Below are 115,343 nucleotides of genomic sequence, written 5' to 3' on the forward strand. Positions count from 1 at the left end.
ATTCAATGCCAAGATCAAAGCCTTCCGGGCCCAGTTCAGAGGGGTAAGAAATGTGGACTTTTTCCTTTACCGATTAACGCAGCTATATGCTTAATCCAAGATGATCCACAACTTTTGAACTTGATCCTAGATCAGTCGGGAAATTTGTGATCAGTCGGGGGTAAGGCTACAATTTCAGGGAGGCTTACAGTGATTTTTGGATCAGATTTTTTTCTGATTCCGCTGGGTAAGGGTTTGTTTTCGTGTCCATAACCGTAGGCAAATAACTTAATCCCGGACCAGGCGAACCGAGAGTCCGCCAGCAACATCAACATCGAATCGGAACGCTTTTTTTAAATTTTGTTTATTGCTACTGGGAGGACCACCATAATGAAATAACCGAATTAGTAGGTGAGGACGTCTTTACCTTTAAAGTCAGTAATGGTTTTTCCATTATAACGATACGGCACGAGAACTCAGCTCACTATTGCCATCACTAGCTTATCAGCTTAGTCGTATTTCAGATAGATTGACAGTGTCAAGTGACGGATTTTATACAAAACGGCAAAACTAAAGGAACATCACCCCTTATGAAGAATGACGCTCTTACCATTCAGGATATTAGTGCGCTCGCCAAGGCAGTCACGGCTAACTATGCAAATTTCTCCCTTGCTTCTGTGAATGACCATGTGGTGAAGGTTAGTGTGATGACTGAAAGTTACAATTGGCATTATCATCCAAATTCTGATGAAACGTTTATGACAATTGAAGGAGTCTTATTGATTGATCTGGAGACAGAAACCATAGAGCTGTTTCCCGGTCAGCTATTTATGGTTCCCAAAAACGTCATCCATCGGACCCGGCCAAAAGGGGATCGGTCAGTTAATATCACATTTGAGCATGGTCAGATTGAAACCAGGATGGTGAATCGTTGAGCGCGAAACGAAGTGCATTAACCATTCGGGTTTTAAGCAATATAATGCGATGGACCCCACCGGCACATAGGTAAAAGAATTCGGGCTTTTTATTGAACAACAGCCCGTTTAGGTCCTTCGAACGGTTTTGATTGCCAATACCCACTCATCTTGTTGACACCGGAAGCAGCGTACGTAGCCCGGAAATAAGTGATCCACCTGCCCACAGGTCGTGCAGGCGTAATCACCCTCCTGAGAAACCATTGAACTTTTTTTTTGGTACACCTTCGGCAAAATAGGCAATCCCGGCTTGACCTGTTCATCCTCAAAATAATAAAAACTCACGTTCCCGTTGGTTTCCAGCAACGCCGTTTTCACCTGGCCGACATGTTCAATATTCTGCTGGCGCATCTCGGCAAAGAATTCGTCTTTGGCAAAGGTCTGTTCACTGGTCTCCACCAGGGCAAATACGCCCTCTTCAATGATATAAACGGGGTCACCTTCCAGAATGCTTTCAAAGCGTTCATTTTTAGCCGCAAACCAGGTAATCAGCCGGTAGAACAGAAGAATGGTAATAAATACCAGAAAGGCAGGCAGAATGGCATTATCCGGATTTGACATGGGATCTCCGGCCGCTGAACCCATCCCGATAATAATGGCTACCTCAAAAATTGACAATTGTCGAATCCCCTTCTTACCGGTCAAACGCAGAAAGACCAGAATAACCGTAAACATAATCAGCGTTCTGATCACAATTTCCAGGGCCAGACTCCAGTCTAAATTATTGATGAAAATGGCTTTAAAATCAACGTTCATAGGATGCTGGTAAGGGGGGCGGTTGTTCGATCCGGCTTTGAAACGACAAGGCCTTTTATTAAAGATCCTGGGAAGCAAACCGATTGGGGTGTAAACAGGTTGACCAGTAGTCAACGATTGCCTGCAACTGCTTTTGTATTTCAGCCACACGACTCCTTTTTTCAAAGAAACCCTGAATCGTCAGCTCATAAGCCTCCTCGACCAGGTGCTTGTAAACCGGATTGGTAAAAAAAATGAACGGGATGGACCGCTTTCGTAAAACCGGGTCTTGTTCGATCTTACGGCGCAGTTCAAGCCCGTTCATTTTCTGCATACTCACCTCTGAGATAATCAAAAATGGTCGCAGATCCGTCGTCCGCAGAAATTCTATGGCATCATAGCCACTGGTGAACAGCAGAACCTGGGAGTGGGGGGCAATCTCTTCCAGCATGGGTTTTAGAATAAATTGGTCATCTTCATCATCATCAATCAAAATGATTGGTCCGTTTATTTCCATGGCTTTCTATTAAGGTGTATTTTAAGAATAAAACAGCCTGGCTAATCAAGTGTTTGATGAAATTGGCACTTCGAGTATACGGTATTTCTGGGGATGTTTTCGATGAATGGAGGCAACAAAATTTAATCGAACTCTAATCAGAATCTAACTGAAATCTAACACCGCCGGGGAATTTTCGCTCCCACAGTGTGGTTATCAAGACGCTCAAACTTATAAACGTTATTTGTTGGAAGAACCCGTTTGTGAAGCCCTCTGTGTTTTCATTGTCGACGATGATGAAGATGATCAATTTCTGCTTCAGCAAGTGTTCAACGAGTACTGCCCCGAGTGTCATGTGACGGTACTAAGCAATGGTCTGGAGTTGCTGGCCAGACTGTCAAAAACGACGATATTGCCGACCCTGGTGCTGCTGGATTTGAACATGCCCCTGATGGGCGGTTTTGAAGCGTTGGTGCGTATTCGGCAAGAACCCAGATACAACGCTTTGCCGGTGGTTGTGCTGACCACGTCGAACCAGCAGGAAGATCGCGAAAAAGCCCGGCAACTCAAGGCCGACGGCTTTTTTACGAAGCCGTCGGAAATGCGGGAATACAGCGAGTTGATGCTCACCTGGCGCCGTGATTTTCTGGTTGGCACACCAGATTCATAGGTAATCTTCCACTTTTTCCAGGGGCCTGTCAATAGATTGGGGAGGTTGACAGTGTGCCAGCCTCATCCCAAACTGTTTATAATTGGCCGCTTCTTTTATAGTGTTGATTTATTTAATTCCCGCGAAGTAAGAAAATAACTTCTCTTTATCTCCAATCCGGTAAATTTTGCATATTCGGTTTTTCTCTGACCAGAAATTCCATTTTGCCATGTCACCATCAGGATGGTTAGGTGGTTTTAGCCTGATCGTATCTATATTGGTTTTTTGGCATGGTGCGGGGCAGTTCGCCAATGCCCAGGAAATCAATTTACCGCAGCCTGAATTAATTACTGATCGCCAGGGCCTCCCCCAGGCCTTCGTCCCGGACATCGTTCAGGATCGTCAGGGGTTTATCTGGGCAGCTACCCGCGATGGCCTGTGTCGGTACGATGGGATTCGATTCAAAGTATTTCAACCGACCGCCGAAGGCCAGCCATCACTTTCGTTTGCCGGGGTTAGTCGCCTGTTACTGGACTACCGGGGGCACATTTGGATTACATCGGAACTGGGAGACCTGGATCGATTTGACCCGGTCGCCGAACGATTCGTGAATGTTTCCCGGCTGTCTGTCTATCAGGCAGCGATGGGGACACAAAAGCCTGCTTTTTTCTGCATTGATCGCCAGGAACAACTGTGGCTGGTTACTTCCCTCACCAATCAGTTGATTCGCCTGGATCTGAAAAAAAGGAAAATAACCCGGTTTTCTCCGACTACTCAATCTACCGGAACGATTTTCGATATCATCGAAGCGGCCGACGGCCAAATTTGGCTGGCCACTAGTCAGGGGCTCGCCTATTTCGACCAGCGAACCAATCAGTTTCGACCGTATAAACCGCTAAGGGCAGGATTATTATACCCTGGGGAAGATCATTTTAGCCAACCCATTTTTCGCCTGTATGCAGTTCCATCTGGTCACCTATTACTGGCAGGCAAACAACAACTATCCAGGTTTCTTCCCCGTACGGGAGCGGTCCAGCTTTATCCGTTGCCCGATGGAAAACCCGATTGGAGTCAGGCAAATTTTACTCAGGATGGCGCCGGCCGAATTTATTTTGTGTTTGGAAACGCGCTTGCCCGGTTAACGACGGCAAAAGGTGTGGAGATAATAGCGCGACAGCAACCGGCCGATTATAACAACTGGGGCACCCGTCTGTGGATTGACCGATCGAATGTATTATGGGAAGGCACACGGGGCAGGGGCATTCGGAAGTACGACCTGGTGGCCATGCCTTTTCGGGCCCGGGCCTACCAGCGTTCGTTTCATGATGACATTTTAGGCGAACAGGGTTTGGATATACCCGAGGCTAAAAGGCTACTGACACAACGTAAAAGTAGTTATGACTTTCGCTATACCATCGATCACAAAGGCCATTTCTGGTACAATGTGGGTTCCTCCCGAATTCGACAGGTTGATTTGAAAACAAAGCAGGTTGAACAACGACCCTTGCCTGCCTGGTTTGCCAATCGGGAGTTTGACGATAAACCGTGCCCATTGGCAACCGATCCCCAGGGTCAGGTTTGGGCGCTCCATGATTCCACCGCCTGGTCCTTCGATGAACGAACCCAGCGCTGGCAAAGCTGGCCGTATCGCATTCCTTCTTCTTTAATCGGCATCGTCCTTCTTTTTACGATCGACGAAGGAGCTTTATGGCTGGCTACCGACCAGAAAGGACTTTGGCGGATGGATCGAAAAACCGGTCGATTGCGGCAATACGCAAACCGACCGAATGATCCTTATTCGCTGAGTAACAATGCGTTGTTTTGCCTTTCAGGCGATCCGACTGACCCAAACCGGCTCTGGCTGGGAACTTTTGGCGGTGGTCTGTGTGCGTTTGACAAACGAACCGGCCGGTTCAGACGCTTCACCGAACGGGATGGCCTGCCGAACAACGTGATTTATTCGGTGATTCCTGACCGGCAGGGGTCGCTCTGGATGGGGACCAACAAAGGCATTTGCCAGATGGATCGTCGCACCTTCAAAACCAGAACCTTTACGCGGAATGATGGTTTGCTGGCCGACGAGTTCAACCGCTTTCACTGGCTGTATTTACCAGGGATGGGAAGCCGTAATGCCGGGACCGCCAGGTTGCGACCTTCCGTTCACGGGGATCGAATCATCATGGGAGGCCTGGAGGGAATCACCAGCTTTAATCCCGGTAGTCTAATTCAGGATTCCTACGAACCCACGGTTGAACTAACGACCTTGTTGGTGAATAACCAATCAATTGACTCGCTACGGTCAAAATGGCCGGAAGTTACCGGGAAAAACGGGCCTGTTTCGGCACTTCAGAATCTGTCATTGACCCACGACCAAAATTATCTCACCGCAGAATTCGCGGTTATGCAATACAATCGACCCACTAAAAACCGGTATCGCTACCGACTGGTGGGTCTCGATGACCAATGGATTCCTACTGATCGATCGGTTGCCATTTACACCGCCCTGGCCCCGGGTCAATACGTCCTGTGGCTCAACGCGTCGAATACATCAGGGCTCTGGAGTCGGCATGTCCGAAAACTGAATCTGGTCATTCATCCCCCGTTCTGGGCTACCTGGTGGGCCTATCTGGTGTATGCAGCAGGCGCTGTTGGTTTGGCGCTGGTCGGGATGCGCCTGTACGCCAACCGGGTTCGGCTGCGGCAGTCGCTGGCCCTCCAGCAACGCGAGATTGCACTCGGTCAGCAGGAAGCCCGGCAGCTTCGGGACATGAACCAGATGAAATCGAACTTCTTCGCCAATATCACCCACGAATTTCGCACCCCGTTGACGTTGATTCTGGGACCCACCGAGCAGATGGCCAGTGAGAACCCGGAGCCGAAAAATTACCGACGGCTCATGACCATTGAACAGAATGCGCACCAGTTGCTGCGGCTGATTAACCAGTTACTGGACCTTTCAAAACTGGAAGCGAGTGTGATGCCGGTCAACGAATCGCCAGGTGCGCTAACGGAAAGTATCGCTTACTGGTTACAGCCGCTGGCGGAGCAGGCCAGTTCGCAGGGGTTGACGCTTTCTTTTACGTCCGAGGTAAAGGGCGCCTACTGGTTCGATGCCGAGAAACTGGAACGCATTGTTTACAACCTGACGGCTAATGCACTGAAATTTACAAAAATTGGCAACATCCAGATGTCGCTGATGCCAGCCCCGGAAGGCATCCGTCTGATCGTTACCGATACGGGCCAGGGTATCTCCGCAGAGCACTTGCCGCACATCTTCGACCGGTTTTATCAAGCTAATCCCTTATCGAATGAGACCGAACAGCCTGGAAATCTTCGGTCAGGGACAGGTATTGGTTTGGCCTTAGTGAAAGAACTGGTGAGTTTGCAGGGCGGGCGAATTTCGGTGGATAGCGTGATAGACCAGGGGACAACCATTATAGTGGATCTGCCCTTTCGGGCTGCGACCGATACCACTTCGAGTGAGGAAACGGGACATGATAGTAATTTCAATCAGGAGCAATGGACGCACAGGAAGGAAAATGTTCCGCGCATTCTAATTGTCGAAGACAACGACGAATTAGCCCACCTTCTGATTGATAGCCTGCCTCCGGTTTACCACATCGGGCGGGCGGTGGATGGACAGGATGGCCTGGAAAAAGCGCTGGAATACCAGCCGGACCTGATTATTTCCGATGTGCTGATGCCCCGGATGGACGGTTTTACACTCTGTGGCCACCTGAAAAGTGACCTGGTCACCAGCCACATTCCCGTGATTTTGCTTACGGCTAAAACCGCTGCGGAGGACCGGCTGGAAGGTCTCTCGCAGGGCGCGGACGACTACCTGACCAAACCCTTTCAAGTCCGTGAACTCCAACTGCGGGTGCGTAACCAGCTTGCCAGCAAACAGCGGCAGCGCGAGTGGGTACGGGCTAGCCTGACCTCGTCCGACCCTGAAGCCTCCCAACTGGCAGCTACCCCCCTGGACCCTTTTCTGACTCAGCTATATGCGTTGATCGAGACTCATTTGGACGACCCCTTGTTTGGGGTGGATAGTCTGGTCATGAGCCTGGGGTTGAGCCGCACGAGTCTCTACCGAAAAATCAAATCCCTGACGGACCTGTCAATCAACGAATTGATCCGCAATTACCGGCTGAAACGGGCCGCGCAACTCCTGCGCGAAGGCCATGCTATCACCGAAACCGCCTATCTCGTGGGTTTTGACAGCCCGGCCTATTTTTCGAAATGTTTTCGGGACTTCTACCAACTCACTCCCCGGGAGTTTGCCGCTCAGGGTTGATCCACCTTTTTTCAGCCCCTGTTTATTCCCCTCCGCAGGTAACGACCGATTTTTTATAGTATCTGGAACATTTTTTATGGTCTCTGCGGGCTTCATCGGACACTTTTGTGAGCCGACTGCCCACCCGGTTTTCGGCTTTTCATAACCGTTCCCTTCCATCTCCCGTCGTTCTTATGTACGCACGTACTCTCGAAGGTGGCTTACGGGCCGAAGCCCACAGCGATGCCACCACCTATTTCCGGCTAAGTATTGGTCCCGCCCTGCGTCAACAGCCGGGCTTTCTCCATGGCCAGTTGCTGGCGAATTCGGTAACGAATCAGTGTCTGCTCCTAACGGTTTGGGAAACGCAGGCCGACCGGCAGGCGGCAGATGCCAGCCGATCGTTGCAGACCCTGTTGGGGCATCTGCAGCATTATTGCTCCCAGCCCCTGGTTTCCACGGATTATCAGCTAAATGCCCAGGTCAGTTGATCCCCGGCAAAACCGGTATTTCTGATAAGCCAAAAACCGGGCTACGTAATTCATCCTAAAGCCAATTCGCGTATGAACTATTCGCTACGCTTCACCCTCTTAATCAGTGTTTACCTGTTCTGGGGAAACAGTCGGATGTCCTGCGCTCAGTCAGCCGAAGTGGACAGTCTCAAACGACAATTGGTCCATTCGGTCGCTGATACCAACCAGGTGCGGCTGCTGAACCAGTTGGCGCGTCTTTATTTAGATATTAAACCCGATACCACCTACCGCCTTGCCCACCAGGCTTATCAACTCGCCCAGCAACTGGACGACAAGCCCGGTCAGGCGCGGGGCCTCAGTGTTATGGGCAGCAGCCTGGCCAGCCTGGGTGATTATCCGAAAGCCATCCGTTGTTTTCAGCAATCCTTACAGATTAGCCGCTCCATCCACGATCTGACGGCTACGTACCGAACACTCAATAACATGGCGGCTCCCTATCAGGATCAGCAGGATCATCGACAGGCGTTACGCCTGCTCCAGGAATCCCAGCGTATTTTTGAACAGGTTCATCGGAACGATGCCCAACGGGACGCCCATAGTTATGCTACCCTGTATGGCAATTTGGGAGAAGCCTTTCTAAAGATCGACCAGTTGGATTCGGCGGACTACTACCTGCGTCAGGCCCTCCCCTTGTCGGAGCAGAAAGGTGGACGAATCGTTCTGGAACACAATCTCTACCAGTTGGGCGATTTGCAGTTGAAACGTCATGATACAACCGCTGCCCTGGCCTATTACCGCCGGGGCCTGGTGGCGGCCCGGGAAAGTAACACGACGGTTATCCTGGCCGACATCTATTTGCGCATCGCTACGGTGTATCAGGCAAAGGGGCCTATTGATTCCTGCATTGTCAACGCCCGCCGGGCCCTCTTAGCCGGGCAGCAAAGTGGTTATTTGAATGTCATTCTTTCCACCAGTGAACTCCTTACAAAGCTCTATGAGGGACGTGACAACACCCAGGCACTGGGCTACTACAAAGTAGCCGTTGCGGCCCGGGACAGCCTCTTCAGTCAGGAGAAACTCAAACAACTCCTCACCCTGGGCTTTGAGGAACAGCAACACCGGCAGGAACAGGCAGCTACGGAGGCTTTGTACCAAAACCGCATCCGACTGTACGGGCTCTCGGCCCTGATGGCCGTGGTGGTGCTGGTAGCGGGGCTGCTCTGGCGCACCAACCAACGGCAACTGCGAAGCAATCAGTTGCTCACTCGCCAGAAAACCGAACTCGATCAGCAGCGAAGCAAGGCTGAGCAGGCACTACGGGAGCTCCAGACAACGCAGACCCAGCTGATCCAAAAAGAAAAGATGGCTTCTTTAGGGGAACTCACGGCCGGTATTGCCCACGAAATTCAGAACCCGCTCAATTTTGTCAACAACTTTGCCGAGGTGGGAACGGAACTGATTGAGGAGTTTCAGGAGGAGATGATTCCGCACCTTTCGCCTGTTCAGAAAGAGCAGGCTGTCGAGTTCCTGAATGACCTGAGTCAAAGTCTGCGCAAAATTACCCACCACGGCCGTCGGGCCGATGCAATTGTGAAAGGGATGCTGGCCCATAGCCGGTCGGCAACGGGCACCAAAGAACTTACCAACCTCAATGCGCTGGCCAGGGAATACTTCCATCTGGCTTACCAGGGAATGCGGTCGAAAGACAAGGAGCACTTCAACGTAACCGTGCAGACGGATTTAGATGAGAGCATGGGGCCGGTTTCGGTGATTCCCCAGGATATTGGGCGGGTACTGCTGAACCTGTTTAACAACGCCTTTTATGCCGTTCAGGAAAAGAAAAACCGCATGGCGATGGAAGATTACCAGCCAACCGTCTGGCTTCGGACCTTTCAGGAAACGGATCAGGTGATCATTCAGGTGCAGGATAACGGCATGGGAATTCCCGAATCCGTTCAGGACAAGATTTTTCAGCCTTTCTTCACCACCAAGCCCACCGGCGAAGGAACCGGTCTGGGATTGTCGCTGAGTTATGACCTGGTGACGAAGGGCCATGCGGGTTCGCTGACGGTGAAGTCGGAACCCGGGCAATATACCCGGATGCAAGTTGCCCTTCCGCTGAACCCAATCCCGCAACCCGTTTAAGTCGATCTCCTCATTGAATTGCCTTCTGGCCGCCTGCTGAACGATTTTTGATAGTATCTGGACGGTTTTTTATAGTCCTGTCGGGCCGGTTTGACCCACCTTTGTGAACACATACCTAATCCATTCACGTATGAAATCTTTTCTACTTCGAACGAATTCAATGCCCGCCCGGCTTCCCCAAGGCTCCCTTCGACGGAAGCTGGCTCTGTGGCCAGTTCTGTTAGTCCTTCTTCTGTGTGGGTGCCTGACAAGAGCACACGCCCAATGTCCAACCAGGGGTGCCATTTTACAATCTCAGGCGGATGTCAATGCTTTTCCACCAGGGTGTACCCATCTAGTGGGCGACTTAGAAATAAGGGGGGACAACATTGTCAGTCTGGAGCCCCTCAAGAATCTGAGCTCCATCAGCGGTGAATTAGTGATTATGGAAACTTCCCTGAAAAATTTGGAAGGCTTAGATAATCTGGAAACTTTAGGAAGTGATCTTTGGATAAGGGATAACAGCCAATTAACTGATTTGACGGGCTTGAGGCAATTATCCTCCGTCTTAGAATTCAATCTTATTAATAATCAAAGCCTGACAAACGTAACCGGATTGGAGAGTCTGACGCTGGTCCGAGGTGATCTCACGATTACCTATAATAACCAGTTAACCAGTCTGAGTGGCTTCCGTGGGCAGATATCGACCAGATCCTCCGTTTATCTGCAATTTAACCCCAAACTAAAGAACCTGATTGGACTCGAAGGGATAACGAGGCTATATTACCTTTCTATACAATATCACAGCGGGCTTGAAAGTCTTCAGGGCTTGAATAACCTCGTATCACTAAGTAAGGGAGTTGACATCTATTCCAATGATCAATTAAAAAATCTAAGTGGTCTGGAAAAGTTTCAATCGGTGGAGGGGGACGGTATTTACATTGGTGAAAATAAAAATCTAAACTCATTGAGTGGCTTAATCAGCTTAAAGCAGACACCTATTCTATCCATTTATAGGAATTCCAGCCTGAGCCAATGCGCGATCGATCCCATCTGTCTGTTGCTGGCCAATTCGAATACCCAAACACAAATCGAGGGCAATGCCCCGGGCTGTAGCTCAGTGGTCGACATCCAGGCAGACTGCGCACCGCTTACGATCACGACACAACCCGCTGATGCCGCCACGGTTTGCGCCGGCGCTTCGGTTTCGACTTCGGTGGGCGTCTCGGGAAACGCCCGTACTTATCAGTGGTACCGCAATGGGCTGGTCCTGCCCCAGCAGAACCAGCCTACCTTGGCGTTGACGGGCGTAAAGCTCAGCGATGCGGGCTCGTATTCGGTGGTAGTCAGCAATTCCGTTTCCAGTGACACCTCAGCTATTTTTCAACTCACAGTCAATGAACTTCCCGCCGTCAGTATCAATCCATCGTCCACGGCCGTTTGCGCCAGTACTCCGGCAATCCTGAACGCTTCCGGGGCTGCCACCTACCAGTGGCAGGGGCCGGGCGGTTTGACCAGCACGGCTAGCAGTGTGACCGTCAGCACGAGCGGAACCTACTCCGTCATCGGTATTACCAGTGCCGCCTGTTCGGCCTCAGCTACGGCCAGTGTAACCGTCTATGATGTCCCACCAACACCGGTGATCAAAATATCACAAGCTGTCACCCAGCCTATCCTCCAAAACACGCCTTATGTTACGCTGACGGTATCGGGTTGTTCGGATGGAACGATTAGTTGGCAGGGCCCGGGCGGAGTCAGCGGCAACGGCACCAGTATTCCGGTATCCACCTCAGCCACTGGCAACTTTGCCTATTCGGCTACCTGTCAGGTCGGCTTCTGTACCAGCCTCCCTGGAAATCTGACCGTCGCTATCAGCCCTCCGCTAGTCAGTGGCAGCTTCGACGGTTTTGTCAACGGAGCGGATTGCAGCACGTTTCGGGGCTGGGCCTGGGATCGCAACAAAGTCAACACCCCGGTTTCGGTCGATATTCTCGACGGACCTACCGTTATCGCGACATTGCTGGCCGATGTCTTCCGCCCCGATTTGCAAACCGCTGGCAAAGGCAATGGCAAACACGCCTTTAGCTGGAATATTCCCGAAAATCTCAAAGATGGCCTGACCCATAACCTTTCTGCCCGGGTCTCGGGTAGTAGCTTTATTCTGAAGGATTCGCCCAAAGCCCTGGTTTGTCAGGGAAGCAGCAGCCCGGCTAATAAAGCGCCGGTGCCGCCTTCGCCCACGATTCTGGTGGCTCCCCTGGCCGCTCAGGTCGGGGTTCCGTTCTCCGGTACGCTGGTGGCTTTCACTGATCCGGAAGGCCAATCGCTGACCTACGCGCTGAGCGGTTTACCCGACGGTTTGTCGATCAATATGTTAAACCGGTTGATTTCGGGCACGCCCACGCAGTCGGGCACCTTCGTGCTGGCGTATTCTGCGACGGATGGGGGTGGTTTAACGAACTCGGTGAGCTTTCCGCTGACGGTTAATCCGGCATCGACCACGGCGGTGACGGGGGATTTTGAGGGCTATCTCGACAAGCTGGATTGCGGAGGCATCCGTGGTTGGGTCTGGGATCGTAAAAAGCCCAACACCCCATTGACGGTGGAGTTTTATCTGGATGGTTCAGGCACGGTTTTGGGCAGCACGGTCGCTAATATATTTCGGCAGGATCTGAAAGATGCGGGCAAGGGCAACGGTTCGCATGCGTACAATTTCAGTCCGCCGGGCAGTTTGACTAATGGAACGATGGTGCGGGCCCGGGTATTGGGATCGACCTATGAACTAAAAGGTTCACCTAAAGCCTACCAATGCGCCCCCGCCCGATTGTCGGCCGAATCCGGTTCAGAGCTTCAGGTAACGGTTTTGGGCAACCCGGTTTCCGACCAGCTTCAGGTGGAGATCCGGGGAGCGGAAGGGCAGGAATTACGGTTACATTTTACCGATGCCGCCGGTTGCTTGCTTCATCAGCGACAGATTGAAGCAGCCCGGGTCGTCGAGCACCAGCGGTTCTCGGTTCAGGGGCAACCCTCCGGCTTGTTGCTGCTGCGGGTCAGCAGTGGACTCAAAAGTGTTACGGTGAAAGTCCTGAAACAGTAAAACGGACTGGGTGACGTCTGATCCTGAAAATAACCCCTGTCCAGGATTTGGGCTAAGGTCAATTTGGGTAAGGCTACACATGAATCTTTTTTACATGACACTTTTTTGCCGATTTCTACACCATTTTGATCAGTCTCTCTTGTTCAGTTCGCTGCTGACTACGCGTTAGCAGTGAACTGAACAGCGTAAGAATTAGGGTTTGAAACACTGCATAGGTGCATTAGTTTGAATCTGGTAAAGGCGTGGGCTGCTGGCCTGCGCCTTTCTGGTTAAAAAGGCTGCATTGATCGAATACGGAAACGAAGGATTAATTTTTAAAGGTGATAGTATTCTCCGGCGAAATTGGAGTATTACTAATAGCTCTTCATCGGGCTATTAATAGAGATTGGTGTTTAGGACAAGCCCGGTTTTTGCCGGGTTCTGTTTTTTTAGCGGTTTTTTGTACTAATCGCACTGATCAGTAACCCCGGCCAGGGAAACTGTTGCCTCGAATAATAAATGAAAATGGACCTCATGGGTCTGGTCTACCGAGAGCTCAATCGCTAATAACTCGGCCACTTCTTTGGCAATTAACAACCCTAAACCCAGGGATCGATTCTGTTTTAACGTCGGGTCAATGTGTTCCGTTTTGTCCTGGCTATTCATAAGATCGATTACTTCTGCTGACAGGCTTTTCCCAGTGTTGGAAATCACCAGTTCAACCCGCCCCTCCGCATCAACCTGGCTCTCAATTCTGATCCTACCCTGATGGGTAAATTTGGCGGCATTGTCCAATAAATTGTGCAGGATAATGGAGAGCAGTTGGTAATCAGAACGGATTGCCAACGCAGGGGCCACTTCGTTGCTGGCCTGGCAACCATTTTGCTCCATCAAGGGTTTAAATAACGCTAATTTCCGATCGACCAGCGTTCTCAGGTTGATGTCATCCCAGTTCAGCCGTTTCCCGTAAACCTGAATTTTCATATAATCCAGCAGATCCTTCAACATCGTCCGCATCTTGTGGGTGAGATCTGAAATGATCGTTCCCAGGCTGGCGGCATTTGCCAGTTTATCCTGTTGAAGCAACTCCGGAATACTCTCGGATGCCAGAGCTACATACTGCAGAGGGCTTTGGATGTCATGGGTGATCGAAGCCAACAAGCGGGACATGATATGGAGTTGGTCCGTCATTTTCGCTTCGGACCCTTTGAGTTCCTGTAGGGTGGCGTTGAGTTCGTCCAGGGTGGCGTTGAGTTCATCCGTTCGCCGGGCGACCAACCTTTCGAGCCGGGCATTTTCCCGTTGAACCAGGCGCACCCGGTAAAGGGAGATACCGTAGCCACTGAGCAAAAGCAAAACGGCAAAAAACACAGAGGCCCAGCCGGTTTCGTACCACACCGGTTCGATTATCAGGACGAGTTCTTTACGCGTATAGGTCGGGTGGCCAAAGCCATTCAGTTTGCGCACCAGTAAGCGATACGTGCCGGATTCCAGACTGAGGTAGCGAACCGAAAAATCTTCCGGATCCAGCGGCTGCCAGTCTGAAGCCACCAGGGTGGAACCGGCTTTTACCAACGCATAGGACAGCTTCAGGTTATAGGGATTTCCGGCGTACGGGGTGGCAAAAAAGAACCAAATGTTTTTGAAATCCGGGGGCAGCTGAAGCGTGTCACCGGTGGTTTTCAGCACAGTATTATTCAGCTCGATCTGGTCGAGAATAATGGGACTATTGGGCAGATCGGGGCGGATGGTTTCGGGCTTAAACCAGACTAAACCCACCAGCGACGGTAGAGAGATGTAGCCGTTTGAAAGCTTGGCGGCACAGGGCAGGCAGTTGCCGTTGAACTCATTGGTTTTAAAGCCTTCTTCTTTGGCGTGATACAGATAAAACAAGTCCGGGTGTGAGGCAGGCTGGGAGGGGAGGGCTTCAGGCTGCCAGGCACTGTAGCGGAGTAAATCCTGGATGGCAATCTGAAACAGGCCCCGATTGGTTGGTATCCAGAAAAAGCCCCGGTGATCATCCACAATGCAGTGCGGACTGGCCAGGTAGGCGTTCTTATCCAAGGGAAAAGAAATGATCTGGTCGTTTTTCCCAAGCAGCATAATCCCTTTATCCAGGGCGGTAAGCCAAATCCGGTTGTTGGCAAATCGATGAATGCTTTTAATGTAAACGCCCTCTGTCCCGGGGATGCGTTCCAGGTTTCGGGTGGAAATCGTCAGCCGGTACAAGCCCGAATGCGTCCCTACCAACAGGGCATCGTCGGATTGGTGGGTCATGCAGGTAATATCAGTTAGGGAGTCTTTTCCCACCCGTTCCAAGCGAGCCCGTGGATTTGTGGGATCCAATTTGTATAAACCATGCCCATCAATCCCGATCCAGATGGGACCGTCTTTGATTTGGTGCAGGGCTTCCACGTTTCCACGTTCGGAAAGGGTCCAGTGAGAGATGATCTTTTCTTGCCGGGCGTCGAAGTGAAAAAGCGATTGGAAATGTCGCAGCCAGAGGGTTCCCCGGTGATCCCGCAGACTGACTCGGTCATCGTCCGGATTCACGCGCCGGATCGCCGAAACGTGTTGCTCTATGGGCTGACCCGTTCGGGGATCCAGACCGATAATACGCCCCGTGGGCGTCAGCACGGCATGTGCATTGTAGGGAAGCTGGGCGTATAACGAATTCTCCCTAGGGGTCCCCCGGATGGTAAGCGTTTGAAACTGGTGCCGGGTTAAAACGAAAAAACCTTCAGTAAGGCTTCCTAAATAAACCTTTTGACTGGTGGGGTCAAAGTGAACATGCACGATGGCCTGGGCCTCGAAGTCAAATCCGTCGATCAACAGACGGGTCACGAAGTTGCCATCAGCTTCGGGCTGAAGTGTATATAATTTTTTGTGAAGGTAGAGAAAAGCCTGATCTGAGTTACTGCTCCAATACAATTGACACGCCTGCGGATGGGCGGTGTAAACCGGGTCGTTGAGGATATCCCCGGACAGGACCGATTGCTGGGATTGATGCCGACGGAAAGCCAGAATACGGCCACTGTCCTGGTAGTAGTACAGCCGTTTACCCAGCACAAAAAAATGTAATGGCGTGGCCGTTGGGAAAAAGAATTGAGCCTGCTTTTTCCCATGTTGGTAATACCTTACCCAGTTGTTTTCCCAGAAGTAGTAATCGCTGCTGGTTGTCCCGGCTACCAGCAAATACCGCTTAATCCCCCCAACAAGCTCCCCCAGCATGTCCGGAATGTTTTGGGCCTCCAGGTAATCAGACCTCCCCACTCCCAGTGATCGAAACCAGTTCAGGCGGCTCGGCCACCAGGTCGTATCCAGAACGGCAGTTCCGTTCTCCAGTTTGATGTGTTCGTTCTCCAGGAACAGGCCGTAACTGACCCGATTTCGCCCCGTTCCGGGAGCCGTCTGATCCCGGACGGCAGGCCTGAGACGATACATCCGATTCAACCGGACGGGTAAGTTGAAATGGTTAAAAACGCGAAACTGATGGCCGTCAAACCGAACCAGGCCATCTTCGGTCGCCAGCCAGACAAAACCGTATGAATCCTGAGAAATGCCTTTGATGCTATTCTGCGGAAGGCCGTTTTCGGCCGTATACTGCACCATGGAAAACTGGGATTGTGCTTGCACAACGGATGATGAAGCAAACAGGCAGACCAGCAACAGAAACAAAACCTTCATTACCAGAAAAACAATTCACGGGTGTAGACCGACCGGGCCTCCCACTGGGTTTTATTACCGCCCGGCGGCCCGGCCACCCTAAAAGTGGGGAAAGGCGATGGTTTTTCCAACCATCCTGTTGGAAAAACGTCCGGGGAATTAGCGGCAAAAGTACGTCAGGTTAATCTTCGTGCCTTTAGGCCGGGGAGGAGGTCAAATAAGTAACAGGTATTTAAAGTCTTGTAGATTAGAAATCAATTCGGACACATTGGTGACACCAAACTTGTCGAAGATATTCTTTTTATGCGTACTGATCGTCGTTTGTTTTAAATTCAGCATGGCGGCAATATCCTTCATCCGTTTCCCTTCAATTAAAAGCTTCAACACCTCCTGTTCAATTCTTGACAACGTTTGAAGGGGATTTTCCATGGAGCTCGACCCTTGATCCGAAAATTTAAACAACATAAGCTGTTGAATTTTTCTACTGATATATTTACCACGATCCAATACCGTTTTAATCGCTACGCCAAATTCCGTATACGGATCATTCTTCGATAAAAATCCATCCGCTCCTGCCTTTATATAGGGTAGGGCATACAAATTCTCTTCCAAACCCGAATAAATCAAGATCCGGGCGTCCGGCCTTATTTTCCGGATCCGGGAAACCATTTGGGTATTCCCAGCGCCCGGCATGACAATATCGAGTACCACCACGTTTACCTCGTATTTGGTCAACGCTTCCAGGGCGGCTGGGAACGTTTCGCATGGGATCACTTTGACTTCGGGCAAAATTTTACCGATGTAATATTCAAGTCCAACTCGGATGATTGCATGATCATCGACCACAAGGATTACCATAAATTCAGCTTGTCAGATTGGAAAAAGGTCTGATGCAAAAATACGATAAACACGGTGGATGCATCTAGAATTAATTCGAGTATAAGCCTAGAATTAATTCGATATAAAAACTAAATAATTCTAGAGATGAATAGAAATAATTCTAGAGATGAATAGGTGTAATTCTATTTTATCCTATTCGACAGCAATTTATGTTTGAACCGTGGAAACACTTACTCGATTCGTAACCAAAATGGTCGGTTTTCGAGGCAAAAACGATAGTAAAGGAGATAGAAAGTCTGCCGATTTGGCCATACTTATCACAAAATATGGATTGAACTATCGATGTTTCTAGCTATTCTAAACTCAATGAGCATGGTAATATCGAATTATTCTCTGTCCTATTCACCCTCTTATCTCCCTGATAAAAGGGTTCTTCTTCAAGTGGGTTCGCTGGATGAAGTATGGATTCAGCGGGTGGAACAGATTATCCTGAAAAATCTCGTCAATAGCCAGTTCAAGAATAATTCGCTGGCCGATGCGGTTCACTGTAGCGAACGGCAGTTGTACCGACAACTGAACGAATTGACGGGGTATACACCCCATCAATTTATCCGGGAAATACGGCTTCATTTAGCGCGTGTATACCTGGAAAATCATCGGTATCGAACGGTGAAGGAGGTTAGTTACGCGGTTGGTTTTAAGGACACCGTGCATTTCTCCCGATTATTCATCCAACGTTTCGGGGTTTATCCGGCCAGCTTTCTCTAAAATTGAAAGGAGTTTAAGCAGGCCGCAATTTTTGAATAAGTCGAATCTACTAATTGGAACTCTTTCAAACGTGCTGAGAAAACAATGAATACAACCTGAATACTCTTTTAAGTTGCAATTAATTTTTTGTACACACAATCAAATCGTTTTTACAATAACCAACTACCACTATGAAAAGATTGATTCTATTTACTGTCTTTATCGCCAGTCTTACCCTTGGCGCACGTTCCGTTCAGGCACAGGTCAAAATCGGCTCCAACCCCACCGTTCCGAACCCCAATGCCAATCTGGAAGTGGAAGCGACCAATGGCCAGAAGGTTATCGTTGACAAAGCCATCGGCACGGTCCAGGTCGAAAATCTACCTTCGGGAGCCATCACCGACAGTTTAGTTTCGGCTGATCCTTCGGGCGTATTAAGGCAAATTAATTCGGATAAATTGGTAAGTATCTTATTTGCACAAACATCATCAATGGAACTCCCTCGCGGATATCCTAACCCCGTAACAGTGGGTGAGCAGGTAAATACAAAAATAAACTTTTTAACTTCTGCCTATGATAAGCTAGGCACAGTTGATCTTTCCACGGATCGGTTTACCGTTACCAAAACCGGTTTCTATAACATTAGGCTCAGAACAGAAATCGCAGTTCCTAAACCAGGTGGAACTTATGTAATTGATGTAATTAAAAACCCCCCAGTATCCGTATCTACCCCGGGTTATTATACATATAAAATAGACGAAGGAGAAAGTGCTCTCGGCGGAGGAACACTTGAAATCACCAAAGTGGTCTATTTGATGGCCAATGACTTTTTGGAGGCTGCTTGGTCCACTTGCGCCGGATGCGGTGGTACTCAAATCTATGTACTAAATGCCGCGCAATTCTCCATTCAATACCTTGGAAATTGAACAAGATGCCTAGGGCAGATGGGGTTGTAACGACCTGTTCCTCATTATGTACCTGATCTCAAAATGATCGGTTTTTTGCGGATCGAATCGCCAACGGCTGAGCCGGTTCACCAGTACGGGTCAACTGAGATCCGATCACTCATTAATCGCGTAGAAACGCTCCTTTTGCTATGCATATCTCAAAGCAAACCATCCTGCTAGTCATACTAGGCATCAGCCTGACCGTGGTCTCCCAGGCCCAGGATTTAACCTGGGTTTCCTATCCGGACGGAGCCCTCACTCATAATTTTGGCACCGTCGGCGATGCCCCCGTCGATGTTACGGCTCAATGGTCGGGCGATACGGACCTGCACACGACAACCCCACTGGTCTCTCCTCGTCCCGACGAAACTCGGGGTGGAAATCGGCTCCGAACGGATATAATCTATGGCGACACCACCAAATGTGTGACCCTGACGATTCAGTTCTCGGCCCCGGTTAGTAATTTGACTTTCGACCTGTACTTCATTGATTTTAAGCCCTTCACCGGAAATCTGGCTACTCCGATCGGTTTCGTTCGGGATAAGGTGACTGTCCTTGGGCAAAATGGTGCAACCCCGGTCACCCCAGCGATTACCGACTATCCGGGCGTTAACACGGTCAATGGCTCCACCATCACCGGAATTGCCTACGGGGATACCAATGTAGTCAATCCTGTCACCTTCCCCCAACCCGTTACGGAGATTAGTATCCAGTACTGCATGGGAGGGAGTTATTTGCCAAATAATGTTATTGGCAGCCAAGCCTTCCAAATCGGTCCCTTAAGCTGGGATGCCCAGGCCTTGCCCGTCCGGCTAAGCTCCTTCAAAGGTCAGGCTCTGGACAACCGCATCCAGTTGGGCTGGACCACCTCCTGGGAACAGCGCAGCAGCTATTTCGACATCCTGCGCAGCGCCGATGCCGTGAGTTTCGAGAAAATCGGTCAGGTGGCCTCGGTGGGCAACACGACTGCCGGGCAAACGGCGTACGGCTTCACCGATGCCAGTCCTTCGCTAGGCTGGAACTACTACCGGCTGCGACAGGTGGATACCGATGGCCGCTTTGACGAATCGAAACTCATTGCCGTCAACTACCAGGAAGGAGGCTCGTATTTTAGTGTGGCCCCGGCAGGGGTCGGAACCGTGGAGGTGTTGACTAATGCGGCCAATCCGCAGTTTGAAGTGATCAACCTCAATGGACAGAACCTGTTGCATCAGGTAGAGCGCCTGGGTGAGAACCGGTACCGGCTGTGGACAGTTGGGGGACACCCATCGCTCAGTCTGGTGCGGATGCAGGGAGATCAAACGATCCAGTGCAAAAAGGTTTTCCTGAATCTTCAATGACGATTTGATAGGTAGGTCGGACCTCCTGCCAGCCTTGCTGGCAGGAGGTTTTTTTTCGTTTCCAACCGGATCGTTTCCGGCAGCCGTCTACGGATGCAGGGAGCAAACGATCCAGTTATCAAAGCCTTAAATAATGCGTTGATACTTAGCTTGACTTTAGCCTATTAGTAGCCAATTTTTCAGACTTCTTACCCACATTCGGGAAGCTTACGAATCACCTACTTCAATCCGCCGACAGTACATCCTTCTCTCCGCAGGGGAAAGATCCGATCGTCTTCGGAAAAAACGTAAAATATAATAGCTTCAACCGGGATGGGCAATCGAAACATTTCATGTAGTAACGGATTTTTAGTTTGCTGTGAAATGATCGACCCTGAAACAGTTGATAAGCAGATTTAATGGCTAGCGCGAAAAGGTATTTTGGCAAACCGTGGTAACATTTGCTCTCTACATCCTATTTTCGGGAAAACCGTTCTATTTTTCCCCTTCGCCATGCATTTTTCGTCGAACAGAAGTCCGTTGATCAGCATTTGTGCTTTACTGTCGCTCATCACCACAAATCTATACGCGCAGCAAAACTACCCGGATGGTCGCCCTCAGGCGAAGCACCGGCTGATGTGCCAGGACGAAGGAATTGTCATGCGTTACGGCGATGGCCCCGACAGTTGTGATACCTACGGCGCCCGTGAGGCGGTGGTGAACAAAGACGGCGACCGCTATTATTTGTTTTACGACGGGGCGGGCAAAGACGGCTGGATTGCCTGTCTGGCGGAGAGTAAAGACCTGAAAAACTGGACAAAACGGGGACTGATTCTGGAACTGGGCAAACCGGGAAGTAACGACGCCAAAAGTGCATCGTCGCCCTGGGTCATCAAGGAAAAGGATACCTGGCACATGTTTTACGTGGGAACGCCCAACACCACCCCGCCCCCTTACCGAATCCCGGCCTTCCCTTACCTGACGATGAAGGCGCAGTCGCGTTCGCTTGCTGGTCCGTGGAAAAAGCAATACGATGTCGTGGCGCTGCCGCCCAAAGAAAATAGCTACTATACCGTAACTTCCAGCCCCGGTTACATCGTCAGACAAGGCACCGAATACCTCCAGTTCTTTAGTGGCGCAACGCAGGAAGGCAAGATTACTAAACGCACTTTGGGCATTGCCCGGACCAAAGACCTCAACGCGTCCTGGAAAATCGATGAAAAACCGCTGTTTCCGCTGGAAGAACAAATTGAGAATTCGTCGGTCTTTTTTGATACAAAAACGAAAACCTGGTACCTGTTCACCAACCACATCGGCATGAACCAGAAACGCGAAGAATACACGGACGCCATTTGGGTTTACTGGACCAAAAACATCAACCGGTGGTGGGCCGAAGACAAAGCCATTGTGCTGGACGCCAACAACTCAATCTGGGCGAAAGGCGCGATCGGCATGCCGACGGTGATTCAGGTGGGAAACCGCCTGGCGCTGCTGTACGATGCCGCCGAAGGCACCAGCACCAGCCACATGCGCCGAAGCATTGGGCTGGCCTGGATGGAATTGCCGCTGAAAATAACGGAATAGCAGGTTGTCAGCCGAAAGAGAAAAGAAGAAAGAGCGCATCTTTGAACGGTAACCCTTGTCGTTTATCTCTTCTCTTTCCTCGCTTGTCTAAATAAGTAACCGTTCGGAAATTCCCGGTAACTAAGAGTTCCGGCTCAATTTGCGGTCCAGAAACAATATTCGGATCATACTATACGTAGTGGGGGTAATCACAAGACTCACCTGCACAATGAGCGTTACTCCAAAACCCAACCGGTATTACGTCGTTCAGAAAGAACCGGTTTTGTTGACGGCGGTCCTCCTGAAAGAGCTTCCGCCGGATATTCCCCAACCGATTAAACTGACCAAACCGTGGCTGCTGGCTTTCGGTTTCCAGCCCGATCGGTCGACCAACTTCTGGAGCCTCGAAAATGCCCGGCTGGTGGCCGGGATGAACTGCTGGCTGTGTACCAAAAGCCGTCGCTATATTCAATACGTTCACGAGCTTCAGGACCTGTTTGAGGAGCATTTCCGCGAAACCACGCTGGTGCTGAAATCCCTCAATTTTTACGTCTCCGGGGCGGTTTAGCCACCGGTTTGCCGGACATACAAAACCCCGACAAATTGCCGGGGTCTGTAACCTGTTATCCTATTAGTAAGAAGTTTTCTGAGGAAATCGGACGTATTTTTTAGTCTTCGTCGTCCTGGTTTTCGGCCGCTTCGTCGGTAACAACCTGATACAAAGCGATCAGGTCATCCGTCGCAAGTTCATCCAGTTCAACATCCGAGTCGTCGCCGAAACGGATGGTCAGCGGATCGACGTCGTCGTCGTTCAGGGTCAATGACGTAATTTCCAGATCGAATTCGTTCAGGGTTAGCGGCAAAAACCGCAGGTCAAAATCGGACGCATCGGCCTCGTCACCCAATTCCGTCACCACCTTCACGATGGCGTTCTTGATGGTTGTGCGGAAATCGTCCAGCCGACCTGCCAGCTCGTCGGCAGTTGGCAAAGCAGAAAAATCGGGAGTCGCCATAAAATGAGGGAGTTAAGAGAAGTTTTTCGTTCCGGAAATGACGGGTCGAAGTTGCGGCAAATTCCCGGATTCCGGTCGCTGGCTGAGGTTATGATTTTGTGAAATTTTGAAAGAGAGTAGGGAAGTGAGACAAGAGCATAGAGACCAATACTGACGATCAAGGTCTCTACTCTCTTGTCTCACTTCTTTTATTCACTATAAATATTCTTTCATTTTTTAAAAAAATAATCTTAAAACGGAGGTTAAGATCGCATTAAAATCGGCTCTTGTAGGTATAGCACCTGTAACTATGAGTAAAAGGCTACCTTCGGACGAAGCACAACAACTTTGGCAGGAATACCGGACCGGCGACATGTTCGCCCTCGCTAAAATCATGCAGAGTTATTATTCCGACCTTTTCCACTGGGGAATGCGGCTGCATGCCGACCGGGAGTTTGTGAAGGATTGCATTCAGGAGCTATTTTTAAATCTCTGGAAACAGCAGAAAACCGTCAGGTCGGTCGAAAACGTACGGGCGTACCTGTTCGTCACGCTCAAAAGCCGCATCCTGCGGGAGCTTTCCAAAAAACATACCACGCATCAATCCACCCTTTCGGAAGAATACGCTTTTTCGGTCGAGTTTGCGGCTGACGTTCAACTGATCGAGGAAGAAAACGAGGTGTTCCAAATCCGGAAACTCGAACACGGAATCAATCATTTGCCCGAACGTCAGAAAGAATTGATTTACCTGCGGTTTTACCAGAACCTGAGCTTCGAACAGATAGCGGACGTCATGCACCTGGGCCGCCAGTCCGTCTACAACCTGCTCCAGAAATCGCTGATCAGCCTGCGGAAAAACTGGCCGGTGAGCTGCGTGGCGTTTCTGTGTTACAGTTTAGAATTTATGGTTTATGGGTTTTAGTTAGCGGATGCAGCCAATAGGGTGCGTCAGCCAGCCATAAGCAATATACTGTAAACCATAAACTACTCAAGAATGATGAAAAACTACCATACCTATAAAGTGGAGGACTTTATTCAGGACGCGGATTTCCAGGACTGGGTGCGGGGTCGTGGAAATCGGGAAGCGTTCTGGCGGTCGTTTCTCCAGACGTACCCCGACAAAAAGGAGGCTTTTCAGCAGGCCGAACAATTTATTCGGGCGGCTAACGTGGCTCCCGAACGACTCAGCGAAGCGGAAATCCGGAAGGAGACGGAGGTGTTCATCGAAAATGCCAGTGCGTATATACCCAAACGTCAGTCTCCGGCAGCGGTTTTTCAGGACGAACAGTCGCCTGTTTATACCTTCCGATGGGTACTGGCTGTTGCCGCCGTTTTCGCGCTCGTGATGGGATTTGGCTGGTATTTTGCTACGAATAAACCGGAGCCACTGATAACGAAACTGTCCGATAATCCGGTTAGCCAACTGGTGGAAACGACCAATGATACGCAGCACTTGTTGCGAGTGGTCCTCAATGATAGTTCGGAAGTGTTGTTGAGTCCTCAAAGCCGCCTGCGGTATCCGTCGCAGTTCTCCGGAAACGCCCGAACTGTCTATTTGCAGGGCGAAGGCAGCTTTTCGGTGAAACGCCAGCGGCAGCCTTTCCGGGTGTATACCGGCGAGATGATCACGCAGGTACTCGGCACCCGGTTTGTCGTGAAAGCCTTCGACCGCGATCAGAAAATCACGGTGCAGGTGCTTTCGGGAAAAGTGTCGGTCTACAAGAAAAAGCCGGAGCGGGTTCCGGACAATAAAGAAGTCAATGGGTTGATTCTCAACGCCAATCAGGCAGCGATCTTTGAGAAAAGCGACGGAAACTTGACGAAAACGCTGGTGGCCAATCCCGCGCCGATTCAGAAACGGAGCAAAGAATTGTCTTTTGTCTACGATGAAGTACCGCTGCCGGTTATTCTGCGGGAACTGGAAAAAAGCTACGGAATCCCGATTCAATTCGACGAGCAGACGTTTGCCGCCAGTAAAATCACCGCCATTCTGTCGAGTGAGTCGCTCTACGAAAAGCTGGATTTGCTCTGTAAAGCCTCGTCGGCGAGTTACGAAATAACCGATGGTCAGATTGTCATCAGCCGAAAGGGATACCGATAGGACACGCCCCAACTCCTAGAGGGGGCTTAAATACCTTTTTTGAAAGTCCCCTTTAGGAGTTGGGGCAATAAAAATTGGCAGTGACGAAGCCACTGCCAACTGGTCGATTCACTGAGTGTCGCTCGCCAAAGTAACCGCTCAGAGAAAGACGTTCCGAAAACAGAACTAGTCAACCTTAACAAAACTATGAAAAAACACCTTGCCGGACAACTCTGGTTGAAGCTTATGCGGTTTTCATTAACACAAAGTTTGGTTATGTTATCGCTGGTGGGCGTGTCGTTTGCCCACCCGAGCAACGCTCAGGAGTACCTGAGCCGACGCCTGACGTTACATGTTGATAATCAGGATATAAAACGGGTATTGGCGGATATTGAAAAAGCGACCGACGTGCAGTTCGTGTACAGCTCGCAGGTGATCGAGAAGCGGCAGAAGATGAGCATTCAGGCCACGAATTCGACGCTGGAGGAGGTGCTGGTCAAGTATTTCAAACCGCTACCGGTCAACTATGAGGTGGTCGGCCGGAAGGTGGTTTTGTCGGCCAGTACGTCGTCAGCCTACGAAACCGGTTTTGTGGATCTTATTGAAAAGACCGAAACACTGGCGCCCAAACGAATACTGTCGGGCAAGGTGACCGACGAAAAAAACATCGGTTTGCCGGGCGTAACCATTCTGATCAAAGGTTCGCAACGCGGGACGACAACCAACGCCAGTGGCGGGTTTCAACTGGATGTTCCGGATGCTGATGCCGCTTCAACGGTCCTGGTTTTCAGTTACGTAGGTTACGAAAGCAAGGAACTGGCCGTCGGTAATCAGACTAACCTGCAGGTTTCGCTGACGCCGGAAAGCAAGGCCCTGAACGAAGTGGTGGTAACCGCACTGGGAATTAAGAAACAGGCCAAAAGTCTCGGTTACGCGACGGCGACGGTCGGTTCGGAAGAAATGACGATCAACCGCACGGCCAATTTTATGAACGCCCTGCAGGGAAAAATGGCGGGGGTTAACATCACGCCCCTCGGCTCTGGACCCGCCGGAACCAGCAAAATCCGGATTCGCGGGCAGTCGTCGTTTGGTGGCAACAATTCCCCGCTGATCGTAGTCAACGGCGTTCCGATCGACAACACGAATTACGGTGCGCGGGGCGACGTGTCGGACCGGGGCAGCAACCGGACATCCGACAGCGGAGACGGTTTGAGCAGCATCAACCCCGACAACATTGAAACGATGACGGTTTTGAAGGGCGCGGCTGCTTCGGCGCTTTACGGTTCGCGGGCGAAAGACGGTGTCATTATGATCACGACCAAAACCCGCGGAACCGGCAGTGGTATCAACCTGGAATACAACACCAATTTTACGTCCGACACGCCACTGGATTACACGGATTATCAGTACGAATATGGTCAGGGAGAAAACGGCGTTCGTCCTACCACGCCGTTCCCGACCTCCGGCCAGTGGAGTTTCGGTGAGAAATTCCAGCCGGGCATGACGCAGGTGTTGTTTGATAACGTCACGGTTCCGTACGAACCGCAGCGGCATCAGGTTACCGATTTTTACCGGACCGGTGGCACCTGGACCAACACGCTGACGCTGTCGTCCGGGGGTGAAAATGGCGGTTTTAGCCTGTCAATCGCCAATCTGGACAACAAGAACATTTATCCGGGTTCGAGCTACAACCGGAAAAACATCAACCTGGGCTTCACGCAGACGCTGGCGAAAAAACTGACGGTGTCGGGGAATATCAACTATTCCAAAGAGTTTCGCAAAAATCCGCCCAACATTGCCGAGCAGGATTTTAGCCCGGTCATCATTTTCAGTATGGCGAACTCGATGCCGCTGGATATTCTGGAAAAATACGCGACGGATGCCAACGGCAACGAAACCGTCTGGTCGCGGTTTACGAACCGGACCAATCCGTATTTTGCCCTGAAGCGCTTCGAAAACATCAACACCGACCGGGTTTTTGGCAACCTGACGGCAAAGTATAATTTCACCAACTGGCTGTTCCTGCAAGCCCGGATCGGTCAGGACTTCTACGCCCGCGAACAGGAATACAACCTGCCGACCGGCACGCAACGCCAGCCCGCAGCTCCCGCCGGTTTTGTCAACGGGCAGTATGTGCAGGATGTCCGCACGGTTCGGGAACTGAACGCCGATTTCCTGCTGAATGCTAACAAAACCTTCGGTGTGTTTGGCGTGAATGTAAATCTCGGTGGCAACCAGATGTACCGGAAAATCAGCCGTCACAATGTTCTCGTGCAGGATTTCTACACCCGTGGCCTCTATACGATTGGCAACGGACGGCAGCGTGATGCCATTTATGATCTGTCGGAACGGCAGGTGAATTCGCTGTATGCGTCGGCGGAAGTTTCGTTCAAAGACTATTTGTTCCTGAACGGAACTGCCCGAAACGACTGGTTTTCAACTTTATCGCCCGCCAACCGGAGCATCCTCTATCCGTCCATTACGGCCAGTTTTGTCTTTTCACAAGCCTTTGCCAATTCGCTGCCAACCTGGCTGACGTTCGGAAAAATCCGGGCGGCTTACGCCGAGGTCGGGAGCGATACGGACGTGTCACCCTACGCCAACAACCTGTTCTACGGCATTAATTCCCAGCAGTTTCCGTCGCCGAGCGGAACCGCCCAGCCGTTGGCGAGCATCAGCGGAACAACGGTTCCGAACGCCAATCTGCGCCCGATGCGGGTTTCTGAAAAAGAGGTCGGGCTGGAGTTGAAACTGTTCAATAACAACCTCGGGCTGGATCTGACGTATTACGACAAGCTGTCGTCCGATCAGATTCTGCGCGCCCAGACGTCCGATGCGGGCGGTTATCAAACGCAATTGATCAACGTGGGGAAAAGCAGTAACAAAGGCCTTGAAATGATGGTGACGATTAGCCCGGTGAAACGGACGGATTTTACCTGGAACGCCATTTTCAACGCATCTTACAATGTGACCAAAGTCTTGGATCTCGGGTCGAGCGTGAGTGATAACATGATCACCGTCGGAACCGGCGATTTCAGTGGCGAACTCCGTCAGGTGGTGGGTCTGCCGATGGGCCAGTTATTCGGTTTCGGCTACCTGCGGGATGCGCAGGGCCGGCAGGTGTTCGACGCGGGAAATGGGCGGCCGTTGCGCACGGCAACGCAGATCAGCTTCGGCAGCGCCATTCCGAAATGGGTGGGCGGTATTACCAATAGTTTCAATTACAAAGGCATCAATCTGTCGTTCCTGATCGATTTCAAACTGGGCCACAAGATGATTTCCGGGACCAACCACAACGCCTGGCGGCACGGGTTGAGCAAGGAGACGCTGGTGGGCCGGGAGCAGGGCTACGTCATTGGCGACGGCGTCAATCCGAACGGCGAAGTCAACAAAACGCAGTCGGGCGTGCAGGCTTTTTACGAAACCGTTCGTTCGCAGAACATTGCGGAACAGTTTGTTTACAACGCCGGTTTGTGGCAGCTGCGGCAGATTACGATTGGCTACGACTTCACCAAATTCATCCCGACGGGCGCTAAATTCATCAAGGGATTGCGGGTAAATGCCGTCGCGAACAACGTGGCCGTGATCAAAAAGTGGGTGCCGAACATTCACCCCGAGCAATTCGGTTTTCCGTCGGACAACCTCGTCGGTCTCGAAGCCACCGGTCTGCCCATCACGCGGAGCATTGGTTTTAACCTGAATGTCAAGTTTTAGCAAAAGTTATTTCGCAGAGTTACACGGAGTAAATCAGAGTTAAACAGAGAAAAAATAACTCCGCTTAACTCCGCTCAACTCCGCGAAACGAAACACTCTTCTAAAGATGAAAAAGATACACATTGCCCTATTCCTAACCCTTTTCTTCACGTCCTGCGACAAGGGATTTGATGAAATGAACATCAACCCGATTGCCCTGACGGCGGTCGATCCGGCTTTTCAGCTCAATACCGCCATCGTCGCCAGTGCGCCCGGCTACGGAAACCTGAGCTACGAAACCACCATCGTCAAGCAGATGATTACGCCCTTCAGCGGGCAGGGCTCGGCGGCTAATTTCAACCAGGATAACCGCACGGTTTCGAATGGCAACTGGACCACCTATTACGGCAACATCATTCGGGAATTGACCGATGTCATTGCCCAGACGAAAGACAATGCGGCCCGCTCCAACCTCTACAACATGGCGCGCATCTGGCGGGCGTATTCGTTCATGGTCGTTTCGGATTCCTACGGCGACGTGCCGTATACGCAGGCCGGAAAAAGCTACCTGGAAGGGATCGTCAAACCGGTGTATGACACGCAGGAGTCGATTTATACCGATATTCTGAACGAACTGGACGCGGCATCGGCGGGGCTGGATGCGGCCAAAGCCAAGGTCGCCAGCGATGTGATGTACGACGGTGACGTGGTGAAATGGAAACGGCTGGGCTATTCGATTCTGCTGCGGGCGGCCATGCGGCTTTCCAAAGTGAACCCGACCAAAGCCGCTGAATACGTGGCCAAAGCCGTTGCCGGGGGCGTGATGCAGTCCAATGCCGACAATGCGATTATCCGCCATACGGCCAGTTTTACGAACCCGGTGGGCAGCCAGCTGAACGGCGGGCAGTCGGCATTTTTTTACCTCGACGAAGAGTTTGTCAGCTTCCTGCAAAAGAACAACGACCCGCGCCTGGCATCGATTGCCGTTCGGTACGTGGGTGCAACCAGCGGAGCACAACAGGTGGAATCGCGCGCCAACCGCACCCCGGCGGTTCAGATCGGCGCTCCGCAGGGATACGACAATACGACCATCAGCGCGGCCGTAACCGCCAGTAAGTTAGCCAGTTTGTGGGATTACAGCCAGCTCGACAAAACCCGCATGGCCGCTCTGACGGCACCGAGCTTCCTGGTCACCTACGCCCAAACCCAGTTGCTGCTGGCCGAAGCGGTTTTCCGGAAATGGACCACGGGCAATGCCGCCACGCTGTATGCCAACGGCATCCGGGCGCACATGCAGCAACTGGCCAGCTACGGCACCAGCACCGCTATTGCTGAAAGCGCGATTACGGCGTATGTGGACGCCAATCCGCTGGCCGCTGGCAAGGAACTGGAGCAGATCAACACGCAGTATTGGGTGGCCTCGTTTCTGGTCGGGCCCGAAGCCTGGGCCAATTTCCGGCGGAGCGGTTTTCCGGTTTTGAAACCCAATCCGTATCCCGGCAAAGACCTGAAAACCGAAGATTTCATTCGTCGGCTGACTTACACGGATGCCGAACTGAACGTCAATAAAGTGAATGTGCAACAGGCGATTAGCCGTCAGGGAGCGAATTTGCTGGACACCCGGATTTGGTGGGATAAGAAGTAGAGCCTCCTGCTTGTTGACTTTACTGGACATGAAAAATTTAAAGCAAAGGCTGAAACAAGGCGAAACCCTTAACGGGTGTTGGTTAAATCTGGGTAGTTCGTTGACTGCCGAAATTGTGGGCCATTCCGGTTTCGACTGGGTATTGATCGATCTCGAACACGGAGCCGGTTCGGAAAAAGACGTCCTGTATCAACTCCAGGCGCTGGAAAACACGGCTGCGGGCGTGATTGTCCGGGTCGAAAGTTCGGAAAGCCAGCGGATTCACCGGGTGCTCGACATGGGCGCAGAAGGCATCATGTGTCCGAAAGTTCACAATCCCGAAGAGGCCCAAAAAGTTGTGCACGGGTTGCATTATCCGCCCCACGGCGGTCGGGGAGTGGCCAAGATGGTGCGGGCGACCGGTTTTGCGCAGAACTTCAATCAGTATTACGCCGAAGCGCGGGATACGATTCTGGGTGTGGTGCAGATCGAAACCGTCGAAGTGCTGAATCACCTGGACGAAGTCGCGGCTCTGGATGGCGTCGATGTGTTGTTCATCGGACCCGCCGACCTGTCGATGGAACTCGGTATTTTCGGGCAGTTCGACCACCCCCGATTCAAGGAAGCGTTGCAGGAAACCGTCAACGCGGCTCAGAAAGCCGGAAAATCCACCGGAATTCTCTTTTTCAATCCCGACGATTACAAACGCTACCACGACCTCGGCATCCGGCTCATTGCCTGCGGAGCCGACGCCACCTTCGTCGCCGACGGTGCCCGCGCGCTGGCTAGTAAATTAGATGCCTTTCGAAAATGAATTATTGAATTATTACACAGAGTTAAGCGGAGTAAAAAATAAAACTCCGCTTAACTCTGCGAAACTCCGCTCAACTCCGCGAAACAACCTCCTTAAATCCTAAACCGAAAACTCTTAATGTCTGATCCGCTTCTTATTCTAGCCGTTGGTGTATGTATCGTTGTCGGTGGCATCATCGGATTAAAGTTACACCCGTTTCTGGCGTTGCTGCTCGGCGCGTTTATTGTCGCCCTTTTGACGCCCGCGTCGGCCATTGAACAATTTGCCCACGCGAAAGGAACCGCTCCGGCGGCTGCGCAGGCCCTGGCCAAGAAGGGCATCGGCGAACGCATCGCCACCGAGTTTGGCAACACCTGCAGCAAAATCGGAATTCTGATTGCGATGGCCGCCATCATCGGCAAGTGTATGCTGGAAAGCGGGGCCGCCGAACGAATCATCCGGTCGATGCTGCGACTAACGGGGATTGGCAAAGCGCCTATTGCCTTTCTGGTCAGCAGTTTTTTCATCGGGATACCGGTTTTTTTTGATACGGTTTTGTTCCTGATGATGCCGCTCGCCAAAGCCATGACCCTGCGGATCGGCAAAAATTACCTGCTGCTGGTGTTATGTATCATGGCCGGGGCCGCGATGGCCAACTCGCTGGTTCCGCCCGCGCCGGGGCCGCTGTTCCTGATCGGCGAAATGCACATTCCGATTGGGCTGATGATGATCGCGGGCACCATCGTGGGGCTCTTTACGATCACGGCGGGGTATTTCTTCGCGCTTTGGGCAAATAAAAAATGGCCGATTCCGCTGCGGGATTCGCTGGATGCCAAGCTGGAAGATATCAAACTGATTGCAGCTAAAGAAGACGTTCACCTGCCCGGTTTGGGCGTGTCGTTGCTGCCGGTGTTGATTCCACTGGTATTCATTTGCGCCGATACGATTCTGAACACGATGGCCACGCCCGGCGACCCACTGGCACAATCGGCGGTTTTGAAGGTGGTGAAATTCTTTGGTGACAAAAACATCGCCGTCGTCACCGGCGGCATTGCGGCTTTGCTCATTCTGGCCAGCCACAAGAAAAGCGGCAAAGAGGGCTTGACGCCTTTCGTGCAGGCGGCTCTGATGAGCGGGGGCGGCATTATCCTGATTACGGCCGCGGGGGGCGCTTTTGGTGGCATGCTGCAGCAAACCGGTATCAGCACGCGGATTGCCGACATGACCAGGGAATACCAGATGGCGCTGATTCCGCTCGCGTTTCTGATTGCCGCCGTGGTGCGAACCGCGCAGGGCTCGGCCACGGTGGCGCTGATCACAGCGTCGGGGATTTTGTCCGGGATGGCGAGCAATGCGAACCTCGGATTTCACCCGGTTTATCTCGGACTGGCCATCGGTTGCGGTTCCAAGCTGGTGCCGTGGATGAACGACGCCGGTTTCTGGATCATCTGTAAACTCAGCAATTTAACCGAGCAGGAAGCGCTCAAAACCATTTCACCCCTGCTCGTCGTCATGGGTCTGGCCGGTCTGGTCGTCATCATGATCGGTGCGCAGTTGTTTCCGTTAATTTAACGGTTTACCGAAAATCGTAAACTTATGCAAAAAATAGGATTCATTGGATTAGGGATCATGGGGAAACCCATGGCGTTGAATTTGATCAAGGCCGGTTATTCCGTGTCTATTCTGGGAAAAAGTGGCGCGGCTGATGAACTGGAGGATGCGGGTGCGAACACATTTCCGACGAGCAAAGCCCTGGCGCAACACACTGACATCGTGATCACGATGCTGCCGGATTCGCCGGATGTGGAACAGGTTGTTTCCGGTCCGGATGGCGTGTTGGAAGGCATTCAATCGGGGGCGTTGTTCATCGATATGTCGACGATTTCGCCTTCGACGGCCCGGACTATTTACCAGTCGATGCAGGAAAAGGGCGTGGAAGCGCTGGATGCGCCGGTTTCGGGCGGACAGGTGGGAGCGGTTTCGGCCTCGCTGTCGATCATGGTCGGTGGGAGCGAAGCGGCTTTTAATCGGGCGCTACCGGTTTTTCAGGCGATGGGCAAAAACATCGTGTGGATCGGCGAACCGGGTGCGGGACAGACTACGAAAGCCTGCAACCAGATGATTGTCGGCATTACGATTCAGGCCGTGGCCGAAGCCTTTACGCTGGCGAAAAACGCGGGCGTCGATCTGGAGAAAATGCGGGAGGTTTTGCTGGGCGGTTTTGCCCAAAGCCGCATTCTCGATTTACACGGCAAACGGATGATTGAGCGAAATTTTGCGCCCGGTTTCAAGATCAGGCTGCACAAGAAAGACCTGGGTATTGCCCTGCAATCCGGCGACGAATTTTCAGTTCCGTTGAAAGCCACGGCGCTCGTTGCCGAACAAATGAAAGCCGCCGTCGCGGCCGGAAACGGCGAACTGGACCACAGCGCGATTATTCAGGAATTGGAATAATGAAATGTTACCCCTAAATCCCCTAAAGGGGACTTGGACTCGAATTGTCCGGATTAAAAGTCCCCTTTAGGGGATTTAGGGGTAAATACGAAGAAATATTCATCCTAAACTCCTTATACCAATATGAAACGGAAAAGTTTTATCAAAGCCATCGCGACGGGCTCCGTTGGCGCGGCTGCGTTGGGTTCCGAACATGCGCGGGCGGAAATTAAAGCCGTTCCCAAAAAAGTGCTGATGAAAGTGGGCTGCCAGTCGGGCGGGACAAGCGTTGAGAATCTGGAGTTTAAAGCCCGTCACGGGGTGTATAATCTCGACGGCGGAGCCCCAAAAACCATTCCGGGAAAAGGCTGGGACCTGGAGGATTCGATGAAAAAGCGCGAAGCCTGCGAGAAATATGGCATCAGCCTCGACGCCTACCACTTTCCACTGACCTCGGCCGGAATCGATAAGGTGGAGTATCCGAACATCATGCTCGGAAAAAGCCCGGAGCGGGACCGCGAAATTGAAATTCTTCAGCAAATGATTCAGGTAGCCGGAAAAACCGGTATTAAAGTCCTGAATTACAACACAACGATTCTGCCGGTTTTGCGCACCGGGCGGACCACGGACCCCAAGCGCGGCAATGCCGACTACAGCACCTGGAATTACGAAGAGGCCCTGAAACAGAACCATCCCAAGACCATCGCGGGCGACGTAACCATCGAGCAGATGTTTGAGCGGATTACGTACCTGCTGGACCGGATTCTGCCGGTGGCGAAGGAATACAAAGTCAAGATGGCCAACCACATTGCCGATCCGCCGACGCCGGTGGGCTACCGGGGCATTACGCGCTGGAACAGCCCGGATGTGTTCAAAGGCATTCAGCGGTTTGCAAAACTGTACGATTCTGAATACCACGGTTTTAACTTCTGTATCGGTTCCATTGCGGAAGGTTTGAAAGACCCGAAAACCGAAATTATGCCGATTATTAAGTGGGTGGGCGAGCGAAATCAGATTTTTAACGTTCATTTGCGGAACATAAAGGGCGGCTGGAACAACTTTCAGGAAGTCTATCCCGACAACGGCGACATGAATTTCCTGCAGGTGGTTCGCGCCCTGCGTGACGTCGGTTTTTCCGGGATGGTCATGCCCGATCATGTGCCGCACCACCACGATCCGGCCAGTATGCCCCAGGCGTTTTCGTTTGCCTATGGCTACATCAAAGGGCTGTTGCAGGCGGTTTCCGACGAAGTGAAGAGTTAAACAGAACCCTGGCAGTTACCATGAATTTGAATCCGCATTTGTCCGGTAAATCCGGTCCCAGAATCAGGGAAATTACCGTTACGCCGATTGCCGTTGTTGACCCACCCTTGCTGAATGCCGCCGGTTTGCACGCACCTTACGCCCTGCGCACGATCGTGGAGCTGGTGACGGACGACGGGATTTCGGGCATCAGCGAGATTCCCGGAAACAGCGACATCGATGCGGCTCTGGAAGCTTCCAAACCGCTGCTGATCGGGCGCGATGTGTTTCAGCTCAGCGAAATCCGGCAGGTGCTGGTCAGTCATTTCGGGAAAGACACGGCCGCCCAGCGGGGCGATGCGCCCTGGGATCAGCGGAAAATGGTCCATATTTTCAGCTCCATCGAAGTGGCCTGTCTCGACATTATCGGGAAAGTGACCGGTCGGCCGGTGGTCGATTTGCTGGGGGGTAAGATGCGCGATCGTGTGCCATTTTCGGCCTATCTGTTTTATAAATACGAAGGGGCCGGGGGAAAACTGGCGTTCGATACCGACCCGAATGCGCAGGGCTGGGCCGCGGCCCGGCAAGCCAGTGCCCTGAATCCGGCCGAGATCGTGGCGCAGGCCAAAGCGATGTGTGCCGAGTTCGGTTTTCAGTCGATCAAGCTCAAAGGTGGGGTTTTCGAACCCCGTCAGGAGGTCGATGCGATGTTGGCGCTCTACGAAGCCTTTGGCCCGAATGTGCCGCTGCGCATCGACCCGAATGCGCTCTGGAAAGTGGAAACCGCCATTCAGTACGGTCGGGAGATGGAACCCATTCTGGAGTATCTCGAAGATCCCGTTCGCGGACAGGCGGCCATGGCGCAGGTTCGGAAAGCCATCAAAACCCCGCTGGCAACCAACATGTGCACGACATCCTTCGAAGACATTCCGAACAGCATTGCCATTGGCTCTGAGGATATTATTCTGAGCGACCACCATTTCTGGGGTGGTTTGCGGGCGTCGATGACGCTTTCCGGCATTTGCGAAACCTTCGGGCGCGGATTGTCGATGCACTCCAACAGTCATTTGGGCATTTCGCTGGCGGCTATGGTGCACCTCGGCGCGGCCCTGCCGCAGGTTCCGTACGCCCTGGATACGCATTACCCGTGGCAATCGGACGAGGTCATTGTCGGGGGGCGGTTTAAATTCGAAGAAGGAGCGGTTTTGGTTCCGCAGGAACCCGGGCTCGGCGTCGAACTGGACCGCGACGCCCTGGCCGCACTTCACCAGAATTACCTGGAATGCGGGTTGAAGAAACGCGACGACGAACCCGAAATGCAGAAAAAACAGCCCGGCTGGAAATTCCAGGCCGTCCGCTGGTAATGTACCCACGGACTGTTAGTCCGTGTTGATTTTCTCACTCCATTATCAGGATTAAAACACGGGCTAAAGCGGCAGCGGCCGTCCGACCGTGAGTACGTAAGGAGGAACGAGCTTTCGATGTCTTTATAAGATAAATACATTCCGTTACACAATTAATGCTGTCGGGGAATGGTTTATGAAGACAACGATGACTCATCACAAACATAGGGCCCGGTTTTGGCTGGGCATTCTTACTAATTTTCTCCTGCTTCCGATGGCATTCTGCCAGTCGGTCGGACTGAGTTTCAGCCACCTCGGCGTGGAAGAAGGCTTGTCGCAAAGCAGCGTGTACGCCATTGCGCAGGATCACCACGGTTTTATGTGGTTCGGGACCCGCGACGGACTCAACCGCTACGATTCCCGGCAGGTAGCGGTTTACAAAAATCGGAGCGACAATCTGCGGAGTCTGGCGTCCAATACCATCAACAGTCTGCTGCTGGATAAACGGGGGCGGCTTTGGGTCGGTACCACGCGCGGATTGGCATTATATCGTCCTGAAACGGATGATTTTCAGCGGTTTTCGTTCAATCATTCGCGGGATTCGACCATTATTAGTCTGGCGGAAGACAGTCGCGGCTCCGTTTGGGTCGGAACCCTGAACGGTTTGTACCGCCTTCAGGCTGAAAAACCGCACCGGTTTGAGCGGCTCGTTGAGTTAACCCAAAACCGCCAGGACCTGAAAAACCAGCACGTCCGAACCATCCACGAAGACCGGGAACGCAATCTTTGGGTCGGAACGTCCGGCGGACTGGTGCAACTCCGGCCAGCGCCTTCGGGAAAATTTCAACTGATCCATTATTTTCTGGAAGCTTCGGATTTGAAGTACCATAATGCCTTCAACGGCATCAATGCCATTGCCGAAGACCGGGCCGGGCGGTTGTGGCTCGGTACCGAACGGCACGGTATTGCCCTGTTTGACAGGCGATTGGATCGTGTTGTTTCGTGGACGGCGGCCACCGGATTAGATCTCAAGACCCAAACCATCCGAACGATTCAGGCCGACGGTTCTGCCCATTTCTGGGTCGGGACCATGGCGGGTTTGTACATTGTGGCGCAGGACGGCAGCCGGTTTCGGGCGTTGACCAACCAGCCCACTGACCCCGGATCGCTGAGCGACAATTCGGTTCGATCCATTTTTCGCGATCGCGATGGCTCGGTTTGGGTGGGGTCGTATTACGGCGGAGTCGACCTCTACAGTCCGCTGGCCCGACAGTTTGCTTCCTTCCGGCCCATTGGCAATCAGGGTGGAATGCCTTTTAAGATCGCGGGGCCGATGTTGCGCGCCAATGCCCCGGATCAGCTCTGGCTGGGCACCGAGGATCGTGGGCTTTTTCTGCTCAATGCCGACAAAACCGTTGCCCGTCATTATGTCCATAATCCAAAAAATAATCAGTCGCTTTCCAACGACAAAGTGAAATGCCTGCTGGCCGATGGAGCGAGCGGTTTGTGGGTCGGAACGCTTCAGGGATTGAATTACCTGGATTTGCGTCGGCAAACCATTACGCGCTATTTGCACGAACCCAACAATCCGAACTCGTTGCCCAATGATCGGATTTATGATCTGAAACGGGATGCGGACGGAACACTGTGGGTAGTTACCAATCTGGGTGGTTTGTGCCGATTCGAGCCGAAAACGCAGTCGTTCATTCAGTTTGGCCACCGGCCGGAGCAGAAAAACTCGCTCAGTTCCAACAATGCCATGAGCTTGCTGATCGACAGTCAGCAACGGCTGTGGGTGGGGACGACGAACGGTTTGAACCGGAAATTGCCGAATGAAGACGGATTTGAGCACTTTTTTCACGATGAACGCAACCCGGCTTCGATCAGCAGCAGCCACATTACCTGTTTTCTCGAAGACCGCCAGCGTCGGCTCTGGATCGGCACGCGCGACGGCGGGTTGAACCTACTCTTGCCCGACAACCGCTCGTTTCAGCAGTATACGATGGCCGATGGCTTACCCAGCAATACGGTTTTTGGCATTCGGGAAGATAGCCAGGGAAGGCTCTGGATCAGTACGGACAACGGCCTGGCGCAGCTCGATCCGGTTCCGTCGAAGATCATTTCGTTCAACAAACACGACGGACTGATTTCTAAGGAATTTACGTCTAATTCAACGTATCAGGATGCACAGGGCTATTTTTATTTTGGCGGCTATAACGGAATTGTTCAATTTCATCCGGACAGCATTCGCCGGAATACGACACCGCCCCGGCTGGCGTTTACGCAATTGCGGTTATTCAATGAGCCGGTAACCAGCCTCGCTTCCGACGGAATCGATTACCGGAAAGGACTGACCTTTACGCACCACCAGAATGTGTTTTCGCTCGATTTTGCGGCATTCAATTACATCAATTCGTCAAAAAACCGCTATGCTTACCGGTTGCTTGGCTTCGACAAGGGCTGGAATTACGTGAGCGAACCGCGGGCGATGTACATGAATCTGGCGCCGGGCGAGTATGTTCTGCAGGTGAAAGGGGCCAACAACGACGGCGTCTGGAATCAAAAACCGCTCGAATTGAAAATAACCGTGTTGCCGCCTATCTGGAAAACCGGCTGGGCGTACTTGCTGTATGCGCTGACATTCATTGGGTTGCTGGGACTTTGGTCGCGGTTTAACCGGAACCGGCTACGACTGGCGCACGAACTGGAACTGGAACAGAACGAGAAAAACCGGCAGCAGGAATTACACCAGACCAAACTGAATTTCTTCACCGAAATTGCCCACGAAATCCGGACGCCTTTGACGCTCGTGATGGGACCCATCGAAGTGCTGACTACCCATAACCCGCAGGATGCGTTTCTACAGAAGCAACTGGCGATCATGCGCGGCAGCACCGACCGATTGCTGCGGCTGTTGAACCAGCTTTTGGATTTCCGGAAACACGAAACCGGTCATAGTCAGTTGCAGAAACGGGAAACCGATCTGGTGGTTTTTCTGGAAAAAATTACGGCCTCGTTCCGGGAACACGCCCGGTCGCGCCAGGTTACGCTGCTGAACGAGTCGGAAGTAACAAAATGGCCGGTCTGGATCGATGCCGGGGAAATGGAAAAAGTGGTGTACAATCTGCTGCTCAACGCCTTTAAATTTACTCCGGCGGGCGGCACGATTTCGGTCCGGCTGCAACAGGAATTTGGCGCGTCGGATGCCGAAAACAGCGCCATCATCACCGTCGAAGACACGGGCAGCGGGATTCCGGCGAATGAACTGGACCCGATTTTCAACGCATTTTATCAGAGCAGTTCTTCGAAAAAGCGCGACTCCGGTTTTGGGTTGGGTCTGGCGCTCAGCAAAAGTATTGTCGATCTGCACGAAGGACAAATCACTGTCGAAAGCCGGGAGTCTAATTTGCAAACGCCTGGTTTTACGCGCTTTACCATTACGTTGCCCGGTTTTTCATCCGCCTGGTCCGGACCGGTTCAGAGTGAGATGCCGACCGAAACCGATTGGCAATCACTCCGTCCGACGGCTTTGCGTGAAACCGTCGACACGCTGGTGGAAGGAGAACCGGTTTTGGGAAAACCGCTTATTTTAATCGTTGAAGATCAGGAAGACATCCGGGCGTACATCCGGGATTTGTTTGCCGAAACCGCGCAGGTAGTTGAGGCCGCCAACGGCGTTCTTGCCTGGGAAAAAGCCGCCCAACTGTTGCCTGACCTGATCATTACCGACGTCGCAATGCCGGAAATGGACGGTTTTTCGCTCACCAACCGCATCAAGTCTGACCCGCGAACCAGCCACATTCCGGTGATTATGCTGACGGCAAAAGGCACGACGGACGATCAGTTGACGGGGCTGCAAATCGGGGCCGATGATTACGTGACCAAGCCCTTTCACCCGGTTTTGCTGCAGGCCCGGGTGCGCAACCTGTTGTTGCTTCGAGAGCAGTTGAAGGCGAAATACCACCGGATCGTAACGCTGCAACCTCAGCCGCAGCAACTGGATCACCCGGACGACAAATTTCTGAATCAACTGCTAACGGTTCTGAACGCCAACCTCAGCAATGCCGACTTCAATGTAACCAGTCTGGTGGGTGAAATGGGCATGAGCCGACCGGTTTTGTTCCGAAAAGTGAAGATGCTGACTGGTTTGTCGGTGATCGATTTATTGCGGACAACGCGATTGAAAAAGGCCGAAAGTTTGTTGAAACAGAAAAAAGCCGGTATTTCGGAAATCGCGTTTGCCGTCGGATTTGGCGATCCCCGGTATTTCAGCCGGGCTTTCCGCGCCCAGTTTGGGGTCACGCCGACGGAGTATGCCAACCGGTGTGCGGAAGAGACGGAAGTAGTATAGATTTAATTATCAGGTAGTTTGGCGTATCAATTTTTACAATAAAGCGGTTTTTGAGATTTTAAAGCCCCGGCGGGACGCAATGTTTGTAGAAAATACGTTCGCCCTCCGTTGTCAATCGTACGGTAGGTACGAGACCTGAAGCAAGATTTCCACGAAACCAATCGACAGTAAACAAAATGGACTATTATTACAAAACAATGCCTTCGCCGGTGGGGCAATTGAAGCTGGTGGGAAGCGACAAGGGCCTGGCTGCCGTTCTCTGGGAAAATGACGATCCGCGTCGCGTTCCCATCAACGCAACCATTGAGGATGAGACGCATCCGGTGCTGCTTGAAGCCGAACAGCAACTGAACGATTATTTTGCGGGAAAGCGGACGGTTTTTTCCTTCCAGCTGGATTTTATCGGCACCGAATTTCAGAGGAAAGTCTGGCAGGCGCTGTTGACCATCCCCTTCGGGGAAACGCGGAGCTACGGCGACATTGCCCGGCAAATCGGAGATATCAAAGCCGTTCGGGCGGTGGGAGCGGCCAATGGGAAAAATCCGATTTCGATTATTGCGCCCTGCCACCGCGTCATTGGCTCGACCGGGAAGTTGACCGGTTTTGCGGGTGGGCTGGCAGCAAAAGCCTATCTGCTTAAATTGGAAACCCGGCAAACGGAGCTGGTGTTTTGAGTGGCAAAGCTTCAGTCACGAAAGTCCGTAATTGCTAACAAGTAGGCGATTTTCAGTCCCGTAGGGACGCTAGGTTTGTAGAAAACGGAGTCGTTTTTGCGCGTTCGGGCGTGCCTTTGGTTACGCAACCTAAGCAAAAATATTGCGTACCCAAAGGCACGCTGGACAATGTAAATCAACCTTTTGGCTACAAACCTAGCGTCCCTACGGGACTGAAAACTGCATAGGCAGGCCGTGGTTTCGCACCATTTATTCGGAAAAAGAACGGGGCCTTATGATAAGAAAAACATCTCTAATTTAAAGCACATTCCAATTCGGACGTGAATAAACTACCTCTTTAGTTAAATTGCGTAACTAAATGGAAACGTTATGCGGTTTACACTACTGGTTCTTGCCTTTCTCTTTCAGTCACTTACGTACGCGCAAACCTACAAATCCCTGATTAGCGAAGCCGAAAAGAAGTACAACGAAAAAGTATACCCCAAGTCGGTCGAGCTGTATAAACGGGCGTTCAAACTCGAACAGAAAAACCGTACGGATTTCTACAATGCGGCCTGTTCGGCAGCTTTGATGAAGGATACCAGACTGGCGCTCGATTGGCTCAATCAGGCATTTAACAAAGGTTATATCAACATCCGGCACATGAAAACGGACAGCGATCTGGCCGTGCTTCACGCTAAAAATGAGTGGAAAGAGCTGGTAGGTCGGATGCAAACCAAAGTCGACAAAATCGAAGCGAATTACGACAAGCCGTTGCAGGCCAAATTGTTAGCGATTTACGACGAAGATCAGAAATACCGCAAACAGATCGATTCGCTGAGCCAGAAATACGGTTTTAATTCCAGAGAGGTGCAAAACCACTGGAAGATGATCGAGCAGAAAGACAGTGCCAATTTGGTTGAGGTTAAGGCGATTCTGGATCAGTACGGCTGGCTGGGCGAAGACAAAGTGGGTCCTCAGGCCAACATGACGCTGTTTCTGGTGATTCAGCACGCGGATCTGGCGACGCAGCAAAAATACCTTCCGATGATGCGGGAAGCCGTGAAAACCAAAAAGGCCGAACCCAGCTCACTGGCGTTGCTGGAAGATCGCGTAGCGCTGGGCGAGGGTCGGCGGCAAACCTACGGCAGCCAGATCGGGCAGGACAACGACGGCAAAGCGTACGTTTTGCCGATGAACGATCCGGATAATGTGGACAAACGCCGGGCCGACGTCGGTTTGCCGCCCCTGGCCGATTACGTGAAGTACTGGGACCTGAAGTGGGATGTGGCTGACTACAAAAAACGACTTCCCGAATACGAAAAGAAAAGCGGAATCAAGTAGCGGTTTTGCTCACTTAACGTTGAACGTCAGGCGGTTTACCCACACGGCCTGGTGATCGGCTTCCCGGTCGAATTCGCTCAGCATGAATGCCTTATCCATGTTGATTCGGGCATTAAAGACGGTTTTGTTATTAATAATCACCTTGACGGGACGACTCAGATCAACCATTTCGGGCGAGATGTAAATCGTAACCGATCCGGCGCGAGAGGTTTTCAGAATAAACTGGTTTTGGCTATAGGTTGCCGAAACCGCCCCGGATTTTCGGGGAAAAACGAAGGCCTGCGAGGTGCTGTCTTTTACGGTAGCCGGGCTGTACACATCGCGCCAGCCGGTGACCTGAAAATTGACGGCCTGATGCCATTCCGCCGGGGCCGACAGCGTGTCCAGCGTGTTGATTTCCAGCCAGTCGCAGCGGTTGTGCCGGAGATTGTCGCATTCCCAATAGAGCTGTTTTTGAAACGGGTTGCGCTTTCTGGTTAGCATGTCGGCAAAAAGCTGCCGGTAGATACCCCGGGTGGCCGAATCCTTTGAAGCAATCAGATAGCCGTGCGACCGATGACCTTCCACTTCGATGTTCTGCCAATCGACCTGCCATTTTTTCGCGACATCCACCAGCGAACGATGCCCTTCGAACGGGAAATAGTAATCATAATCCGTCGCTACGTTGTAGAATGAGCGGTTTTGGGCATTTCGGAAAAATGTCCCGCCGGTTCGGACCTGCGGGCGGTTGTTGATCCCCGAAAAACCGGCGAACAAACCCGGTTGCTTCATCAGGTACGAAAAAGCTCCGGTGGCGCCGTTCGAATGGCCGGTTACGTAAACCCGGCTGTCGTCGATGTTGTACATCTTTTTGACTTCCCGAATCACTTGAGGCACAATGTCAAAACCGTCGTCCGGCATCATCCAGTTGTATCGCCGGGTGCTGTAGGGAAAAACCGTGATCAGTCCCGACTCACTGGCCTGATTCATAAAGGATTGCCCGAAAAACGTGTGGGTCGAATCGGCAACGTCAGGAAAAGAAGCCTGTTGTGCCACGGCGCCGTGCAGCACCACAACCATCGGATAGTCCTTCTGCGCGTCAAACTGAGCCGGTAGTTGGATGAAATACGGAACCTCGATGGAATCGGCGAACGCCAGCCAGACCAGTTGGTACCGGCCTTGCACTGGTTTTGGACGTGGGGAATGGGGCTGGTGAAGTTGTTGATAAAGCTCAGAGGCTGTCGGAATTTTAGCCAAGGTGGCCCGTTCGTTGCGGGCTTTTGAAAGCAACTGTTTCTGGAGCTGTCGGTACGGCAAACTGGTCTTGACGCGGTGCTGGCGTTCCCGTTCTTTCGCTTCGTTTACTTTCGCCATAAAAACCGCCCAGCGGGGATCCGACCGGAGCCAGTCGAAACTTTTATTACTATAAGGCCCCTTGGTGAAAATATCGGAATCGACCACCCGATTGAGGTAGTGAAAGGTCAGGTCGGCGTTTTTGTCGCGGCTGGCGAAATCGGCCGCATTCAGGTAGCGCCAGTATTTATCCTCGGGATTGGCTTCTCCGGCTTTCAACGCCCATTCGATGGCGGCTTTCCAGTTTTGTCGCCCCATATTGGCCCCCATGCTATCTAAAGCAGGATTGCGCGACTGGGCGAAGCCGGAGAGGAAAGCCAAAAGGACCAGCGGGAGCCAGCCAAGCGAATAAAAGCTGGTTCGAATCGTAGTAGTATTGCTCATGTTCGGGGTCAGGAATATGAGCCAAAGAGGGAATTAACGGCTTGCCCGTTGCATGATCAGTTGATCAGTAGTTCAAAATAGCGGTTTTTTATCATTCAGTTTTTTCGCCCGCAACAAGGCTTCGAGGTAATAATAATCGGCGTAAATCAGCGGCACATCGCGCTCAAATGTCTTCGCGCCGGTGCTGTGCAACAGCAGAAAACCGTGGTTTTTTCCAACGGGCGATGCGTAGTTTTTAGACAGGCTGGCAATGACCTGATCGGCCTTGACGCGGTATTGCGCATTCGCCGGACCGTAGGTACTGAGCTCGTACAGCGCCGATGCCATCACCGCTGCCGCCGACACATCGCGCAATTCGTTTGGAATCGCCGGAGCATCGAAATCGTAATACGGCACCAGATCCTGCGGCATTCGCGGGTGGTTGAGCATGAATGCGGCAATGGCCTCGGCCTGTTGCAGAAAAACCGGATTTTTGGTTTCGCGGTAACAAACAGTGTAGCCATAAAGCCCCCAGGCCTGCCCCCGCGCCCAGGCCGACTCGTCGCTGAAACCCTGGTGCGTGTTTTTCTTCAGAACCTTTCCGGTCAGGGTGTCGTAATCGACGACGTGGTAGGAGCTGTGGTCGGGGCGGTAATGGTTTTTGAGCGTCGTCTGGGCGTGCGTCACCGCAATCTTATAAAACGTCGAATCGCCGGTCAGGCGGGTGGCCGCAAACAGCAGTTCCAGGTTCATCAAATTGTCGATAATCACCGGACATTGCCAGACCTCCTGGTGATGGTCCCAGGATCGGATGATGCCCGCCGTCGGCTTGAATCGTTTGCTTAACGATCTGGCTCCCTGGATGATGACGTCGCGATAGGCCGGATCTTTGGTCAACCGAAAACCGTTGCCGTAACTACAATAGATTTTGAAACCCATGTCGTGCGTACCGGCATTCCACTTTTCATGTTCCAGATTGGCGGTGAAAAACCGGGCCTGTTTTTCCCAATCCGGTTTGCCGGTATATTCGAAGAGGTACCATAACTCGCCGGGGAAAAAACCGCTCGTCCAGTCGCGGGCCGGAACCAGTTGCAGCGCGCCCGATTCATCCAGCGTTCGGGGCGACACAACGGGCGGTTTGTTCCCGACCGGTTTCTTGTCGGCGACCGCTACCTCGCTCAGCATCAGACGCGTTTGCTGTTCGGCCAATGCGAGCAGGGATTTGATGGACGAGTTTGGTATGGAGCTGATTGCCGGAATAAGGCCCAGAATGATGACGGTTAGTTTACGTATTTTCATTTTTATGTACCCGCGGACTTTGGTCCGTTCGCAATTTGTGTAGATTTAAAATGGTAGATTGATATAAATGGCGCTTTAACTATCGGGTAATAGTGAGTTTGTTAAGCACCATAGGTGCGAAATATTTGTAGCCAAGTAGATCTCATGAGTCCGCCCGCGTGCCGTCAGGTACGCAACATCTGGACAATTGCGTACCTGACGGCACGCGGGCGAATTTTGAATACTTTCTAATTCTGCAAACATTTGACCGCTACGCGGCCAGAAATTTCGGGTTACACTGCTTACTGAAGTTGATTTACAGCCAGATCACCGGATTTCGGATGGGCAGGTTTCTTAATACTTCCTCAACCTGCGGATCGTGGTCCAGTTTCTTCCAGGTGGTCAGCCAATCCGGCTGTTTGAAAGCCAGCGCGCCGAAAACCAGAAACGGATGGGCCACCGGCCAGTCGTTCCAGTACATGACATCCGGTTTCTGCGGCCAACGGGACTTGTTCTGAACAAACGGAAACAAATACGCAATGCCCCGTCGGATGCCGCGCCCGTCGGCGGTTTGGAAGGCCCAGAGGTTGTCGGTTGGGGTGGATAAAATCTGACAGATCATCGTCATCGCGTCGAGATTAAAGAGCGAATAACCGTACGGTTTGGTCCGACGCAATTCCAGCGGAAAACTGCCGTCAGCGGCCATCTGGTCGGGGAGAAGCACGGTTTTGTAGCGGTTGCGGCAGAACAGCAGCAGCGAGTCGTTTTTCGTCAGACTGGCAAAAGCCGCCACCTGCATCACCCAGCAGGTTCCGTGGTTATTTTTCGCATTCATCTCGTCTTTGCCGTACGGATGGGTCGTCAGCCAGGTCAGGTAATCGGTAAACCAGTGACGAATAGCGGCCACCGATTTTTGATTCGCACTTTTAGATTTTTCCATGACCCGCACCCCCTGCGTCACTTCCATCAGGTGAATGGTGTCGATGATGCCGATACCCCGGCCCGTTGCGCGCCCTTTAATCGCCTGCGTGTACAGCAACGACGGATTCATGCGCGTGGCCGGATCGACAAACCAGGCGTTGAGGTGCCGGAAAGCCTGCCGAACGTAGGTCTCATCGCGCGTAATGACATACGCCGACGCCAGCGCGCCCACAATCCGGCTAAACCGAATCATGGCTTGCCGGTGGGCCACAAAGTTATCGGGATTGGTCATCCCGTCGCGCTGGATGTACGGTCCCTGCGGGTTGGTCGAATCCGGCCACCAGTAATCGCCCTCCGAGAAAAAATCGTGCGGACCGCCCGCGCTCCGGGGCGATGTCTGGGCCGTAACCGTGATGGGTTCCTGCTGCATCGCCCAACGCGCTTCCGCCAGAACGTGGGATTTTAGCGTAGCGATAACGGCGGTTTTTTGTGAACCGGGAGCCGGTAATTGCCCACGTACCAGGCCGACCAATCCATAGTAAAGGAAAATCGTAAAAAGGATAAACCGTGTTTGCATCGGGCTACGTGGAAAGCTAAGGGTTTGGCAACGACACCCGAAAACCGGGTTGATCGACCGACCGAAATTAAAGAAATATCGACAGCATGTACAGCAACAGCGAGACGAGCAGCGTAATGGACCCGACTTCGGCCAGGGTGACGATGAATCTGTTTTTTCTCACGCGAATCGTTCTTTCCTTTTGGAAAGTGCAAGTTTAACGACCTCCTGTAATTCCAGGATGTTGTTTTCTGATCAAAAAAGTGGACAAAGCGTTCGGGGGTGTGAAAAACCGTTCAAAGAGGTGGACAAAGCGTTCGATTTAGATTATTCCGTCATTTTATAGGCTCCTGGCAATTATTATTGCTTCATGAAATTGAAAAATCGGCTCCTTTCTTCATTGAATTTTCGCTTGAGCCGATGGATTAACTTATCCTACTAGTCTAAATCCTATGAAAAAAAATGGTATTCATGTCGGTCGGTGGATCTGGTTCTCCTTCCTGGTTTGCCTGCAATTCCCGGCTTTGTTGATGGCGCAGCAAACCGCCCCGGTTTCCGGGAAAGTAACCGGAACCGGGGGCGATGCGATTCCCGGCGCAAACGTGGTGGTGAAAGGTACGACCACCGGAACGTCCACCGACGCGCAGGGCCGGTTTAGCCTGAACGCGCCTTCCGACGGAACGCTGGTCATTTCGTCGTTGGGGTTTGCGTCGCTGGAAGTGAATATTGGCGGTCGCAGTCAACTAACGGTGACGTTGGCGGAAGATCAGAAAGCGCTGGAAGAAGTGGTCGTGGTGGGGTACGGAACCCAGCGGAAAAGTGACGTTACGGGTTCGCTGTCGTCGGTGACTTCAAAAGACATCAAGGCCGTGCCGGTAACGGGTGTTGGGCAGGCCTTGCAGGGCCGGGCGGCCGGGGTGCAGGTGACGCAGGCTTCCAACGCGCCGGGTGGCGGGGTTACCATCCGGATTCGCGGGGGCAATTCCATCAATGCCGGAAACGAGCCGCTGTACGTGATCGACGGTTTTCCGGTGTATAACGAAAGCGGAGCCAATCTCAATCCGAACGACATCGAGTCGATGGAAATCCTGAAAGATGCGTCGGCAACGGCCATTTACGGCTCGCGGGGAGCCAACGGCGTGGTGCTGATCACGACCAAACGCGGGAAATCCGGCCAGAACCGCATTGAATTTGAGACGTATTACGGCATTCAGCAGGTGCGAAAAAAACTGCCGATGCTGAACGCGACCGAATATGCCACGCTGGTGAACGAAGCCAACACGAATGTGGGCCGCGCACCGGTTTTTACGAACGAACAAATCGCCGGTTTTGGCGCAGGAACCAACTGGCAGGATGAAATTTTTCGGAAAGCGCCGATTCAGAATTATCAGTTGACGGCTTCAGGCGGTTCGGACAAAACGCGGTATGCGGTTTCGGCCAACTACCTGAATCAGCAGGGAATTATCATCAATTCGAAATACGACCGGGCGTCGTTTCGATTCAATTTCGACCACAAGATCAACGACCGTTTCAACATCGGTACCAGCCTGAATGTAATCCGCAGCCGCAACAATGCCGTTCCGACGGATGCCGATGGCGGTTCGAGCGGAACGGTTGTCTACAGCGCGCTGAATTTCTCGCCCACCCAACCGGTTTACAATCCGGACGGCACGCTGGTGGTGTTCAACACGCCTGGGCGCATCCAGATTGGCAGTCCGGTGGCGCAGGCACTGGGAACGTATAACCTCACCGTTGGTACGCGGATGATCGGAAGCGTCTTTGCCGATTACAAAATCATTCCCGGTTTGACGTTCCGGACGAGTTTCGGTGCGGATGTAAATTACTCCAAACGCAGCCTGTATCTGTCGCGGAATACCGCAACGGGAACGCAATTGAGCGGGCAGGCGTCGATCATCAATAACCAGTCGTCGACCTGGCTGAACGAAAATACGCTGACGTATAACAAGACTTTCGGTAACGTCCACAACCTGACGTTGCTGGCGGGCTACACTATGCAGGGAAACCGGTATGAAAGCGTGGAGGCCCGTTCGCAGGGGTTTGCCAACGACATTCTGACGTATGAAAACCTGGGCTCGGCGTCGACGGCGCTGGTTCCGGCCTCGTCGGCCAGTAACTGGCAGCTTAACTCCTACATCGGTCGGGCGAATTATGATTATTCCGGTAAATACCTGCTCACGGCAACGGTTCGGGCCGATGGTTCATCGCGGTTTGGAGCCAGCAACAAGTGGGCGGTATTTCCCTCGGCTTCGGTGGCCTGGCGGTTGTCGGAAGAGGATTTTCTGAAAGGAAACCGGGTCGTCAACGACCTGAAGCTGCGGGTGAGCTACGGCTTGAGCGGCAATCAGGAAATCACGCAGTATCAATCACTCGCGACGTTGGGCACACAAAACGCCAATTTCAACAACACCGTAGTGATCGGCATCGGGCCGTCGCGCGTGGCCAATCCTGATCTGCGCTGGGAAACCACGGCGCAGGCCGATGTGGGGATCGACGTTGGTTTGCTGAGCAACCGCATCACGCTGACGGCGGATTATTACAACAAGAAAACCACCGATCTGCTGCTGTCGGTGCCGCTGCCGTACGTTTCGGGGTACGCGTCGGCACTGCAAAATCTGGGCAGTATCCGCAACCAGGGGTTTGAATTGGGCATCAATTCGACGAATGTAAACGGCGCTTTCAAGTGGACGACGGCGTTCAACATTGCCGCCAACCGCAACAAAGTGCTCAATCTGGGCGATCAGACGGAGTTTGCGTCGGGCGATGCCAGTGGGCATTTACAGCTCCCGAACTCGGGCCTGGTGCGGGTCGGCGAGCAGATTGGGTTGTTCTACGGCTACCAGTCGAGCGGTATTTTCCAGACGCAGGCCGAAGTCGATGGCTCGGCGCAGAAAACCGCTAAACCCGGCGACCGGCGTTACGTAGACCAAAACGGCGACGGCGCGATCAACGCCAGCGATCGCGTGATTCTGGGTTACGCCCAGCCAAAATTTTTCGGTGGTCTGACCAATACGTTTTCTTACAAAGGTGTGGAACTGAGCATCTTCATGCAGGGAACCTCGGGAAACAGCATTTTTAATATCAACCGGTTTGAGCAGGAATCGCTGACCGGCGTGAGCAACCAGTCGGCGGAAACGCTGAATCGCTGGACACCGACGAATCCGAGCAACACCATTCCGCGCGCCAATGCCGTCGGCAATGCCTACGTGCTGTCGAGTCGTCAGATTGAAGATGGCTCGTATCTGCGGGTGAAAAACATCAATTTGTCGTACACGCTGCCGTCGGCGCTGGTGAGTAAGGCAAAGCTGTACAACGTGAAAGTGTACGTCAGCGCGCAGAACTGGATTACGTTCACGAACTACAGCGGTTTTGATCCCGAAGTAAACCGGTTTGGGCAAAGCACGCTGAGCCAGGGGAGCGATTACGGAAGCTACCCGGGCAATAAAATGATTCTCGCCGGGCTGAACATTGGACTCTAACCTATGAGATTACAGCACTTTATGAAAACGAATCGAATTCTATTAATGGCCGCACTGGCACTGGGGCTGGGGGCCTGTTCGCTGGAAGAAACACCCCCGTCGTCGCTGGCTCCGGTCAATTTTTACACGAATGCGAACGATGCTACGGCGGCCGTCAATGCGGTTTATGATATCGCCAATCAGGTGGGCGATCAGAGCCGGAATTTCATCATCATGGGCGATTTGCCGTCGGATGATATGGACCCGCTGCTGAACAACGCCGACCGGGTGCAACTCTGGAGTTTCCAGACCATTGCCACGAATAGCGTGGTGGCGCAAACCTGGCAGGTGATTTATCAGGGCATCAACCGCGCCAACACCGCCATCGACCGGATTCCGGGGATTACGATGGACGAGACGCTGAAAAAACGCCTGGTTGGTGAAGCGAAATTCCTGCGGGCCTACTACTATTTCTACCTCGTGCGCTGGTACGGCGGGGTGCCGCTGATGCTGACCGAAACCCAGTCGCTGAGTGCCGGGAAGGATGTGGCCCGGGCGAGCGCCGATGAAGTTTATGCACAGATTATCAAGGATTTGACGGAAGCCGAAACCGCATTGCCGGACAAGTTTGCCGGTGCTGATCTGGGACGCGTAACGGCCGGAGCCGCCAAAGCAATGCTGGCGCGGGTGTTCCTGACCCGCAAGGACTTTCCGAACGCCCGCACCAAAGCCAAAGAGGTGATCGATAATGCCGCCAAATACGGGTACGGGTTGTTCGACAAATACATCGACGTGTTCGCGATTTCGAATAAAAACGGCAAGGAGTCGGTTTTCGAGATTCAGTTTGTCGGCAATGGCAGCGGGCAGGGCAGCGGGATGGTAACCTACTTTGCACCCGAAAATTCACCGATTACCGGACGCGGTTTTGGGTCGTTCATTCCGACGATGGATTTGTACAACAGCTTCAAAACCGGTGACAAACGCAGGGAACTGTTCATCAATTCGTACGTCGATGGCGCCGGAAAAACTGTCAATACATTCCAGCATTTCAATAAATACGTCGATCCGTCGGCCAAAGCGTTCGGCGATGCGAACAACAATTTTCCAATCATTCGCTACGCCGATGTGCTGATGATGTTTGCCGAAGCCGAGAACGAAATCAGCGGCCCCACGGCTGCGGCTCTGGATGCGATCAACCCCGTTCGTCGCCGGGCGTTCGGTTTTCCGTTGACCGGAGCTTCATCCGTCGACTTCACGGCGGCTTTGACGAAGGACGCTTTCCGGCAGGCCATCTGGGACGAACGGCGCTGGGAGTTCAACGCCGAAGGCCACCGCTGGTTTGATCTGGTTCGGACCGATCGGCTGGTGCCCCTGCTGAAGGCGAAGGGCAAAACCAACATCACCGATACGCACAAGCTGTATCCGATTCCGCAGCGCGAACGCGATCTGAACCCGAACCTGACGCAGAATCCGGGGTATTAAATTTTGAAATGGAATATGAGAAATGGAAAAGTGTCTGGCAATCCGGCCACTTTTCCATTTCTCATTTTCCATTCAAAAGCTCTCCTTTCAAAACGAATAACTCACGCCTTTCGGCAACGCTTCCACGGCCAGTTTCATCCACGTTCCGTTGATCTTGATGACGACGATATTATTGTCTTTGTCGTAAAAGATTGTGCCGTTTTCGCTGTTTTTTAGTTCCTGATAATTGACATGCTTCGCATCTTCCGCGTAGTTGGTTTCCGCGTCGGCGACCGGTTTTTCCGCCAGAATATTGTCGCGCCCGATATTTCCCAGCGTCAGGGCATTGGTCATTTTGAGCGAACCATAAAAAATCGCTTTATCCCGGCTGAACAGAAAGGAGTGCTGCCGAACATCCGAGCCGATTTTAAACCAGTTGTAAGCCGGTTCGGCGTGTGTATACACCGTGCTGTAATAATAAAGTTCGGCGACCGGTTTTTCTTCTTCGGTGTGTTTATTCACCAGCATCGTGATGCGTGATTTGTCGTCTTTGGCATAGCCTTCAAACAAGTGATAGCCCCAGCGTTTGCGGTTTCGCTCGTTTTCATTGCCGCGCACTTGGATCATAAACGGCGTACTTAAAATCCCGTTGACAGTGGTATACATCGGCGTGAGTTGCGGGTTAAATCCAAAATGATAGCCGCGTTCTTTCCAGCGGTTCCAACTCGTATCGACATCCGACGAAAGCTCCAGCCGATTGAACGGCGATTGGGGCGAACCTGGAAATAATTTCAAATAATTGGTGCTAATCGGCGTCGGGGAAACTTGGGCATTGGCCGGTACGATCAGTATAACAAGGCCGAAAAATAGAAGTGCGGTTTTCATGCGGAATGAGAAATGGATTAGGTTTTCTGGGGAATGCTGCAAAGTAAATGCAAATCGGCAGGTTCTAACGACCGGTTTTTATTTCCAATTGCCCAGCCGAAAAATACGGGTTTCTGCTTACTATTGCGTTCGAATCAACACCGGAACGAAGTGAAAAGAACTCTTATCAGGCTCTTTCAGGAATTTTTCCGATCAAGCTCCGTCGGTGGAATCATTCTCTTTTTGTGCGTCATCCTTTCGCTGCTGATCGCCAATTCGTCATCAGGTACGGCTTTTGAAAACCTGCTGGCCGTGCCGCTCGGGTTTTCCGTTTCGGGCGTAGATTTAAGCTATCCGGTGCTGATCTGGATCAACGACGGGCTGATGGCGGTTTTCTTCCTGCTGGTCGGGCTGGAAATCAAGCGGGAACTGATCGAAGGCGAACTGGCGTCCGTCAAAAAAGCCGCTTTGCCGATTCTGGCGGCTTTGGGGGGCGTTCTGGTTCCGGCCCTGATTTATTTTCTGTTCAACAAAAATACCGAAACCGCGGGTGGTTGGGGCATTCCGATGGCGACCGATATTGCGTTTGCGCTGGCCGTGATCACGCTGCTTGGCGACCGGGTTCCGGCTTCGCTGAAGATTTTTCTGGCGGCTCTGGCCATTGTCGACGATCTGGCAGCTATTGTCGTGATTGCCGTTTTTTATTCGACAGAACTGCACACCAATTACCTGGCTTACGCGAGTGTGACCTTCCTCGGGCTCCTGATTATCAATCGGATGGGAGTGAAAAGCCTGGTTTTTTACCTGATTCCGGGTCTGTTTATCTGGTACTTTATTCACCATTCGGGCATCCATGCCACCATCGCCGGGGTGCTGACCGCCCTGACCATTCCGACGACGCCCGACGATACCGAGTCTTCGCTGGAAAAACTGGAACATGTGCTGATAAAACCGGTCCATTTTGTCATCATGCCGGTTTTTGCGTTGGCGAACACCAACATCCGGTTCGAGTCAGGCATGGTTGACGGCTTGACGACCCCGCTCGGGTTTGGAATCATTGCCGGATTGGTAATTGGAAAACCGCTTGGTATTTCCCTCTTTTCCTGGCTGTCGGTCAAAGCCGGTTGGTGTGTGTTGCCGGAAGGCGCCCGCTGGCCCCATATGATCGGTTTAGGAATTCTGGGCGGAATTGGTTTTACCATGTCGATTTTCATCGCGCTTTTGTCGTTCCCTGACCTACCTGCTATTTCCGCAAAAGCAAAATTTGCCGTTCTCACCGGATCGGTTCTGGCCGGATTGCTGGGCTATGCGGTTTTGAAAGCCGTGAGCCGAAAACCGGGTTTTGAAATGGAGGAAATTTAGTTAATGACTTTATCGCGCATTCAAAAATCTTTAAAACAAATCAATCGTAATATTGCGATTGATTTGAAAATTAGTACATTTGCGACATGGGGGTTACCAAAACCGAGATATTTTCAGAACAGCAAAACCGCCTGGCGGATCTGGCAAAGGCTTTCGCGCATCCCGCCCGGGTCGCAATTCTGCAATTACTGATCGCCAAAAAAGCCTGCGTTTGCGGTGATCTGGTGGACGAATTGCCCTTGGCGCAGCCAACCGTTTCGCAGCATTTGAAAGAACTGAAACGCATCGGCATCATCAAAGGCGAGATCGATCCGCCCCGCGTGTGCTACTGCATCAACGAAGCCGTTTGGGAGGAAGCCCGGCAAAGCTTTGGAACCCTACTGGATTCGTTTGTAACCGCAGGCTGCTGTTAAAACCCCTGCGGCTTTTTTTTACCTTTATTCATCGTAATATTACATTAAACCATGCAACATTCAGACTCCGTCAACTGGCAGGATTTTAAGCAAATTCTGGTTGACAACCCGGACAAACACCTGCAATTTGAATACGCCGAAGGGCGGTTTGTCGATGATTCGTTTCACATTACCGAAATCAAACAGGCCCCGATCGTTTCGGTCGATTGCGGGGGGCAGATGAACAGCTGGACCGAGGTCATTGTGCAGCTTTGGGAGCCCGCCCAACGCGAAACCGAGCGGTCGATGAAAGTCAGCAAGGCCCTGTCGATCATCAACCGGGTCGAAAAGTCGTTGCTGCTGAATCCATTGGCGACGGTGAAAATTGAATTTGGAAATTCCCGCTTCGATACGCGCCAGCTTTACCCCGACGAATTTAGGACCGATGGCGAAACCTTCACCGTAACATTGACGCCGGATTTTACGCAGTGCAAAGCCCGGAACCGGGACCAGAGTTGCGGAGTTCCTACGAAAGAAACCGCCTATGCTGCCGTTGCGTCGTCCTGCTGTGCGCCCGGATCAGGAAGGTGTTAAGCCTTTAATCAGTCTGTTATGAAAAATATTCTGGTACTTTGTACGGGAAATTCCGCCCGCTCGCAACTGGCGCAGGGTTATCTTCAGCATTTTGCCGGAAACCGGGCCGAGGTCTACAGCGCCGGAGTCGATCCGAAAGGCGTCAATCCGCTGGCGATTCAGGTGATGGCCGAAGATGGAATCGATATTTCGCAGCACACGTCCAATCACGTCAACGAATATGCGACGATTCCGTTTGACTTTGTGATTACGGTTTGCGATCATGCCCGGGAGCAATGCCCGGTTTTTCCGTCAACCGCGCAGCGGTTTCATCGGAGCTTTACCGACCCGGGGCAGGAACCGGGTGTTGATGCGCTGACTTCCTTTCGGCGGGTACGCGACGAGATCAAAGCGTTCAGCCGACAGTTTTTGGAAACCCATTTACCCAACTAACACTGAAATCAGATGGCTGTCTGGATCGAAACCGCCCGTTCGGAAAACCGGGAAGCCCTTCTTTTCCTGCTGGAACAGGCTCATTTGCTGACCGATGATTTGCCGCCCGAACTTTCCGATTTCATTATAGCGAAAAACTCCGATGCAATCATCGGAATTGCCGGACTGGAACGCTTTGGCTCTGTGGCTTTGCTACGATCTGTAGCCGTCGATCCGCAGCATCAGGGCAAACGAATTGGTCAGCAGCTTGTAAACCGCTTGCTGGAAACCGCCCAGGCAACTGGCTTGACTGACGTGTATTTGATGACGACGGGCGCCGGTGCTTATTTCGAACGCTACGGTTTTCAATCCGTTGATCGTCAGAGCGTACCGATGGTCATTCAACGGACCCGGCAGTTCAGCGAATTATGTCCTTCCTCAGCGGTCGTCATGAAGAAGATGCTGAAGTCGAACGACGTGTAGGCGGTTTTCATCAAACCGCAGCCATTTCCTTCCGTTCGCCAATCTGTTGTCGCCACATGGCGTAATACAGGCCTTTTTGCAACAGCAAATCGGCATGGCGCCCCTGCTCGGCGATGTGCCCTTTTTCCAGGACAAAAATCCGGTCGGCGTGCAGAATCGTGCTCAGGCGGTGGGCAATCAGAATGGTGATGTGCTGCCGCGAACCCGAAAGCTGACGAACGGTTTTGCCGATTTCTTCCTCCGTCAGCGAGTCGAGCGCAGAGGTCGCTTCGTCGAACACCAGCAGCGTCGGGCGACGCAGCAACGCCCGGGCGATGCTCAGCCGCTGTTTTTCGCCCCCCGAAACTTTCACCCCGCCTTCGCCGATCACCGTATCGAGCCCCTGGGGAGCGCGGTTCAGGAGCGAATCGGCCGCGGCTTGGTGGAGCGCCATGAGGCATTCCGCATCGGTGGCATTCGGGGCTACAAACCGCAGGTTTTCGCGAATCGTGCCCGCAAAAAGCTGCGTGTCCTGCGTCACAAAACCGATTTGTTCGCGCAGTTCGTCCAGATCAACGGCCGAACCCGGAATGTCGTTGTACAGAATCTGACCCGAAAGCGGGGGATACAAACCAACCAGCAGCTTCACGAGAGTTGTTTTTCCGGAACCGGAAGGGCCCACAAAGGCAATGGTTTCGCCCAGTTTGACGTCGAACGAAATGCCGTCGAGCGCCGGATTGTCGGCCGACAGGTGCTTGAAACGAACCTCTTCAAACGCCAGCGTCTCAATCTTTTGAACCGGGATGGGATGCGCCGGTTTGACGTCGCGGGGCGTGTCGAGAATCTGCTGGAAATTAGCCAGCGACGCTTCCGTTTCGCGGTAAATATTGATGATGTTTCCCAGTTCCTGCAGCGGCCCGAAAATGGCGAAGGAGTAGATAAACAACGAGAAAAATTCGCCGACCGTAATGCGTCCCTGCACCACCAGAAACAGCATGAGCAGCATGATGGCGTTCCGCAGCAAATTCACAAATGTGCCCTGCACGAACGACAGTGATCGGACGTAACGCACCTTTTTGAGTTCCAGCCGCAGGATTTTTTCGGTCGTCGCGTTCAGCCGGGCGGTTTCCTGCTGGGCCAGTCCGAGGCTTTTGACGAGTTCGATGTTCCGCAGGCTTTCGGTGGTGGAACCGGCCAGTGCGGTGGTTTCGGCGACGATGTTTTTCTGAACTACCTTGATCTTTTTACTTAAGAGCGAACTAACGAAACCGAGCAGTGGAATGGTCAGAAAATAGACGGGCGCGATCGGCCAGTAAACCGTGCTGGCGTACCACATCACGAACACAATCCCGACGATGGACGTAAACAGCACGTTGACAAACGATTGAATGAGTTTTTCGACGTCGGTCCGGACTTTCTGGAGTTTGCCGAGCGTTTCGCCAGATCGCTGGTCTTCAAACACCTGGTAAGGCAAATCGAGCGAATGCCGCAACCCGTCGGAATACAGCCGGGCGCCGAGCCGCTGAGTGATGACGTTGACGTAATAATCCTGAAAGTTTTTCGCAATCCGGCTGACCATCGCCACGCCTAGTGCCTGCAGGATCAGCAGACCGGCGCCGTCGCTCAGGAAGCTTCCGAAATCGAGCCGCTGGATGGCCGAACCCGGTTTGACGACGTACTGGTCGATGATTTTGCGAAAAATATACGGGTCGAGCAGGGAAAAAATCTGGTTGATGGCCGCCAGCAGCAGCGCCAGAATCAGGAGTGGCCAGAAGCTGCGTAAATAGCTGTAAAGTAATTTCATAAATAATGAGTGGGATTTTTGCTAATTCCGAATAATCGGGTAAAGATTAATTTAAAATCAGCCCACGGTTTCAACCATGGGATTTTGGCAAAGAAAACACGGAGCTGACAACCGTTTTAACGGTTTTGAGAATCCTAAACCGTTAAAACGGTTTCCATAAATTTCCGGTTTACGTGTGTTCCCACGGTTAAAACCGTGGGCTGTAAGCATTTGCCAAGCCATCATTTTGGCTGGTTTAGGTTTTCAGCTCGAACGAGTTAATACTGAAACCAACGACTGGCTTTCAAACCGTAAACTTATTTAACCGCCCGCAACCGGTTTTCGCGCTGGAATTCTTTAATGAGCTTGGTGTTGCCAGCTAACCAGATAACATCGCCCGCCAGAAAAAAAGTCGTTGAATCCGGATTTAAAATTCGCGTTCCCTTGCGTTCGATGCCGACAATCAGGCCCTGGGTTTTTTCGCGGATACCGGAGTTACGAATGCTCTGGTCGATGAACGGAAACGACTCATCGACGGCCATTTTCTGGAGCGAGATTTCCTGCGGAGGTGTAGACGGCGCTTTTTCCTTCGTTTGGGTTTCGATCAAACTAATAAAGTGTTCCAACTGCTGATCAGTTCCAATGACGGCAATTTTATCGCCCGGAAATAAGCGTTCATCGCGGCCCGGTACCAGCATCGTCATGCTGCCCCGCGCAATGGAGATGACGTTGACGCCGTATTTTTCGCGCAGCGCCAGCTCGAAAAGCGTAAAACCGGCCCCCGGCGATTCGGCGCTGACTTCGAAATAGGACAAGTGAGCGTCCCAGGGCAGCAGATTCCGGCCCATGCGGTTTTCCTGGTAAATCTGGCGGGAGTTCAGATTGAACAAAAACCGCTTTTCGATCAGGTCGTAAATAAACGGCAGCCGTTTTCCCACCACCAGCCAGATGCCGCCCGCGATCACCAGCACAAAAAGCAGCAGGCTGACCGAGAAAAACTGTTGCAGAAATAGCAGAATAAGCCCCAGGCCGAGCAGGCCGCGGGTCACGGCCAGCGTGACGAGCGGCCCCCGGTACGACTTCCGTTCGGTCCAGAGCCGGGTGTAAACCGGTCGGTTGATGCGCTTCAACACCAGTGCCCAGAGGAAGGGCGTCATGAGGAAAAACGACAGAAAACCGGCCAGAATGCCGTCGTACGGTTTGCCGACGACTTCCGCCGTAATGATCGGCAGCAGCCATTTCGACGAAATCAGGATAATGCCCAGAATGACCGCCGTGTTGACAATCATGATCTGGAGGTGTTCGCGCACCAGTTGGTACCAGTCGCTCACGCTGCCGATCGTTTGGGCTCCTGAACTGTAACTGGTTAAAAATAAGCGCGTTCTGGGGCTTAGTCTGCTTTCCACCCAGGTGCAGATCGAACCGGAAGCCCGGATCATGTAGGGCGTGGTGAACGCCGTCAGGGCCGAAACGCCGACGGCGATGGGGTACAGAAAACCGCTGGTTACTTTCAGATTCAGCCCCAGCGCGGCAATGATGAACGAAAACTCCCCGATTTGTGCCAGACTCATGCCGGTTTGGATGGATTGTTTCAACGGCTGGCCCACGATGAGGGCTCCGAGCGTGACGTTGACCGCTTTTCCGAGAATGACGACCACCGTGATGATGGCAATCGGGCCGGCATATTGGACCAGCAGGGCCGGGTCGATCAGCATGCCGACCGAGACGAAAAAAACCGCCCCGAACAGGTCTTTGATGGACGTCAGCAGAATTTCGATGCGTTCGGCGTAAATGGTTCCGGCCAGAATGGAACCCATGATGAACGCGCCCAGAGCCGGAGAAAAACCGACGCTGGTGGCGAAAACGACCATCAGCAGGCACAGGGCCAGCGAAATGATCAGCAGGGTTTCGTCGGTGATGAATTTCCGGCTGCTGCGCAGGAGGGAGGGGACGAGAAAAATGCCGCCCAGAAACCAGATGACCAGAAAGAAACCGAGTTTCATGATGGCCACCAGCATTTCAGCGCTGAAAAACTGCTTGCTGACGGCCAGGGTCGAAAGCAGAACGAGTAATAAAACCGCTACGATGTCTTCAATGACTAAAACGCCGAACACAATTCCGGCAAATTGCTGGGTTTTGATGCCCAGTTCGTCGAATGCGCGGATGATGATGGTGGTGGACGAAATGCTGACGATCCCGCCCAGAAAAATGCTGTCCATCGTCGACCAGCCCAGCGCCCTGCCGGTCAGGTAGCCGAGGAGCACCATCGCCGTAATTTCGAAGGCGCCCGTCATGGAAGCCGTTCCGCCGACTTTGACGAGTTTTTTGATGTTAAATTCGAGTCCGAGGTTGAACAACAGCACAATGACGCCAATGTCGGCCCAGATGCGGATGGTTTCCGGGTCGGAAATGGTTGGGAATACTGAAAACTTTGGCCCTACGAGCACTCCGGCCAGAATGTAACCCAGAACGAGGGGTTGTTTAAGCCATTTGAAAAGAAGTGTCGTGACGGCTGCAGTTCCCAAAATAATAGCAAGATCAATGATCAGGTTGGGTAAATGAGCCATATATAGAAAAAATCGTATTTTTTATCGACTTCCAGTTGCAAGAAGCGACAGATAACACGAATTTGTGGATTCTTACAATAATACGACCTTTTTAACCCTAATCGGATGGACCAAACGCATAACCGTCGAAAATTTCTCAGTATTGCCGCCACAACCGGACTCAGTCTCAGCCTGCCGCGAACCCTCTTTTCAATGCCGAATCCGGCTCCCGTAGCCGATGGAAAACGGGTCGGAATTATCGGCCTGGACACCTCACACAGTACTGCTTTCACCAAAGAACTGAACAGTCCGACGGCTGGCCCCGAACTGGATGGCTACCGCGTGGTGGCGGCCTATCCGAAAGGCAGCAACGACATCGAGTCCAGCACCAGCCGGGTGGCGGGGTATACGGAAGAGGTTAAAAAACTGGGCGTTGAGATCGTCAATTCGATCGACGAACTGCTGAGCAAAGTAGACGTGGTGTTACTGGAAACCAACGACGGTCGTTTGCACCGCGAACAGGCGTTGAAGGTATTTAAAGCCGGAAAACGGGTTTTTATCGATAAACCGATTGCGGCTTCGCTGGCCGACGTGAAAGCCATTTTTGATGCTGCCAAAAAGGCCAATGTGCCGACGTTTTCGGCTTCGTCGCTGCGGTACATGACCAGCGCGCAGGACATTGCGCAGGGAAAAACCGTCGGAAAGGTGCTGGGGGCCGACACGTTCAGTCCGTCTCCGATCGAGAAAACGCACCCCGATCTGTTCTGGTACGGCATCCACGGCGTCGAAACGCTCTTTACGGTGATGGGGCCGGGCTGCAAGCAGGTGAGCCGGACGCACACGAAAGACACGGATGTGGTGGTGGGCATCTGGAACGACGACCGGGTCGGAACGTTCCGCGGGATTCGGGCGGGAAAAACCGGTTACGGCGGAACGGCTTACGGCGAAAAAGGCATCGCTCCGATTGGCCCCTACGAAGGTTACAAAGCCCTTCTGGTGCAAATTGTAGAATTTTTCAAAACCGGTAAACCGCCGGTCAGTCCCGAGGAAACGCTGGAAATTTTTGCCTTTATGGAAGCCGCCGAAGAAAGCAAACGCAAAGGCGGAGCCACCGTGACACTGGAAAGTGTGCTGAAAAAAGTTTAATAAATACGCCCCTAAATCCCCTAAAGGGGACTTTCTAAATCTGGATATTCCGTGTCCAAGTCCCCTTTAGGGGATTTAGGGGTAAAAGCAAGATTCTGACTACTAACCCCTAAATCCATGCAATCATCGAATAAGTCCCGCCGGGAATTCATCAAAAAAACCGTAGCCGGTACCACCGCGCTGTCGCTGGGCGGTATTTTGCCCGGTTTCAGTCCGAAAAGTTACGGTAATATTCTGGGTGCTAACGAGCGAATCAAGGTGGCCGTGATGGGCGTCAATTCGCGCGGTTTTGCGCTGGCGAGCAACTTCGCACTTCAGAAAAACTGCGAGGTGATTCACATCTGTGACGTGGATTCGCGCGCGGCCGATAAAGCCATTGCAACCGTGGCAGACCTGCAAAAAAGCCGCCCGAAAGCCACCCCTGATTTTCGGAATGCGCTGGAAGACAAGGACCTGGAAGCGATGGTGGTGGCCACGCCCGACCACTGGCACGCCCCGGCGGCTATTCTGGCCTGCAAAGCCGGAAAGCACGTTTACGTCGAAAAACCGTGCAGCCACAATCCGAACGAAGGCGAATTGCTGATGGCGGCCACCGAAAAATACAAACGCGTGGTGCAGATGGGCAACCAGCGCCGGTCGTGGCCGAACGTCGCCAAAGGCATTAAGGAAGTTCAGGACGGAATTATTGGTCGACCGTATTTCGCTAAGGGTTGGTACACTAACAACCGGGCGTCGATCGGCATTGGCAAGGAAGCGCCCGTACCATCATGGCTGAATTACGAGTTGTGGCAGGGACCCGCCCCGCGCCGACCCTTCAAAGACAACCTGCTGCACTACAACTGGCACTGGTTCTGGCACTGGGGAACGGGCGAAGCGCTCAACAACGGCACCCACATGGTCGACCTGATGCGCTGGGGGCTGGGCGTCGAATTCCCGACACGGGTTTCCTCCGCCGGGGGGCGTTACCGGTACAAAGACGATTGGGAAACGCCGGATACTCAGGTGATTACGCTGGAATTCGACAATAACACCAGCATTGCTTGGGAAGGGCGAAGCTGCAACGGGCGTACTGTCGAAGACAATAGCGTGGGTGTGGTTTTTTACGGCGACACCGGTTCTGTGACCATCGAAAGTGGCAATACTTACAAAGTCTACGATCTGCAGAACAAACTGGTGAAAGAAGCCAAAAACGACTTTGTAGTCGACCCGCGCGACCGGATGAATCCGTCGCAGGCGCTGGATGCGATCCACATTCAGAATTTCTTCGACGCGATTCGCAAAGGCACGCCGTTGGTTGCCGACATCAAGGGTGGTCACCAGAGCACGCTGTTGTGTCAGTTGGGTAACATCGCCCTCCGGACCGGCGAAACCCTGAACATCGACCCGAGCAACGGCCACATCAAGAATAAGGGCGTCATGAAAAAATACTGGAAACGGGAATATCAATCCGGCTGGGAACCAACGGTTTAATGATTCTTCTTTGCACTCAATTACTCATTCGCTCAATCACTCAATAAATTGATGAAAGCAACACTGGCGGCCGTCGATGTCAGCGCCTTAAGCAAGCGGGATACGCTCATTTCCATCCTGATCATCGGACTGTTATTCTTTATTTTTGGTTTTGTTACCTGGGTCAACGCCATTCTGATTCCGTATTTCAAAATTGCCTGCGAACTCAGTAATTTCCAGTCGTACCTGGTCACGTTTGCGTTTTACATTTCGTATTTCGTGATGTCGGTGCCGTCGTCGTACCTGCTGAAACGCACCGGTTTTAAAAAAGGTATGATGGTTGGTTTCTGGATTATGGCGGTGGGTGCGTTCATTTTCGTGCCCGCAGCCCTGACCCGGACCTACGAAATTTTCCTGCTGGGTTTGTTCATGATCGGCGTCGGACTGGCGGTTTTGCAAACGGCGGCCAACCCGTTCATTACCATTCTGGGGCCACAGGAACGGGCCGCGCAGCGGATCAGCATCATGGGCATTTGCAACAAGGGCGCGGGCGTATTGGCCCCGATTCTGTTTGCCGCCGTGATTCTGCGGGCCACCGACACCGACCTGTTCGCCCAACTGCCGACCATGTCCGCCGTGGAGCGGAGTGCCGCACTGGACGCGCTGGTTCGGCGGGTGATCATGCCGTATTCGCTGATGGGCTGCGTGCTGATCGGGCTGGGGTTGATGGTGCGGTTTTCGCCCTTGCCGGAAATCAACACCGAGCAGGAAACCGCCGAAGTCGCAGCCGCCAATTCCGGGAAAACCTCGATTTTCCAGTTCCCGCACCTGATTCTGGGCGCAGTCGCCATTTTCCTGCACGTCGGCAGTCAGGTCATTGCCGTTGATACGGTGATTGGGTACGCCAACTCCATGGGAATCAGCCTGCTGGAAGCCAAGACGTTTCCGGCCTACACGCTGACGGCCACGATTTGCGGCTATATTCTGGGCATTTCGCTGATCCCAAAAACCATCAGCCAGGTGACGGCTTTCCGGTTTTGTACGATTCTGGGGGCGGTTTTGACGCTGCTGATCATTTACACCAGCGGACCGATCACGCTTCTGGGCCATTACGCCGACCGTTCAATCTGGTTTGTCGTGTTGCTGGGTCTGGCGAATTCGCTGGTCTGGGCGGGCATCTGGCCGCTGGCGCTCGACGGTCTGGGCCGGTTCACGAAACTTGGCGCGGCCATCCTGATCATGGGGCTTTCCGGCAACGCGATCCTCCCGCTTTTCTACGGCCACTACGCCGATGCCTATGGTGTCAAAACCGCCTATTGGGTGTTGTTTCCGTGTTATGTGTATCTAATGTTTTATGCGTTTTGGGGGCATAAGGTGAGACGGTGGGTAGGGTGAAGTTCATCAATTAAATTACATCCGGCTCTAGTAAACCGGATGTAATTTGATAGCCTAAATCTTGAAAATCAGCACCCTGGGCGATAGCCTTTGCTTTTTTGCACCCTATTTGTATCTTCCTGTGTTATTATAGCAATACAAGTCATTGGAATCATGAATGAGCTAACCAAATATGATAGCATTCAGGAGTTGAAAGCCACCGCAAAGCCTATCGACCTGACTTCTGCCAAAGCGAAGGAGCGTCATGATCGGTTTGAACGCTTTATTAACTCTTTGAAAGGGAGCGATGTCAAGGATGTGTCGCCGTTACGGAACAAAACGTCTGTAAATAAGGATACTGCCTATGGCCTATGACGATTCTGATCACAATATATTCGAGATATTTAAGCGGAATAAGGTTGAATATATGGTTGTTGGGGGCTTTGCAGTGTCGTATTATGGAGATTACAGGAAATCAGTAAATCAGGAAGGAAAAATTGTTGACAAACCAGATTTAGATTTCTGGTATAATCCAAGCTATGTGAACTATTACCGGTTGCTTGATGCTTTACAGGAGTTGGGTAGAGACGTAGCGAAATATAAAGAAGAAGCCTCCCCCGATCCCAAACGATCCGTTTTCAAATACGAATTTGACGATTACACACTTGATATCCTGCCAGGCATCAAAGCGCCACTAAAATTCTCGGAAGCTTATGCCAGAAGAAAAGTTATTGAAAGCAACGGAATTGAAATTTCATTTATCAGCTTTGACGATTTAATCAAGGATAAGCAAGCACTGGGAAGGCAAAAGGATTTTGATGATATCGAGAATTTGAGGAAGAATAACCCGTCCAAAACTTCCTAGGAAGAATTCAGCACAACTGTGAATCAACTGGTTGCAAGCTTACTTCAATTTTTTGAGAAGGCGCATAGTAGCGGGATACAAACAGCATTCCAACCGGGCCGCTCCGGCCCACTTTTCAATTATTCCCGTTGCGCGAAGGGATAATTGGCGGAAATTATATACATTGGCCGCCGTCATTGCAGGTCAGTTCTGGCCGCCTTTTACTCACTTCCAATTCTAACCTTGCCAACCATGAGAAAAGTATTTTTCGTTGCATTCGTTGCGCTTTTATTCCGGGGGATGCCGGACGCCGTAGCGCAAACCGCCGATTTGAAACCGGTTTGGGAAACCGATACGACCATCCGGACGCCCGAAAGCGTTTTGTTCGATCCAAACCAAAATGTGCTGTACGTTGCGTGCATCAACGGCGGGCCGTCGCTGGATAACAAAGGCAGTTTCATTGCCAAACTGGGTCTGGACGGAAAGGTCATTAAGCTGAAATTTGCCGAAAACCTCAATTCAACCAAAGGAATGGGCATTTTGGGCGATAAACTGTACGTAACCGAAATGAATCAGGTCGCGGAAATTGCGTTGTCGTCGGGTAAAATCCTCAACCGCTACCCCATCGCAGGTGCCAAATTCCTCAACGATATTGCGGTGGATACAAAAAAGAAAATCGTCTACATTACGGATTCGGGCAATGGCCAGGTGTGGGCGTTAGCGCAGGGAAAAACCAGCGAAGTCCTCTCCGGCGCTCCGCTCAAAGGCACCAACGGGCTGTTGGTTGAAAACGATCAGGTCCTGATCGGCAACGGCGACGGTACGCTCTACACGATGAATCCGGCGACGAAGCAACTGAACACCGTTGCCAAGGTGTCGGGCGGGATTGACGGTATCGTGGCCCTGGGCAACAAGCAATACATCGTTACGGAATGGGGTGGTAAAATCTGGCACGTCAAGGCCGACGGAACCACGGAACTTAAACTGGATACAACGAAAGAGAAGATCAATACGGCCGATGTCGGGTATAATCCAAAAACCAAAATGCTGTTTGTTCCCACCTTTTTCCATAATACGGTAAAAGCGTATTCCCTCAACTAAACCGGTTTTTACAAGGAAAGAGGTCGGTGTAAGCACCGACCTCTTTTTTTCTGCTTCTGCCAGGTGTTCAGAAACCCTCGCAAATCCGGGCGGTTTTTATGAAAGAGGCTGGCGATGAGTAGTATATCTCCGAATTGATAGCTATATTCCAGCCTGACTTCAACGGATCGACATTCTCCGCAGTCAGAACCGTTTGACTACTTTTCGTTTGGCCCACCAATGGTTTTGCGCTGCTTTCTGGGGATAATCGGGCTGTTGAAAAACAGCTTAAAGAACGGTCTGTTTCCCGTTCTTTTGGGAATCACTCTGCCGCTTCAGGCTCAGAAAATCGATTCATTACAAAACCAGTTGCAAACGGCAAAACCGGATACGCACCGGGTGAGCATGTTGCACGATCTAAGCTATGCGTATTGGCTCGGCGGTGACGATTCGCTGGCGATTCGGTACGGCACGCAGTCGGTAAATCTGGCCAAAAAGCTGGGGTTTTTGCCGGGAGAAGGCAAAGCCCGGCTGCACCTGACCCGCATCGAAGCCGATCGGATGATCGATCTGACCGGCGCTTTTGCCCAACTGGATACGGTTTTGCGGATCGCGGCAAAGCTGAAAGACCGGCACATGGAGGCCGAGACGTATATTCGGAAGGCGCAGCTGCTGGAAACCAACCTGGCGCGGCAACCGGAGATCATGCCCCTTTATGACCAGGCCAAAGCTATTTTTGTGAACCTGGGCGATAAGTCGTGGCAGGGGACGGTTTTCAACGAAAAAGCCCGGTTTTTTACCCGCAGCGGGGACTTCAGCAAAGCCGTTGAATTTCTGCTGAAAGCCCGGCAGCTTCAGGAAGAAGTGAACGACCTGCGGGCTCTGCGATCGACGCTGCCCAATCTGGGTGTGGCTTATTCCGCCCTGGGTTTGTACAGGGAAGCACTCCGGGCGTTCGACGACGCCGAAATCGTGGCTAAAAAACGGAATGATAAAGTCCTGACGGCTTTTTTGCTGAATCAGCGGGCGGAAATTTTTGAAAAACAAGGGAATTACGCAGCCGCGCTGAAAACCTTGACCCAAGCGGCCGATATTCATAAAACCACCCGTACGGCCTACTGGTTACCCAAAACCTATTCCCGAATGGGGAGGGTGTACATCCAGCTGAAAGATTACGGTAATGCGCTGAAATATACCCAATTGGGTGACAAGCTTTTTCAGGATGTGGTCGATTCTGACAACTTTCTGGATCACGTGGTCCAGCTCAATTATGCTAAAATTGCGCTGGCCAGAAAGCAATACCGCCGGGTGATCGACTACGCGTCCAAAGGCGTGGAATGGGCCGAAGAGTCGGACCCGCCGTTGCTGCCGGAAGCCGCGGAATACCACCGACTCCTGGCCGAATCCTACGAAATGACTGGTCAGATTGATCAGGCCTACGTTCATTATAAAAAATTCAAAGCCGAATCGGATTCACTCCTCAATAAGGAATCGCTGCAAAAAGCCACGGCGGCTACCCTGAATTACGAATTCGACAAGCAACAGCAGCAGCAAAAACTAAGCATTCAGAAGCTGGAAAACGAAAACCTCGCCCAAACCCGCAACCTCCTCGGGGCGTTGCTGCTGCTGGGAGCGGGCATACTCAGTTTTGTGTTCTGGAATAACCGCCGGCTTCGCACCAGAAACGAAGAACTGGCCCGCAAAAACGCCGAGATCGAAGCCGCTTTATACCGCGGCCAGACGATGGAGCGGAAGCGGGTGGCGAGCGAATTGCACGATAACGTTGCGACCCGCGTCTCGGCCCTGAAATGGCGATACGAAGCCTTCGATACCTCGCAGTTCGACGCCGATCAGCAGACCGAACACGCCCGCTTGCTCGAACATATCGGGGAGATTTACGACGATATCCGCTCGGTTTCGCACAATCTGATGCCCGACGTGCTGGAAAAATCGGGTCTTCAGGCCGCGCTGATCAAGATGGCGGACACGCTGAACGTCCAGAACCGCACCCGGTTTCAGCTCGAGCTGGAGCAATCGGGCGCTGATGTGCGGGGAAAAACCGCTTACGAACTTTACGCCATTACGCTGGAACTGGTCAACAACATTCTCAAACACGCCAAGGCTCGCCAGGCCAACATTGCGCTGGTCCGGCAGGACGGTTTTCTGACGCTTGTTGTTCAGGACGACGGGCAGGGGTTCCGTCAGGCCGGGCGATCCAACGGCATCGGCCTGCAGAACATTCAATCCCGGCTGGATCGCCTGGGCGGTTCCTGTCAGATTTCGAACCGCGAACAGAGTGGGACGCTCGTTCAGGTGCGGGTTCCGATTGCTGGATAGGCCTTATTCCCAGTCAGTTGCCACTTAATGCGGACTCCGGATTTTATCAAAATACGGATCCAGGGATTCCAGGTCACATTCCGAGGTGATGGCCAGAAACGACTGACTGGCGATGGTCAGCCGGGAAGCCTGCTCCGCCCGGCAACGGGCATTGTAACCCCGGGCGTGAACCGCCAGCGCCAGAATTCCGTCGTTTTCCCAGTTTTCGCTCGTTAGAGTCATTCGTTTATCGCGCCCTTCGTCGCAGAGGGACAGGAGTTGGGGCGGCCCGATTTTTCCTTTGCCGTGTTCGCGGCTGAATGCTTTTTCCAGTAAATCATCGTAGGTGCAGGTAATTCGAGCCAGGCGGTTTTCGTAAAAAACCAGAAATAGACCGGTAATCGAAACGCCCTGAATCTCAACGGAATCGGCTTTGAACAGGCGAATGTCGGTACAAACCAACGCGAGCGTCCCTTTCACAACGGGCGGTTCTTCCTCCCGAAAACCGGCGGAGGGCAACGAATCAGGCGTTGTTATCCCAATTCTGAACATCCCCAAACCGGTTACGTTCGACTGCGCGAAGAGGACACCGGTTTGGAGGAAAAGGAGCAGAATCAGGGATTTCATGGCGGTTTTACGCTTTCCGGGTTACCGCTTGATAAAGGCGGTGGGCGTTTGCTGGTAAAACTCCCGGAACACTTTGGTAAAGTAGGAAGGCGTCTCAAAACCCACCAGATAGGCGGTTTCGGCAGCGCTGTGTCCCGACCGCAGCAGGTCGATGGCTTTGCGGAGCCGGTATTGCCGGATCAGTTCAACCGGGGAGAGCTGAGTCAGGTTGTGTACTTTCAGATACAGCGCTTTTCGGCTCATGGCCAGTTCATCGGCCAGCCATTCGACGTTGAGGGTCGAGTCGTCGAGGTGTTGCTCGATGAGCGTGTACAGCTTCCGCAGAAACTGATCGCCCACCGTCAGCAGCGGAGGGGCGCTGTCGGGTTGGGCGAGTTGCTGGCGGTAATGATCGCGCAGGCGCTCCTGGCGACTCAGCAGGTTACGCAGCCGCAACTGAAGTTCACCGAGGTGAAAGGGTTTGGTCAGGTAATCGTCGGCCCCGAGCGAGAGCGCTTTCAGCCGGGAAGACTCTTCACCACTGGCCGACAGCAAAACCACCGCAATGTGGTCGGTCACCGGATCGGCTTTCAACCGTTCCGTTAAGGCATAACCGTTGAGACGGGGCATCATCAGGTCGGTAATGATAATGGACGGCAGTTCTTCTTTCGCCAGAATCCAGCCGTCGTGGCCGTTGGCAGCCGACCGAACCCGGTAATTCGTGCTAAGTTCCGCCACCATAAACTCCCGCAGTTCGGCGTTGTCTTCCACCACCACAACCAGCGGATGCGACTCCTGCTCGTCGGCTACCGCAAAAGACGATCCGGGCAGGGCCGGGGTATCGACTACCACGGACGGACCGGTGACCGAGGCCGCCGAATCCGGGCTGCTGGTGCGCTGGAAAGGCAGTTCGAGAGTAAAAACCGTACCTGACTCCCGCCCTTTGCCCTCAATCTGGCTCTGAACGTCCACTGTACCGCCGAGCCGCCAGGTCAGTTCGCGCACCAGCGCCAGGCTGATTCCCGTGCTGTCGTTGGCGCGAATCCGTTGATTATCACCTTCGTAAAACCGGTCGAACACATGCGGGAGCTTGTGGGCCGTAATGCCAATGCCCGTATCGCGTACCGTTAACCGGGCACCCGCAGCAGTCTGGTGCAGGGAAACGGAAATGCCGCCGGTATGGGTAAACCGGATGGCGTTACTCAGCAGGGTGGAAAGAATCATTTCCCACTTGTCGGCATCGAAGCGGTAATTGCCGGAAGGCAAATCCGTCTGGTACGTCAGCGTCAGATTCTTGCTGTCGGTTGACGGGCGAAAGAGCTCGACCAGTTGTTCCACAAAACCGGGTAAATCGCCGACCTGATCGACCAGCTCCGTCTCCCGGTTTTCGAGCTGGTTGATGGCGATCAACTGGTTGATGAGTCGCAGCAACTGACGGGCATTGCGCCGGACGGTAGTCAGCGGCTGCGTCGCCGGGACATCGGCGGTTTCCATCAGCTTGTCCACGGTCGCTACAATCAGCGACAGGGGTGACCGTAGCTCGTGGGTAATGTTGTTAAAAAAGCGCGTTTTGACCACATCGACGGCCTTCAGCTCCTGGGTTTCGCGCAACTGCCGAACGTACTGGCGGGTTTTCTCAATCGTCGCTTCGAGGTCCTGAAAATCAATGGGTTTGGTGATGAAATCAAAAGCGCCCCGGTTCATGGCGGTTCGGATGTTCGCGACATCGCCGTACGCGGTCAGTACGATGGTGCGCGCAACCGGGTTGATTCGGGGGAGGTGTTCCAGCAGCGTCAGGCCATCCATGCCGGGCATGTTGATGTCGGTCAGCAGCAGGTCGATGTCGGGTTGTTCTTCCAGTATCCGCAGGGCCTGCTGACCATCGCGGGCAAAAACGAATTCGTAGGTGCCGTTCTGAATGGATTGGCGAAACCGCTGCCGGAAGAGTGTTTCCTGGTCGGTTTCGTCATCCACCAATAGTATTTTGGTCTTCATGGAGTTCTGTCAGGGAATTCGCCGGGCATCGGCAAGCCCTAAAGATACGAAAGGAAAGCCGTTCCGAACGGGTGCATCAATCGCCAGAAAGCAAAAAACCGGTTTATTCAAACCGGTTTTCGAGGGTGGATATAGTAGAGAGTTGTTACTGTTCGGTCGGTTATTTAACGGCAATCAGGCGGGTGGCGAAGTTGGGCTTCTGGGTAGCCAGCGTTACGTTATTAACCTGCGTGTCAACCCCGTTGGTGAAAACGACCCGGTAAGCGCCGTCGGGTAATTCGCTGATGTCCAGGGCTAAGCGAGCGGTTTTTTGCCGTTTTCCGATTTCCTGAACAAAGAATTCTTTTCCTTCCGGATTAACCAGCCGGACTTCAACGGCGCCCCCGGTTTCTTTGTCGACAGCGACGCGAAGCTTGCCCTGCGCATCGGTGTACAAACTGGTTTGGTAGGCAGCGTTTTTGGCTGCGGGAGTTGGGCGGTTGGTTGCGAAAGAAGGAGCGAAGGCAACGAATGTCAGCAACAAGGCGACGAGCGGAAGTTTAACGAGCGTTTTCATGATATCGAAAGTTTAGTTTTTTTGGCCTGTTTGAATGATTCAAAGGTCGGGCAGATTGACCAGAGACGCTGTCACAAATGAGTCAATCACTAGCACTTTTGGGAAAAGGTGCGTTGCGCGAAAACAAAGGATACTTGCTTTGGAAAGCGGTTTTTGCATTTGAAATGCGATATTTGGGAAAACCGGGCGGTTTTCATCCCGCATCGCCGGTTTCTGGTCCAATTTCCAGCTTTCCCAAACCCTATTCCGTCGACGATTATGAAGCAAACTGAAGAAGATCCCCAAAAAACTGCTGTTGCCGGGAAAAGAGCCCTGAAAAGTTTCCTGTTGCTGAGTCTGTGGATCATGGCTTCTGCGAGCCTTTTCGCCCAGACTAAAAAGAAAACGACCGATCCCAAAAACTGGAAACTGGGCGTGGCGCTGTATACTTTCAATCCGTTTCCGTTCCCGGAGCAACTGGCCAAAGCGGATAGCGCGGGCCTGAAATTTGTCGAGGGCTACACCTTTGGCCGGGCTGGCGCGGAACTCAAAGATTCGTTGATCATGAATCTGTCGCCGGCCGGAATTGAAAAGCTCAAGCGACAGGTGAAGGACAAAGGGCTGCTGATGGAGTCGATTTATTTGGTCGGCGGAAAAACCGTTGACAAGTGGGCCCGGGAGTTTGAGCTGGCCAAAAAGCTGAACGTCAAATACGTCACCGCCGAACCGCCGATCAATCTGTGGGACAGCGTAGACAGCCTGGCGGGCGTGTACGGCATGAAAGTGGCGTTGCACAACCACTGGAAAGGCACCAGCGCCTACTGGCATCCGGATTCGGTGCTGGCGGCCCTCAAAAACCACCCCAATTTCCGGGTTTGCGCCGACATCGGCCATTGGCCCAAGAGCGGCATCAATCCGGTCGAAGGGCTCAAAAAACTGGAAGACCATTTGATCGCGCTGCATTTAAAAGACATTGCCGCCTACAACGACCCGAAGCTGAAAGATGTGCCGGTTGGAACGGGCGTCATTGATTTTCCGGCGGTTTTTAAGGAATTGAAGCGACAGAACTTCAACGGCCACATCATTATCGAGCGCGATGCGCAGGACAAACCCAGCAACCTGCCTTCCGTCATTCAAACCGTCAAATACTACAACGCCCAGTTGGGACTGACGCCGGTTAAGTAAGTCCTTTATCGTTTATGATTAAGAGAGCAACGGTTTCACTATCAAAAGGGTGGTAAGAAAGGCTATAAACTACGATCAAAAACGAAAAGCCGATCCGAAATGGGACCGGCTTTTTTGCCATACACTTTAACCAGTTCAAGCTCCTGAACAAGTCAGATTTGTTAATTAACGGCGACCAGTCGGTTGGTAACGATCTGTTTTTGAGTACTCAGCGTCAGGTTGTTTGTGAAATCGGTGACGCCGTTGGTAAAGGCTACCTGATACGCGCCATCGGGCAATGCACTGACGTCCACCCGCAGCCGGGCCTTGCGTTGCCATTTTCCGATCTGTTGAACGAAAAATTCTTTTCCTGCGCTGTTGACCAGCCGAACTTCGACGACGCCCCCGGTTTCTTTATCGACAGCGACGCGAAGCTTGCCTTCGGCATCGGTGTACAAACTGGTTTGGTAAGCAACGGCTTTGGATGCGCGTTTGGGCCGGTTGTTGGCGAAAGAAGGAGCGAAGGCAACGAATGTCAATACAAAGGCGACGAGCAGGGATTTGACGAGCGTTTTCATGGTATCGGAAGTTTAGTTTTTTTGGCCTGTTTGAATGATTCAAAGGTCGGGCGGATTGCCGAGAGACGCTGTCACAAATGAGTCAATCACTGGCACTTTTGGGAAAAGGCAATCCGGAGAGGGGAAGGCGGTTTTATGGACCGATCCGGATCGGAAAACGCGAATTCAATTTATTTAATCGCTCCGGCTCGGTAAAATCGGCTGGCAAGCCTTATTTTGCAGAAATCCCTAACCATCGATTGTCTCTTCCCATTTACTATGGAAATTATCCTGACCGAAACCCCTAAGGAACTCGGCCAACTGGCCGGTAGCCGGGCGGCTGAATTTATTCGTGATGTTATTGCCCAAACCGGTCGTTGTAACCTTTTGCTGGCCACCGGTACCAGCCAGTTTGAAACGCTGAACCAACTGATCAGCAGTCCGGGAATCGACTGGAGTAAAGTCGTTATGTTTCACCTGGACGAATACATTGGCCTGCCAATCACCTCACCGGCCAGTTTCCGGCGGTACCTGAAAGAACGGTTTCTGGACCAGGTGCCCCCCCTGAAAGCGAGCTACCTGATCGACGGCGAAGCCGATCCGGAAGCCGAGTGCGAACGTCTGGGCGGCATCATCGCCCAACACCCCATCGACGTCGCGCTGGTGGGCATCGGGGAAAACGGGCATCTGGCCTTCAATGATCCCCCGGCTGATTTCGATACCGAAAAACCGTATATCATTGTGGAACTGGACGAACCCTGCCGCAATCAGCAGTTTTCGGAGGGCTGGTTCGCATCGTTCGACGATGTGCCGCAAAAAGCCATTAGCATGTCGGTGAAGCAAATCATGAAATCCAAACGGATTGTGTGTTCGGTGCCCGACGAACGGAAGGCCGTCGCCGTTAAAAACAGCGTTGAACAGGAAGTAAGCAACCAGTTTCCGGCCAGTATTTTACAGCAACACTCCGACTGTGCCCTGTTTCTGGATGCGGGTTCGGCCAGTCTGCTTTCAAAAACCGCATGAATCCGCAGCGCCTGAAAATCACCAACGGCCGGATTGTGACGCCGTATCGGATTATTCCCCGTGGCACGGTTTTGATCACCGACGGCACGATTACGGAAATCAGCGAGCGCGATATTGACGCGACGGATGCGGTGGAAATCGACGCCGGGGGCCGCTACATCGCCCCCGGTTTTATCGACATTCACGTGCATGGCGGGGGCGGACACGATTTCATGGACGGTTCCGAAGCGGCTTTTCTGGCCATCGCCGAAACCCACGCCCGCTACGGCACCACGGCGATGCTGCCGACGACGCTGACCAGCACCAAAGAACACCTGCTGAAGACACTCGAGTTGTACGAATCGGCCCACCGGAAAAATACCGCCGGGGCGCAGTTTCTGGGAATGCACCTCGAAGGACCGTATTTTGCCATGAGCCAGCGGGGTGCGCAGGACCCGCGTTACATCCGGGACCCGGACCCCGCCGAATACCGGGAAATTCTGGAACGCTCGTCGTCGGTTAGACGCTGGAGCGCGGCCCCGGAACTGAAAGGTGCGATGGAATTCGGGCGGTTTTTGCGGTCCAAAGGCGTGCTGGCGGCCGTGGCCCATACCGATGCCATTTACGAGGACGTGCTGGAAGCGTTTGAAAACGGTTACAGCCTGGCGACGCATTTTTACAGCGCCATGTCGGGCGTTACGCGCCGGAACGCGTTCCGGTATGCCGGCGTGGTGGAAAGTGCGTACCTGATCGACGCGATGGACGTGGAAATCATCGCCGATGGGGTTCACCTGCCCGCTCCTTTGCTGAAACTGATTTACAAAATCAAAGGCCCTGACCGCACGGCTTTGATCACCGACGCCATGCGTGCTGCGGGAATGCCGCCGGGCGACAGTATTCTGGGGAGTCTGCACGACGGAATGCGTGTGATTGTGGAAGACGACGTGGCCAAATTGCCCGACCGCACGGCTTTTGCCGGGAGCGTGGCCACCGCCGACCGGCTGGTGCGGAACATGATCCGGCTGGCGGATATTCCCCTGCCGGAGGCCGTGCGGATGATGAGCGGCACACCGGCCAACATTCTGGGCCTGAAAGACCGGAAAGGGTCGTTGCTGGCGGGGAAGGACGCGGACGTTGTCATTTTTAACGAAGATATTCGGATCTTTAGGACAATCGTGGGCGGGAAAGTAGTTTACGAGGGGCAGTAGCTCGTTTGAAAACGGAATCGGTTTCGAGCACCTGATTTTCTCAATTCACGCCCACACGATCCTGTTTGTTCTCTACACGATTACGCTGACCATCGATTACGTTGCGGATACCACCCTGGCGACCAAATATGCCTCGCTGATCGGCTGGTTCTACTTTCTGCTGTCGCTCAAGCGGGTTTATCAGCAAAGCTGGCTCGTTACGCTGGGTAAGTTTCTGGGTCTGTCGGTTGCGTATTTAGTTGTGATCTGGCTGTTCACGGCCACGGCTTTTGTGTGGGGAATAATGACCTTCTAATTTTGTAGTATCTTCCAAAAACCGGTCCGGGAAATAGTGAAGTACACGGTTTGCTGCGAAAACCGAAGCCGGTAGCTGCATTCACGCCACGAATTTCATTGAAATTGTGTGCGGTCGGGCCAATTATATTTACTTTTTATCCTTTTCCGTTTATCATTGTTGTCAGACACAAAACATTGAAATCCAGACACCGACAAGGATAACTTTACTCCTACTCCCTTTCATGGCAACCCGACTCAATCCGGCGCAAAACCACCTTTTACAAACCAGTCTTACCCAGTTATTCGGCGACTTCGATGCGCCCACGCTAGCCACACTTACGCCCCTGCTGGAGTGGGTCGAAATCCGGGGTGGCGAGTGCCTGTTACGCCAGAACGAGCCCGGCAATTCGATGTATTTTGTCATCAGCGGCCGCTTGCAGGCCGTGGTGACGGAGAATGGGCAATCCCGGAAAATCGGGGAAATCATGCGGGGCGAAACGGTGGGCGAAACCGCCCTGATTACCAACGAACCCCGGAATGCCTCGGTATTTGCGCTGCGGGATACGGTATTGGTGCGGCTTTCAAAAACCGCCTTCGAACAGGTCATCAACAAACACCCGGCGGTTGCGCTGAACATGGCCCGGTGCATTATTCAACGGCTGAAAAAGACACCTTTTTCGGAGCGGTTTCACAAAAAACCGGTCAACATTTGCCTGCTGCCGCTGCATACGACGGTTGATTTAACCGGAATTGCGCAAAAACTTCACGAACTCCTGCTCCTGAAAGGCACGGTATTATTGCTGACCAGCGACCAGCTCAGCCAACTGAAAACCGGTACGGATGACAAAACCGCCGACTCGCCACTCCGTCAGTTTTCGCACCGGCTCGACGATCTGGAGTCGCAGTACGAATACGTGCTGCTCGTCGCCGATCCGGCAGATTCGGGCGGTACGCTGTCCGAATGGTCGCAATTTTGTGTCCATCAAGCCGACGACATTCTGCTGCTGGCCGACGCCCGGCAACCCGCCGATCTTTCACCGGGTGAAAATCAACTGTCTCAAAAAGGGTTAATTAACGGACAGGCCGAAACCCTCATTCTCATTCATCCGACCGAAACCCTCATTCCGCGGCATACGTCAAACTGGCTGAATAAACGGCCTCAGATTCATGCCCATTACCACATTCGCCAGGATTTGGAGCGCGATCTGGCCCGGCTAAGCCGCATTTTAAGCAATACGGCCATCGGTTTCGTGCTGGCGGGGGGCGGAGCGCGCGGTTTTGCGCACGTTGGCGTATTGAAAGCCCTGCAGGATTACGGCATTCCCATCGACTTTGTGGCCGGAACCAGCGTGGGCGGTTTGATTGCCAGCGCCATTTCGTTTGATCAACCGGCCGAGACGGTCCGGAAACACGCCCGGAAAGGAGCTTTGTTCAACCCATCGAAAGATTATAACTTTCTCCCGCTGATTTCCCTGATTCGCGGCCAGCGGATGGAGCAGATGATTCGAAATACCATTGGTGATTTTCTGGGAGGAATTGAGCCGGATATCGAAGACTCCTGGATAACGTTCTTTACTCTTTCCAGCAATTACACGCAGGCCCGCCCCGAAATCCACACGCGGGGTTCGATGATTTATTACCTCCGGGCCACCACCGCCATTCCGGGGGTTTTTCCGCCGATCATTGATGGCGATGATTTTCTGGTGGACGGCGGTTCGTTCAATAATTTTCCGGCTGATGTGATGAGTCGAATGCCCGTTGGAAAAATCATCGGGGTGGATCTCACGATCGACAAACCCCGGAAACTGACCATCACCAGCATCCCCAGTCCGACGGCCTTGCTGCGCGACCGGTTTCGGTCTAAAAAACAGCGCAAATACCGGCTGCCGTCGCTCTCGTCGATTCTGCTCAATTCAACGCTGCTCTACAGTGCGTCGCAGCGCGGTGCGGCCCGGCAGTTGATCGATCTCTATTTCAACCCCGACGTCAGCCGGTTTAGCCTCATGAAGTGGAGTTCCTACGACAAAATCGTCGAAAAGGGCTACGAGCACGCGATGATCGTTCTGAAGCAGATGAGCGACACCGAACTGGCGGCTTACCGGGCCTGAGGCATTCTTAGGAGCATAAAGATCCGGCGGTAGTCGGCGGTTTTCAGACAATCGCCGGACTACCGCCGGATCGTATTGTAGTAAACCGAAAGGTGAATGTGCATCGCCTTCCGGAACTCCTCCGGCGTGCCGTCTTTCAGGATTTTGAACAGGTCGTAATGCGAAACCGGGTTGGCGGGGGCAGCGTGTTCGGTAGTAGTGACCATTGTGGCAAACACATGCTCAAAAACCGGAAATAGCAGGCTCTGAAACCGCTGGAAGGTCTCGTTGCCGGTCATGTCATACAGCTTCCCGTGGAATTCGATTTCATCTTCTTTACTCAAAACCGGTAACCCCTTCTGTTTTTCGACAATCGCTTCCAGCTCGTCCAGGTCTTTTGGTGTTTTCCGGGCAAACAAAAACTCGGCAATCCCCATTTCCAGGATCAGCCGCAATTCAAAAATATCGTTCTGATTACTCTTGCTCAGAATAAACGGGTTGAGGACTTTCTCAATCCCGGCTAGTAAATCCGGCTGCGCCATGATCATACCGCGCCGGGGACGGGCCTCGATCATCCCCAGCATCCGCAACCGGCTCAACGCTTCCCGAACCACATTGCGGCTAACGTTCAGTTTCTGAGCGATTTCCATCTCATTCGGAAGCGCATCGCCCGGTTTGAAAGCGTTCTCGGTAAAATACTCCCGTAATATGTTTTCGACACGATCCGTCATCGATAGGCTCTCCAACGGTTCCAACAGGCCAGTTTTGGGATTCATTATCTTTATTTTTTGTGCAAATGTAATGCAATGCCTTGGTATTCGTGTACTTTTTGAAGGATTATATCTTTTTTGATACAAGTTCATTGTAATTAAAATACTACTATTATATTTGTAGGACAAATAAAAAGATAATATTTAATTCTCCCTTTAAGCCAGCACCCACTATATCATTCTATGATTCTAACTATCTACTTCCATGAAGACACTGCCAGGAGACTTTTGTAAGTTCATCGTTCTTTGTTGCTGGCTGATCCTGGGTCATCTCGCCGTTGCTCAGGCCCAATCGGTCAAAGGAATCGTCACTTCGGGGGCCGACAACTCGCCCCTGCCGTTTGTTACCGTGGTGGTGAAAGGCACGCAAACCGGAGTCACGACGGATGCCGCCGGAAAGTTCACCATCAATGCCCCCGCCGACAAAACACTGGTTTTTAGTTACATCGGCTACATCACCAAAGAAGTTACGCCCGGCAACCAGACCGAACTCAGCGTCGTGCTGGAACCGGATCAGAAAACCTTGAACGAGGTCGTCGTGGTGGGTTACGGCTCGCAATCCCGCGAAACCGTAACGACTTCGATTTCCAAGCTGGACAACAAGGTGCTGGAAAACATTCCCTACGCCAATGCCGCTTCCGCGCTGCAGGGAACCTTACCGGGCGTTCGGGTGCAGACCACCACCGGCCAGCCGGGTGCCGCTCCCCGCGTGATCATTCGCGGAGGAACGTCCATCAACAACCCGGACGGTTCTTCTCCCTTATATATTATAGACGGCGTCATCCGGTCCGACATGAACGACATCAATGCCGATGACATCGAAACGCTGCAAGTGCTGAAAGATGCTTCCTCCACGTCGATTTACGGGGCGCGGGGCGCCAACGGTGTGGTGATTATCACGACGAAAAAGGGCAAAGCCGGGAAAATGCAGATCACGTTTCGGCAGAACACCACGTTTTCGCAGCTGGCGAAGAAATACAACATGATGTCGGCGCGGGATTACGTGTATTTTGGGCGGTTGGGCGTGTTGAACTCGGCTAAAAAGATTCCGGAACGCATGAGCGTGCTGAGCATTGCCAACAGCTTCGGAACCGGTAACGACCTCACCAACCGTACGTATTCAACGGTGCAATACCTCACTCCCCAGAACCAGTACAAACTCAGCGAAGGCTGGGAAAGCATTGCCGACCCCGCCGATCCGACCAAAACCCTCATTTTCAAAAATACCGACTGGCAGGATGTGCTCTTTCAAACCGGTATTTCCCAGAACTATTACCTGGGCGCAATGGGCGGCACCGAAAAAGGCAGCTACAACCTGGGTGTAGGCTACCTGAAATCACAGGGCATCGCCATCAACACGGATTTCCGGCGGTTTACGTTCGATCTGAGCGGTGATTTGAAGATTCGCGAGAAGCTGAAAGTGAACGCCTTTACTAATTTTACCAATTCGGGGAACAACCAGGTTTTCAACGATAACCAGATTTTTCAGCGCGCGCTGGCCCTGCCACCGACGGCCAAACTGTATTTCGAAGACGGCACGATGTCGCCCGGTTTTAACCGCTCGATCGGGAATCCCTTGTACCAGTTAAGCCGGTATACGACGGACAATCATTTGTACCGGCTGACGCTCGGGGGCGGCTTGACCTGGAACATCCTGCCGGGGCTGACGTTCGAGCCTTCGACCTCGCTCTACGTCATCGAAACCAACAACAATTCCTTCCAGAAATCGTACCTCAACGGCCCCCTGGCGTTCATCGATTCGCGGGTGGCCACCGGCATGCGCCAGACGCACTGGCAGCAGCAGGTCGACGCCATTCTGTCGTACAACAAAAGCATCAACCAGCACGGCCTGGATTTCATGCTGGGGGCTTCCTATTTTGACCGGAAAATATCGGCGTTGTCGGCGACGGGTCAGGGCGCTTCGACGGACATTATTCCGACGCTGAACGCTTCGGCCACGGCGGTTGCCGTCAGCAGTTCGATTACGCGACAGCGGATCATCAGCTTCTTCGGACGTGCCAACTACAATTTTGCGCAGAAATACCTGCTGTCGCTGAACGCCCGTTACGACGGCGCTTCCAACCTCGGTTTGAATAACAAATGGGGATTGTTCCCCGGAGCTTCCGTGGGCTGGAATATCCACAACGAATCGTTCTGGAAAGGCCTGGGCCTGACCGGCGTGGTGAACATCCTGAAGCTGCGATCAAGCTACGGCGTGAACGGAAACCTGGGCCAACTCGGTGATTTTCAGGCACAGGGCAATTACAATGTCGGCGCGCGCTACGACGGCACGGCGGCCATTCAGAACACCGTTATTCCCAACTCGAACCTCAAATGGGAGCAGACGCAGACCTACGACGTCGGTCTGGACATCGGGCTGTTCAACGGACGCGTCAACCTGCTCGTCGATTATTTCAACAAACGAACGGACAACCTGCTGACCAACCTCGAATTGCCGCTGGAAACCGGTTTTCAATCCATTCTGACCAACTACGGCAGCCTCCAGAACCGGGGTTTTGAGGTCGAAATTTCGGGTACGATCATCCGCACGGAGTCTGGTTTTAACTGGAATGCCGGTTTTAACATCGCCACCAACCAGCAGAAAATCCTGAAACTTCCGGCCAACGGCAACGAGCGAAACCGGGTCGGCGGGGTGCTGGTGTACGATCCCGAAACCGGTAAAAACGAGTGGCGCGGTGGTTTGCAGGAGGGAGGGCGCATCGGCGATTATTACGCCTACAAGCAGATCGGCATTTTTGCCACCGACGAAGAAGCGGCTGCCGCACCCATTGACAACATCGTTCCGCTGGCCAGCAAGGTGAAATTCGGGGGTGATGTGAACTGGCTGGATGTCGATGGGAATAAGCAGATCAATTCGTACGACCGCGTGTATCTGGGCAATCCGTACCCGACCGTCACCGGCGGTTTTACAACGGCTTTCGCCTACAAGAATTTTACGCTGAACGCCCGGGCCGATTTCACGCTGGGCCACACGATTTACAACTACACGCGGGCCCTGTACAACGGTCAGTTTGTGGGCGAAAACAACGCGTCCAACGACATTCTGCGCTCGTGGCAAAAACCGGGTGACCAGACCGACATTGCCCGCTATTACTACGCCGACCAGCAGGTCCAGAGTAACCTTTTCCGGCAAAATTCGCTGTATTTTGAAAAAGGCGATTTCCTCGCTATTCGGGAAATTACGCTCGGGTACGGTTTTCCCAGCGCCCTGACGTCGAAGCTCGGTTTGAGCAACCTGCGCCTGAATGTGACCGCCAACAACCTGAAATATTTTACGAAATATTCCGGTCTGAACCCCGAAGAAGGCGGGCAGGACAACGGACGCTACCCGGTTCCGCGCAATTTCATCGTAGGTCTGAATGTGTCATTTTAATCAAGGAACGATCATGAAAAACAACCTCATTGCCTTGTTATTCATCTCTTTGTTGTGTTCCTGTGACAAAGAACTGGATGTAAAACCGGATAGCCAGATCACGGCGACCTCGTTCTGGACCACGCAGGAAGACGTGACCGGTGCCCGCAGCGGCATGTACGCCCGTTTTCGCTCCTTCACGGATTTCAACCTTTATTACCTCGGGGAGTCGCGCAGCGAAATCATGGGAACCGGTATTCTAAACGCCGATTTCCGGATTCCGTATTTCCAGAACCGCCTGAACAAAATTACCGCGCCCGGCCCCGACTGGGGCAGCATCTACACGGTGATTCACGACATCAACCTAATCCTGAAATACGCACCGGGCATCGCGTTTACGTCGGAAAGCAACAAAAACAACATTCTGGCCGAAGCCTACACGATGCGGGCCTTCCTGTATTTCGTGCTGGTGCGGACCTGGGGTGGAACCCCGCTGCTGCTCGACCCGACGGAGTCGTTCGACCCCGCTACGATTTACAAACCGCGGGCCAGCGAGGACGAAATGTTTAAGCTGATCACGGACGATCTGGCCAAAGCCCTGGAGCTTTTCCCGGTCAACACCTATCCCACCAAACGGGGCGCATGGTCGAAACCGGCGGCCAACGCCCTGAAGGGCGACGTCTATTTGTGGATTGCCAAGCGTAGAAACGGTGGCGAAAGCGCGTTGAATACCGCGCTGGCGGCTTTGCAGGAAGTTCAGAAAACCGACGTGGCCCTGCTGCCGAATTTTGCGGACGTGTTCAGTTATACGAACAAAGGAAACAAGGAAATTGTGTTTGCGGTGCGGTACCAGGACCTGGAGGCCGTCAACAATTACAGCGGGGACATGTACATCCGCGACAGCGATCTGCCGCCGGGCGTGGATGCCGAAACGTTGAAGAAAATCGGACTCGGCGGGGGCATGAACTGGTGGGCGCCCTCGGAAACGATGCGGAAACAATTCACGGCCGACGACAAACGCAAGGACAAATCATTCGTGGAGATTTACGGCAAAAACGCGCAGGGGAACCCGACTTTTTACACCTCGATCATGACCAAGTTCAGCGGTTTTATCGACGCCAACGGCCGCCGGTTTCTCGACGACATCATCATTTACCGCTACGCCGACATTCTGCTGATGATTGCCGAAGCCAAGAACGCGCTCGGTCAGGACCCCTCGGCCGAAATCAACCTGGTGCGGCAGCGGGCGTACGGCGATCAGTTTGAAAAACACAAGTTCGTGTCGACGTCGAAAACCGCTAATGACGACGAAATTCTCAGGGAACGCCTGTTCGAGCTGGCGTTTGAGGGCAAACGCTGGTGGGATCTGGTCCGCTTCAACAAAGCCTTCGACCTGGTTCCGTCGCTTGCCGACCGCAAAGGCCAGACCAACCTGCTGCTCTTCCCGCTGTCCGAAACCGTCATGAGCCGCAACTCCAAACTCATCCAGAATCCGGGCTATGAATAGCGGTTTACAGGTTTCAGTATTCAGTTTTTAAAAGGTGATGCCCAATTTGAAGTTCATTATTCATTGTTAATTGTTCATTTTTTGAGCGCCAGCTACCGAATACGGAAAACCATAAACCTAAAAACCAAAAACTTAAACTATAAAAACAAGTACACAAACACCATGAATCATTCCCCAATCGGTGGCCTGTGGCCGGCCCTGTTCACACCAGTCGATCAAAACGGTAACCCTGATTTACACCAACTTGAGAAAATTGTCGAGCTATGCAGTAAGCAAAAACTGGACGGTCTGTATATTTTAGGCTCCACCGGGCAGGGATTTCTGTTCTCGGAAAAACAACGGATGACCATTACCCAAACCGTGATGGAAACCGTCAACGGCGCCATGCCGGTGATCGCTCAGGTGGGTGCGCTGAACACGAACGAGTCGATCCGGCTGGCGCAGTCGGCGCAGGAAATGGGCGTTTACGGCATCTCGACCGTCGGCCCGATTTACTACCAGTCCGGCGTCCGGAACGCCCTGGCGCATTACTCCGCGATCGGGTCGTCCATCGACATTCCATTTTTTCCGTATCACATTGGGAACCACAGTGTTTTCGGAGGTGACGCGCGGCAGTACATCGAGCAGATTCTCAGTTTGCCCAACATTGCGGGCATGAAACTCACGACGCAGAACCTGTACGAAATCAGCCTGATTCACATTCTGTCGCAGGATAAAATGGTGCTTTTCAGCGGGGCCGACGAGCTGTTCTGTCAGGCTACTTTGTGCGGAACCGTGGGCGCGATCGGGAGCTTTTTCAACCTCTGGGGCGAGGAGTGCAAGTTCGTGCGCGAAGAGTTTATCAAAGGCAATTTTGAGTTGGGCAACCGGTTTATGCTCACGTTCCAGGAAATTATCTTCGACGTGTTGCCCAACATCTGGTCGTTCTTCCATCAGGCCATGCTGCTCAAGCACGACATCAACATCGGCGCGCCCAACCCGCCCCTGGGTCTCGGCAATTCGCCCTGGAAAGAGAAAGACATCGTGGACATCTGCGACCGGATTTCTGCCGTGAGCGGGCTGGTCAACAATTAAAAGTCGGCCTTGAAACCGGATCGGACAAAAAACCGGTCCGGTTTCAATCTTCAGCGATTTTTCACGAAAACCGTACACCAGCAGTAAAATGACGATTCGATTCCTACACAAACACCTGACCGCAACGTTCCGGAAGTCCCGATTCGTCGGCATCCCGGTGCATTGCCTCGGTGTTTTCTGGGGAATCGAAAGTTATGCGCAGAGCCCGGATGAGTCATCGTTCGGAATGCGGCTGCGCGGGATTCCGCAACGGGCGTCCGCGTTGTACGAACCGACCCGCGTAACTTCCGCTCCCACGAATGAAGCCACGCTCATCCGCAGGAAAAACGGCGGATTAACGGTTTTTTACGTCAATCGGCCCGGCGAAGCTGACAAGCTTCTGTCGATTTCGTCACCGGATGGCTTGAAATGGTCCGAACCGGTGAAGGAGCTCGACCTGCCGGGGCAGGCGTATTATGCCAACCGCCTGCTGGAAGATCGGAATGGCGGGTTACACTGCATTTTTCATCTGTGGAGTACGGGCGAAAACGGCTACCGGGGCAGGCATCTGGATGTCTGGTATTGCCGGAAAACCGCTGCGGAAAAAATGTGGAGTTCGCCCCGAAAAATTTACGACGGCTACGTGGGCTCGATGCGGAGTTTTATTCAGTTGACCACCGGCGAATTGCTGATTTCATTTGCCCGAGCGGTGCCGCAACGGCTGGAAAAACCCGCTGACGGTCAGAAAGATTACGGCTGGAACGACATTCGGGTAATGGTTTCGGACGACAACGGGCAGAACTGGAAACCGTCAGCGGATCAACTGCGGGTTGAAATCGACGGACACATGCCGGTTCGTTACGGCGGGATTGAACCCGACGTGCTTGAGCTGGCCGATGGCCGGTTGTGGATGCTGATTCGCACGAATAAAGGCCGATTGTACGAGTCGTTTTCGACGGATCGCGGCAAAAGCTGGCAACCGGCTCAGCCCTCCCGCTTTATTTCTTCGGATTCGCCCGCGGAGCTGCTCCGGCTTTCGGATAACCGTATCGTGCTGTTTTACAACGCCAACCAGCGTTGGGACAATCCCCGCAGCTATGCCGCCGGAGGTCGCGAGGTGCTGCACGCAGCCATCAGCCGGAATGAAGGAAAAACCTGGAAAGGATTTCGGGAAGTGTTGACCACCCCATCGGCCAAACAAAAAGCCACCAACGACCGGGGCACGGCGTATGCGTCGGCAGCGGAAACCGCCACCGGAAAAGTGGCCTTCGTGGCCGGGCAGGGGGAAGCCAGATCGATCGTACTATTTGATCCCGACTGGCTCGAACAATCCGAAGCTCGGGACGATTTTTCCGCCGGGCTGGTGCAATGGACACTGTACGACGCCGACAGCCTGATCCGCTTATCGTCGGACCCAAAAACCGCTCGGAAAGCCTTGCTGGTGACCGCGGGCAGCGGAAAAACGAATGCCGAGGCCGTCTGGAATTTCCCGGCTACCGGGCGGGGAACGCTGAAAACCGAGTTGGAAATATCGCCCGATTTGCCCGCGATTTCGCTGGTGCTGACCGATCATTTTTCGGTTTCGACGGACGCGCAGGCCGCTGAACACAGCGTAGTTGGGTTTTCGTTTAAACCCGCCGACTTCCCGGAAAAACCGTCGAAAAACCGCTCGACGGTTTTAGAAATTAAGTGGGATTCGGAGAAAAATAAAGCCGTTTTGTACGTAAACGACCGAATGGCGGCCCAGTCCGATTTCCGTCGTCGACCCGAGTTTGGGTTTAATTACCTGCGGATTGGCCTGGCGAAGCTTGCTGCTCCACCAGCCGCAGTGATGATTCGTTCCGTAGCGGTTTCCGGTAATAAAAGCAATCATTAGCTGACTCTAAACCCTTAACACTTTTTGTATGAACGTCTTGAAAACAATAAAACCGGTCGTCGTTCTGCTTCTCGCTGGGCTGGCCCTAACGGGTAGCGTACCGGTTTTGGCACAAACCGCCGGGCTGGACAAATCCGGCGGGAAAACGACGACTTCGGGCTCCTGGATTGCCGACAAGGTGCAGGAAATTCCGGGACTGAAAATGGGGCCGTTCGTTCGGCTGGCCGACGGCGGAATTCTGACGGTTTTGAAAACCAAAAGCCTGATTAGCAAGGACGAAGGTAAAACCTGGACGGAATACCCGATTTTCAACGATCCCGAAAAGTTTGAAATCAGTGAGGAACGGGCGTTGATTCGCACCAAAAAAGGGGCGATTATTCTGGCCTGCATGAACCTGAAAGAACGTGCCAACTGGAACTGGCAGAAGGAAATTTCCGACTCGCCGGACGCCAAATTGCCGACCTACACCGTGCGCAGTCTCGACGGCGGCAAAACCTGGCAGGATGCCCAGAAACTCCACGACGAGTGGACCGGCGCCATCCGCGACATGATCGAAACCAAAGACGGCAGCATCGTTTTTACGTCCATGATGATGCAGCACAATCCGGGTCGGCATTCGGTTTTGACCTATTCGTCCAAAAACGAGGGCAAAAGCTGGACGCGCAGCACGATCATCGATCTGGGCGGAACCGGTCACCACGGCGGAGTGACGGAAGCGACCGTCGAGCAGTTGAAGGATGGCCGTCTGTGGCTGCTGCTTCGCACCAACTGGGGCAGCTTCTGGGAGGCTTATTCCAAAGACGACGGCGTTACCTGGAGCGGGTTTAACCCGACGAAAATCAGCGCCAGCTCGGCGCCCGGTTTACTCAAACGCCTGAAAGACGGCAAGTTGGTGCTGGTCTGGAACCGCCGTTTTCCGGAAGGAAAAGTAGACTATAAACTCAGTGGGGGCGATAACCAATGGTCGGAAGTTCCGGCCAGCAATCACCGCGACGAGCTGTCGATCGCCTTTTCGAGCGACGAGGGCAAGACCTGGAGCAAACCGGTCGTTTTCGCCGAGCGCGGCACCCAGCCCCGCCTGTCGTATCCGTACCTATTTGAAGAAAAGCCGGGCCTGCTCTGGATCACCGTCATGCAGGGCGAACTGCGCGTCAAACTGGAAGAAAAGGACTTTTTGCGGTAAGCTAATGTTCAGTTAAACGATCAAAAAATGGTTACGATTTGCTATCGCCCCCAACCCCCTGAAGGGGGCTTTTCTCGAACAATTAAAGCCCCCTTTAGGGGGTTGGGGGCAGTTTTCATAGTTTTCGCTTTTCTCCTCAGCTTCCCGGTTTTTTCCGAAAAACCGGGGTCGACGGACAAAGATAATCTCACGATTGTGGCGTTTGGAAACTCCATTACGGCCACCCGAAAAACCGTCAATCAGGTGTTTGCGCAGCGACTGCCGCAGTTGCTGGCGCAGAAAGGCTTGAGTGCCACAGTCATCAACGCGGGGATTCCGGGGAGCCATACCGGTCGCCAGACGGACCATAATCTGTTTAAAATCAGACACGCGCTCGACCGGTTTGAGATGGACGTGCTGGCCCATCACCCCGATCTGGTCATTATCGGTTTCGGGATTAACGATGCGCACATCGACAGCGGGGGCGCTACGGGTCCGTCGCGCATTCCGCTGGAGAAATACCAGCAAAATCTGGCGTTTATCATCGAATCGCTGCAGAAACAGGGCAGCAAAATTATCCTGACGGTTCCGAATCCGCTCGGCAAAAAGTACCCGGATTACCAGAATGAGCGCTTGCAGTCGTACCTGGAAACCGTCCGGAATTATGCCCAGAAATACCAAACCGGTCTGGTCGATAACAACAAAGCTTTTCGGGATTACCAGACGCAGACCGGAGTAAGTTTTGACTCGCTCATGCTCGACGGAGTTCACCCGAACGACAAGGGCCACGAACTCATTGCCGCGAACATGGCGGAGGAAATTTTGCGGATTACCGGAAACACGCCAACGAGCCTTTCGGCGCAGAAAAAGCTGGTGTTACAATTGAATCCGGGTCCCGGCAACCCGCGCAACAGCGAAGGCGATTTTGTTACACTGAAAGACGGGCGGATTTTGTTCATCTATTCGCGGTTTCTCGGAACGTCTTCGAGCGATTTTGCCGCAGCTACGCTGGTGGGGCGGTTTTCCAGCGATGGCGGCAAAACCTGGACGCCGGAAGATACGCCGATTGTGAAAAACGAAGGCAACATGAACGTGATGTCGGTGTCGCTGCTGCGGCTGCAAAACGGAAACATTGCGTTGTTCTACGCCCGCAAAAATTCCATTGACGATTGCATTCCGATGATGCGGATTTCGACCGACGAAGCCAAAACCTGGAGCGATGCGGTTCCCTGCATTACCGACCGCAAAGGCTATTTTGTGCTGAACAACAACCGCGTTATCCAACTGAAAACCGGTCGGCTGGTGATACCGGTCGCCCTGCACGAAACACCACCCGGTGCCGGTTTCAACGGAAGGGGCCGGTTGTTTACCTATTATTCCGACGACAACGGCCAGAACTGGAACGTGAGTCAGGAAGTTGCCAATCCGGATGCCGTCATTCATCAGGAACCGGGACTTATTTCGCTGAAAGACAAGCGGTTGATGATGATTATACGGACCGATGCCGGGGTGCAGTACGCTTCGTATTCGACGGATCAGGGACAAACCTGGAGTCCGGCCCAGCCAACCGCCATCGTGTCGCCGGTTTCGCCCGCAACCATCGCCCGCATTCCATCCACCGGCGATCTGCTGATGGTCTGGAATAACAACGACAACAAGGACGGCAACCCGATTAAAGGCCGACGAACCCCTTTGAACATTGCCGTGTCGAAAGACGAAGGCCAAACCTGGCAGCACGTCAAAAATCTCGAAGCCGACCCCGACGGCTGGTATTGTTACACGGCCATTCATTTCGTGGGCAAAAAAGACGTTTTATTGAGTTATTGCGCCGGAAACCGCCCCAAAGGCACCGGTTTGTCAGTCACCAACGTAACGCGCCTGAGCCTGGATTGGATTTACAATAAAAATCGACGATTGACGATAGACCATCGACGATAGTCTATCGGCGATTGGCCATCGTCAATCGTCCATCGTCAATGGTCTATCGTCCATCGTCAATGGTCAATGCTCTATCGTCAATCGTCAACCGTCCATACACAACTTCCTGACCACCATGACCAAACTTATTTTTTGTACGCTTCTTTTGTTGACTTTCGGAACGGTTTGGGCGCAGACCGACCCGGTTTCCAGCGTTGCTTTGCAACTGAACCCCCGCGACAACAACCCGCGCAACAGCGAAGGCGATTTTATTACGCTGAAAGACGGGCGAATTCTGTTTGTGTACAGCCACTACACCGGGGCCAGTACGAGCGACCACGCCCCGGCGTATCTGGCGGGACGGTTTTCGAGCGACGGCGGCAAAACCTGGACCGATCAGGATCAGCTCATTGTGGCCAAAGAGGGCGATATGAACGTGATGTCGGTATCGTTGCTGCGGCTGCAAAACGGCAAAATTGCGCTCTTTTACCTGAAAAAGAACTCCGAGCAGGACTGCATTCCGATGATGCGGATTTCGACCGACGAAGCCAAAACCTGGAGCGCGCCCACCCCTTGTATTACGGATAAAGCCGGTTATTTTGTGTTGAACAACAACCGGGTCATCCAGTTGAAAAACGGGCGGCTGCTGATGGCCGTGGCGCAGCATCAATCGCTGGGCGGCAAATGGCAGAACAAGGCCACGCTCTACAGCTATTATTCCGACGACAGCGGCACGACCTGGAAATCCGGTGAAGCGGTTCCCAATACCACCGAAATCATCACGCAGGAACCGGGCGTCGTGGAGCTGAAAAACGGCACGATCATGATGTTTATCCGGTCGAGCGGGGGCGCGCAACAGCTTTCCTATTCGAAAGACAAGGGGCAAACCTGGAGCCACATCGAGCCGAGTTCGCTGAAATCGCCCCTTTCTCCGGCCTCTATCGCCCGGATTCCGTCGACCGGCGATCTGCTCGTGGTCTGGAACAACAATGACGGCAGCAACCCGGAAATCAAGGACATGCGAACGCCGTTGACGGTGGCGATTTCGAAAGACGACGGCAAAACCTGGCAGCACATCCGCAACATCGAGACGGACCCGCAGGGCTGGTACTGTTACATCGCGATTCATTTCGTTAAAAAAGACGTGCTGCTGAGCTACTGCGCCGGAAACCGCATTCAAAAAAGCCACCTGTCCATTACCCGAATCAACCGGTTGAATCTGGCGAAGTTGTACCAATAAACCGGGTTTGCCATGAAAAACGATTCCGCGCTTTCCCGCCGAACATTCATCAAAACTGCTGGTATCGGAGCGGTTTTCCCGACGGTTTTGACACCGGTTTTTCCCCAACTGCCGACGGCGCTGGACGTTCCGGATCTGGAGAAAATCAAGGCGCTGCTGGCGACGAAAGACCCGAACATCTGGCTTTTCACCGGCGACAGCATCACCCACGGTGCCAAGCACACGCACGGGTCGCGGAGTTATCCGGAGATTTTCGCCGAACGACTGCGCTGGGAATTGAAGCGGGTACGCGATCTGGTGATCAATACCGGCATCAGCGGCAACGCAACCCGCAACATTCTGAGTGATTTCGACTGGCGCATCAGCCAGTTCAAACCGGCGGTGGTTTCGCTGATGATTGGTACCAACGATTGCGCGCGGAAAGAAATAACGACGGCGGTTTTTGAACAAAACCTGACCGATATTGTGCTGAAAATCCGGGCGTTGGGTGCGGTTCCGATTCTGCATACGCCCAATCCGATCATTCTTGAAAAAGCGCCGGAACGCAGCACGCTGCCGGATTATGTTCCCGTGATCCGAAACGTGTCGAATGCGCAGGCCGTGATTCTGGTCGATAATTACCAGCATTGGCAGGCCACCACCGACACCAACGTCAATCGCGAGTGGCTGAACGATCCGCTGCATCCGGGGGCGCGCGGGCACCAGGAAATTGCCCGCTTGCTGTTCAGAACATTGTCCATTTTTGATGCGCAGGAACCCACTTGCGGTGGGCCTTATTATGAAGGAGAACACTGAAAACCGCTTCTATAAACGCCTGACGGGAGCGTTGCCGGGACCGCACGTGCTGCTCACTGCGGGGGTTCACGGCGATGAGTACGAACCGATGCTGGCGGCCTGTGCGCTGATGGACGAGCTGGCCGGAAAACTGGCGGCTGGCCGGGTCACGATTGTGCCGATTGTCAACGAAAATGCGTACGAGCGGACAAACCGCTGCGGGGACGATGGCCTTGATCTGGCCCGAATTTGTCCGGGAAACCCTGACGGTTCAGTCTCGGAGAAAACCGCCGACTGGATCAGCGCGCTCATTCGGGAGGCTGATTATTACGTCGATATGCACACCGGCGGACTGGCGTACGACATCTTTCCGCTGGCAGGTTATATGCTGCATCCGTCGCCGGACGTGCTTGAAAAGCAGCAGCAAATGGCGATCTCCTATAATTTGCCCATCGTCTGGGGAACCGATTTCCGACCGAATGGCCGAACGCTTTCGGTGGCCCGCGACGCCAACATTCCGGCCATTTACCTGGAATACGGCGGAGGAACCGGCCTGCGCGAGCCGGTCGTAACTGCCTACAAAGCCGGTTTTCTGAATATGCTGAAACACCTGAATTTACTCGATGAAGCCGCTGAGACGCAGCCGATTTCCGAGCGGTTTTGGGTGGAAGATCATCGGCCGGACAGCGGCTATCTGCAGGCCAAAATGCCGTCGCCCGCCGACGGTGTTTTTCAGGCCGTCATCAAACCGGGTGAACGGGTTCGTGCCGGGCAGCTTTGGGGACGAATCATCGACCCGGTTTCGGGAACGCAGACGGACGTTCGCGCGGAAGCCGATGGCCTGGCCTTTCTGCTGCGAACGGTCGTAAAAGTTAAAACGGGTGACGCGCTGGGCGGTATTTTGCCCATCGACAAACCCGGTAAACGGATCATTCATGGAGACTAAAAACGTGGTCATTATCACCGGCGCTGCGGGCGGAATCGGGCGAGCAACGGCCGTGAAATTTGCCGAAGCGAACGTCCAGCTGGTGCTTTCCGATATTGCCGAAGAACCGCTGCAGGCGCTGGCTGTCGAGTTGAAAAACCGCTACGACGCTGACTGTCTGCCCATTCCCGGTGATTTGGCCCAAACTTCTTACCTGGAACAACTGGTTACGCAGACGATACAACGGTTTGGCCGGATCGATGCGCTGGTGAACAATGCGGCCTGGCGAACGCTGGAAACGCTGCGAACAATAAACATTGAAACCTGGGAAAAAACGCTGCGGGTTTGCCTGACGGCCCCGGTTTTTCTGACGAAAGCCGTCGCACAGGAAATGGAAAACCGGGGTGCCGGGGGCGTCGTGATTAATGTGACCAGCGTCATGGCGGCCCGGCCTTCGGGTTGCGGCCCGGCCTACATTGCGGCCAAAGGTGCGCTGGAAAGCCTGACGGCGGAGCTGGCAATTACGTACGGGCGAAGCGGGATTCGGGTCGTTGGCATCGCGCCGGGTTACATCGATACCGAACTGAGCAACGATTACACTGACCCCGATGGCGAAAACATCAGCACCAGATTGACGGCGGAACTCACGGATTACATCCCAAGCGGTCGGGGCGGCAATCCCCGCGAAGTGGCCGAAGCGATTTTCTGGCTGTGTTCCCCGCAGGCGTCCTACATCAGCGGCACGACCCTCACCATCGACGGCGGTTTGAAGCCCAATTTCAATTCGTATTCCACCAAGCATTTGCAATTTCCCAACGAATTTTGAACACGATCTGGAAATACCCGCATCAGTTGCCGGAGGTAGCGCCCCAACACCGCGTGTTGCTGGGCGAAGGCCAGACCCCGCTCGTCAGCTCGCGCTCGATTGGGGCTTCACTGGGAATTGATAAGCTATATTTTAAGCTGGAAAACCTGAATCCCAGCGGTTCGTACAAAGACCGATTTGCGGCCGTGCTGGTCAGTGAAATGACCGCCAGGGGCCAGAAACTCTGCATTGCCACCTCGAGCGGAAACACCGGAGCCGCGCTGTCGGCGTATTGCGCAGCTGCCGGCATCACCTGCATTCTGGTCGTGGTGGACGGTGCGCCGATGCCGAAAATCCGGCAGATGCAGTTGTACGGCGCCCATATTTTCATGGTGCGCGGTTTCGGGAAAGACCCTGCGATCACGACGGCGGTTTTTGACGCACTCGAAAATCTGTGCCGTTCCCTGGATATTCCGCTGCCGATCAGCGCCTACCGCTATTGCCCCTCAGCCATGCAGGGTGTTCAGACTATTTCGTCCGAAATTCTGGAAACGCTGGCGGGGCAGGTCGATCACCTTTTTTCACCGGCGGGCGGTGGTGGCCTCACGCTGGCGATTACCAAAGGCATTCTGGCCGAAAAAGCGGCCACCCGACTCACGAAAGTCAACTGCGTCCAGCCCGAAGGCAACGACACCATTGCGAGTTCCCGGCGAATGAACGTGAAAGCGAAAGCGGTTTCGGCCTCGACCACCGCCGTCAGCGGTTTGCAGGTTCCGGGCGTGCTGGATGGCGATCAGGTGATTGAAACCGGGCGAAAAACGGGCGGGAATGGCTATATTGTTACCGATGAACGGGTATTTGCGTGGCAAAAAGCGCTGGCGCAGCAGGAAGGCATTTTCAGCGAACCCGCCGGAGCTGTGGCGCTGGCCGGACTGGAAGAAGCCGTTCGCCGAAACGAAGTGGCCCCACATGAAACGGTGGTTTGTCTGGTGACGGGCAGCGGTTTTAAGGATATGGCTTCGGTGGAACGGAACTTTGGCCTGCCGCCGGTGGAAACCGTTGACGTCGGCCAGACCCTTGCGCTGATCAAGCCGTTTTTGTAGTCGTTTTACCCCTAAATCCCCTGAAGGGGACTTGGACTCGGCTAATCCGGATTTGAAAGTCCCCTTCAGGGGATTTAGGGGTATTTTCAACCTTTTAAACGATACCGTCAATGACTGTTTCAAAACCTTCGTTCTATCCGTGGCTGGTGGTGGGCATGCTCTGCATCGTCGGTTGTTTGAATTACCTCGACCGGATGATGATCACGACCATGCGCAGTTCCATTCTGGCCGAAATCCCGATGACCGACGGCCAGTTCGGGCTGCTGACATCGGTTTTTTTGTGGGTATATGGCTTATTGAGTCCGCTGGCGGGTTACCTGGCCGATCGTTTCAACCGCAGTCGGGTCATTGTCGGCAGCTTGTTTGTCTGGTCGATTGTCACCTGGTGTACCGCGCAGGCGACAACCTTTGAAGAATTGCTGCTGACGCGGGCGCTGATGGGCATCAGCGAAGCCTGTTACATTCCGGCCGCGCTGGCGCTGATTGTTGATTACCACCGGGGCGCGACCCGCTCGCTGGCGACGGGCGTGCACATGGGCGGGATCATGATTGGGCAAAGTCTGGGGTTTGTGGGTGGGTGGCTGGCCGAAAGCCGGAGCTGGAACTACGCATTCGGTGTGTTTGGTCTGGTGGGCATTGGTTACGCCATTCTGCTGGCTCTCGCGCTGCGCGATCCCGTGGCCGAATCCGGTCCGGTAGGTGTAAAACCGGAATCCAAAATCAGTTTCAAAGCCGCTGTCGCCGATTTGTTCAGCCGAAAAGCGTACGTCACGGCCCTGACACTCTGGGGATTGGGCGGCATTGTGAGCTGGCTGGTTGTTGGCTGGTTGCCGACCTATTACAAGGAACATTTCAATTTGTCGCAAACTGTCGCGGGGCTTTACGCTACCGGTTATTTCCACACGGCTTCGCTGGTGGGCGTGTTAACGGGCGGTTTTCTGGCCGACCGCTGGAGTCGTACCAATCCGCGCGGGCGCATTCTGGTGCCATTCATCGGGCTGGTCATTGCAGCCCCGGGCATTTTCATCGCGAGCAGCACCAGCGTTCTCTCCATCGCAATCGTCTGTTTCATGCTTTACGCCTTCACGCGCACGTTCCTCGACGCGAACATGATGCCGATTCTGTGCCTGATTGCCGACGAACGGTACCGCGCCACGGGCTACGGCATTCTAAACCTGGTGGCCTGCCTGATCGGTGGCGTGGGGCTGTACGCGGGCGGTATTTTGCGCGATGCCAACATCGACCTCAGCCGGATTTTCCAGTTTGCGGCCGTGACCATGCTCATTTCGGCGGCTTTGCTATACACCATCAAACCAAAGCCCGAAAACATTCCCGAGAGTCCCGAAATCCAGAATAAACCCGTTTTAAAATGAATTTTGATGAATTGAAAGAAAAGTTATACGTGGCCGTGTTGTCGGACGTCCTCGATCAATTGGGCTACACCCACCAGGCCACCCGCATCCCGTTTCACGCGTATACCGGTATTCCCAAACTACTTGGACGCTGCAAAACGACCCTTTGGGCGGACATGTTCGACCGCGATAAAAACCCCTACGAACTGGAATTGCAGGCCGTCGATTCCTGCCAGCCGGGCGATGTGCTGATTTGTGCCGCGGGCGACTCCCGTCGTTCGGGAATCTGGGGCGAGTTGCTGTCGACGGCGGCCCGCAACAGCGGTTGTGTGGGCGTGATCGTTCACGGCGGTGTGCGCGACATTGATAAAATGCGGGCGATGGAGTTTCCGGTTTTTGCCACTTCCCGAAATCCGTACGACAGCCAGAACCGCCAGCGGGTAATTGATCTGGATGTCACGGTGGAAATCGACGGCGTTCAATTTCGACCGGGCGATCTGGTCATGGCCGATGAGGATGGGATTGTCGTAGTTCCGAAGGAAATTGAAAATCAGGCGATTGCGGCTGCCCTTGAAAAGGTGGATGCCGAAAACACCACGCGCGATGCGATTAAGAATGGCATGAAAGCCTGGGAAGCGTACCAAAAATTTGGCGTATTATGAGCAAGAAAGAAGTAGTCAGCGGGGCGAATATCCCGAAAAGTCACCTGCCGTTTTCACCCGGTATTGTGTCCGGTGATCACCTGTTTGTGTCGGGACAGGCGTCGGTGGATGACACTGGCCAGATTGTCGTCGACACCTTTGAGGGCGAATGTCGGCGGTCGTTTGAGAACCTGAAGCGGATTGTGGAAGCCGCCGGAGCCAGCCTCGACGATGCCGTTCAGGTGCGGAATTACGTCGGCAAACAGGAATACCTGGCCGAATTCAACGCCATTTACCGGGACTATTTCAACGCGCCGTATCCGGCCCGCACCACACTCATCGGTTGCCTCGGCGACCTGCTGAAGTTCGAAGTCGATGCGGTTTTTTACGTCGGAAAGTAAGTTTCAATCATGCGAAAACGAGTCGCCCTGCTGGGGATTTACCACGAAACCAACACGTTTATTGAAACGCCCACCACATTGGACGATTTCAAAAAGGGCTATTGGCTGGCTGGTGACGCCATCCGAACCGAGTACGAGGGTGCGCACCACGAAATCAGTGGCGTCATCGAAGTGATTGACAGCCAGCCTGATCTGGAACTGATACCGGTTTTTTACGTGTCGGCGACCCCGGGCGGAATGATTCAGCAGGCAGCCTACGAATCCATACTGGCCGAACTCATGACGGCTATCGATGCGGTTTTGCCCCTGGACGGCTGTATTGTCGTACCGCACGGGGCCGGTGTGGCGGATTCGTATCCTGATCTGGACGGGCATTGGCTGGTTTTGTTACGCGAAAAGCTGGGCAACGAAATCCCGATCACCGGTACGCTGGACCCGCACGCCAACGTCAGCCCGGCGATGGTGTCGGCTACGGACGCACTGGTGGCGTATGCCACCAACCCGCATGTCGATCAGCGGCTTACGGGTCGGATAGCCGCCGAACTGATGGTGGAAGCACTGCGCGGAAATTGTAAACCGGTGCAGCATCTGGTGCAACTGCCGATAGCGATCAGTATCGAACAGCAATACACCTCGCAGGAGCCTTGCCGGAGCCTGTACGATTTCGTAAACCGGACAAAAGAGCAAAACCGCCTGCGGTCGGCGAGCGTGCTGCTCGGTTTTCCGTACGCCGATGTGCCGGAAATGGGCTCGTCTTTTATTCTCGTCGGAGATGAAAAGCAGAACCCGGATGTTCGTCCGCAGTTGCAGAAAATCGGACAGACATTATCCGACTATATCCTCAACCGAAAGGAAGATTTTAACGGCAAAAAAACCGGTATTGCTGAGGTTTTCTCTTCGCTGGAAACCTTACCCAAACCGATCCTGATGCTGGATATGGGCGATAACGTCGGAGGAGGGGCACCCGGAAACAGTACGCATTTACTTGACTATCTGGAAGATAAAAAGACGTCACCGGTTTTTATTTGCCTTTACGATCCGCAGGCGGTTTTGGAAGCGGGAAGGTACAACCCTGGCGAATCGTTTCGATTGGCGATGGGCGAAAACGGTCGGGAATTCGAAGCGGACGTGATTCTTGAGCAATTGTCGGACGGGAAGTTTACCGAAACGACCCCCAAACACGGCGGTTTTGTGAATTACGATATGGGCGAAACGGCGATCGTGAAAACCGCCAAAGGCAACACCGTCATGCTGACGACCCGCCGAACACCGCCGTACAGCCTTCGGCAACTGACGGCATTCGGACTCAAACCCGAGTCGTTCGCGGTGATTATCGCCAAGGGCGTCAATGCGCCGATTGCCGCCTACGCCCCGGTTTGCCCGTCAATCGTGCAGGTCGATACGCCCGGCGTCACTCAGGCGGACATGACCCTGTTTGCATACAAAAACCGCCGGGAGCCGATGTTTCCTTTTTAAACTTCGTTATTCAATATTCGATATTGAATTGATTGTCAAAGGTTTAAACAATGTGAGCTATGAAATTTTCAGATTGATATCCAGCTAATTAAGTGCCAGCGGCACGACATGTTTGTAGCTAAAAAGCGACCCGATTCCTCCCGCGTGCCTTTAGGTACGCAATCAGCTTGGGTGGTAGCGTACCTAAAGGCACGCGCAGTAGCTTAAGAAGTTATTTTGCTACAAACATTCAACCGCTACGCGGCCAATCATCTCAAAGCTCACGTTAAATAGCGATTGCTGAATAGCGAACAACGAAGTTGAAAATGCACCATATCGTCGAAAAGCTTCTTGATCTGTCCTTTTACACCGAGGGTCCGGTGGTGGATCGGGAGGAGAATTTTTACTTTTCCACTTTAACGGGCGGGGAAATTGTGCGGGTGGATACCGATGGGGCGTATTCCGTTTGGGCTAAAACCGCCTGCCCGAATGGACAGGTTATTCTGCCGGATGGAACGCATTGGGTGTGTGATCCCAAGCAAGCTGCCGTCAGCCGGTTTGATGCAACGGGTGAATATCAAGGAGCTGTTATTCAGTGCGTTTGCGCTGGTGCAATCGTGCAATCGCCAAATGATCTGATCATTGATTCGCAGCGAAATCTGTATTTCACGGACTCGATTCGGACGGATGGAAAAGTCTTTTTTGTCGGTTCCGACGGCCTGGAGCGGATCGTCGCCGACAGCATCGATTACGCGAACGGTCTGGTGTTGTCCAGTGACGAGCGGTTTTTGTACGTGGCCGAAAGTTTTAAAAACCGGGTGCTGGTGATCGAACTGGCTGAACCCGGTATTCCGAAAACGAAGCCGAATGTCTTTGCGGATTTACCGGTTCACCGTTCCGGCAATCCGATCGGCAACTTGCCGGACGGACTAGCCATCGACCGCGCCGGAAATGTTTGGGTGGCGCATTATGGGATGCAGGCGATTCAGGTGCTCTCGGCCGGGGGCGACTGGCGGTTTTCCATTGATACCTCGCTGCCCCTGACGAGCAATCTGTGTTTTCTGGAAGACAATCCCGAGCGTCAAACCTTGCTGGTGACCGGCGGCTACGGCGAGCCGGGGCCGGGCGGGGTGGTTCAGGTGACGGTTTTCCCTTAATGACTGTAAGATGATCAACCGGTTTTTTCGATTAGGTTTTCTCGTTATGATGACTGCTTTTAAAACCGTCGCGCAGTCGGCGGTCGAATGGTCTGAACTGCCCGAACTGCCGGGCGGAAAAGGTTGGGCGGGGATGTACGCGGGCGTAAGCCATGACGCGCTGATTTGCCTGGGCGGGGCTAATTTCCCCGAAAAATACCCCTGGGAAGGCGGAAAAAAGAAATGGTACGACGATATCTACGTACTCGTCGAAGGCAAAAACTGGCTGAAAACGGACGAAAAACTGCCTATTCCGGCAGGTTACGGCGCGACGGTTTCGTACCAGAATACGGTTATTTTGATTGGCGGAAGCAACGAAAACGGCCATTTAAACCGGGTGATCGGTTTTGAATGGGATGGGAAAAAGTTGTTTCAATCCAGCTTCCCCGATCTGCCGATTCCACTGGCGAATATGGCCGGAACGCTGGTTGGCGACGTCATTGTCATCGCTGGAGGTATCAGTACACCGACCGAAACTCCCTTGAAAAAATGCTACGCGCTGGATTTGAAAAACCGGTCGCAGGGCTGGGCCGAAATAGATCCGTGGCCGGGCCCGGAACGCCAGCTTCCGGTATGTACGGTTTATCAGGGCCAGTTCTATTTGTTCGGGGGCGAAACCGTAGGTGTCAATTCCAAAGGGGTTAATTTTCGATCTATCCTGCTGGATTCCTACCGGTTACGTCTCACCCGGAACGCTGGCAAATGGACCGGTTTTTGGGAGAAGCTGGCCCCCATGCCCCGGGGTATGTCGGCTGGCGGGACGATTTTACCCGTATTAAAAAACGACCGTTTCCTGTTCTGGGGTGGCGTCGACGGGGTTACGGCCATGTACAAAATGCAGGCAACCCATCCCGGAATCATTCAAAGTCTGCTCTATTATTTCCCCGAAACCGATAGCTGGGAGTTCATCGGCCAGCAAACGAAAATTCCGGCGCGGGTCACCTTGCCAACGGTTTTCTGGAACAACCATTGGGTTTACGTCAGCGGAGAAATCAAACCGGGCATCCGGACGCCTTCGGTGGTGAGTGTGAAGTAGTGGACTGGTTTGTGGTGTCGTGAGGAGCAGACTATTGACCATTGACCATAGTCCATTGACGAATGACCATAGTCTGTGGAGTATAACCTTAAATGCTTTACGAATGAAGTACAGAATATTTCGCGATTACCGGTTTTCTCAATTAACGCTGGGAACCGTGCAGTTGGGTTTGAATTACGGCATTTCGAACTCGGCAGGAATTCCGGATCGGGAGGAGAGCTTCCGGATGCTGCATTATGCGGCTCAGGCCGGCATCAGCACGCTTGACACCGCGCGCCAGTACGGCTATTCGGAACAGGTTCTGGGGGATTTTTTGGAAAAAACCGGTGATCGATACGCGCTCAATCTGGTTTCAAAATTTAAGATCAGTCCGGCTCATTTCGGCAATCTGGAGCGGGCGTGGAGCGAAGTTCGCCAGAGTGTTGTGGAGTCGTTGACGGCTTTGGGAATCAGGCAATTGCCGGTTTGCCTGCACCACAAAGGCCAGGAAGACATGCGGGATGTGATCCACATTCTGCCCACCATTTTGCACCGATTGAAGGAGGAAGGGCTGATCGACATCGGCGGAGTTTCGGCTTTTCGGCCCGAAGATGTCGAATACATTTTGGACGAGGAAGTGATGGAAGCCACCCAGATTCCGCTGAACATCTTTGACCAGCGTTTGTTGAAAACCGGTTTGCTCAATCAACTCCGGGCGCAATCGAAGCTCGTGTTTGTCCGCAGTGTGTTTTTGCAGGGATTGTTTTTTATGAATCCGGCGCAGTTGAACGGAACCCCGAAAAAGGCTGCGCACTTGCTGATTGCGCTGCAAAATCTGGCCAAACGGGCGCAGATGTCCGTCGCCCAGCTCGCTTTTTCGTTCGTTCGGGATTTGCCAGCGGTGGATAGCATCGTCTTTGGCGCAGTCAATCAGCAGCAGATTCAGCAAAATAGCGAGTTGCTGGCCGGTCCGCCGATTCCGCCGGAGCTGCTGGCCGAAATTCAGGAAGTGTTTGATTCCGTGGAAGAAGAAATCATTACGCCCGCGGTCTGGGTCTCCTAACCTTCATTATTCGGTGTTCGCTATTCGCTATTCGTTATTCAATATTTAATTAATAACGAACACCAGCGCCTGTAATCTTACCAAGTATGAAAAACCTATTCAGTCTTGAAGGCAAAATCGCTATTGTAACCGGTGGCGCGGGCTTTTTCGGGACACCGATTTCCATCGCACTGGCCGAAGCCGGAGCGACGGTTGTTATTGCGTCTCGTGATGGTGAAAAATGCCGGAAATTTGCCGCGACGATTCAGGAAAAAGGATTTTGCGCCGAAGGACTGGCGATGGATCTGGAGGATGAAAATTCCATTCGGACGTTCGTGGACACGGTAAAAAACCGCTTCGGGCGAATCGATATTCTCGTCAACAATGCGGTTTCGCGTGACGGTTTCAAGAATCTGGAAGACATCGACAAGGCCAGTTGGGAAAAAGCCCAGCGGATCAACTCGACCGGTCTGGTGCTGATTACCCAAGCGGTTATTGAAGTGATGCGTCCGCAGCAATCCGGTAACATCATCAACATCAGCTCGATTCAGGGCGCGGTCGGTCCCCATTTTCCCGTTTACGGCAACACCGGCATGACGAGTCCGGTCAATTATACGTACGACAAATGGGGCATGGTGGGCTTCACCAAATGGCTGGCCAACTTCTACGGAAAAGACAACATCCGGGCCAACTGCATCAGCCCCGGCGGCTACGGGCCAGGCGTCGCCCAAATGATTGGAAAAGAGGAGTTTGTTGAAAATTACAAGCGCCTGACGCCCCTGGGGCGGTTTGCCAGCGACGACGACATCAAAGGCCCGATTGTATTCATGGCCTCGGATGCGTCGGCGTTCGTTACCGGGCAGAACCTGCTGGTCGACGGCGGCTGGACGAGCTGGTAAATTATTCCGTTAAAAAAGTGTTAGAGCCGTCTGGCAAGCGGTTTTTTATAAAATCACAGGTCATTGCCTTACCCGAAAATCACCGAATTCAGTGATAGCAAATCACGGATTTCGGTGATTTTTTTTGGCCGGGGAAAAGGGACATTTGCCGGTACCATCTGAAAATCAAATGGCCATGCAAGCGCCCCGTGCGCCGAAACGATTAACTTACTAAACCATTATGCGTAAACCACACTATCTCTACCTGCTTGCGCTACTCCCAACCGGCCTGCTGGCTCAGGGTAATTACGTAGCGAACAAATCCAATTCCAACTCGCCCGGCACCTACAACACCCTGGTGGGACCCGGTGCGGGGGCTGCCGGCCCCATTACGAGTGACCGGAACACTATTACGGGTTACAATGCGGGCCTGGTGCTGACGTCCGGTTCCTGGAATACCTTCAACGGCGTCGACGCGGGCCGGTTTACCACGACAGGTTTTGCGAATACGTTTATCGGTAAAGAATCAGGGCTCTACAACACCAACGGGAGTTCCAACACCTTCGTGGGGGCATTGTCGGGTTATAGCAACACATCCGGGGTGGTCAATACGTTTGTCGGCTACCAGTCGGGGTATGCAAATACCTCGGGAGCCTACAACAACTTTTTTGGCTACGGAGCCGGGCACGGCACCACAACCGGTAATGCCAATATTTACATCGGCCACATGGCGGGCTACCTGAGCACGGTCGGTCGGTACAATGTCTTTATGGGTTACCAATCCGGTTACAATAACAACACGGGTTACGAGAACACCTTCATCGGTTTTGAAACCGGGAAAGGCAATACCGTCGGCAACGATAACGTCTTCCTGGGACATCAGGCGGGGTATAACAACACGATGGGCGACGCCAACGTCTTTACGGGCGTAGCCGCCGGGTACGGCAATACGTCGGGCAAGTTTAACGTTTCGAATGGCCATTATGCCGGTTTTGTGAATAAAACCGGGTCGCAGAATACCGCCGTGGGTTATCAGGCCGGTTACACGAACCAATCGTCGTCGAATACGTTTGTCGGTTACCAGGCCGGTTCCAACAGCGTCACCGGTTCCAACAATACATTTGTGGGCCAGAATGCCAATGTACCTGCTGAAACAAATCTATCGAATGTAACCGTGCTGGGGTACAATGCGAAGGCAACGGCCTCCAATTCGGTGATTCTGGGCAATGACGCCAACGTGGGCATCGGCAATACGGCTCCCGGCAACAAGCTGGAAATCACGCCGATCGGCATAAACCAGTCCGGGTTACGGTTTACCAATCTAACCAGTAACTCCCCCGCCAGCGTGCTGAAACAAACGAAGTTCCTGACGGTCAATGACAAGGGCGATGTGGTGTTGGGAAGCCTGAACAGTACGGCCCGCGAAAGTGCGGAATCGGCCTTGTGGCAGGTGAGCGGCAATCATCTGCAGAATGCCAACGAAGGGGGCGTCATCATCGGCAGTGGCGTCGGCAAAACCCCGGCGGGATACCGACTGTATGTCGCGGAAGGTATTCTGACCGAAAAAGTAAAAGTGGCCGTGAAGAGTACCGATGACTGGAGCGACAAAGTGTTCGAGAAGGGGTATAAACTGAAAAGTTTAGCCGAAGTGGAGCAGCACATCCACCAGACCGGTCACCTGCCGAGCGTACCTTCGGCGGCCGAGGTGGTCGAGAAAGGGATTGATCTGGGTAAAATGGACGCCAAACTGCTGGAAAAAATCGAAGAGCTGACGCTCTATCTGATCGAGCAACGGAAAGAGCTGGAAGCGGTTCGGGAGCAGAACAAACAACTGAAAGAGCGCATGACGGTATTGGAGGGAAGACGTAAACGCTAACGGAATCATTCATGAAACACCTATTAATACTTCTGCTGCTGATCGGCGGACCGGTTTTCGCGCAGGAATACGATCAGCACCTGGCGGTTCAGCAGGCGGTAGCGCCGGGAAACGTGAGCGATCAGAAAGCCGTTGCGTCGATTGTGGCCAGCCATCCGATCGGCCGGGGCGCAGCGGTTTCCTACCTGGCCGGTCGATCAGTTACGCTCCAACCCGGTTTTTGGGCGCCGGCGGGGGCGATTCTTACGGCGAAAATAGAACCGGTGGTTGCCGCCGGGCTGGAAATCGACGGGCGCGGGTTGTCGGCGAGGGCGTATCCAAATCCGTTTGTCGAACGAACGACCGTCGAGTACATCGCACCCCGGGGCGGGCGGATGAGTCATACGCTGACGGACGTAAAGGGTCGGGTGCTGCGCCATTTTGAAGGGCCTGCTGAACAGGCCGCCGGGCGACACGAAACCTGGATCGACGGGGGGAACCTACCGCCGGGTGTGTATCTGTATCAGTTGCGGGTTGGCGCCGAAAGCCGTACGCTTCGTCTGATAAAAAAATAATAAATAGGAAAACATCGGGGTTTCGTTTGATAGTTGGCAGGTTTTTTGTCTGGTAACTACCGAACGAAACCCTGACGTTTTTTTTCGTTGCCCTGACAACCTTCGTAAAACTTTCCCTGTCTTTATACGTTAACTGAAGGTAAAGTCTTTAATCCGATTTTAAAATTGGGTTAAAATCTGGTAAAACGAATTTCGCTCAGATTCTTTTCTGATTTACTCAACGTATAAACTTTAAACTTCAATACTATGTCCACGATGCAGATGATGAGTGCCATTGAAAAAGGAATTATGGATCAATTGGCGACCAATCCTACCAAAATTTCAAAAATGACTCCTAACGAGCTCGACCAGATGATGCAGCGGATTGCGGGTGTCGTCGATTCTTTTACGGGAGTGAAAATGAACTGGGAATTACCCACGCCGTCCGATAAACCGACTCAACAGCAGCAGGCTGAACAACTGGCGGCTTTGTATCTGGGCGTATAAACGGCATTCTCGGGCATGCCGACTGATTTTTTAGTGCTTTTTCGTGAGCCGGATGGAAGAACTGAGCCCCATGATCCGGTTTTTGCCCAGCAGCATCAGCAGCACTGGCAGGAGTGGTTTTCCAAATACGGCCAGTTGGGAAAGCTGGCTGGCGGACAGGCCCTGACACTCGAAGGCCGGGTGCTGCGCAGGGCAGAAGAACCGGCCGAACCCGGTCCCCACCGGGTAGGAACTGAAATTGTGGGGGGCTACCTTTTGTTGAAAGCGACTGATCTGGAAGAAGCCACCGCGATCATCCGCGAATGCCCGATTTTTGAAGCCGGTGGTTACGCCGAAATCCGCCCGGTAATGAGCCGCGGAAATCAGTAACATTTCCTACAGTTTACCCTTCCATTCGTCCAGTTTGGCCAGGATTGCCTCGGTCGAACTACTGAATCTGATCAGATTTTTGTCCGGATTCTGCTTGTAAATGGCAACATACAACCGGCAAAATTCGATCGGGTCCTGGTTGATCAAACCGGCTAACACTTCCTTTCCGCGGTATTGTTCGATCACTTTCGCCATTCGATAGCCCGTATAATAGCTGGTTTCGTCAAAAGCGGTCGTAAAGGCAATGTTGTACAATTCGCCCATGTCGGCCGCCGGATCGTGAAAAGCGGAGAACAACAGGCTCTCGAACAGCGCGAAATTCTGCCGCGCGCGTTCGCCGTTTCGGGCGTAATCGTCCTGCTGTTGCCTCGAAAATTCTTTGGGATTTTTCGATTTTACAAATTCACCAACCAGATTGGCCGTTCCTTCCGACCACAGATTGGCCAGCAGGAAATAGGCGTTCGATACCGGTTTGGGCGGTTCGGCTGCGGACTTTTCCAACTGGCGGTTTCGTTCGCCAATTTGCTGCACCGAATGATACAGTTCATGCGCAACCAGATTAACCAGCCCCTCGTAATCGTCGCCAATTTTCTGCAAAGCCACGTTAAACGTATCTTCATTGCCAAGCGTAAAGCCCAGCGAGCCTCCACCCACCAGAAAGCAGGCCCGAACCTTACCATTGATGTTCGGCGGTGAATACGGAAGAATGCGGTTTTTGACGTCCTCCACAAATGTAGCTTTGGTTTCCAGTTGGTTAATCAACTGCCTGATTCCGCTCAATTGGCTTTTAACGGCTTTCCAATCGAAAGGATCATTGCCTTTGACAGTTCCGCTTTCGGTTATTTCCCGTAACGTTTGCTTAAAAACAGTTTCGTTGGCGGTTTTATCGTAGCCCGAAACTTTTTTGATTAGCTGCTGGCTGCCGTAGAGTTTGGCGATTCGGTCCAGTTCCGCGTCGGTCGTTTTCGGTTTGGTCAATAAGGCGGTGATGGCTTTGGCACTTTCGAAATCGAGCTGGATTTCAATCCCCGATTTCGGGGACGGTTTTTGGATTTCCCGGCTGAACGATTGACGACAGAATAACCCAATGAATGCGAAAAGAAGGAACGTTGACTTCATAATAAATAGACTATTGTGCTGAGCATGAACAGGTACCGGCTGGAATAGCCGGTTTTCGGCACGGATTGCGGTATAGACGACGGGCCCCGAAAACCGGTCGTTCAGTATTTCAACTCCGTTGTCACGAACTCCAGTACCTGATCACCGGTATTTTGCAGATCGTGGATGGCGGGCCCCTGCTGAAGAATAGTGTAAAACGACGTCTGGTTTTTTCGGAACGTCAGGGGCACCTGGCTGCCGTCGGCCTGGTTGGAAACGCCCTGCCCATCCTGCAAAACCGTCCAGAAATAATCGTGGCTGTGGCGGTGGTAATGAATCCGCTCGCCCGGTTGCAGGCTGATGTGCCACACTTTGACTTTGTCATTTTCGAATAAGAGGGTGTGACCAACCTCTTCGTTGTCGCGGTATTGCTGCAGTTCTTCCCGCAAGGCTTCCGCTGATGGACTGGCGTATGCTGACATGGTAGTTGTGGTTTAGGGTTTTTCGTATATTCTTATTCAAATCAATCAACACGCCTGGGAATCGAAGTGAAAAAGGCCTGTCGCCGGAACAGATTCGGCTCTTGTTAGCCCAGAAAAAGGTAACACAAAAGGGCTTCAGAAACACATCGGGAAACTGAAGCGGGGTCTTGACGGGCTGGCTTATCAGAAAGAAGCACGTCATGAATGGGATTGATTTTTTAGCTGAATGAACGATTCTAATTGCTGATAATTGTTCTCAAATTTGTAAGTCGCGTAGCGACTCAATGTTTGTAGCAAAAATCACCGATAAACCTGTTTTTTGGTCGCGTAGCGATCTGACGTTTAGTGTTCGTTCGCTACGCGACCAGTTCGGAATACGGTTCGATATTTCACTACGAACATCCGGTCGCTATGCGACCCAAAATGCGATACTTATTGCTTCTCCAGTCGCTTCAATTCCTTCTGAATATACGCTTTCGGCAGCCAGTTGGTCCCGATCATGACGCCTTCGATGTTCTTGGTCTGGCTGATGTCGTTCAGCGGATTGCCGTTCAGCAGCACCAGGTCCGAGACATTACCGGTTTTGATTGTGCCCGCATCCGGTTTTTTGAGATACGACGCCACGTTGACGGTTCCGGTGCGCAGGGTTTCGTACGGCGTCAGACCAGCGCCCACCAGAAATTTCATTTCGTGGTGAATCGAAAAACCGGGTACGTTCAACACCTGGGGCGCATCGGAACCCAGCAGAATATCGACGCCGTTTTTCTGGCAGGCCAGCAGAATTTTTCGGCGCATGTCGATGTATTTTTCGGCGTGTTCCTTCGAGAATTTCGGGTTGTTGTTGTAGTTGTTTTTCGTGTTCATCCAGTTCTGAACTTCCGACGCCTTCATGTATTTCATCTCGGGATCGTTCGCAAAGGCGGAGGCCGGTTGGGGCGACAGCCAGCGTTCGGCCAGCGCTTCGGTCGGCACCACGCGAATGTTCTGGTCGTGCAGGCCTTTCACCAGTTTCGGAATCATCGCCGGGTCGGCGCGGTAGCCGATCCAGGAGCCAAACAGCCCGGTTTCCTGCTCAACGAGCGTGTCGGAGCCCGGCGTAATGGCTTCGATAAAGCTGTCGAGGTGATCGATGGACGAATACCCCGCATCGATTGCCATCCAGGCGCCGACATTGAACGAAACGTGCCCGATAAACGGAATGCCGACTTCTTTGGCGGTTTTGGCAATGGCCGGGAAGGTTTCTTTGGTCAAACCAGGGTGCAATTTCAGGAAATCATACCCGGCGGCTTTCTGATCGCGCACCATTTGCGCGCCCTGTGCCGCCGACTTGACGGTCTGGCCGCTGAACGAAGGTCCGGCCGGGTAAAAATGCGGTCCCAGAATCTCACCGCTGTTTATTTTACTGCGCAGTTCGAGGTGTTTGGCGTGGCCGAGCATGCCCCGAATCGTCGTAATTCCGTTGGCCAGGTACAGAACCAGCACGTCTTTCATCGGCTCGATGTCGTCGACGGGCGGCACGTGCGCGTGCATTTCGGCCCAGCCGGGCGTCAGGTATTTTCCTTTGGCATCAACCACCAGCGCGTCTTTGCCGTATTTCACTTTTCCTTCCGCACCGAGTCCGGTAATCCGGCCGTCTTTCACCACAACTGTCTGATTTTCAAGAACCCGTTCCCGATCCATCGGAATCACGTTGACCGATTTGAACACGACTTCCCGTTGCCGGTTGCTGACCAGGTCCTGAGCCAGAACCGACTGGATCAGGCTGAAAAATAGAAGTGTAAGGAGGCTGCGCATGGTTCTGAAGGGTTTGGGATGGATTGGAAAACAGCTCGTCGAATGTACTTCCACGAAACTAGGTACTTTTTTACGGAGAAGCAAAATGGCAACATCCGGTTTTAAAATCAAGAATCATGGCGGAATTTACTGCCTTACCGGTTAGCTTGCCCCAGTAGATAAATACAAAGCTTTCTTTGGATAATAAATTATTTTTAATCGCGTTTTAATGAATAATCCAGTAGATTTAAGTCTTTTTTAAGATTGAATGCGCTGATAATCATGACTTTTGTGCCAGGGTTTTGCGCAGAAAATTTTAATTAATCATAACGTTGAGTAAGACTTAAAAAACCAGCCCAAATGAGCTGGTTTTTTCTTTTTCAGGACGTTCGGATCGGGCAAAACCGGCGATCTTTTCTCCGTTTGGGCCTCGGCTTGGGTAACATCGGCTCCCGGTTTATCTTTGCCCGATCTATTTTAAAACCGCAATGTGCTTTCTTACCAAACCGTACCCGTACTTTCTTGTGCTAGTTGGCCTGTTATCGCTTGCAACGGTAACCGCACAGGCGCAGCCGCAATCGGCCAAAACCGCTTCATTGACAAAAAACCAGCAGGATTTTGTTGACCTGCGTTTCGGCATGTTCATTCACTTCAACATTCCGACGTTCATGGAGGAAGATTGGGCCGATCCGGATGCATCGCCAACGCTTTTCAATCCGACCAAACTGAACTGCGACCAGTGGGCCAAAGCCGCCAAATCGGCGAAAATGTCGTACGGCGCGCTGACGACCAAACACCACAGCGGTTTCTGCATCTGGAACACCAAAACTACCGGCTACAACGTCATGAACAGTCCGCTGAAACGCGACGTGGTGAAGGAATATGCCGATGCGTTTCGGGCGAACGGCCTGAAAGTAATGCTCTATTATTCGATTCTGGATACGCACCACAAACTGCGCCCCGGTTTTATTACTAAGCAGCACGTGAAAATGGTGAAAGATCAGTTGAGCGAACTGCTGACGAACTACGGCGAAGTTTCGGCGCTGATCATCGACGGCTGGGACGCGCCCTGGTCGCGGATTTCGTACGATGACATTCCGTTCGAGGAAATCTACAAACACATTAAATCCATTCAGCCGAATTGCCTGGTGATGGACCTGAACGCGGCCAAATACCCGGCCGAAGCCTTGTTTTATACCGACATCAAATCGTACGAACAGGGCGCGGGGCAGCACATTTCGAAGGAAACCAACCGCCTGCCTGCGCTGTCGTGCCTGCCGATCAACAAAACCTGGTTCTGGAAAACCACCTCGCCGACCGAACCCGTGAAAGATCCGGCGGTGCTGGTGAACGACAACCTGATTCCGTTCAATAAAGCCTACTGCAATTTCATTCTGAATGTGGCCCCCAATCGCGACGGTCTGATCGACGACAACGCGCTGACGGCTCTGGCAAAAATTGGTGAAATCTGGCCGGGGAACGAGGGGCGGGCCGTGCTCCCGGTTTTCGATGCGCCCATCATTTCGACGAATCTGGCGAAACACCGACCCAGCAACGCGAGCTGGAGCGACGACATGTGGATCATGGATTTCGGGAACGATGACAATTTCAAAACCGCCTGGACCTCCAATCCAGCCATTAAAAAACCGTGGTACGAAGTGGTTTTCGAGCAGGAAAAACCGTTCAATCTCATTACGATTCTGGAAAAACAGCCCGCGATTACGAAGTACCGGCTGGAATATTTCACGGGTGGCAACTGGAAACCGATCCTGTCGGGCACCGACAGCGGACGGGCCAAAATCAACCGGTTTAACACCGTCAAAGGCAGCAAAGTCCGGATTCTGATCGACGGGTTTACGAGCCCACCGGCCATTGCGGAATTGGGCGTTTACAACGAAAAGTAGCAAAACCGGGTAGGAGCCTTCGGATGAAAACACTGGTAATTGAAGACGATCAACGGGTTGCCGACCTCATCAAACGGGGATTGGAGGAAGAAGACTGGCAGGTGGACGTCGCTTTCGACGGTCAGATGGGCTGTCGGCTGGCGTTATCGGTGGAGTACGATCTGATCATTACGGATGTTATCCTCCCCAAAATCAACGGGTTGGATGTCTGCCAGCAGGTTCGGCTGGCCAAACCGAATGTGCCGATCATCATGCTGACGGCGCTCGGGACCACCGACGATAAAGTGGAGGGCTTCGACGCCGGAGCGGACGATTACCTGGTGAAACCGTTCGATTTTCGGGAATTGCACGTTCGCATCCGGGCGTTGCTGAAACGGCAGGCCAACCAGCCCGTAGCCACTACCTCGATTCTGAAAATGGCGGATCTGGAGATGAATCTCCGCAACAAGTCGGTGATGCGCAGCGGCCAGCCGATCAGCCTGACACCCAAGGAGTTTAAGCTGCTTGAGTTCATGATGCTTAACCCCGGCCGCCTGCTGACCCGCACCGAAATTGCCGAAAAAGTGTGGGAAACGCATTTCGATACGGGCACCAATTTCATCGATGTCTACATCAATTACCTGCGCAAAAAGCTGGATAAGGAGTTTGAGCGGAAGCTGATTCACACCAAAACCGGAATGGGTTTTATCTTCGGGGAGGGCTAAACGATGCGGATTCGGACGAAACTGGCCATGCTTTTTACCGCCATCACGGCGGCCATTCTGCTGTTGTTTGCCGTGTCGATTTACCTTTCCTACGCCGATTACCGGGAGGAGTCCTTTTATAAACTGCTGAAACAACAGGCGCTGACCAAACTCCGGCTGCTTTTGAATGCGAAAGTTGAACCGGATGTTCTGAAGGTGATTTACCAGAACGCGCCAAACGCCCGGTTTCAGGAGGAAGTGGCGGTTTACGATGCCCGGTTTCGCCTGATCTACCACGACGATCAACAGGGCGATTTTGTGAAAGAAACCCCGACCTTGCTGGATGCCATCCGGCAGCAGAAAGAGTTTCAGTTTGAGCAACAGGGCCGCCAGGTGGTCGGTTTTCCGTACAAATTTCAGGGCGAGACGTACCTGGTTACCGCAGCCGCTTACGATGAAGTGGGCCTTTCGAAGCTTGAAAATCTGCGCATCACGCTGATTGTGGCCTTTATGCTGGGGCTGCTGATCGTGGCGCTGGTGAGTCGGCTGGTGGCCCGGCAATTGCTCAGACCCATCTCGACCGTGGTGCGGCAGGCCAGTGAAATCACGGCGACCAACCTCGATCGGCGGGTGGAAGAGGGCAACGGGCGCGACGAACTGGCCGAGCTGGCCATCACATTCAATCAGATGCTCGACCGGCTGGAACAATCGTTCGATGCCCAGAAACAATTCGTTTCCAACGTCTCGCACGAACTGCGAACGCCCCTGGCGGCCATTGCCGGGGAACTCGAACTGGCGTCGAACAAACCCCGGAGTACGTCAGAATATCAGGCGGTTATTTCCCGGGCGCTGCGCGACGCCCGGCGGCTGACGCACCTTTCCAACGGCCTGCTTGATCTGGCGAAAGCCAGTTACGACGCCAGTGAAATCTCGTTCCGTGAACTTCGGCTGGACGAATTGCTGATGGAAGCCCGGGGGCAATTGCTCCACCAGCATCCCGAATACCGCATAACGATTGTTTTTGAACAGGAAATCGAAGACGACCAACTGATTTCGGTTCGCGGAAATGCGTATCTGCTGCGGGTAGCGTTTAGTAACCTGATGGAGAACGGCTGCAAATTTTCGCCCGATCAACACTGCACGGTGACCGTCAAATCTCTGTCCGACCTGTGTCGGCTGAGCTTTATCGATGAGGGAATCGGCATTTCGGACGATGACCTACCGCACGTATTTACGGCGTTTTACCGGGGTCAAAACCACACCTACGCCGACGGCAACGGCATTGGCCTCTCGCTGACGCTCCGCATCATCAGTTTGCACCAGGGCGGTATTTCGGTCAAAACCGACCCCGGCCAGCGCACTATTTTCGAAGTCGAACTGCCGCATTTGAAAACCGCTCTTTAACAGCCTTTTAATAGCATTCTAATAACTCTCTAACAACCTCCCGGTTTCGTAAACCGTACTTTTGCGGTTGGTGGCTTGCCGCTCACCCGACCGAATCAAGGAGGAATTATGAAAAACCGGATGGCGAAACTGCGCAAAAAAGAGGCCGGTTTCATCCTAAGTGTCCTGCTCAGTGGCAGCCTTTTCGCGCAATCTCCCCGCACGCTGACACTTCCCGAAGCCATTGCCGAAGCCCGGCAGCACAACCCGGTTTTGCGGGCCGAACAGCTTTCCATTCAATCATCCCTGGCTGATGTCGTAACCGCCGGTCTGCGCCCCAATCCGGTGCTCAACAATCAGACGTTGCAACTGGTTAAACCGGCTGCGTTTCCGGAAAATACCGGCGCATTGAATAACCGCAACCGGCAGGTCTGGTGGCAGTTGACGACGCCCGTCAATGTGGCCCGCAAGCGTCAGAAAGCCGTTGCCCTCGCCGAACAGGGCGTTGAACTGACCCGCCGGAATGTGGCCGAAACGGAGCGGAATCTGTTGCTCGACGTGGGCAACCAATGGCTCGATGCCTGGACCGCCCGGCGTCGGCTCGAACTGATTCTGGAGGCCCAGCAAAACATCGACACGCTCGTTACCATCAATCAGGTACGCCTTCGGAATCAGGTGATTACGAAAACCGATCTGTTGCGAACCCAGATTCTGGCCGATCAATACCGGCTCCGCAGCCAGACCACCCGCCAGGAATACCAGAACCAACTGCTGCTGCTGAAACGCCTGCTGGGAACCGCCGACAGCCTCGACATTTCGATGGATGACACGGCGCTGGCCTGGAAAACCGGTCCTGCTGATACGCTCATTACGCGGGCGCACCTCAAACGTTCGGACGTCCGGGTAGCCGAACAGGCCATTGAAGTGTCGACCCAGAATACCCGTTTGCAGGAAGCCCTGCGGGCACCCCAGCCCGAAGTTGGGGCGATTTACAATCCCCAGAACAGCGTTCCCTACGTCGGGTTTTACGGGACTTTGCCACTGCCGTTTTTCAACAAAAATCAGGGCGGAATCCAGAAAGCGAAAGTGCAGCAGGAACAGGCCCGGCAGGTGGCCGATTACACCCGGCTCCAGGTGCAGACGGAAGTGCAAACCGCTTACCGCAGTTACCTGACGCAGCGCGGAAATGTTGACCGGTATGAGGGTATTCTGCAGCAGTCGGAACAGATTCTGACCAGTGTCCGCTATGCCTATCTGAAAGGCGGAACGACCATTGTCGATTACCTGGAAGCCCAGCGTTCGTGGCTCGATGTTCAGCAAACGTACCTCGATGCGCAGGAATCCTACCGGCGCAGCCTGCTTCAATTGTGGTTTGTAACGGGGCAGATGCCAACCCAAAACCGATGAAAATGAATAAGATAACTCTGGGCCTGCTGGTGATGGTGTGCGGCACGGCCTGCCAGGAAAAACCGTCGGCGGTGGCCGTTCAGAAACCGGTTTCGCGCCCCGTTGTGCAGGACAGCGGTCGGTTGATCGAGGTGGGCCCCGATTCGACGACCATCCGGTTTTTCCAAACCGAGTCGGTACAAAACCGCAGTTTAACGGCTGATTATCAGGCTCCGGCCCATGTCGTAGCCACGGTGATCGGTTCGGGGGAAAGTGAAGGAAAACCGATGGTTTTGTTTGATAACCCGGATCTGACCGACAATTATTCGCAGTTGCAGCAACACCTGACCAACATCCGCCAACTTCAGGACGTCAACATGAAGCAGAAACTGATTGAGCTGGATCGGGCCAAAGACCTTGCCGAACACGGAGCCGCCACGGGGCGCGAAGTGCTGGAAGCGCAGTCGGCGCTGGCGATGGTGCGGACCAATCTGGCCAACGAACGCGCGCTGCTGTCGGAGCACGAAACCAAATTGAAACTGGCCGGATTCGATCCGGTTAGCCTCCAGCGCGCCCGACCCGGGCAAGCCTGGCTGATTTGTGATGTGCCTGAAAGTCAGGTGAATAAATTGAAAGTGGGCCATGTCGCCACGATCCGGTTCACAGCCTATCCCGACGAAACCGTCAGCGGTCGCATCGAGTCGTTCGGCGACGTGGTCGACAATGTGACCCGAACCATCAAGCTCCGCATCCGCCTGGATAATCCGGCGGGAAAATTCCGGGCGGGGATGTTTGCCACGGTTTCGTTTGGAATTTCCGAAGGCCAGTTTATGTCGCTGCCGCAAACCGCTCTGGTGACCGTTCAGGGAAAAGATTACGTATTTATCAAGTCGGCACCCCGCCGGTTCGAACGCCGGGAAGTGACGCTGGGCCAGCAGATTGGCGACCGGATTGTGGTTTTTCACGGACTAAAAGAAGCAGAAGCGGTGGTAATCAAAGGCACCATGCAGCT

Annotated in this window: 89 protein-coding genes and 1 pseudogene (1 of these 90 running past the window's edge); 71 read left to right on the plus strand and 19 right to left on the minus strand. The window is 53.0% G+C overall.

Annotated elements, in window-relative coordinates:
- Nucleotides 1–569 precede the first annotated feature (569 nt).
- Entirely contained in the window at nt 570–914 is a 345-nt protein-coding gene (locus GJJ30_RS22105; protein ID WP_154177377.1) for a cupin domain-containing protein, read from the plus strand.
- Between the two features lie 108 nt (nt 915–1,022).
- Here the strand turns inward: GJJ30_RS22105 and GJJ30_RS22110 are convergent, their stop codons facing one another.
- The gene (locus GJJ30_RS22110) at nt 1,023–1,709 is read right to left on the minus strand and encodes a DUF421 domain-containing protein (RefSeq protein ID WP_154177378.1); all 687 of its coding nucleotides are present in this window, start codon (nt 1,707–1,709) and stop codon (nt 1,023–1,025) included.
- 58 nt (nt 1,710–1,767) lie between these two features.
- Entirely contained in the window at nt 1,768–2,205 is a 438-nt protein-coding gene (locus GJJ30_RS22115) for a response regulator (protein WP_154177379.1), read from the minus strand.
- Nucleotides 2,206–2,428: 223 nt separating this feature from the next.
- Between GJJ30_RS22115 and GJJ30_RS22120 the strand changes: the two genes are divergently transcribed.
- The 6 genes and pseudogenes from GJJ30_RS22120 (at nt 2,429) to GJJ30_RS22140 (ending at nt 12,803) form a co-directional block, all read left to right on the plus strand.
- On the plus strand, nt 2,429–2,854 hold the full coding sequence (locus GJJ30_RS22120) for a response regulator (RefSeq protein WP_229313343.1): 426 nt from the start codon (nt 2,429–2,431) through the stop codon (nt 2,852–2,854).
- A 208-nt stretch (nt 2,855–3,062) separates the two neighbouring features.
- A complete protein-coding gene (locus GJJ30_RS22125; protein ID WP_154177381.1) occupies nt 3,063–7,130 on the plus strand; it encodes a hybrid sensor histidine kinase/response regulator transcription factor in 4,068 nt (1,355 codons plus the stop codon).
- Nucleotides 7,131–7,303: 173 nt separating this feature from the next.
- Complete coding sequence (locus GJJ30_RS22130; protein ID WP_154177382.1) at nt 7,304–7,600, plus strand: antibiotic biosynthesis monooxygenase family protein; 297 nt, start codon at nt 7,304–7,306, stop codon at nt 7,598–7,600.
- Nucleotides 7,601–7,672: 72 nt separating this feature from the next.
- Entirely contained in the window at nt 7,673–9,727 is a 2,055-nt protein-coding gene (locus GJJ30_RS22135) for a tetratricopeptide repeat-containing sensor histidine kinase (RefSeq protein WP_154177383.1), read from the plus strand.
- A 160-nt stretch (nt 9,728–9,887) separates the two neighbouring features.
- A pseudogene (locus tag GJJ30_RS32680) lies at nt 9,888–10,202 on the plus strand (receptor L domain-containing protein); the annotation flags it as partial.
- Nucleotides 10,203–10,673: 471 nt separating this feature from the next.
- On the plus strand, nt 10,674–12,803 hold the full coding sequence (locus tag GJJ30_RS22140; RefSeq protein ID WP_229313345.1) for a putative Ig domain-containing protein: 2,130 nt from the start codon (nt 10,674–10,676) through the stop codon (nt 12,801–12,803).
- A gap of 444 nt (nt 12,804–13,247) precedes the next feature.
- Here the strand turns inward: GJJ30_RS22140 and GJJ30_RS22145 are convergent, their stop codons facing one another.
- Both GJJ30_RS22145 and GJJ30_RS22150 read right to left on the minus strand, forming a co-directional pair.
- Entirely contained in the window at nt 13,248–16,418 is a 3,171-nt protein-coding gene (locus GJJ30_RS22145) for a ligand-binding sensor domain-containing protein (protein ID WP_170299252.1), read from the minus strand.
- A 243-nt stretch (nt 16,419–16,661) separates the two neighbouring features.
- Nucleotides 16,662–17,306, minus strand: coding sequence for a response regulator transcription factor (locus GJJ30_RS22150; RefSeq protein ID WP_154177386.1), 645 nt, complete (start codon nt 17,304–17,306; stop codon nt 16,662–16,664).
- A gap of 423 nt (nt 17,307–17,729) precedes the next feature.
- Between GJJ30_RS22150 and GJJ30_RS22155 the strand changes: the two genes are divergently transcribed.
- The 5 genes from GJJ30_RS22155 to GJJ30_RS22175 all read left to right on the plus strand — a co-directional run bounded on the left by GJJ30_RS22155 (nt 17,730) and on the right by GJJ30_RS22175 (nt 22,432).
- Nucleotides 17,730–18,056 (plus strand): helix-turn-helix domain-containing protein, encoded by a 327-nt coding sequence (locus tag GJJ30_RS22155; protein ID WP_205880597.1) that lies wholly within the window; start codon nt 17,730–17,732, stop codon nt 18,054–18,056.
- Nucleotides 18,057–18,226: 170 nt separating this feature from the next.
- Nucleotides 18,227–18,961: a hypothetical protein gene (locus GJJ30_RS22160; protein ID WP_154177388.1), complete on the plus strand. Its 735-nt coding sequence runs from the start codon at nt 18,227–18,229 to the stop codon at nt 18,959–18,961.
- A gap of 170 nt (nt 18,962–19,131) precedes the next feature.
- On the plus strand, nt 19,132–20,322 hold the full coding sequence (locus GJJ30_RS22165; protein WP_154177389.1) for a hypothetical protein: 1,191 nt from the start codon (nt 19,132–19,134) through the stop codon (nt 20,320–20,322).
- A gap of 492 nt (nt 20,323–20,814) precedes the next feature.
- Nucleotides 20,815–21,885, plus strand: a complete 1,071-nt coding sequence (locus GJJ30_RS22170; protein ID WP_229313347.1) for a glycoside hydrolase family protein — start codon at nt 20,815–20,817, stop codon at nt 21,883–21,885.
- Nucleotides 21,886–22,093: 208 nt separating this feature from the next.
- Nucleotides 22,094–22,432, plus strand: coding sequence for a hypothetical protein (locus GJJ30_RS22175; RefSeq protein WP_154177390.1), 339 nt, complete (start codon nt 22,094–22,096; stop codon nt 22,430–22,432).
- A 100-nt stretch (nt 22,433–22,532) separates the two neighbouring features.
- Here the strand turns inward: GJJ30_RS22175 and GJJ30_RS22180 are convergent, their stop codons facing one another.
- Nucleotides 22,533–22,877, minus strand: coding sequence for a hypothetical protein (locus tag GJJ30_RS22180; protein ID WP_154177391.1), 345 nt, complete (start codon nt 22,875–22,877; stop codon nt 22,533–22,535).
- A gap of 289 nt (nt 22,878–23,166) precedes the next feature.
- On the opposite strand from GJJ30_RS22180, the gene GJJ30_RS22185 reads away from it, so the two are divergent.
- The 12 genes from GJJ30_RS22185 (at nt 23,167) to GJJ30_RS22240 (ending at nt 42,412) form a co-directional block, all read left to right on the plus strand.
- Nucleotides 23,167–23,778: an RNA polymerase sigma factor gene (locus GJJ30_RS22185; RefSeq protein WP_154177392.1), complete on the plus strand. Its 612-nt coding sequence runs from the start codon at nt 23,167–23,169 to the stop codon at nt 23,776–23,778.
- Between the two features lie 72 nt (nt 23,779–23,850).
- Complete coding sequence (locus GJJ30_RS22190; protein ID WP_229313349.1) at nt 23,851–24,957, plus strand: FecR family protein; 1,107 nt, start codon at nt 23,851–23,853, stop codon at nt 24,955–24,957.
- Nucleotides 24,958–25,143: 186 nt separating this feature from the next.
- The gene (locus GJJ30_RS22195; protein ID WP_154177393.1) at nt 25,144–28,650 is read left to right on the plus strand and encodes a SusC/RagA family TonB-linked outer membrane protein; all 3,507 of its coding nucleotides are present in this window, start codon (nt 25,144–25,146) and stop codon (nt 28,648–28,650) included.
- Nucleotides 28,651–28,756: 106 nt separating this feature from the next.
- Nucleotides 28,757–30,274: a SusD/RagB family nutrient-binding outer membrane lipoprotein gene (locus tag GJJ30_RS22200; protein WP_154177394.1), complete on the plus strand. Its 1,518-nt coding sequence runs from the start codon at nt 28,757–28,759 to the stop codon at nt 30,272–30,274.
- A gap of 28 nt (nt 30,275–30,302) precedes the next feature.
- On the plus strand, nt 30,303–31,067 hold the full coding sequence (locus GJJ30_RS22205; RefSeq protein ID WP_154177395.1) for an HpcH/HpaI aldolase family protein: 765 nt from the start codon (nt 30,303–30,305) through the stop codon (nt 31,065–31,067).
- 117 nt (nt 31,068–31,184) lie between these two features.
- Nucleotides 31,185–32,618, plus strand: coding sequence for a GntP family permease (locus tag GJJ30_RS22210; RefSeq protein WP_154177396.1), 1,434 nt, complete (start codon nt 31,185–31,187; stop codon nt 32,616–32,618).
- A gap of 24 nt (nt 32,619–32,642) precedes the next feature.
- Nucleotides 32,643–33,500 carry a 2-hydroxy-3-oxopropionate reductase gene (locus tag GJJ30_RS22215; protein ID WP_154177397.1) on the plus strand — a complete coding sequence of 286 codons (858 nt, stop codon included), beginning with the start codon at nt 32,643–32,645 and terminating at the stop codon, nt 33,498–33,500.
- A 123-nt stretch (nt 33,501–33,623) separates the two neighbouring features.
- Entirely contained in the window at nt 33,624–34,742 is a 1,119-nt protein-coding gene (locus tag GJJ30_RS22220; protein ID WP_154177398.1) for a mannonate dehydratase, read from the plus strand.
- 20 nt (nt 34,743–34,762) lie between these two features.
- Nucleotides 34,763–36,085, plus strand: coding sequence for an enolase C-terminal domain-like protein (locus GJJ30_RS22225; protein ID WP_229313351.1), 1,323 nt, complete (start codon nt 34,763–34,765; stop codon nt 36,083–36,085).
- A gap of 253 nt (nt 36,086–36,338) precedes the next feature.
- Nucleotides 36,339–40,415, plus strand: coding sequence for a hybrid sensor histidine kinase/response regulator transcription factor (locus tag GJJ30_RS22230; RefSeq protein WP_154177399.1), 4,077 nt, complete (start codon nt 36,339–36,341; stop codon nt 40,413–40,415).
- Between the two features lie 176 nt (nt 40,416–40,591).
- Complete coding sequence (locus GJJ30_RS22235) at nt 40,592–41,089, plus strand: methylated-DNA--[protein]-cysteine S-methyltransferase (protein ID WP_154177400.1); 498 nt, start codon at nt 40,592–40,594, stop codon at nt 41,087–41,089.
- A gap of 369 nt (nt 41,090–41,458) precedes the next feature.
- Nucleotides 41,459–42,412, plus strand: a complete 954-nt coding sequence (locus GJJ30_RS22240; protein ID WP_205880598.1) for a DUF6624 domain-containing protein — start codon at nt 41,459–41,461, stop codon at nt 42,410–42,412.
- 9 nt (nt 42,413–42,421) lie between these two features.
- Here the strand turns inward: GJJ30_RS22240 and GJJ30_RS22245 are convergent, their stop codons facing one another.
- From GJJ30_RS22245 to GJJ30_RS22255, 3 genes are all read right to left on the minus strand, one after another.
- Nucleotides 42,422–44,128: a hypothetical protein gene (locus tag GJJ30_RS22245; RefSeq protein ID WP_154177401.1), complete on the minus strand. Its 1,707-nt coding sequence runs from the start codon at nt 44,126–44,128 to the stop codon at nt 42,422–42,424.
- A 72-nt stretch (nt 44,129–44,200) separates the two neighbouring features.
- Entirely contained in the window at nt 44,201–45,406 is a 1,206-nt protein-coding gene (locus GJJ30_RS22250; protein WP_154177402.1) for a glycoside hydrolase family 88 protein, read from the minus strand.
- A gap of 295 nt (nt 45,407–45,701) precedes the next feature.
- The gene (locus GJJ30_RS22255) at nt 45,702–46,883 is read right to left on the minus strand and encodes an alginate lyase family protein (RefSeq protein ID WP_154177403.1); all 1,182 of its coding nucleotides are present in this window, start codon (nt 46,881–46,883) and stop codon (nt 45,702–45,704) included.
- A 431-nt stretch (nt 46,884–47,314) separates the two neighbouring features.
- Between GJJ30_RS22255 and GJJ30_RS22260 the strand changes: the two genes are divergently transcribed.
- On the plus strand, nt 47,315–50,359 hold the full coding sequence (locus GJJ30_RS22260; RefSeq protein WP_154177404.1) for a SusC/RagA family TonB-linked outer membrane protein: 3,045 nt from the start codon (nt 47,315–47,317) through the stop codon (nt 50,357–50,359).
- A gap of 21 nt (nt 50,360–50,380) precedes the next feature.
- Nucleotides 50,381–51,820 (plus strand): RagB/SusD family nutrient uptake outer membrane protein, encoded by a 1,440-nt coding sequence (locus tag GJJ30_RS22265; RefSeq protein WP_154177405.1) that lies wholly within the window; start codon nt 50,381–50,383, stop codon nt 51,818–51,820.
- Nucleotides 51,821–51,907: 87 nt separating this feature from the next.
- Here GJJ30_RS22265 and GJJ30_RS22270 read toward each other — a convergent pair whose 3' ends face one another.
- On the minus strand, nt 51,908–52,684 hold the full coding sequence (locus tag GJJ30_RS22270) for a hypothetical protein (RefSeq protein ID WP_154177406.1): 777 nt from the start codon (nt 52,682–52,684) through the stop codon (nt 51,908–51,910).
- 150 nt (nt 52,685–52,834) lie between these two features.
- Between GJJ30_RS22270 and nhaA the strand changes: the two genes are divergently transcribed.
- From nhaA to arsN2, 5 genes are all read left to right on the plus strand, one after another.
- Nucleotides 52,835–54,025, plus strand: a complete 1,191-nt coding sequence (gene nhaA, locus GJJ30_RS22275; RefSeq protein ID WP_310588362.1) for a Na+/H+ antiporter NhaA — start codon at nt 52,835–52,837, stop codon at nt 54,023–54,025.
- A gap of 86 nt (nt 54,026–54,111) precedes the next feature.
- Nucleotides 54,112–54,438 (plus strand): ArsR/SmtB family transcription factor, encoded by a 327-nt coding sequence (locus GJJ30_RS22280; protein WP_154177408.1) that lies wholly within the window; start codon nt 54,112–54,114, stop codon nt 54,436–54,438.
- Between the two features lie 51 nt (nt 54,439–54,489).
- Nucleotides 54,490–55,011 (plus strand): DUF6428 family protein, encoded by a 522-nt coding sequence (locus GJJ30_RS22285; protein WP_154177409.1) that lies wholly within the window; start codon nt 54,490–54,492, stop codon nt 55,009–55,011.
- Between the two features lie 18 nt (nt 55,012–55,029).
- Nucleotides 55,030–55,443, plus strand: a complete 414-nt coding sequence (locus GJJ30_RS22290; RefSeq protein ID WP_154177410.1) for an arsenate reductase ArsC — start codon at nt 55,030–55,032, stop codon at nt 55,441–55,443.
- Nucleotides 55,444–55,455: 12 nt separating this feature from the next.
- Nucleotides 55,456–55,905 (plus strand): arsenic resistance N-acetyltransferase ArsN2, encoded by a 450-nt coding sequence (gene arsN2 / locus GJJ30_RS22295; protein WP_154177411.1) that lies wholly within the window; start codon nt 55,456–55,458, stop codon nt 55,903–55,905.
- A gap of 10 nt (nt 55,906–55,915) precedes the next feature.
- Here arsN2 and GJJ30_RS22300 read toward each other — a convergent pair whose 3' ends face one another.
- Nucleotides 55,916–57,688, minus strand: a complete 1,773-nt coding sequence (locus tag GJJ30_RS22300) for an ABC transporter ATP-binding protein (RefSeq protein ID WP_154177412.1) — start codon at nt 57,686–57,688, stop codon at nt 55,916–55,918.
- Nucleotides 57,689–57,984: 296 nt separating this feature from the next.
- The gene (locus GJJ30_RS22305) at nt 57,985–60,234 is read right to left on the minus strand and encodes a monovalent cation:proton antiporter family protein (RefSeq protein ID WP_154177413.1); all 2,250 of its coding nucleotides are present in this window, start codon (nt 60,232–60,234) and stop codon (nt 57,985–57,987) included.
- Nucleotides 60,235–60,339: 105 nt separating this feature from the next.
- On the opposite strand from GJJ30_RS22305, the gene GJJ30_RS22310 reads away from it, so the two are divergent.
- From GJJ30_RS22310 to GJJ30_RS22340, 7 genes are all read left to right on the plus strand, one after another.
- Entirely contained in the window at nt 60,340–61,359 is a 1,020-nt protein-coding gene (locus tag GJJ30_RS22310) for a Gfo/Idh/MocA family protein (RefSeq protein WP_154177414.1), read from the plus strand.
- A gap of 117 nt (nt 61,360–61,476) precedes the next feature.
- Complete coding sequence (locus GJJ30_RS22315) at nt 61,477–62,829, plus strand: Gfo/Idh/MocA family protein (RefSeq protein ID WP_154177415.1); 1,353 nt, start codon at nt 61,477–61,479, stop codon at nt 62,827–62,829.
- Nucleotides 62,830–62,880: 51 nt separating this feature from the next.
- Nucleotides 62,881–64,203 carry a sugar MFS transporter gene (locus tag GJJ30_RS22320; protein WP_154177416.1) on the plus strand — a complete coding sequence of 441 codons (1,323 nt, stop codon included), beginning with the start codon at nt 62,881–62,883 and terminating at the stop codon, nt 64,201–64,203.
- A 153-nt stretch (nt 64,204–64,356) separates the two neighbouring features.
- Nucleotides 64,357–64,557 (plus strand): hypothetical protein, encoded by a 201-nt coding sequence (locus tag GJJ30_RS22325; protein ID WP_154177417.1) that lies wholly within the window; start codon nt 64,357–64,359, stop codon nt 64,555–64,557.
- Entirely contained in the window at nt 64,547–65,047 is a 501-nt protein-coding gene (locus tag GJJ30_RS22330) for a hypothetical protein (RefSeq protein ID WP_154177418.1), read from the plus strand. Before GJJ30_RS22325 ends, GJJ30_RS22330 begins: the two co-directional genes overlap by 11 nt.
- A gap of 231 nt (nt 65,048–65,278) precedes the next feature.
- Nucleotides 65,279–66,127, plus strand: coding sequence for an SMP-30/gluconolactonase/LRE family protein (locus GJJ30_RS22335; protein WP_154177419.1), 849 nt, complete (start codon nt 65,279–65,281; stop codon nt 66,125–66,127).
- Nucleotides 66,128–66,382: 255 nt separating this feature from the next.
- Nucleotides 66,383–68,443: a tetratricopeptide repeat-containing sensor histidine kinase gene (locus GJJ30_RS22340; RefSeq protein WP_205880600.1), complete on the plus strand. Its 2,061-nt coding sequence runs from the start codon at nt 66,383–66,385 to the stop codon at nt 68,441–68,443.
- Nucleotides 68,444–68,467: 24 nt separating this feature from the next.
- Here the strand turns inward: GJJ30_RS22340 and GJJ30_RS22345 are convergent, their stop codons facing one another.
- The 3 genes from GJJ30_RS22345 to GJJ30_RS22355 all read right to left on the minus strand — a co-directional run bounded on the left by GJJ30_RS22345 (nt 68,468) and on the right by GJJ30_RS22355 (nt 71,579).
- Entirely contained in the window at nt 68,468–69,049 is a 582-nt protein-coding gene (locus GJJ30_RS22345; RefSeq protein WP_154177421.1) for a hypothetical protein, read from the minus strand.
- Between the two features lie 21 nt (nt 69,050–69,070).
- A complete protein-coding gene (locus tag GJJ30_RS22350; RefSeq protein ID WP_154177422.1) occupies nt 69,071–71,023 on the minus strand; it encodes a hybrid sensor histidine kinase/response regulator transcription factor in 1,953 nt (650 codons plus the stop codon).
- 160 nt (nt 71,024–71,183) lie between these two features.
- The gene (locus GJJ30_RS22355) at nt 71,184–71,579 is read right to left on the minus strand and encodes a T9SS type A sorting domain-containing protein (protein WP_154177423.1); all 396 of its coding nucleotides are present in this window, start codon (nt 71,577–71,579) and stop codon (nt 71,184–71,186) included.
- A 77-nt stretch (nt 71,580–71,656) separates the two neighbouring features.
- Here GJJ30_RS22355 and GJJ30_RS22360 point away from each other — a divergent pair, with 77 nt between their 5' ends.
- Together GJJ30_RS22360 and GJJ30_RS22365 are read left to right on the plus strand one after the other, a co-directional pair.
- Nucleotides 71,657–71,851, plus strand: a complete 195-nt coding sequence (locus GJJ30_RS22360; RefSeq protein WP_154177424.1) for a hypothetical protein — start codon at nt 71,657–71,659, stop codon at nt 71,849–71,851.
- Entirely contained in the window at nt 71,838–72,743 is a 906-nt protein-coding gene (locus tag GJJ30_RS22365; protein WP_154177425.1) for a sugar phosphate isomerase/epimerase family protein, read from the plus strand. Before GJJ30_RS22360 ends, GJJ30_RS22365 begins: the two co-directional genes overlap by 14 nt.
- A gap of 161 nt (nt 72,744–72,904) precedes the next feature.
- Here the strand turns inward: GJJ30_RS22365 and GJJ30_RS22370 are convergent, their stop codons facing one another.
- On the minus strand, nt 72,905–73,300 hold the full coding sequence (locus tag GJJ30_RS22370; RefSeq protein WP_154177426.1) for a T9SS type A sorting domain-containing protein: 396 nt from the start codon (nt 73,298–73,300) through the stop codon (nt 72,905–72,907).
- 258 nt (nt 73,301–73,558) lie between these two features.
- On the opposite strand from GJJ30_RS22370, the gene GJJ30_RS22375 reads away from it, so the two are divergent.
- The 3 genes from GJJ30_RS22375 to GJJ30_RS22385 all read left to right on the plus strand — a co-directional run bounded on the left by GJJ30_RS22375 (nt 73,559) and on the right by GJJ30_RS22385 (nt 77,873).
- Entirely contained in the window at nt 73,559–74,302 is a 744-nt protein-coding gene (locus GJJ30_RS22375) for a glucosamine-6-phosphate deaminase (protein WP_154177427.1), read from the plus strand.
- A complete protein-coding gene (nagA, locus tag GJJ30_RS22380) occupies nt 74,299–75,489 on the plus strand; it encodes an N-acetylglucosamine-6-phosphate deacetylase (RefSeq protein WP_154177428.1) in 1,191 nt (396 codons plus the stop codon). Before GJJ30_RS22375 ends, nagA begins: the two co-directional genes overlap by 4 nt.
- A gap of 518 nt (nt 75,490–76,007) precedes the next feature.
- Nucleotides 76,008–77,873, plus strand: a complete 1,866-nt coding sequence (locus GJJ30_RS22385; protein WP_154177429.1) for a patatin-like phospholipase family protein — start codon at nt 76,008–76,010, stop codon at nt 77,871–77,873.
- 59 nt (nt 77,874–77,932) lie between these two features.
- Here the strand turns inward: GJJ30_RS22385 and GJJ30_RS22390 are convergent, their stop codons facing one another.
- A complete protein-coding gene (locus GJJ30_RS22390; RefSeq protein WP_154177430.1) occupies nt 77,933–78,628 on the minus strand; it encodes a FadR/GntR family transcriptional regulator in 696 nt (231 codons plus the stop codon).
- Between the two features lie 199 nt (nt 78,629–78,827).
- Between GJJ30_RS22390 and GJJ30_RS22395 the strand changes: the two genes are divergently transcribed.
- From GJJ30_RS22395 to GJJ30_RS22505, 23 genes are all read left to right on the plus strand, one after another.
- On the plus strand, nt 78,828–82,016 hold the full coding sequence (locus GJJ30_RS22395; RefSeq protein ID WP_154177431.1) for a SusC/RagA family TonB-linked outer membrane protein: 3,189 nt from the start codon (nt 78,828–78,830) through the stop codon (nt 82,014–82,016).
- A 13-nt stretch (nt 82,017–82,029) separates the two neighbouring features.
- Nucleotides 82,030–83,502: a RagB/SusD family nutrient uptake outer membrane protein gene (locus GJJ30_RS22400; RefSeq protein ID WP_154177432.1), complete on the plus strand. Its 1,473-nt coding sequence runs from the start codon at nt 82,030–82,032 to the stop codon at nt 83,500–83,502.
- Between the two features lie 162 nt (nt 83,503–83,664).
- A complete protein-coding gene (locus GJJ30_RS22405) occupies nt 83,665–84,576 on the plus strand; it encodes a dihydrodipicolinate synthase family protein (RefSeq protein ID WP_154177433.1) in 912 nt (303 codons plus the stop codon).
- An 88-nt stretch (nt 84,577–84,664) separates the two neighbouring features.
- Nucleotides 84,665–86,431 (plus strand): sialidase family protein, encoded by a 1,767-nt coding sequence (locus GJJ30_RS22410; RefSeq protein WP_154177434.1) that lies wholly within the window; start codon nt 84,665–84,667, stop codon nt 86,429–86,431.
- 28 nt (nt 86,432–86,459) lie between these two features.
- Nucleotides 86,460–87,614 carry a sialidase family protein gene (locus tag GJJ30_RS22415; protein ID WP_154177435.1) on the plus strand — a complete coding sequence of 385 codons (1,155 nt, stop codon included), beginning with the start codon at nt 86,460–86,462 and terminating at the stop codon, nt 87,612–87,614.
- Nucleotides 87,615–87,809: 195 nt separating this feature from the next.
- Nucleotides 87,810–89,531 carry an exo-alpha-sialidase gene (locus GJJ30_RS32405; protein ID WP_310588363.1) on the plus strand — a complete coding sequence of 574 codons (1,722 nt, stop codon included), beginning with the start codon at nt 87,810–87,812 and terminating at the stop codon, nt 89,529–89,531.
- Nucleotides 89,532–89,646: 115 nt separating this feature from the next.
- Nucleotides 89,647–90,750, plus strand: a complete 1,104-nt coding sequence (locus GJJ30_RS22425; protein ID WP_154177436.1) for a sialidase family protein — start codon at nt 89,647–89,649, stop codon at nt 90,748–90,750.
- A 12-nt stretch (nt 90,751–90,762) separates the two neighbouring features.
- Complete coding sequence (locus GJJ30_RS22430; RefSeq protein ID WP_154177437.1) at nt 90,763–91,545, plus strand: SGNH/GDSL hydrolase family protein; 783 nt, start codon at nt 90,763–90,765, stop codon at nt 91,543–91,545.
- Nucleotides 91,529–92,470, plus strand: coding sequence for a succinylglutamate desuccinylase/aspartoacylase family protein (locus GJJ30_RS22435; protein WP_154177438.1), 942 nt, complete (start codon nt 91,529–91,531; stop codon nt 92,468–92,470). Before GJJ30_RS22430 ends, GJJ30_RS22435 begins: the two co-directional genes overlap by 17 nt.
- Entirely contained in the window at nt 92,460–93,275 is an 816-nt protein-coding gene (locus GJJ30_RS22440; RefSeq protein ID WP_154177439.1) for an SDR family NAD(P)-dependent oxidoreductase, read from the plus strand. The genes GJJ30_RS22435 and GJJ30_RS22440 overlap by 11 nt, the downstream gene beginning before the upstream one ends.
- A complete protein-coding gene (locus GJJ30_RS22445; protein WP_170299255.1) occupies nt 93,272–94,357 on the plus strand; it encodes a pyridoxal-phosphate dependent enzyme in 1,086 nt (361 codons plus the stop codon). The genes GJJ30_RS22440 and GJJ30_RS22445 overlap by 4 nt, the downstream gene beginning before the upstream one ends.
- Before the next feature lie 110 nt (nt 94,358–94,467).
- Complete coding sequence (locus tag GJJ30_RS22450; RefSeq protein WP_154177441.1) at nt 94,468–95,730, plus strand: MFS transporter; 1,263 nt, start codon at nt 94,468–94,470, stop codon at nt 95,728–95,730.
- Nucleotides 95,727–96,371: an RraA family protein gene (locus GJJ30_RS22455; RefSeq protein WP_154177442.1), complete on the plus strand. Its 645-nt coding sequence runs from the start codon at nt 95,727–95,729 to the stop codon at nt 96,369–96,371. Before GJJ30_RS22450 ends, GJJ30_RS22455 begins: the two co-directional genes overlap by 4 nt.
- Nucleotides 96,368–96,751 (plus strand): RidA family protein, encoded by a 384-nt coding sequence (locus GJJ30_RS22460; RefSeq protein WP_154177443.1) that lies wholly within the window; start codon nt 96,368–96,370, stop codon nt 96,749–96,751. The genes GJJ30_RS22455 and GJJ30_RS22460 overlap by 4 nt, the downstream gene beginning before the upstream one ends.
- A 9-nt stretch (nt 96,752–96,760) precedes the next feature.
- Nucleotides 96,761–98,227 carry a M81 family metallopeptidase gene (locus GJJ30_RS22465; protein WP_154177444.1) on the plus strand — a complete coding sequence of 489 codons (1,467 nt, stop codon included), beginning with the start codon at nt 96,761–96,763 and terminating at the stop codon, nt 98,225–98,227.
- A 305-nt stretch (nt 98,228–98,532) separates the two neighbouring features.
- A complete protein-coding gene (locus GJJ30_RS22470; protein ID WP_154177445.1) occupies nt 98,533–99,363 on the plus strand; it encodes an SMP-30/gluconolactonase/LRE family protein in 831 nt (276 codons plus the stop codon).
- Between the two features lie 46 nt (nt 99,364–99,409).
- Nucleotides 99,410–100,438, plus strand: coding sequence for a hypothetical protein (locus GJJ30_RS22475; RefSeq protein ID WP_154177446.1), 1,029 nt, complete (start codon nt 99,410–99,412; stop codon nt 100,436–100,438).
- Nucleotides 100,439–100,541: 103 nt separating this feature from the next.
- Entirely contained in the window at nt 100,542–101,480 is a 939-nt protein-coding gene (locus GJJ30_RS22480; RefSeq protein ID WP_154177447.1) for an aldo/keto reductase, read from the plus strand.
- An 86-nt stretch (nt 101,481–101,566) separates the two neighbouring features.
- Nucleotides 101,567–102,358, plus strand: coding sequence for an SDR family NAD(P)-dependent oxidoreductase (locus tag GJJ30_RS22485; protein WP_154177448.1), 792 nt, complete (start codon nt 101,567–101,569; stop codon nt 102,356–102,358).
- 220 nt (nt 102,359–102,578) lie between these two features.
- Nucleotides 102,579–104,213: an autotransporter outer membrane beta-barrel domain-containing protein gene (locus GJJ30_RS22490; RefSeq protein ID WP_154177449.1), complete on the plus strand. Its 1,635-nt coding sequence runs from the start codon at nt 102,579–102,581 to the stop codon at nt 104,211–104,213.
- 11 nt (nt 104,214–104,224) lie between these two features.
- The gene (locus GJJ30_RS22495) at nt 104,225–104,767 is read left to right on the plus strand and encodes a T9SS type A sorting domain-containing protein (RefSeq protein WP_154177450.1); all 543 of its coding nucleotides are present in this window, start codon (nt 104,225–104,227) and stop codon (nt 104,765–104,767) included.
- A 246-nt stretch (nt 104,768–105,013) separates the two neighbouring features.
- Nucleotides 105,014–105,253: a hypothetical protein gene (locus GJJ30_RS22500; protein ID WP_154177451.1), complete on the plus strand. Its 240-nt coding sequence runs from the start codon at nt 105,014–105,016 to the stop codon at nt 105,251–105,253.
- Between the two features lie 15 nt (nt 105,254–105,268).
- Nucleotides 105,269–105,622 (plus strand): YciI family protein, encoded by a 354-nt coding sequence (locus GJJ30_RS22505; RefSeq protein ID WP_154177452.1) that lies wholly within the window; start codon nt 105,269–105,271, stop codon nt 105,620–105,622.
- Nucleotides 105,623–105,628: 6 nt separating this feature from the next.
- Here the strand turns inward: GJJ30_RS22505 and GJJ30_RS22510 are convergent, their stop codons facing one another.
- The 3 genes from GJJ30_RS22510 to GJJ30_RS22520 form a co-directional block, all read right to left on the minus strand.
- Entirely contained in the window at nt 105,629–106,741 is a 1,113-nt protein-coding gene (locus GJJ30_RS22510; protein ID WP_154177453.1) for a DUF5700 domain-containing putative Zn-dependent protease, read from the minus strand.
- A 101-nt stretch (nt 106,742–106,842) separates the two neighbouring features.
- The gene (locus tag GJJ30_RS22515; RefSeq protein ID WP_154177454.1) at nt 106,843–107,202 is read right to left on the minus strand and encodes a cupin domain-containing protein; all 360 of its coding nucleotides are present in this window, start codon (nt 107,200–107,202) and stop codon (nt 106,843–106,845) included.
- Nucleotides 107,203–107,634: 432 nt separating this feature from the next.
- Nucleotides 107,635–108,996, minus strand: a complete 1,362-nt coding sequence (locus GJJ30_RS22520) for an amidohydrolase family protein (RefSeq protein ID WP_154177455.1) — start codon at nt 108,994–108,996, stop codon at nt 107,635–107,637.
- A 503-nt stretch (nt 108,997–109,499) separates the two neighbouring features.
- Here GJJ30_RS22520 and GJJ30_RS22525 point away from each other — a divergent pair.
- The 5 genes from GJJ30_RS22525 to GJJ30_RS22545 form a co-directional block, all read left to right on the plus strand.
- On the plus strand, nt 109,500–110,879 hold the full coding sequence (locus tag GJJ30_RS22525; protein WP_205880601.1) for an alpha-L-fucosidase: 1,380 nt from the start codon (nt 109,500–109,502) through the stop codon (nt 110,877–110,879).
- 23 nt (nt 110,880–110,902) lie between these two features.
- On the plus strand, nt 110,903–111,583 hold the full coding sequence (locus GJJ30_RS22530) for a response regulator transcription factor (protein ID WP_154177457.1): 681 nt from the start codon (nt 110,903–110,905) through the stop codon (nt 111,581–111,583).
- A gap of 3 nt (nt 111,584–111,586) precedes the next feature.
- Nucleotides 111,587–112,966: a HAMP domain-containing sensor histidine kinase gene (locus GJJ30_RS22535; RefSeq protein ID WP_154177458.1), complete on the plus strand. Its 1,380-nt coding sequence runs from the start codon at nt 111,587–111,589 to the stop codon at nt 112,964–112,966.
- A 108-nt stretch (nt 112,967–113,074) separates the two neighbouring features.
- Nucleotides 113,075–114,352 carry a TolC family protein gene (locus GJJ30_RS22540; RefSeq protein ID WP_154177459.1) on the plus strand — a complete coding sequence of 426 codons (1,278 nt, stop codon included), beginning with the start codon at nt 113,075–113,077 and terminating at the stop codon, nt 114,350–114,352.
- Nucleotides 114,353–114,354: 2 nt separating this feature from the next.
- Nucleotides 114,355–115,343: the 5' portion of an efflux RND transporter periplasmic adaptor subunit gene (locus tag GJJ30_RS22545; protein ID WP_154177460.1), read on the plus strand. It continues 25 nt past the right edge of the window; only the first 989 of its 1,014 coding nucleotides appear in the window; its start codon is at nt 114,355–114,357; the stop codon falls past the right edge of the window.

The sequence above is a fragment of the Larkinella terrae genome (assembly GCF_009668025.1).
Lineage (GTDB): Bacteria > Bacteroidota > Bacteroidia > Cytophagales > Spirosomataceae > Larkinella > Larkinella terrae.

What these genes read in the sequence shown, in the direction of transcription:
- GJJ30_RS22105 (WP_154177377.1), top strand. Translation starts at nt 570, where the DNA reads ATGAAGAATGACGCTCTTACCATTCAGGATATTAGTGCGCTCGCCAAG.
- GJJ30_RS22110 (WP_154177378.1), bottom strand. Translation starts at nt 1,709, where the DNA reads ATGAACGTTGATTTTAAAGCCATTTTCATCAATAATTTAGACTGGAGT.
- GJJ30_RS22115 (WP_154177379.1), bottom strand. Translation starts at nt 2,205, where the DNA reads ATGGAAATAAACGGACCAATCATTTTGATTGATGATGATGAAGATGAC.
- GJJ30_RS22125 (WP_154177381.1), top strand. Translation starts at nt 3,063, where the DNA reads ATGTCACCATCAGGATGGTTAGGTGGTTTTAGCCTGATCGTATCTATA.
- GJJ30_RS22130 (WP_154177382.1), top strand. Translation starts at nt 7,304, where the DNA reads ATGTACGCACGTACTCTCGAAGGTGGCTTACGGGCCGAAGCCCACAGC.
- GJJ30_RS22135 (WP_154177383.1), top strand. Translation starts at nt 7,673, where the DNA reads ATGAACTATTCGCTACGCTTCACCCTCTTAATCAGTGTTTACCTGTTC.
- GJJ30_RS22150 (WP_154177386.1), bottom strand. Translation starts at nt 17,306, where the DNA reads ATGGTAATCCTTGTGGTCGATGATCATGCAATCATCCGAGTTGGACTT.
- GJJ30_RS22160 (WP_154177388.1), top strand. Translation starts at nt 18,227, where the DNA reads ATGAAAAGATTGATTCTATTTACTGTCTTTATCGCCAGTCTTACCCTT.
- GJJ30_RS22165 (WP_154177389.1), top strand. Translation starts at nt 19,132, where the DNA reads ATGCATATCTCAAAGCAAACCATCCTGCTAGTCATACTAGGCATCAGC.
- GJJ30_RS22170 (WP_229313347.1), top strand. Translation starts at nt 20,815, where the DNA reads ATGCATTTTTCGTCGAACAGAAGTCCGTTGATCAGCATTTGTGCTTTA.
- GJJ30_RS22175 (WP_154177390.1), top strand. Translation starts at nt 22,094, where the DNA reads ATGAGCGTTACTCCAAAACCCAACCGGTATTACGTCGTTCAGAAAGAA.
- GJJ30_RS22180 (WP_154177391.1), bottom strand. Translation starts at nt 22,877, where the DNA reads ATGGCGACTCCCGATTTTTCTGCTTTGCCAACTGCCGACGAGCTGGCA.
- GJJ30_RS22185 (WP_154177392.1), top strand. Translation starts at nt 23,167, where the DNA reads ATGAGTAAAAGGCTACCTTCGGACGAAGCACAACAACTTTGGCAGGAA.
- GJJ30_RS22190 (WP_229313349.1), top strand. Translation starts at nt 23,851, where the DNA reads ATGATGAAAAACTACCATACCTATAAAGTGGAGGACTTTATTCAGGAC.
- GJJ30_RS22195 (WP_154177393.1), top strand. Translation starts at nt 25,144, where the DNA reads ATGAAAAAACACCTTGCCGGACAACTCTGGTTGAAGCTTATGCGGTTT.
- GJJ30_RS22200 (WP_154177394.1), top strand. Translation starts at nt 28,757, where the DNA reads ATGAAAAAGATACACATTGCCCTATTCCTAACCCTTTTCTTCACGTCC.
- GJJ30_RS22205 (WP_154177395.1), top strand. Translation starts at nt 30,303, where the DNA reads ATGAAAAATTTAAAGCAAAGGCTGAAACAAGGCGAAACCCTTAACGGG.
- GJJ30_RS22210 (WP_154177396.1), top strand. Translation starts at nt 31,185, where the DNA reads ATGTCTGATCCGCTTCTTATTCTAGCCGTTGGTGTATGTATCGTTGTC.
- GJJ30_RS22215 (WP_154177397.1), top strand. Translation starts at nt 32,643, where the DNA reads ATGCAAAAAATAGGATTCATTGGATTAGGGATCATGGGGAAACCCATG.
- GJJ30_RS22220 (WP_154177398.1), top strand. Translation starts at nt 33,624, where the DNA reads ATGAAACGGAAAAGTTTTATCAAAGCCATCGCGACGGGCTCCGTTGGC.
- GJJ30_RS22225 (WP_229313351.1), top strand. Translation starts at nt 34,763, where the DNA reads ATGAATTTGAATCCGCATTTGTCCGGTAAATCCGGTCCCAGAATCAGG.
- GJJ30_RS22230 (WP_154177399.1), top strand. Translation starts at nt 36,339, where the DNA reads ATGGCATTCTGCCAGTCGGTCGGACTGAGTTTCAGCCACCTCGGCGTG.
- GJJ30_RS22235 (WP_154177400.1), top strand. Translation starts at nt 40,592, where the DNA reads ATGGACTATTATTACAAAACAATGCCTTCGCCGGTGGGGCAATTGAAG.
- GJJ30_RS22240 (WP_205880598.1), top strand. Translation starts at nt 41,459, where the DNA reads ATGCGGTTTACACTACTGGTTCTTGCCTTTCTCTTTCAGTCACTTACG.
- GJJ30_RS22245 (WP_154177401.1), bottom strand. Translation starts at nt 44,128, where the DNA reads ATGAGCAATACTACTACGATTCGAACCAGCTTTTATTCGCTTGGCTGG.
- GJJ30_RS22250 (WP_154177402.1), bottom strand. Translation starts at nt 45,406, where the DNA reads ATGAAAATACGTAAACTAACCGTCATCATTCTGGGCCTTATTCCGGCA.
- GJJ30_RS22255 (WP_154177403.1), bottom strand. Translation starts at nt 46,883, where the DNA reads ATGCAAACACGGTTTATCCTTTTTACGATTTTCCTTTACTATGGATTG.
- GJJ30_RS22260 (WP_154177404.1), top strand. Translation starts at nt 47,315, where the DNA reads ATGAAAAAAAATGGTATTCATGTCGGTCGGTGGATCTGGTTCTCCTTC.
- GJJ30_RS22265 (WP_154177405.1), top strand. Translation starts at nt 50,381, where the DNA reads ATGAAAACGAATCGAATTCTATTAATGGCCGCACTGGCACTGGGGCTG.
- GJJ30_RS22270 (WP_154177406.1), bottom strand. Translation starts at nt 52,684, where the DNA reads ATGAAAACCGCACTTCTATTTTTCGGCCTTGTTATACTGATCGTACCG.
- GJJ30_RS22280 (WP_154177408.1), top strand. Translation starts at nt 54,112, where the DNA reads ATGGGGGTTACCAAAACCGAGATATTTTCAGAACAGCAAAACCGCCTG.
- GJJ30_RS22285 (WP_154177409.1), top strand. Translation starts at nt 54,490, where the DNA reads ATGCAACATTCAGACTCCGTCAACTGGCAGGATTTTAAGCAAATTCTG.
- GJJ30_RS22290 (WP_154177410.1), top strand. Translation starts at nt 55,030, where the DNA reads ATGAAAAATATTCTGGTACTTTGTACGGGAAATTCCGCCCGCTCGCAA.
- arsN2 (WP_154177411.1), top strand. Translation starts at nt 55,456, where the DNA reads ATGGCTGTCTGGATCGAAACCGCCCGTTCGGAAAACCGGGAAGCCCTT.
- GJJ30_RS22300 (WP_154177412.1), bottom strand. Translation starts at nt 57,688, where the DNA reads ATGAAATTACTTTACAGCTATTTACGCAGCTTCTGGCCACTCCTGATT.
- GJJ30_RS22305 (WP_154177413.1), bottom strand. Translation starts at nt 60,234, where the DNA reads ATGGCTCATTTACCCAACCTGATCATTGATCTTGCTATTATTTTGGGA.
- GJJ30_RS22310 (WP_154177414.1), top strand. Translation starts at nt 60,340, where the DNA reads ATGGACCAAACGCATAACCGTCGAAAATTTCTCAGTATTGCCGCCACA.
- GJJ30_RS22315 (WP_154177415.1), top strand. Translation starts at nt 61,477, where the DNA reads ATGCAATCATCGAATAAGTCCCGCCGGGAATTCATCAAAAAAACCGTA.
- GJJ30_RS22320 (WP_154177416.1), top strand. Translation starts at nt 62,881, where the DNA reads ATGAAAGCAACACTGGCGGCCGTCGATGTCAGCGCCTTAAGCAAGCGG.
- GJJ30_RS22325 (WP_154177417.1), top strand. Translation starts at nt 64,357, where the DNA reads ATGAATGAGCTAACCAAATATGATAGCATTCAGGAGTTGAAAGCCACC.
- GJJ30_RS22330 (WP_154177418.1), top strand. Translation starts at nt 64,547, where the DNA reads ATGGCCTATGACGATTCTGATCACAATATATTCGAGATATTTAAGCGG.
- GJJ30_RS22335 (WP_154177419.1), top strand. Translation starts at nt 65,279, where the DNA reads ATGAGAAAAGTATTTTTCGTTGCATTCGTTGCGCTTTTATTCCGGGGG.
- GJJ30_RS22345 (WP_154177421.1), bottom strand. Translation starts at nt 69,049, where the DNA reads ATGAAATCCCTGATTCTGCTCCTTTTCCTCCAAACCGGTGTCCTCTTC.
- GJJ30_RS22350 (WP_154177422.1), bottom strand. Translation starts at nt 71,023, where the DNA reads ATGAAGACCAAAATACTATTGGTGGATGACGAAACCGACCAGGAAACA.
- GJJ30_RS22355 (WP_154177423.1), bottom strand. Translation starts at nt 71,579, where the DNA reads ATGAAAACGCTCGTTAAACTTCCGCTCGTCGCCTTGTTGCTGACATTC.
- GJJ30_RS22360 (WP_154177424.1), top strand. Translation starts at nt 71,657, where the DNA reads ATGAGTCAATCACTAGCACTTTTGGGAAAAGGTGCGTTGCGCGAAAAC.
- GJJ30_RS22365 (WP_154177425.1), top strand. Translation starts at nt 71,838, where the DNA reads ATGAAGCAAACTGAAGAAGATCCCCAAAAAACTGCTGTTGCCGGGAAA.
- GJJ30_RS22370 (WP_154177426.1), bottom strand. Translation starts at nt 73,300, where the DNA reads ATGAAAACGCTCGTCAAATCCCTGCTCGTCGCCTTTGTATTGACATTC.
- GJJ30_RS22375 (WP_154177427.1), top strand. Translation starts at nt 73,559, where the DNA reads ATGGAAATTATCCTGACCGAAACCCCTAAGGAACTCGGCCAACTGGCC.
- nagA (WP_154177428.1), top strand. Translation starts at nt 74,299, where the DNA reads ATGAATCCGCAGCGCCTGAAAATCACCAACGGCCGGATTGTGACGCCG.
- GJJ30_RS22385 (WP_154177429.1), top strand. Translation starts at nt 76,008, where the DNA reads ATGGCAACCCGACTCAATCCGGCGCAAAACCACCTTTTACAAACCAGT.
- GJJ30_RS22390 (WP_154177430.1), bottom strand. Translation starts at nt 78,628, where the DNA reads ATGAATCCCAAAACTGGCCTGTTGGAACCGTTGGAGAGCCTATCGATG.
- GJJ30_RS22395 (WP_154177431.1), top strand. Translation starts at nt 78,828, where the DNA reads ATGAAGACACTGCCAGGAGACTTTTGTAAGTTCATCGTTCTTTGTTGC.
- GJJ30_RS22400 (WP_154177432.1), top strand. Translation starts at nt 82,030, where the DNA reads ATGAAAAACAACCTCATTGCCTTGTTATTCATCTCTTTGTTGTGTTCC.
- GJJ30_RS22405 (WP_154177433.1), top strand. Translation starts at nt 83,665, where the DNA reads ATGAATCATTCCCCAATCGGTGGCCTGTGGCCGGCCCTGTTCACACCA.
- GJJ30_RS22410 (WP_154177434.1), top strand. Translation starts at nt 84,665, where the DNA reads ATGACGATTCGATTCCTACACAAACACCTGACCGCAACGTTCCGGAAG.
- GJJ30_RS22415 (WP_154177435.1), top strand. Translation starts at nt 86,460, where the DNA reads ATGAACGTCTTGAAAACAATAAAACCGGTCGTCGTTCTGCTTCTCGCT.
- GJJ30_RS22425 (WP_154177436.1), top strand. Translation starts at nt 89,647, where the DNA reads ATGACCAAACTTATTTTTTGTACGCTTCTTTTGTTGACTTTCGGAACG.
- GJJ30_RS22430 (WP_154177437.1), top strand. Translation starts at nt 90,763, where the DNA reads ATGAAAAACGATTCCGCGCTTTCCCGCCGAACATTCATCAAAACTGCT.
- GJJ30_RS22435 (WP_154177438.1), top strand. Translation starts at nt 91,529, where the DNA reads ATGAAGGAGAACACTGAAAACCGCTTCTATAAACGCCTGACGGGAGCG.
- GJJ30_RS22440 (WP_154177439.1), top strand. Translation starts at nt 92,460, where the DNA reads ATGGAGACTAAAAACGTGGTCATTATCACCGGCGCTGCGGGCGGAATC.
- GJJ30_RS22450 (WP_154177441.1), top strand. Translation starts at nt 94,468, where the DNA reads ATGACTGTTTCAAAACCTTCGTTCTATCCGTGGCTGGTGGTGGGCATG.
- GJJ30_RS22455 (WP_154177442.1), top strand. Translation starts at nt 95,727, where the DNA reads ATGAATTTTGATGAATTGAAAGAAAAGTTATACGTGGCCGTGTTGTCG.
- GJJ30_RS22460 (WP_154177443.1), top strand. Translation starts at nt 96,368, where the DNA reads ATGAGCAAGAAAGAAGTAGTCAGCGGGGCGAATATCCCGAAAAGTCAC.
- GJJ30_RS22465 (WP_154177444.1), top strand. Translation starts at nt 96,761, where the DNA reads ATGCGAAAACGAGTCGCCCTGCTGGGGATTTACCACGAAACCAACACG.
- GJJ30_RS22470 (WP_154177445.1), top strand. Translation starts at nt 98,533, where the DNA reads ATGCACCATATCGTCGAAAAGCTTCTTGATCTGTCCTTTTACACCGAG.
- GJJ30_RS22475 (WP_154177446.1), top strand. Translation starts at nt 99,410, where the DNA reads ATGATGACTGCTTTTAAAACCGTCGCGCAGTCGGCGGTCGAATGGTCT.
- GJJ30_RS22480 (WP_154177447.1), top strand. Translation starts at nt 100,542, where the DNA reads ATGAAGTACAGAATATTTCGCGATTACCGGTTTTCTCAATTAACGCTG.
- GJJ30_RS22485 (WP_154177448.1), top strand. Translation starts at nt 101,567, where the DNA reads ATGAAAAACCTATTCAGTCTTGAAGGCAAAATCGCTATTGTAACCGGT.
- GJJ30_RS22490 (WP_154177449.1), top strand. Translation starts at nt 102,579, where the DNA reads ATGCGTAAACCACACTATCTCTACCTGCTTGCGCTACTCCCAACCGGC.
- GJJ30_RS22495 (WP_154177450.1), top strand. Translation starts at nt 104,225, where the DNA reads ATGAAACACCTATTAATACTTCTGCTGCTGATCGGCGGACCGGTTTTC.
- GJJ30_RS22500 (WP_154177451.1), top strand. Translation starts at nt 105,014, where the DNA reads ATGTCCACGATGCAGATGATGAGTGCCATTGAAAAAGGAATTATGGAT.
- GJJ30_RS22505 (WP_154177452.1), top strand. Translation starts at nt 105,269, where the DNA reads ATGCCGACTGATTTTTTAGTGCTTTTTCGTGAGCCGGATGGAAGAACT.
- GJJ30_RS22510 (WP_154177453.1), bottom strand. Translation starts at nt 106,741, where the DNA reads ATGAAGTCAACGTTCCTTCTTTTCGCATTCATTGGGTTATTCTGTCGT.
- GJJ30_RS22515 (WP_154177454.1), bottom strand. Translation starts at nt 107,202, where the DNA reads ATGTCAGCATACGCCAGTCCATCAGCGGAAGCCTTGCGGGAAGAACTG.
- GJJ30_RS22520 (WP_154177455.1), bottom strand. Translation starts at nt 108,996, where the DNA reads ATGCGCAGCCTCCTTACACTTCTATTTTTCAGCCTGATCCAGTCGGTT.
- GJJ30_RS22530 (WP_154177457.1), top strand. Translation starts at nt 110,903, where the DNA reads ATGAAAACACTGGTAATTGAAGACGATCAACGGGTTGCCGACCTCATC.
- GJJ30_RS22535 (WP_154177458.1), top strand. Translation starts at nt 111,587, where the DNA reads ATGCGGATTCGGACGAAACTGGCCATGCTTTTTACCGCCATCACGGCG.
- GJJ30_RS22540 (WP_154177459.1), top strand. Translation starts at nt 113,075, where the DNA reads ATGAAAAACCGGATGGCGAAACTGCGCAAAAAAGAGGCCGGTTTCATC.